The organism is Pseudomonas sp. BT76 TE3572 (assembly GCF_050435365.1).
Classification (GTDB): Bacteria; Pseudomonadota; Gammaproteobacteria; order Pseudomonadales; family Pseudomonadaceae; genus Aquipseudomonas; species Aquipseudomonas fluorescens_W.
On record NZ_JBNDKE010000001.1, the window covers coordinates 115,214 to 226,345 of the forward strand.

The window sequence follows — 111,132 nt, forward strand, 5'->3', positions numbered from 1 at the left end:
GCTGTATTCGCTGTACCGCACGCAACCGGCGGATCTGCTGAGGATGTTTGCTCATGAAGATTAAGGTCGGCGTGTTGCTATTGGCGTTATTGAGCGGGTGCGATAACTCGGCGCCGGTTGAGAAAGGCTTCGCCGGGCTGGGTCATCAGGCCACCGCGTTCACGCCGGTGGTGCCCGGTCGAGTGTTCAGCTTTCCGGCGGATCACGCTCCTCATGACGGTTTTCGCATTGAATGGTGGTACGTCACCGCCAATCTCAAGGACGATCAGGGACGCGAGTTCGGCGCCCAATGGACATTGTTTCGCAGCGCCTTGAAAGCGACGCCCGAAGTGGCCGGCTGGGGTAATCAAATTATCTGGCTTGGCCACGCGGCCGTGACATCGGCGACCGTGCATCACGCCGCCGAGCGTTACGCCCGTGGTGGCGTTGGTCAGGCTGGCGTGAGTCTCGAACCGTTCAACGCGTGGATCGATGATTGGCGTTTCAGCAGTCAGGGCTCCGAGCCTATGGTGCAGCTTCAACTCAACGCCCGGGACAAGGATTTTGGCTATCAACTGCGGCTGACCTCCACACATCCTTTGGTGCTTCAGGGCGACAAAGGCTTCAGCCAGAAATCCGAACAGGGGCAGGCGTCGTACTACTACAGTCAGCCGTTTTTTCAGGCCAGCGGCACGCTGGAAATCGACGGCAAAACATATCAAGTCAGCGGCCCGGCCTGGCTCGACCGCGAGTGGAGCAGCCAACCCCTGACCGCCAACCAGACCGGCTGGGACTGGTTTTCCCTGCACCTGGACAGCGGCGAACAGGTGATGCTCTACCGCATGCGGCAAAAGGACGGCGCGCTTTACCTCACCGGCACCTGGATCGACGCTCAAGGCCAGACGCAGTTGCTGCACGCCGCCGACATCAGCCTCACACCGCAAGACACCGCCAAAGTCGCCGGACGTTTGATGCCGGTGCGCTGGTCGATCAAAATCCCCGACAAACACCTCGACATCACGATCAGCGCGCTCAACCCCAACGCGTGGATGGCTTTGCGCATTCCCTATTGGGAAGGGCCGGTGCAATTGAGCGGCAGCCATGGTGGGCAGGGTTATCTGGAAATGACCGGGTATTGAGTCGGAACTCTCGGCAGAGCGATGGCCTCCCAAGAGGTCGACGAAACTGAGGCTTGAGGAGCGCTCCAAGAAACCGCGAACACTCCCTGATCAGCGTCTATGCTCATTTGCGCAGAGGGCGCTGAACGGTGGTTCAGCGCTCGTTGCTGCCTCCAATTCACAGGGAATGTACCGCTTATGAAACTTCACACACTGACTAAAGCCATCACCCTCGCAACGCTGCTGTCTGCCGCCAGCCTTAGCGCTATGGCTGCGGACATCCCGCTGTCTGCCGTTGTGGAGGCGGATCAGGTCACCACCAAAGTGGTCTCGGTCGATGCTGCCAAACATCAGGTCGTCCTGGAGGGGCCGGAGGGGCGTCAGGTCCATGTGCAATTGACCGACAAGGCCAAAAACCTCGGCAACTTGAAAGTCGGCGACAAAGTCGATGTCAAGGTGACTAGCGCTGTCGCCGCCTACCTCGACACCGATATCGACAAAGGCCTGCCAGGCACCGTCGAACGTGCTGGCGAAGTCCGCGCAGCCCCCGGCAGCGACAACCCGGGCGGCGAAGCCTACCGTCAGGTGCAGGTCCAACTGAAAATCACCAAAATCGACCTGAAGAAAAACCAGGTAACCTTCGAAAACCCCGCCGGGCAGTCCAAGACCGTTGACGTCGTAAGACCCGAAGTTCAAGCGAAATTGAAAGACCTGAAAGTTGGACAGAGTGTCGTTGTGACCTATACCGACATATTGACAGTGACCAGCAAGCACTGAAGTTGAGTATTAGCTCTATATGTTGATTGTTCTTGTACAACTTTTCTGTATAAGAATAATCAGTTTTAATGGTCTAACTGGTGAGTTTGCGGGTTTGTAAAATAGTATTTGGGCCGACATTTAATCAAATGTTGTTTCGATAAATTTCATGTTCATATACGCGGACATATTCGAAGACTTCAATTAAAATACTTCCCGTTCGCCCAGTGTCAGGGCTCTTTACCGGTGCATGGATTGCCAGGCCATTACACTGGGCGAACACCTTCTCGGCGTGCGATACACACCTGCAGCAATACGATAAGATGCGCGGCATTTTGCAAATCAAGGAAGAAAACGGCAGCCGCCGTTCTGACACGGATGAAACCACTCTCCCTTTACCACCCGGCGCTCTACTGGCTCCGCGTGTGGCAAAAAAGACTGTTCCGGCACTTGGCGTGGCGCTTCTCCCGCAAGCAATACGCTGTTTCGCTGAACACCGTCTCCCGCTTGCCATATCGCTACCTCAAGCACACCTCCAAACTGATCCGCAAACTCGGCAACTCCGATCTTGCCCTGCAACACAACAAAGTCATCAACCTGAAACTGGCCGTCGCTTCGATCGACGGCGTCGTCATTGGCCCTGGCGAGTATTTTTCATTCTGCCGCCTCGTGGGTCGACCTACCCGCAAACGCGGTTACGTCGAAGGCATGGAGCTGTCATTTGGTGAAGCGCGCAGCGGCATCGGTGGCGGGATCTGCCAACTGAGCAACCTGATTCACTGGATGGCGATTCACTCGCCACTGGTCGTGGTTGAGCGGTCAAACCACAGCTTCGATCCCTTTCCTGATGAAGGGCGAGTCCTGCCATTCGGCTCCGGTGCAGCGATCTTTTACAACTACATTGACCTGGTATTGCATAACCCGACCGATCGCCATTTTCAGTTGAAGCTCAATGTCGCCGAGCAACAGTTGGAAGGGGAGTTGTTGTGCGATCAGGCGAGAGAGTTTCGATATCACGTTTATCAACTTGGGCATCGGTTTGTGCGAGACGGTGGGCGGGTTTTTCGCGAGAACGAGATATGGCGGGAGATCAGGAGCAAGGGGCAGGCGAGTCAGGTGTTGAAGAGTGAGCGGCTTTATAAGAATCGGGTGGTGGTTAAGTATGAGGTTGAGGAAGGGTTGCTGAGTTGAAGGGTTTAAAAACGGGTGATCGTTAGATCGCCCGTACCTGTAATCGTCGGTCGACTACGTATAACTGGTGTGAACCTTCGAGTTCACCGGCCTGGTCGGTGGTGAGCACGTATGATTTCGCGCCACCTCTGTGAGGTGGGGAGACCGGCCAGATGATTCCTAGATTTATTTTCAGCGGGATTTGCAGTCGAAAGAAGAGAGAATTATTTTCGAGTGTGCAGAAAAAATCTGTCCACTTTGTATAAAGTCTAAATTTAACCGAAATTCATGTGGCTTTCTGTGTCCAGAAAATAACCATGTCAATTTTTTTGTCAATTTTATAGGTCTATAAAACTGTCGCGCTCGTTATAATATTTTATGGTTTTTAGTATTTGCTCATTTGTAGCAGATATTTTTTGCTGTAGTGCGTTGGATGTAACATCTTCCAAAAGCTCATCGGTAATCCAAAAATCGAGACTGTTTTGAGTAATGCTCTCCGGAAAAATCTCTTCGTCGTCATCGCTGATCTCAGAGTACTCGCCAATCACACAGTCGGTTTCCAGAGTTACTTGGTCTGATGGTCCTTTGCCATAAACACAATAGGTAAGGGTTTTTTTCTGTGTTTTTAAAGCATCGATTAGGTCAGTAAGCTTGATGGTTTTATTGTATTTCATCGTTAATGCTCCCAACCAAAAGGGACACTCTTTTTTCTAATGCACTGCCCAAAACGACGGGTAAGAGCCATCACACAATCGACCGTTCTAGCTTGCATTCAATTTAATAAAGCTGTCATTCTCAAAGTAGAAAATAAAGGCTTTGTAAGCGTTATCCAAATCATACGAGGCGCTCTGTTCTTGTAGGTTTTTTATGATGGACAATAGGTCGTCGCAAAGTAACACATACCTGTAATTGATTTTCGACATGGCTACTGGATTGTCATCCATATCACAATCTTCGGAATTATCCGGGTTTTCGATAATCGCTTCGCAGTTCAGACCCCATTCTTCTTTATTTTTTGGTAAATAAAGTGCGTCTTCCCAGTCTAGGCTCGCAACATCAGAAAGAACATCAGCAATTTTTATCTTTTTCATTTGGTTCGTCATTTGTTTTCGGTCGCCTAGCCAAAGCTCCCTTTGTTTTCTGACTAGATGTTTTTTTCACTGACAGTCCTTACTTAATATCGATATACGCTGAGCGAACCAACTTTCGCGTTCAGCGTCAGGACAAATTCCTCTTCGGATGTGAACCGCGACGTTTCCAGAAAGTCCAGAAACCACTCCACGTCCAGCGCCGCGAATATCGCCAGCCACTCAGGTCTTTTCGCTTTGCAAGCCGGTATTGCTGTCCCAGCCAGTCCATGACCCTTGCCTTCAAAAAACAAGAAGTAAGCTTCGTCGTAGCAGTAGCCGATCAACTTGGGCCAATCAGAACTATGGGGCTGCTGCGGTACAAGATCCTTTTCCGCAATCACGTAGTAACTGCGGACTTTGTGGGGCTGTGGGGCAGGGCGGCTGTCAGAAAGCCAGATCAGGCATTGGGTTGCTTTGTCGGCGTCATCCATCCAGGCCGATTCTTTCTTGTCCAACTCAGTCATTGTCCCTGCCGCGTCTGCGCGATAAAACATCAGCCAACCGTCTCGACCTTCGTTGACGATCAAGTAGGTGTGCCCATGACCTTCGACGGTTAGCGACCAACAGCCGAAGTAGGCTCGTTGATCCGAATAATCAGTGATGGTGAACCCTGCACGTTGAACAGCGTTTTGCAGATCGGGGTAAGGCATGTGGTGGACTCCTGTCTGGGGTGAAAGCGCAGCTTGAAGGACCAACAGGTGGCGCGACTCATAAAAGGGGACGCCCATCAGCCGTTCCCTTTGATACCTCTCCTTGGTAGCGCTGCTAGACTGCTTTGGGAACGCGTCATGAAATTATGAGGAGGTTCAAGTGATTTGTCAGGATTTTTTAGAGGTGTGCTTTGATGAGTAAGGATACAAACGAATTAAGTAAATTTTTAAGCTATGTCTTGCGTCATGAGCCTGAGTGTATTGATCTTGAGTTAGATGAGGATGGTTGGGCTGTGATAGAAGATCTGATATATGGTGCAGCTGAAAAGGAGAGTTGCTTAACTTATTCAATGATTAGAGAAGTTGTTTTGAGTAGTGATAAAAAGCGTTTTGAGATATCAGATGATGGGACTCGAATTCGCGCAGTACAGGGGCATTCGACAAAATTGGTGAATCGAAAATATCTTGAATTTGAGCCTCCTGAAATTTTATATCATGGCACTGCGGTACGCTTTCTTGATACCATCAGGCAGCAAGGGTTAATTTCAGGAGCTAGGCATCATGTACATTTAACGCAAGATAAAATTGCAGCGTGTAAAGTAGGGCGGCGCTACGGAGTAGTGGTGCTCCTGCAGGTGGATAGTCGAAAAATGTTCGCTCAAGGCTTTAAGTTTTTTAAAGCTGAAAATGGTGTGTGGTTAACCGCCTGCGTACCAGCTGATTTTTTACATGAAATTGAGGTGCCGAATAAAACGTCTACTCTTCTTCCTCCCACTCCTGATGAGTTTTAATTGCTTTTGTCAGCCATTCGCTAAAGTTATTGTAGCTTCCGTGGTGCTCCCAACCTTCTGATGCGTAAGCGTGGATGATCAATACTTTGGGGTTTCCGGAGTTGTCATCGCCATCAAAGCATGCGATATCATCATTTGCATTAAATTTCGCAAATGGAATTAGCTCTCTTTTTGGATAGAGTTTTTTTAGTGTGTCGTACCAGCTATTAACATCACCCTCCTCAAAAACGATGAACCACCAAGGTTCAATGTCGATAGGGGGGGTGGTGCTTATTGTGTTTATAAACTCTTTTGGATATGTGAAATTCTGTCTGTTTTCGATTTTTATAAAAAAGTTCATTCTTTTCCACTCAGCTTTGGCGGTTCATGGGATCCGTACGGTGTTTCTTTTCCGAAACGTTTTGGGGATTGTTTTCCAACTCTCAGTTCGATGGCTTCCCCCCAGCTGTCTGGTTTTTTTCCCTTTACTGCAAATCGCTGTTGCTCTGAATCCGTTACTAGGTCGTTATAACCACGCTCCCTAGCCTCTACTTTGATCCCGGCTTCACGGGCTGCCCTTACACGAGTGTTGTCCATACTAGTTAACTGACCGTCAGGCATTCGAACAACATCAATGGGATCCCCTTGCCAGCCTTTTGCTCTCATGCTACTGACGAGGTCGTCATAGTTATAACTGTTTCCGTTGTTGTCTATCTTATTATATGAAACCGTCGTTTGAGAGAATCGTACTTCATTTGGATCAATCGATTTTACTTTAGGGCAATTTGCCAGTTTGCTGCTCAACCCCAACGGATCCACCCACCCCGTAGGGTTAGGCACGTACTGGTAGCTGTTCAACCCACCCGCAAGCTTAATCGGATCCGGCGTCAAAAACCGTCCAGTCCCCGGATTGTAGTAGCGATGCCGGTTGTAATGTAAGCCCGTTTCCGCATCGAAGTACTGACCCTGAAAGCGCAGTGGGTTGTCGATTTCTGCAACGTCGAGGGTGGCGAGGTTGCCGTAGGCGCGATATTTCGCTGACCACATGATCTCGCCGCTGTAATCGGTGAGTTCCTGTGGGGTGCCGAGGTGGTCGAGTTGGTAGTAGAACGGCGTGGCTTTCAGTGGGCCTTCGCCATCGAGCATGGCCAGCGGGCGGAAGCTGCCGGGTTCGTAGATGTAACTGCGATAGCGATTGTCGCCGCTTTCTGCGATGAGGCGTTCGCCTTGCCACAGAAATTCCGTGGTTTGACCATCAACGGTTTTGGCGATTCGGCGGCCGAAGGCGTCGTACTGGTAGCTTGCGATGCTGCCGCCGGGGAGGCTGACGCGGATCAGGCGATGCTGGCAGTCGTAGCGATACTCGGTAACGAGCTTCTGGCCGGCGCCGCGACGTTCGCGGATCAGGTTGCCGTGGGCGTCGTAATCATAGTGGCGGTCGCCTTGCATCAGCAGGCGGTTGCCTTTGACGTTGGCCAGGTTCGCGGTCGGCTGGTCGCCTTGGCCGAGGAGGTTGCCCGCCGGGTCGTGGGCGAAGCTTTCCGGGGTGGTGCCACGGACGTTGATCAGGCGGTCGAGCGGATCATAGTGATAACTGCGGTTGCCTTTGCGGCTGTCGTCGATGCCAGCGAGGTTGCCGTTGGCGTCGTAGGCGTAGCGGCGCTGGAACAGGTTGCGTTTCTGCTGGCTGACAGTGTGGGCTTGCAGTCGGCCTTGTTCGTCGTACTGGTATTGGCTGAGCAGCAGACCTTGTTGACGCTGCTGTTCGCGACCGCAGTTGAACTGGTGCGTGGTCAGGCGCGAGCCATTGAGGTCGATACTGCTCAGGCGTCCGCCGGGTTGGTGACGGTAGTCGAGTTTGCTGCCGTCGGGGAGGCGGCAGTGGCTCAGTTGGCCGAGGTTGTCATATTCGTAACGCAAGGTGCCCCAGCCTTGGTTTTCGGTGGTGAGGCGGTCTTGCAGATCGTATTCGTAAGCGAGGGGCCAATGGCCGTCGTCGACGTTCACGAGGCGACCGAGGGCGTCGTAGCTGTAGTGAATTTTCTCGCCATCGGCCAGGGTTTTCACCAGCAAGCGGCCAGCGGTGTCGCGCTGGTATTCGGTAACCAGTTCACTGCCGTCGTCGCCGAACTCGGTTTTCTTCAGCAATTGGCCGTTGAGGTCGTACTCGTATGCGGTACGGCGACCGTCGAAACCGGTTTCCTGCTGGATCAGGCCATTGGGGTAGTAATCGAGGTGGTAGTGCTCGCCACGTTCGTTTTCGATCTCACTGAGCAGCAGTCGCGAGTTGTCGTAGCGATAACGCAGTTGGCTGCCGTCAGGGTTGATGCGGCGGCTGACCAGGTGCAGGCCATCGGCGTATTCGTAGCGAGTGACGCGACCCAGCTCGTCGCGCTCTGCTGTGACGCGGCCATAGGGGTTGTAGGTGAACGCACGGGTTGCGCCACCGGGTAGGGTGATTTGCGCGAGGCGGTTGGCGGCGTCCCATTGGTAGTGGGTGATGGCGCCGGTTTCTTCCTGGCGGGTGATCTGCCGGCCCAAGGCGTCGTAACGGTACTTGCGCTGGCCGCCGTCGGGCAGGCGCTCTTCCAGCAGTTGGCCGAGGTTGTTCCAGCCCAGTTGATGGCGGCTGCCATCGGGATGGCGGATTTCCAGCAGACGGCCCTGGCGGTCGTAGTTGTAGAGGGTGGCATTACCATCCGGGTCAATCTGTTGGGTGATGTCGCCCTGATTGTTTCGTTGATACTTCCAGGTGGCTTTGCCGCGGTGCACGTCACTGACGAACCCATTGCTGTATTCGTACGAAACGGGTTCATCTTCCGGGGGAATGACGGCGGTCATCAAGCCGTCTTCGTCGTACCGATATTCGGTCACTGCGCCTAATGGATCTTTTTCTGCGATCAACTGACCTTTTTCGTCATAGGCCTTCAGGTGTTCAGCGCCATCTGGATCGATTTTGCTGATAAGCCGTGCTTTATCGTCGTGGGTGTAAATCTCTTCGCTGCCATCGGCGTTGGTAACGGTGACACTACCTTTATCGTCCCAGACGTAATGCGCTTCCATCTGCGAGAAACTCGCCCAGTGATGAATACAGCGCGACAATTTGCCTTCGTTTTCCCACTCCCAAAAAAAACTCGCGCCACCCGCTAGTTGCCGCTCAAGAATCACGTGCTGATCGTTGTAGCGATAGTGTTCGGCTTCACCGGCAGCGTTCTTCGCTTCAATCAGCCGATGCTGCGCGTCATAGCTGTACGTGACCAGTGTCTGGATGGAGGTCCAAGCGTCTTCCAGATTGTCTGCGGGAATAAATTGTTGATAGTCGACAGCGATGATGTGCTTGCGGTCGTATCGCAAGAGCAGGGCGCGACCGGCGCTATTGTCCAGGCGTTTGATCCTGCCGTGGATGTCACGGGTGATGTGCAGCCGGTTGCCATAGCTGTCGCTGATGGCGATCAGGGTTGCGCCTTTGCTGTTGTAACGGAAGTGGTAGAAGGACGGTCGGCTGCTAGCCTGGGCCAGGACTAGTTCCGACGGGTCGTCACCGATGAAAATCGCTGCCCGTGACAGGCTGTTGGTGATCGCCGGCCGTTGTTGGCTTGGAAGCGGAAATGGCGTCGCCCGGTTTTCGTGGTCGGTCCAGATGACTTCGTCGCCATTGATTTCGACTCGATGAGCCAGTGCATGGCTCCAGCCATAACCCAGACCGCAATCGATTTCCACTGCACTGCTTCGGTAAAGACGTGTCCACTCAAACGGCAGCAGGCCGTCGAGCTGGCCATCATTGAGCGTCAATAACTCTTCACCGGTAACCATCGATACAGGGCACTTGTCGGTGCAGGTTTTGGCGGCGGGCTCAGCGCTGTGGTCGGCAGGTGTCTTGGCTTGCCTGGACGCGTCGTCGCCGGTTTTTCCCTTGCCCAGTTTTGTATTTTTCTTCCCGTCAAAACGAACCTGCGCCACCCCTTTCTTCACCTGAGCGGTTACACCACGAGCGGCCACCGCGGTGTATTTCGCGACGTATTCCATGAAGCCTTTGATGATCTTGAACACCGACTCCACAAAACCGGTCACGGCCTTGATGATGATTTCGCCGTAATTTTTCAACCGCGCGGCAAGGTAGATAACCCCGGTACCCTCTGCAGCAATGGTCAGCACGATCGAAATCACGATATCGATCGCGATGCCGACGACCGCCGCAGTGGTCATTTTTGCGACATCACCGGCCATCTTCATCGGTGGCAAGCCGGCCAGCCAGATCACGGCACTGCGTACCATCAGGAACAGGGCGGCCTCGTCGCTGGCCAGCAGCATGGCCTTTTTCATGATGTCTGGCGTTTCTTTTGCCAGCGCTACCAGTTTTTGGGTGCCGGCACCGAGGTCTTTCGCAAACTTGCTCGGGTCTTGCAGGATGTCGAGCACCAGGCTGATGCCATCCCAGACGCCTTTGATCGCTGCCCAACCGCCTTCAAGGATACCGTTGCCAATTGCCATGGCGGTCCCCGAAGCGGACAGGTTCGACCATTGTGGCTTGAAGCCGGCCCATTCCTTACGCAGGAAACCTTCCAGTTGACCCGTCAGGCCGTCATAGGACTTGAACAGAGTGTCGATCTGAGCTGGAGTCACTTCGTTGTGAACACGGATCTTGTAGAACTTGCCCGGAATACCGCCCGTCCAGCTTGCTTTACCCTGGGCGTCGAGTTTGACTTTGCTGACTGCGCCGCCTTCTACCGCAACGATTTCGACTTCGATGTCACCCAGAGGGATGTCATATACCGATTCGAATTTACTCTCGATCAGCAGTGGCCCCTTGAGAGGGCACTGGGCAACGTTCGAGGAGAAGTCGCCATCGGTCATGCTCACCGATTTGCTGGTGTTACCGATCTTTATGACCCGCTCCATGCCTAGCAGAGAGGGCAGGTCTGCGGCTCGACTGCCTTTGTCGGCGCCGCTCGCGTACCAGGTTTTGGTCTGTTCTTGATACAGCTTCAAGCTGTCCTTGAACGTGCTCAGTTGGTTGTCAACAAAGGCAACGCGATCCATCAGCCTTGCTCCAGAATCAGGTGGTTTAACAGTGCTTCATTAAGGTTTTTCGGAGCATCGGGTCGACGCACGAAACGTGCGATTTTCAGCTTCAGGTTGCTCTCTGGGTAAGCGGCGTAGATGTCTGGACGCTCCTCTTCCAGCCATTGCATCAGGTTGCCGATCAGGGTTGACGGGTTCTGCTGGGCGAGGCCATCCAACAACCCCTTCGGCACCTCCCACCACGGCCAATCCTTCGCCGGCGGCACTACCCTCGGCCCAACTTCCAGGCTTTGCCCATTAATCAAATACCGATCAAACACCGGCAGCACTTCGCCTGCCGCATCACCCAACCCCTCAAGAATCGGATAAATATGCCGCCCATCCCAAAACCGGAAGAACACCTCGGTCCCATCCGGCATCCGCACTTGAGTCAGGCTGCGCAGATGCTCAAACACCACATCCGGCGCACTGGTGGACACCGCCAACCATCCCCAGTCTTGTGCATCCGTTTCTGCGATCCACGGCAGGAAGTTTGAGTTGGGTTTTATCTCGGTGAGGTAGGGCATCACCGGTTGCCAGGCTGCATAGGGTGTACCGCCCCAAATAGGGGTGACTTGGGTGGTGGGCTCTACCTGATAAAGCGTCTTCAGCGCTTCGGCATCGCTCGACGCACTGACAATCAAATAGAGACGTTCATTAGCCTGCAACGGCCGTTCAGTCAGCCAATCCTGCGGGGTCAAAAGATCAGATCGCACAAGCACCTGCCTTGCATTTTTCGCACTCTTCACAGAACGGCGCGTTGCGTTTGAGGGTGTTGATCTGCGCCGGGGTCAGGACCGCGCCGGCCTTGTCGGCGTCGGCCTGTTTCAGCACGCCGGGCATCAGGGGTGCGGCGCCGGTGCCGTTGCCGGGGCTGCCACCCGAGTTCATGTTGATCACCGGCCCGCTCAGGGTCACGCCGCTGCCATCAATCTTGATGAAGCTGCCGCCGCCCTTGAGGGTCAGTTCACTGCCGGCTTCGAGCACGACTTTCATGCCGCTGCTCAGGTGGATTTCCTGGCCGGCTTCGATGAATTGGCCGGTGCCGACTTTGATGTGCTGGTTGACGCCCACGGTGAGGTGGTCGTTGGCGCGGGTTTCGACTTTGCGGTCGGCGTAGACGGTGTGGTGTTCTTCGGCCTTGAATTCGCTGTAGCTGTTTTGCTCGACGGTGTCGTGGCGTTCGTTGCCGACGCGAATCTTCTGGTCGTGTTCGACGTTTTCGTCCCAGTCGCGTTGGGCGTGCAGGAAGATTTGTTCCTGGCCCTTTTTGTCTTCGATGCGCAGTTCGTTGTAACCGCCGCCACCGGGGGAACTCAGGGTTTTGAAGGTGCTGCGGGTTTTGTTCGCCGGCAGGTCGTACGGGACGACGTTTTCCTTGTGGTACAGGCAGCCGCTGATCAGTGGTTGGTCGGGGTCGCCTTCGAGGAAGGTGACGAGCACTTCCATGCCGATGCGCGGGATGGCGATGCCGCCGTAGTGGGCGCCGGCCCAGGCGGAGGAGACGCGCAGCCAGCAACTGGTCTTGTCGTCGGCCTGGCCTTCGCGGTCCCAGTGGAATTGCACTTTGACGCGACCGTATTGGTCGCAGTGGATTTCTTCACCTTTTGGCCCAGTGACCACGGCGCTTTGGCTGCCGAGGATGCGCGGTTTCTTTTGAGTCAGAGGCGGGCGGTTCGGCACGTCCCACGGGGTGGCCTGGAAGCGGTTGCGGTAGCCCTGGTGGAAATCGCCTTTCAGGTTGGTGGTGTCGCTGGTGACCGACTCTTCCAGCACTTGCGGCTGTTTGCCTTCGTGGAGGATTTCGGTCAGCAGCCACAGGTCGTTCCATTTGGCTTTCGGGTGTTGGGTCAGGGCCAGGAAGTGGCCGCTGACCAGCAACGGCTGATCGCTTTTGCCTTCGGCGAGCTGGAAGTCGCTGCGGTGACGTTCGAGGGCGCGTTTGGCCAGGTGCTTGCCGCGTTCGCGGTCGATGAAGCGGCCGGGGTAGTCGTAGTCTTCGAGGTCGGGCAGGGCGTCGCCACGGTTTTCGCTTTCCAGGGTCAGGCGCGGTTTTTCGAAGTCGTAATCGCGGCGGGTGGTGCGGCTGGTGCGGGTTTCCAGGCGCAGGTCAAAGCGCTTGATCACCGGGTCGTTGGCGACCATGCCGGAGTCTTGCTGGTAGGCCACGGGCGCGAGTTTCGGGAACACCGTCTGGTCATCGCCGAACACCAGCTTGTGGGCCGTGGCGCTGTGCTGGAAGTGGTAGTGGATACCTTCCTCCTCGCACAGGCGCTGGATGAATTGCAGGTCCGATTCATCGTACTGAACGCAGTAAATGCGCTCGGGATAAATCGCCCCGACTTTGAATTCGTAGGCATTGCTTTGGATGCCGTGCTCTTCGAGGACGCTGCCAATGATTTTCGGCACGGTGAGGTTCTGGAAGATGCGTTGGTTGATGCGATGCGCGAGGTAAGACAGTTGCGGGCGCAGGGTCACCGCGTAGCGGGTCAGGCGTTTGCCGGAATCACCCTGGGCGGCGCGGTAGATCTGGCCATGAATGCCGCTGCCGTCAGGCGAGAGCTGCAAAAAGGCCGGTTTGTGCAGCAGGGTCTCGAGGTCCAGGGACGGCTGTTCACTGACCAGCTCCACCTCAAACACAAAAGGCTGGCTGATGGCTTCCCGACCTTGCAGGGAGAAAACCTGGAAGTCGCTGGAAAGACCTTCGATGGTCAGGGCAAAGTGAGTTTGATTGGCCGGCGCGAACATCCCTTGTTCCTCGTGCAGTGCAGCGGCGCTCGCCGGCACCCGTGCAGGGAGCTTGCGGACGCGAAAATTCTGGAAGGGCGAAAACAACATCGACCAGCAGAGCTGGCCGATGCTTGAGACGGTCGGCCTGAGTTAGGCGACCGGCAGACGCCAGTCATCGGAACCCGAAGTACCGGATACTTCGTGGGTCCAGGTGATTTTGCGGTAGGTGAACTGCACTTCTTCCAGGTGAGTGAAGTGCGAGTTCGACGGGTCCTGGCAGTTGTGCATTTTGTTGTTGATGGCGACGATGATCGCGTCTTCCAGTTTGGTGGTGTAGTAGTGCTCTTGGGTACCTTGAGCCGAGGTGCGGTACCACTGGATAACGATTTCGCTCATGCGCTCGCCGGAGGTCAGAGCCGCCTGCAGCAGTGGCGAAGCCTTGTCGTACACCTTGGTGATCACGACTGGCTTGTGGACGCGCTGACCGGTCGGTTGGCCGGACTGCGGGTCACGCGGGATGATCACGTCGTGGCTGAAAGCCTGAACCATGACCTGGTCTTCGTGACCTTCCTGGTAGGTGTTGCCAACCGAGTCGGCGGTGAATGCGCCGGCAGTGATCAGACCTTGTTTTTCGCCAGTGACGGACATGTACGCTGGTGTAGCCATGGATGTGCTCCTTGCTAAAAGTTAGGGTGCCCGGGAGGCGGTATCGCCCGGTGGGTGCCTGACTGTTATCAAGGTCCGTGCCAGAAACGGTTAAGGCTATATAAATCAGGTAGTTGAGAGAATTTCAGGAGCTCGCGGAGGATGTTCGGCAGCGATCGCTGGTGAATGTGCGCAAGAAGTTGCGCAGTACTGCGCAACTTCTTGCGCACTTGGCTGGGGCGCCTGACAGGCTGGGCGATCAGCGACCGGGGAAGGGCGTTTGCAGCGCTGAGTGCGCAACTTCTTGCGCATCAAGGCGCTTAGCCATCATTCGGTGACCAATCGTCTCATTCGCCGAAAAGTGGCAGCAGAAGCGCTAGGGTGACAGGTGCAACGAATGCTGCAGCCTGGAGGTCAAACTCAGCGCCGAGATGAATGAACATCTGCGAACTCAAGGAGAACGACATGAAAATCCTGATGGTTCTAACGTCACACGATCAATTGGGTAACACGGGTAGGAAAACCGGCTTCTGGCTGGAAGAATTCGCCGCACCTTACTTTGCCTTCAAAGACGCCGGCGCTCAGTTGACCCTGGCCTCGCCCAAGGGTGGTCAACCACCGCTGGACCCAAAAAGCGACGAGCCGGACGCGCAAACTGCGGCCACCGAGCGCTTTCGCAAAGATTCCGCTGCCCAGTCCGCATTGGCCTCTACTGCTCTGCTGAGCAGTGCGAGAGCTGAAGATTACGACGCGGTTTTTTATCCGGGCGGCCATGGCCCGCTGTGGGATTTGGCCGAAGACAACATTTCGATTGCTCTGATCGAGGCGTTTTACAAGGCAGGCAAACCGGTCGCGACCGTCTGCCACGCACCGGGTGTGTTGCGTCACGTCAAGGGCGCGGACGGCCAGCCGCTGGTCAAAGGCAAGCGCGTGACGGGCTTCACCAATTCCGAGGAAGAGGCTGTGCAACTGACGAAGGTTGTGCCGTTTTTGGTGGAGGACATGCTTAAGGAGAAGGGGGGTGTCTATTCCAAAGGTGCTGACTGGGCGAGTTATGTGCTCACTGATGGTTTACTGATTACCGGTCAGAATCCGGCATCGTCCGAGGCTGCGGCACAAGAACTGCTGGCGAAGCTCCGCTAAATCTAACGTGTAGCAGCCTGTGTCCGGCTGCGCAGCAGTCGTAAAACCGGCAAACACGGTTTGTCTGAAGACCGCGGCGGCTGAAACAACGACTGCTTCGCAGCCGGACGCAGGCTGCGCCAGCTGCTATGTATGGACTCGCCCCCACTGTCTACCCGCTTCTGAAAAACCGTCGCCCCGTTGCATCTATGTATCAGGCCTATTCGTGGAAGCCGTCTTCGGCCTCTGGCCAAAATTGGAAAAGCTCGTGGTATGCCGATTACAGTCAGGCCTCGAAGGCCAGTAGCAGCTTAGGCATCAATCCACGCCGGTCTTACCTGGGGTCAATTTTTTTTCAGCAAAGGGTCGGACAGTTAGTACCTCGGTGGCAGAACTCTGTCGCTCAGTGGCTCATCGTCGCTTGCTGGCCATCACCCGCGTGGCGACGATAAGTCTGGTCATTCTGTAAAAGCACCCAGACGATTCGCAGGTTGCGGTTGGCTAGCCTGATCGCCGCCTCCTTACGGCCCAGCCGGCTCATCCAGCGCAACAAGCGACGGTCATCGGGTTGCTGGGAATCAGGTCGTAGTTGTTGCAGCACCGCATGGGCTCCCTGGATCATCAGGCTGCGTAAATAAACATCACCTCGCTTGGTCATGTCCCCCAGCCGGACCGTGTTCCCGCTGCTGTGCTGGTCAGGCACCATGCCAAAGTACGCGGCAAACTTGCGGGCATTGGGAAATCGTTCAGGCTTGGTTTCCTTGGCCACCAGTGCAGTGGCAGTGACTGGGCCGATGCCGCGCACCGTCATCAGTCGCTTCGCCGTCATGTCGGCGTTGGCGGCCACTTCCAGGCGTCCCGTCAGCACGCTGATGCGCTCGCCCAAATGGCGCCACTCGGCCAACAGTTCGTCGATCAGTTCACGCAGCAGCCCCGGCACCGGCTGGGTAGCATCTTCCAGTACCCGCGGAATTTTCTGGCTGATTGCAACATCGCCCTGCGCCAGGGCCACGCCGTGTTCGAGCAGCAGGCCGCGCATCTGATTACTGACTGCCGTGCGTCGACGCACATAGCCCTGACGGGTGCGATGCAACGCCTGCATTGCCAGCGCTGCAACGCTTTTGACCGGTACTGCGCAGATTTTTTCATCGCGATCAGCCCGCAGAATCGCCAGCGCATCGTTACGATCATTTTTAGGTCCGCTGCGATGTGTAGCCACCAAACCGGCTGGAAGAATCCGCACCGGATTGCCTTGGTCTTGCAGCTGCCGGGCCCAGGCTTGAGCACCCGGACCGGTCTCCATCAAAACCACGACATGAGGTGGCAACTGTTGGAGAAACTCATAAAACGCCTCACGCGACTTGATCCGCTGCTCGTAGCGCACTTGGCCGAGGACATCTTCACCGGCGACCTGAAAGACCTGCTTGGCCAGATCGACCGCCAAGGTTGTGCAGACCGACAAATCGGAAGAAGACAGGGATTGATCAATCGAACTATGATTTTTCATGGACTCGCCCTCGCTGTCGTTGGCTGCTTAGACTGCCACCGTGGCGCATTGACGCCTCGGCTTGGGCGAGTCCATCCAATTACACGTTCGTGCCACGCCTCAGATCGCGAGGCTCGACGCAGCGAAACATTCCTCGATCGAGCGCCGCTGCGTCTCGGCATACAACGCCAACTCATCAATCGTCGATCGCCCCAGCGCCTTCTCGAACACCTGCCGGTTTGACTGCACGCCATAGTGGGTTTGCGCCGCATCCCCCAGGTTCGACTGAAAAATCCCCGCAGCGCTCACGGGCAGGAAATCTTCGTACACCAACGGTTCGACCCGCAAATACCCGCCGCTGAGCAGATCCTCCAGCGACCACGATTTCAGCTCATCGGCCCCCAAACCTTTTTCCGTGACGAAGTAGCGAAAGTACGCCAGTTCCTGTTGGCGCATGCCCTCAACGGTGTCAGGGAATTCTGCAAAGTGCTGCGCCATCAGCGCGTTGTAACGTGCGGCATTGGCCTCATTGGGGAAGTCTTTCAATTCATCCCGGGCAGCGTTGAGCAAACGGTCGTAAAGCGCCCGGCCTTTGGGGGTGAGCGCCGCGCCGCGTTGTTCGATTTCGCCGAAACGGGCGCTGTGGCTGCCACGATTCTCGGCTTGATCGGTGAAGGCGACAGGCTCGTCCAGGGCTTTGAAACTGGTCTGGCGCAACAGGATCGGGCACTGACGGCGGGGCGGGCCTTCGATCACCGCTTTGGGGGTGATGCCGTGGGCAGGCATTTGCGCCTGGACGATGTCGATGTCCAGGGTGCGCGGCGTCAGGTGGTTGATATGCGGGCCAGTGAACGCCACCACGTCGGCGATCAGGCGATGCTGGGCGCTGAGTTTGCGGTACTGCTCGGCGGTCACGGTGGCGGTGTGATGCCAGCGGAACGTTTCCAGTGCCTGCTCGACGAAGTCCTGGGCCTCCTGTTCGGTGAGACCGCCCTGTGTTTCGGCGCGCTCGATGAGCATCAGCGCAGTGGGCGTGAAGATCGAACGCTTATCCAGCACCGATTGGGCGAATGCTCGCAGTTCCAGGTCTTCGATCAGTTCCAGGCGCAGCAGGGAAGTGAATACCCGGAACGGGCTGACCTGCAGCGCCGCTTCATGCACCGCGCGAAAGGCCGTGGAGTGCACCGGCACACCGGCCGGGGTCAGGTCGTAATAACCCACCGGCTGCATGCCCATCACCGCAAACAGCCGGGCGAGGGTGGCCAGTTCATCGGCGGTGCCGACACGGATCGCGCCATGCCGCTCCAGGTCCAGGCGCTGGATTTCACCGGTGCTGCTCAACTGTCGGGCGATCTGTGGATCGTTGTCCAGCACGTGGCGGTTGGTCTGTTCCACCAGTTCCATCAGCGCGCCGTACAGCGGCACTTCTTCGCGGTACATGTCGGACATCGCTTTGGAAAAGCGTTGGCGGATCAGGTCAGGGCTGATGAAGTTCGGGTGGCTCATGAAAACAATTCCTGGTGCGGAGACGTAAAGGATGCGGGAAAAGATCGCAGCCTTGCGCGGCGCCGACAAACGAAGAATCTTACGAACTTCATTCTTCAAAGGACTGCTGTGTAGCAGCTGTCGAGCCCCAGCGAGGCTGCGTTCGGCTGCGAAGCAGTCGTGAAATCAGCCACTGCGGTGTGTCAGAAGGAACGTGCATACAGGGTTTGCGACTGCTTCGCAGCCGAACGCAGCCTCGCTGGGGCTCGACAGCTGCTACAGGGATTCGGTGTTTGGCTGCTGCTACACCGGAAGTTCAGAACGCAGCGATGCCAAAAATTCCCGATACAGTCGCGCCGCAATCGTCGGATGTTCCACCATCGGCATATGGCCGGTGTGGTCCCAGACTTCCACTCGCAGATCAGCGATGCCTTTGCTCCAGATCGCCACGCTGCTGACATCGATCAAGCGGTCCTTGCGCCCCCACAGCAACAGCGCCTGGCACTTGATGTCGGGCAGTTTCGGCTCCATCGGCGGGCTGGCGCGAAAGTCCCTGAAGATTTCTTCCAGCTCCTCGCATTGCTGTTCATAGCGTTGCGCGATGGCGTCCAGCACCACTTTGGGTACCCATGGCGGTTCGGCCATGGTCATGGCGTAGAAACGCTGGAATTCTTCCCGTGAATGAATCAGGAACGGGTTGTGGCCCTTGGCCAAATGCCGCTCCAGGTCGCTGGCTTCGGGGGCGGTGACACCCGCCGGGTCGATCAGGGCCACCGAAACAATGCGGTCCGGGTACGTGGCCGCGAGCCAGGCAGCCATGTAGCCGCCCATCGAGTTGCCGATCACGTGGACTTTCTCGACGCCGCAGACATCGAGCAACTGGATCATCCGCTTGGCCTGCAACGGAATGTCATAGCCGCCGCCCGCCTTGAAGCCGGTTTCGCCATGGCCGGCGATGTCGGGGATGATCACCCGATAGTTGCCGACAAAGTGCCGGGCAAAGCGCAGCCAGATATTTTTGTCGGCGCTGTAGCCGTGGAGCATCAGCACGCTGCTGGACGCTTCGTACGGCCCGCCTTGCCAGGTCGAGACGGTCATTTCGGCGATCGGCACGACAATTTTGTGCAGTCCATACAGCTTGGCCTCTATCGACATGTTCAAGTCATAGAGCCAATGACCGATGGCCGGGTAACTCAACCAGCTCCAGGCCACGAAAACTGCGAATGCGACAACCAACAAAAGCATCAGGCATCTTCCTTTTACGTGATCAGGACAGAATGTGATCGGCGGGTTTCAGCGCCCTGGTCAACCGGTGATAGCTGAAACTGAACCCCGGAAACATCGCAATCACATGACCGCTCTTGCTTTGATACCAACTGTGGCAGCCCCCGGACTTCCAGACGGTGCGTTCCATCTCCCGGTGGATCATTTCAGTGTAGGTACGTTCTGCTTCGGGGCGTACTTCGATACTGCGCAAACCGTGTTCTTTTAACGTGCGAATACAATCGAGAATGTAGTTCATCTGAGACTCGATGATGAACAGCGCCGAGGTATGGCCGATGCCCGTGTTGGGGCCGGTGACGATAAACAGGTTGGGGAAGTCTGGCAGGCTGGTGCCGAGGTAGGCCCGCGGATACTGGGCCCAGAAATCTTTGAGTTGTGTGCCGTTTTTGCCGGTGACCGGGTAGGAAATCACCCCGTCGGTGGCGTCGTAACCGGTTGACCAGACGATCAGGTCCAGGTCGATGTGTTGGCCGTCCTGGGTGACGATGCCGGTTTCATCGATGGCGGCGATGCCTTGCTCGCGGCTGTGCAGGCTCACGTTACTGCGACCCAGCGCCGGGTACAGGGTGCTGGAGATGATCACCCGTTTGCAGCCGATGACGTAGTCGGGTGTCAGTTTCTGCCGCAATTGGGGGTCGGGCACTTGCCGTTTGAGGAACCGCAGGGCGTGTTGCTGGACCAGGCGGATCGCTGGTTTCGAATACTTGAAGGCAATCACCCGGGTTTCGAACAGCCAGTAGATCATCCAGCGCAACAGTTTGTAGGCCGGTTTGAGCCCCAGTAACCAACGCTGGAATGGCCCAAAGGCGCGGTCGGCCCGAGGCAATACCCAGTGAGGCGTGCGCTGGAACACATGCAGATGCTCGACGTCCGGGGCAATCGTCGGAATCACCTGGGCCGCGCTGGCGCCGCTGCCAACGATGGCCACGCGTTTTTGCCGGTAATCGTAGGTGTGATCCCAGTTGTTGGTGTGAAAAGTCTTGCCCTGAAACCGCTCTTGGCCCTCGAAGTGTGGAATCACGGGTTGGCTCAGCGGCCCGGTGGCGTTGATCAGGAACTGCGCATGGAACGTGCCTTTGCTGGCGGTGTGCACCGCCCAGCATTTGCTATCGTCGTCCCATTCGATGCGCTCGACATTGGCCTGCAGTTCCACCTTGTCTCGTAGGCCGAAGTGCTCCACCAAGTACTGGGTGTAATGATGCAGTTCGGCCTGCCCGGCGAACATTTGCGTCCAGCGGTAGGGCGCGAAGGACAGCGAATAGAGCGGCGAGGGCACGTCGACCGCGGCACCGGGGTAGGTGTTTTGGCACCAGGTGCCGCCGAAAAAGTCCCGTCGTTCCAGCAAGCGAAAATCGCTGATGCCTGCCTTGAGCAAATTGATCGCCGCGCACTGACCGCCAAAACCGCTGCCGATGATCAACACTTGAAAGGTTTGCATGGGCCTCCTTTTTTATCGTTATTGATCGAACCCTCCTTTCATGTATAGCCAAACATTGGGCACTCGCCTCATGGCGATGCCTTGGTATTCAGACCGCCAGCCGGTGATGGCTATTTGCCGTTGCCCTGATAGACTCTCACCACACTTGAAACCCTAGTGTTTTCAGGTTCCGTTCAGTGGCGCAGAGGCCTCTATGGAAAAAACGGGAGGAAAAGGACTTTCACTGGCCAGGAGGCTCTATACATCGCGAACCCTGGGTCTGGCTTTGGGGCTGTTGCTCGTGAGCGCGGCGATGTATCCACTCAACCCTGCACCGTGGGTCTGGGTGGCGATGCTGCTCAACGCCGTACTCTGGCCGCACCTGGCTTATCAATGGGCGCGCCGCGCGCAAGTGCCTTATCACGCCGAACACCGCAACCTGCTGGTGGACGCCTTTCTCGGCGGCTTTTGGGTCGCCGCCATGCACTTCAATCCGCTGCCCGGCGCGACGACCCTGGCCATGATGGCGATGAACAATGTGGCCATTGGCGGTTTACGTTTCCTGTTGGCGGGCACCGTGGCACAGATTCTCGGGATGGGCGTCGGACTGCTGATTTTCTCCCCCGCCTTCGTCCCGCAAACCAGCCAACTGCAGATGTATGCCTGTTTGCCCTTGATGTGTTTGTATCCGCTGGCACTGGGCTGGATCTGCTTCCGCCAGGCCCACACCCTCGGCCGGCAAAAGCGTGAATTGCTGGCCCTGAGCCGCACCGACAGCCTCACCGGCCTGCTGAATCACGGCGCCTGGAAGGATCAACTGGAAGTCGAATTCCAGCGTTGCAAACGTCAGCAGCGGGGCGGGGCGATCGCGCTGATCGACATCGACCATTTCAAATCCATCAACGACACCTACGGCCACGTTGCCGGGGACGTCGTGCTGCGCCAGTTGAGCAAAATGCTCAAGCAGAACCTGCGTGCGGCGGATGTTGCCGGGCGTTACGGTGGCGACGAGTTTTGCGTGATCCTTCCGGACCTTCCGCTCACGAGCGCTGCGGTCGCCATGGATGCCTTGCGTGATCGTTTCGCTACCTTGGGCTACGAGCAGAACCCGGCACTGACAGTCAGCCTGAGCATCGGACTGGCCGCCTTCAACCCGGCACACACCGACGCAACCCGGTGGCTCAACGACGCCGATCAGGCGCTCTACGAAGCCAAAGCCACCGGTCGCAACCGCGTCATCTGTTGCGGCGATGGCGAACCGTATTACGAATTACTCGATTCGGTGTGAAACGTGATCGTTCCCACGCTCGCATTCGGTCTAGAGCCTTGCGTCGTAGTCAGGTAGGGTGTTTTTCACCCCCGACACGAAACAAGGATCGATTCATGACGTTCAAACTCCCTCGCTCCCTGCTGGCCACCAGCCTTGGCCTGACCCTCGCCCTCGGCGCTTTCGCTCCCGCAGTTTCCGCCGAACCGCACAAACAAGTCCTCGCCGATTCCGAACAGTACAAGGGTGAGGCCCTGAAGTTACTGGAACGTTTGGTGAACATTGACTCCGGTTCCGGCTATGAACCGGGCCTGACGAAAGTCAGCGACATCGCCATCGACGAACTGAAAAAACTCGGCGCGACCATCGAGCTTGTGCCCAATACCCCGGACAAAAGCAGCCACGTGATCGCGACCCTGAAAGGCACCGGCAAGGCAAAAATCCTGCTGATGGCGCACATGGATACCGTCTTCAAGGAGGGTTCAGCCGCCGAGCGTCCGTTCCACATCAAGGACGGTCGCGCCTACGGGCCGGGCGTGATGGACGACAAGGGCGGCATCGTTGCCGGGATCTACGCGCTGAAAGTCCTGAAAAACCTCGACTTCAAGGACTACGCGCAAATCACCTTCCTGCTCGACGCCAGCGAAGAAACCGGCTCGGACATCGCCACCGACCTGATCAAGAAAACCGCCAAGGCCCACGACGTCACCCTCAACCTCGAACCCGGTCGCCCGGCGGATGGCCTGGTGGTGTGGCGCAAAGGCAGTGCCACCGCCGTGGTCGAGGTCAAGGGCAAGGCGGCTCATGCCGGTGTCGCCCCGGAACTGGGACGTAACGCCGCCATGGAAGCGGCGCACCAGATTTTGCAGCTCGGCAAACTGGGTGACACAGAGAAGAAAACCACCATCAACTTCACCGTGCTCAAGGCCGGCGATCGCACCAACGTGATTCCGGATCAAGCCACCGCCAAGGCAGACGTACGGGTGGCGGTGCCGGAAGAGTTTGACCGGATTGAGAAGGACCTGGCGCGGGTTTCGAAAGACAAGCTGATTGCTGACACCGACGTCACCACCACACTGCAGCGCGGATTGCCGCCGATGCCGCAAACACCGGAATCGGATCGGTTGATGGCCATGGCTCAGGGGATTTATGGCGAGATTGGCCGCAAGTTGACGGAAGAGGGAAGTGGTGGGGCGGCGGATGCCAGCCTGTCAGCGGGTGTGGGTACGCCGACGCTGGATGGGTTCGGGATTGTGGGCGGCAATATTCATACGCCTGAGGAATACGCGGAGGTTGAAAGCGTGGCGCCGCGGATTTATTTGTTGTCGCGGATGATTATGGAGTTGGCTAAGGCTCACTGAATTGCGTGCGGTTTTGAGGGGGGGTGGTCTGTTCGATCGCCCCCTCACCCTAACCCTCTCCCCAAAGGGGCGAGGGGACTGACCGTGGGTTTCTTGAGGAATCCGGCGACGTGAACGACCGAGTTGAATGCGATTTTTGCTTTGCTGTTGGCCGAATCCAAGTTCGACTCAACCTCTCAGGTCGCAGCAAATAGCCAAAACAACTCGGTCAGTCCCCTCTACCCTCTGGGGCGGTCCGACGTTTCGGGAGGGTTAGGGTGAGGGGTGTTTCTCAAGCCAGACACAGCCGTCAAAACCGCCCCACAACTTTCCAAGACGTTTCCTACGACGTGCCCTGTTGCCGCGTTTCGGCATCGACCCCTATAGTTGCGTCTCGCGGCAACCCTCCGCGACGATCTCCGTCGCCACCGGTAAACACTCTCGCTGTAGTTACTCCTTGACGCTCATAAACTCTTCCGCCCAACGGATGTATTCCTCAGGCTGCGTATAGGTATGAGTCAGCTCGGTAGCGCTCAAGTCCGAAGCCTGGGTAAAGATCTGCCGTTGTTCCCGCAGGCTGTCGTAAGTCGCCTTGATCGCCGCGAAATAGGCGCCATGACCATCGATGGTGACCCGCACACCCAGCTCGGCCAGGCGTTTGTCGTCGCGCAGCAACGGGTTGCCGTAGGTGACCAGCATCAACGGCACGCTCAGGTGCTCGGCGATTTGTTCGAGGTGGTCGAAGTCCCGCACGCCCACCATGCAAATCCCGTCCGCACCGGCCTGCTGGTAATGACAGGTACGGCTGATGACTTCCTGCACTGGCAGAATCCCTGCGTTGGTGCGGGCGATGATCGCCATCTCCGAGTCGACCCGGGCTTCCAGTGCTGCACGAATCTTGCCGACACCTTCGGCGACGCCGATCAGGTCGGTGGACTTGCGGCCGAACTGGGCGGGCAGCAGCGTATCTTCGATGGTCAGGGCGGCCACACCGGCCCGTTCGAGTTCGACGATGGTGCGCATGACGTTGAGCGCGTTGCCGTAGCCGTGGTCTGCGTCGGCGATGACCGGCAGTTGGGCAACACGGCCAATACGAGTGGCCTGCTCGGCAAACTCGCTGAGGGTGATCAGGGCGAAGTCAGGCGCACCCAGTACCTGCAACGATGCGACCGAACCGCCCAGGATCCCCACTTCAAAGCCCAGGTCAGCGGCAATACGGGCCGACATCGGGTCGAAGACCGACGCCGTGTGATAGCAGGTGTTGGAGGCGAACAGCTCGCGAAAGTTACGGCGTAAATCTTGATGAGAGAGCCTGGACATATGAGTTCCACCACTGCAATGGGAATGGAAGGGCTTGAGCAAAAGTGTCAACGCCGAAGGAACAAAAGGCTATCACGCGAGCGGGGGAAGGATGATGACGAATTTGCAGAGGCGGACGGACCACCGTCGGTTACGCCGCCACCAACTGCTGTTGTTGATTGAGCAGCGGCACGGCGCGTACCGAGTTGCCGGGCTGCAGTTGCAGGCGTTTGGCGGTGAGGCGGTCGACGATCAGGCTGTTGCCCACTTGCCTGGCCTGGGCGGCGGTGATGCGGCAGTTTTCCAGGCGACGGTTGTGGATCAGCCACACCGGGGCCTGCTCGTCGGGCGTGCCGATGGCCAGCAGCAGCGGTTGGCTGTCGCGCACCGCGCGGATATTCGAGACAGGGGCTTCGATCACCGGGCCGGCGTCGAAGATGTCGATGTAACCCTTATGGGCAAAGCCTTCGGCGGTGAGGATTTTCAACGCCGGTTCCGTGTTCGGGTGCGCCTTGCCGATCACGGCCTGGGCCTGTTCGGTGAGCAGGCAGGTGTAGAGCGGTTGGCGTGGCATCAGTTCAGCGATGAACGACTTGCTGCCCAGCCCCGACAAGTGATCGGCGTGGCTGAAATCCATCTTGAAGAAGTGCCGGCCCAGGCTGTCCCAGAACGGTGAACAGCCATGTTCGTCGGCACTGCCACGCAGTTCGGCGATAAGTTTGTCGCCGAACAGGTGCGGAAACTCGGCCACAAACAACAACCGCCCCAACGACAGCAATCGACCGTTACTGCCGTGGCGTTGATCGGGTCGCAGAAACAGCGAGCAAATCTCCGATTGGCCGGTCATTTCATTGTTCAGGAACAACGTCGGAATCTGTCGCCGGATACCCAGGTCCGGTGACGAACTGACCGTGAGCCCGACCCGGTAGTTGTACCAGGGCTCGCGCAGGCCCACGGCGCCCACCAGGGCACTGACGCCCACCAGTTGCTGATCGTCGTCTTCGAGCACGAAGAGGTAATCGGCATCGGCGCGTTCGACCTGTTCGGCGAAGGTTCGTTGGGCCCAGCGCACCCGGTGGGTCAGGCGTTCCTCGTTGGCCGGCAGGGTGGTGAAGCCGGGGCCGGCCTGGCGCACCAGGTTCAGCAGGGCGGGCAGGTCGGTGACCTGAACCGGGCGGACAATCATGATGCAACTCCTTCTGCACGCCCGCTCGGGCGCTGTCGTTGGGCGCGGGGCGGGGTAATGCTCACAGTGCGATCAGCCGGATCGGGCTGCCTTCGGTCACGTTCAGGGCGGCGCACATCTCGGCGCTCAACCCCACAGGTTGCCCGGTCTGGTAATCCAGATCGGCGACGATGGCGCGATAGTCCTTCAGCGAATCGTTGCTCACCAGATAGCTGCCACGGGCGTCGATCGGCGAGCCCGGTTTCGCCGTGCCGGTCTGGCTCTGGGCTATGGAGCGGATGCCGGGAGTGCGCGCATACAACGTCGGACCGCCGTCGAACAGGTCGATGTAGCTGTTGGTCTCGAAACCTTCGCGCTCGAGGATATCGAAGGCCTCCTGGCCATCGGGGTGGATGCGGCCGATGCAGTCTTGCGCCTCCTTGGGCAGCATCGGCACGTAGATCGGGTATTGCGGCATCAGTTCGGCGAGGAAGGTTCGGCTTTCCAGGCCGCAAAGTCGCTCGGCCTCGACGTAGGGCAGGTCAAAGAAATGCTTGCCCACCGCATCCCAGAACGGCGAGTGCCCTTCATCGCTGCTGAAGCCGACGATCTCGGTGATGACGGCTTCGGAAAAGCGCTGCGAGTGGGCGGCGATGAACAATAGCCGCGCCCGGGACAACAGTTCAGAGAACCGTGTTCGCACCAGCGCCGCGTCAATATGAAAACCCCGCAGCAAGGTATGGCCGCTGAGGTCGTGGCACAACGACAGCGCGGGCACGCCGTGCTCGATGTTCAGCTCCCGCGAGGCGCTGGTGAAATGCCGGTTGCGCAGGCTGTAGAACGGCTCGCTGAAACCAGCGGTGGCAAGGATCTCCGAGCAGCCCACCAAACGCTCTCGGGTCAGATCTTCCAGCACGAAGAAGTAGTTCTCCGGGCCATGACCCTCAACGTTTTTTTCAAATGAGGCGCAGGAGTCGAGAATCTTTTCGCGCAGGCATTCGGTGTCGTCCGGCAAAGACGTGACGCCTACCAGACTGTCGCGCGCCAGTTGCTGCAACTGGGGCAGGTCGGTTAACTCGACTGGGCGTAAGACCAGCATGGATGCACTCCTGTATCAAAGGGTTCGGCGGTTGGTACCGAACCTGACTATCACTGTCGGTTTCCACGCATTACATCGGCGGTCGCCCGAATGGTTGTCAGACGCCGCTCTTTTCTTGTCAGCCGTTGCTTGGGTCGGGCAATACCGCACGGGTGCCCAGTTTGTTGAGTACAAACAGGTAGACCAGGCCCAGGGCAATCCAGATCAGGCCGAGTTTCTGTGCATCGACGCCCATGTTGTACATGATGGCCGCGACGATGATGAAGCCGATCACCGGGCAGATCAGGTGGCGGATTACCTGGCCGGATTTCTGCCGACGCCAGTAGTAGTTGATGACCGTCAGGTGCAGCAACATGAAGCCGCTCAGTGCGCCGAAGTTCACCAGTGAGGTGAGGGTGTCCACCGAGTTGATGAACAGGTAGCAGATCACCAGCGACAGCACGGCCACCAGGTAGATGCTCACGTACGGCGTGTTGTGTTTGGGATGAACCTTGGCCAGTACCTTTGGCAGCTTGCCGTCTCGGGCCATGCCGAACAGCAGACGAGACACCGCTGCTTGAGAGGTGATTGCCACCGCCACACCCCAGGCCAGCGCCGTCGCCACGGCGGTCAGGGTTGCGAGCCAGCTGCCGGCCGCGAGTTCAGCGATTTCATAAAAAGCCGTGTCAGCCGATTTGAAACCCATGCCGGCCGCCAGATCCGTCGCAATCCAGGTCTGCACGACGAAAATCACGCCCATGACCACCAGCGTGATCAACGCGGCCTTGCCGACGCTGCGGCCCGGGTCACCCTTGATCTCTTCGGCGAGGGTGGAAATCGCATCGAAACCGAGGAACGACAGCACCGCAATCGACACCGCTTGCATCAGCAGGGCGAAATTAAAGGTCTCGGGGTTATACAACGGCGCCAGGGTCAGCTGACCGTTACCGCCGCCACTGTGCAGCGCGTTCCAGGCGTAAAACAGGAAGATCCCCAGCACCACCAGTTGCGCCAGCAGAAAGACGATGTTCATTCGCGCGGTGAAGGTGATGCCGCGCAAGTTGACGAAGGTCGCGCTGACCAGGAACGCCAGGATGAAGCCGACCTTCGGAATGTCCGGGTACAAATGATTCAGGGCCATGGCCGCGTACACATACAGCAGCGGCGGAATCAGCAGGTAATCGAGGAGCATCAGCCAACCGGCGATAAACCCTACGTGCTGGTTCAGGCCGCGTTGGGCGTAGGAATAAACCGAGCCGGCAATCGGAAAGGCCCGAGCCATGCTGCCGTAACTCAGGGCTGTGAAGAGCATCGCCACCATGCCGATGATGTAGGCCAGTGGTACCAGCCCTGGGGCCTCGGCGTTGACGTAGCCATACACACCAAACGGTGCGATGGGGATCATGAAGATCATCCCGTACACCACCAGGTCGGTCAGCGACAGGCTGCGTTTCAACTCTTGCTTGTAGCCGAGTTCTTCTATTTCCATGAAGCCTTTCTCCTTGGGATGACAGCAGCTGCAAGCCGCGAGTTTGAAGCGATTCCTTTACAACAGCGGCGCCAGGTATTTGGTAAAGCGATTGACGTCTTCAGGCGTACGCAGCAGGTCGTTGCGCACCTCGATCAACACCGATTCCAGGCCGCGAGCATCGCCGTGGACCGGCACGGTCATGTCGCCCAGCGGGTTGATTTTGTACGGCTCATTACCGGCAACCTTCAATGGGTGCTGACTCAAGCCATCGATCAAGCGCTGGGCATACTCCCTGGCCTCGCCAAACAACACGCCGACTTCCAGCGTGCGTGGCTGGCCGTGATAGACCGGCGTGAAGCTGTGAATCCCCACCACCCGCACCGGGCGCCCTTGGGCGACGCGTTCGTCGATCAAGTCTTTCAGACGCGAGTGAAACGGCTCGAACAGGGATTTCCGACGGTACTCGCGGGTGGCTTCGTCCAGGTCCCGGTTGCCCGGCACCTGATAAATCTCGCTCTGCGCCGGAATGCTGTCCGGGGCTTGGCGCGGTCGGTTGAGGTCGACCAACAGTCGCGAATAATTGGCCGCCAACAGGGTGGCGCCCAATGCTCGGGACAAGCCCTCGGCCAGCGCCAGGGCGCCGATGTCCCAGGCGATGTGCTCGCGGGCCGCCGCGTGACTCAGGCCCAGGTCATTTAACCCGGCTGGAATAAAACGGCTGGCGTGCTCGCACACCAGAATCAACGGGTGGCCGGAGTCTTCCCGGCTCAGGGTGTACGCGGGTTCGGTATAAAGACCGAGCTCAGCCGATTCAGTACAGGCGCGCATAGTGCTCACAGCGTTCGGCGGACGACAGCTGTTCCGTCAGCGTCAGTTCCTCGGTTTTAAGGGCGAAGTAGGTGTCCAGCAACGCGCTCGGCAGGGCTTCGGTCAGTGCCTCGCTGTTGCGCAGGCAGTCCAGGGCCTGGGCAAGGGACGCGGGCAAGGCGACGATGCCGCGCGCCTGGCGTTGCTCTTCGTTCAGGGAGTCGGGGACTTCATCGGTGATTGCGTTCAAGGCCAGGCGTTGCTCGATGCCCAGCCGACCGGCAATCAGCAGCGCGGCCATGGCCAGGTGCGGTGAGGACGTGGCGTCCATGGCGCGAAATTCCAGGTTGTATTGCGATGCCACCGATTTGCCGCCCAGGCTTGTCGTCGGACAGATTCGCAGCGCCGCTTCGCGGTTGCGTTGCCCGAGGCACGCGTAGGACGCGCTCCAGTGATGGGGCTGCAAACGTTCGTAGGAAACCGGCGTCGGCGCGGTAAACGCACAGAGTGCGGGCAGGTGATGCAGGATGCCGGCGGCCCAGTGCTGACCGAGGGTCGACAAGCCATTGGTGGTGCCGGCGTCGTACATCACCGGTTGGCCAGCCAGGTCCAGCAGGCTGACGTGCAGGTGCACGCCGTTGCACACCGCATGCTCCGAGGTCTTGGGCGCGAAGCTCAACGCCAGGCCCATTTGCCGGGCGATCTCGCGGGTGATTTCACGCACGTTCACCGCGCGGTCGGCAGCGGCCACCCCCAAGGTCGGGCGACAGGTGATTTCGTATTGATGCTTGCCGTACTCGGGCAGGAACATTTCCGGCTCGACACCACCGGCACGCAGGGCGCTGAGCAGCCAACCGCCAAACTCGGCACCCTGACGCTGGGCTTGCAGCGAAAACGCCAGGTGTTCAACGTCGCCGGTGTTCAAGTTGAATTCATGCTCGAACGCCGCATTGACCTGCAAGCCCAACTCGGCGCGATAACGCTCTACCTCGTTGCGCAGCACCGTACGCGGGCAGGCTCCCCACGGGCGGCCATCGGTTTCGCGAATGTCACTGTGCATAAAATCCAGCGCCGGAGCGTTGGCATCCGGGCCGTTATTGACCGTCACTCGGCTGGCCGGATCGGGTATCAGCCGCAAATCGCCATAAGCACCCCACGGGTTGGCATAGGCAATGATGTCTTGCGGGGTCAGCGCGCTGTTGGCCGGCACCCAGCCACAACCCGTCCTTTGATAGTGCTCGAGTTCGTCCGTGGGAAAGGAGCGCCCGCGTGTCACGCCGATCAGGTCGGTGGTGACGAGGGTGGTCATGGGCAGTGGCAACAGGCGTTCGCTCATGGCTGCATCTCCTGCAACCGGCCGAGCACAGTCTGGGTATTGGTGATCCAGCAGTAACCCTTGATTGCATTCAGGCAGGCCTGATGCCGCGCGGGCGTGTAAGTCGCGCAGGCATCTTCCACCAGCGTCACCAGATAACCGCGGTCCGCGGCGTCACGCACGGCCATGTCCACGCACTGGTCAGTGACGATGCCGGCGATGATCAGGTGCCGCGTCCCGAGGTTGCGCAGCACGTAGTCGATATTGGTGGAGTTGAAGACGCCGGACGAGGTTTTGGGCAGTACTATTTCGTTTTCTGCCGGGGTCAGGTCGTCGATGATCCGCGCTTGCGGGCTGCCCTTGGGCAAGTGCATGTCCGAGAGTTTGTGGTCCAGCGAGCGGTCGCGGCCATCGGCGGTGAGGCTTTCGATGATCGTGTGCAGCACGTTTTGCCGGGCGCTGCGAAAGGCGCTGAGCAACCGGCGTTGATTGGGCACCACCTGCATGTGGGTGCGGGTCAGGAAGTACTCGGCGTCCGGTCCGTTGAGGTGCGGGTCGAACTGCGGTTCAAGCCAGGCGCGCTGCATGTCCACCAGCAACAGCGCGGTGTGGTCGGTGACGAATGGCAAATCCCGAGGCGAGTGGTGGGGGAGCGTGAACATCCTTATTTATCCTCCAGCAGGTGGGTATCGAAGTCGGTCCGCAGGGCGTCGATGCCTTCCAGTCGATCGGCCAGATCCGGACTGCGCAGGGACAGGCAGGCAATCAGCGCCTCGACCTGGGCCAGCGCCGGAACCAGGGAGTCGAAGGCCGACACCGAATCCACCGGCGCACTGATAATCAGGTCGGCCATTTCCCGCAACGGTGAAGCATAGATGTCGGTGAACAACACCACGCGTGCATATCGACTTTTCGCCGCATTGGCCACGCGCAGGGCCTGTGACTGGTAGCGGCGATAGTCGAACACCAGCACCACGTCCTGACGTTGCACGTCGAACAAACGGTCGGGCAGTTGCGCGTTGTCTTCCAGGGCTAAACAGCCTGGACGCAGCAGACGCAGGTGGTTGAGCAAATAACTGGCGAGGAAACTGCTGAAGCGCCCGCCGAAGCAATGCACCTGATGGCGGGTGTCGAGCAGCCATTCCACCAGAATCCGTACATCTTCGGGTTGGGTCAGCGCATGGGTGTCCACCAGCGCTCGATGGCTGTGCGCCAGATATTGGCTCCAGGCGTCGCCTTTCTGAAGATGAGCACGAGGTTGCAACAGGGCGCTGGGAGAACGGAGGCGGTGGTCCATGTCGCTGAGCAGGGCATCCTGGAAATCGGCATAACCGCTGAAACCCAGTTTTTTGACCAGTCGCACGATGGTGGGATCGCTGACACCGGCATGTTCGGCCAAACGTGACATCGGGCCCAGCCCGTTACGCGGGTACTGGTCCAGCAAGGCACGGATGACTTTGCGTTCCGACGGCGTAAGGTCCAGGCCGGGATCGGTGATCAGGTCTCTGAGAGAAGGCATCCGGGCTCCTGCTGGATGGATATGTCGGTTTCATTTCATAAATTGCTAAAACAGTATTTATGTAGCGGACTCAACATGTCTAGTGAATTTTTTCATGGTTTTTTAAAGCCCCAAAACAGGGCGAAAACCCCGTGGGCATTGGGCTACATGGAAGTCGACTGGGCTTGTAGTCCATTGCCCATAGTGGTGTCGGACATCGACGATTTTTTCAGGCGTATCAAGTTTTCGAACCTGAATGGCCGGATCAAACGAAACGCCCTGGATCGCGCTTCTTGCGGCACAATTGGGCCATTATTTTCGGCGTGACGCCGTTTCAATTTCCATCGACAGAGTGATCCTTCGTGCAGGCGACCCGTTTAACCTTGATGTGCCACGCTCGAACCGTCGCACAAAAATTGGCGTGTTTTCCTACGAATGAGCCCATAGAGATGGATTGGCAATCTGCAAGGGGATCGCGTCGTGCTCAGTTCAAAGGGACGCCACGACTGATGTGTGGACCTGAACTGCGAACCCGGCAAACCGCCGAACTGTTCGGCAGTGACGTGGAGATTGTCGAGGCATTGAGGGATTGCGATTTCGGGCACTGGAAAGGCGTACGGATCGACGATCTGCAAAAAACCGCAGCCGAAACGCTGCAGATCTGGCTCGATGACCCGAATTCGGCGCCCCACGGTGGCGAATCGGTGGTGCAACTCGGTGAGCGGGTGGCCGCTTGGCTGAAAACGCTGGAGGCCACACCGGGGCATATCGTTGCCATCACCCATCCGTTTGTCATTCGCGCCGCGCTGACGCAAGTGCTGCAAGGCGCAGCGTTCAACCTGATCGACGTTGAACCGCTGTCGGCCATCGAACTGCGGTTCAACGGCCGCTGGCGCTTACGCTTGCTGGGCACTGACCCTGAAGGAGCACATTGATGAAAAAACTTCTGGTCATCGGCATCGGCGCCGGCAACCCCGACTACATCACGATGCAAGCCGTGAAAGCACTGAACCTCGTCGATGTGTTTTTCCTCATGGACAAGGGCCAGAGCAAAGACAAACTGATCGACCTGCGCCGCGAGATCTGCGAACGCTACATCACCGATCGCGACTACCGCTTCGTCGAAGCCCACAGCCCGGAGCGCGAACGCGGTGATGTGGACTACAAGGCCAGCGTGGAAGACCTGAACCTGGCCAAGCAGCAGACTTTCGAACGGTTGATCAGCGAGGAAATGACGGATGACCAGTGCGCCGGTTTTCTGGTGTGGGGCGATCCGGCGTTGTACGACAGCACCATTCGGATCTTGCAGGCGATTCTGGCTTCGGGCCGGTGCGTCTTCGAATTTGAAGTGATCCCCGGCATCACCAGTGTCCAGGCGCTGGCGGCGCAGCATAAGGTGCCGCTGAATCGCATTGGCCGCTCGATTGAAATCACCACGGGTCGACGGCTGGCGGCGGGGCAGGTGAGCGATGCCGACAGCCTGGTGGTGATGCTCGATGCGGAAGATTCCTACCATCAGGTGGCGGATCAGGAGACAGATATTTACTGGGGGGCCTACCTGGGGACGCCGGATGAAATCCTGATCAGCGGCAAGCTCAAGGATGTGGCGGATGAGATCGAGCGAGTGCGCAAGGCTGCTCGATTGGAGAATGGGTGGATTATGGATACGTATCTGTTGCGTAAACCTTGAGATAAGCAGTGTCGAGGCTGACGCCTTCGCGGGCAAGCCTCGCTCCTACAGGGATGGCGGTGTACTTGTAGGAGCGAGGCTTGCCCGCGAAGGGGCCTTCAAATACACCTCAAGAAATTGCTTTAACCTCCCGCCCAAACCGCTCTCGATATACCGACGGCGGCACGCCGACCACGCTGCGAAACGCCACCCGAAAACTCTCCACCGAGCGATAACCGCAGTGTTGGGCAATCTGGTCGGTGTTTTGGCTCGTGCTCTCAAGCAGCTCGCGAGCCCGGCCCAGACGCTCATGCTGCAACCACGCCTTGGGCGGCATGCCGGTAGCTTCAGTGAAGCGGCGCAGGAAAGTCCGTTCACTCATCGCCGCCTCGCTCGCCAACTCGCGCACCTCCAGCGGTTCATGCAAACGCTCGCGTGCCCACTGCATGACGCGCGACAAATCGCTACGCGGCGTAGGACTGACCGGTGTCGGAATGAACTGCGCCTGACCGCCGGTGCGTTGCGGCGACATCACCAGCCGCCGCGCCACCGAGTTGGCCACTTGCGTGCCGAAGTCCCGCGCCACCAAGTGCAGGCAGGCATCGATGCCGGCAGCACTGCCGGCCGAGGTGATCAGCTGACCTGAATCGACATAGAGCACGTCCGGGTCCACCAGAATGTTCGGAAAACGCTCGGCCAACTCAGCGGTGTAACGCCAGTGCGTGGTGGCGCCGCGACCGTCGAGCAAACCGGTGGCCGCGAGTACGAACACGCCCGAGCAGATCGACAGCAGCCGCGCACCCCGCGCATGGGCCTGGCGCAGGGCCGCGATCAATGCCTCAGGCACCGGGGCGCTGCGATCACGCCAGCCGGGAATGATGATGGTGCGGGCGTCCTCAAGCAGCTCCATGCCGCCATCGGCCAGCACCTGAATGCCACCCATGGCGCGCATCGGGCCTTGATCCACGGCGGCGATCCGGTGCTCGTACCAAGGGAAGTCGAACTCCGGACGGGCCAGGCCGAAGATCTCCACGGCGATGCCGAACTCGAATGTACAGAGGCCGTCGTAGGCCAGAATCGCGACCAATCCAGGGGTGGGCTGCATTTGGCGGAAAGTTCCCGGTGAGTGTCTTGTGCGCCACTGTAGCCGCACGCGTCGGGCGGATAAAGTCTTCTCACACCCACCGAGACTTTGGAGTACAGCCCATGACCAGCCTGGTCCGCGAGATTCCCGCCGCCCCATCGGCCATCGCCCTGATGCATTTCAGCAACCGTCTGACCTTCGAAACCGACTGTTCCGACGTTCACGGCAGCCAACAGGCCGGCGAAGTGGATTTTGTCCTGGTGGACGTGCGCGGCCCGCTCGCGTTCGAGCGTGGCCATGTGCCGGGAGCGATCAATATTCCGGGGCGATTGCTGAGCGCTGAAGGTCTGGCGGCTTACCCGAAAACCAGCGTGTTCGTGGTGTATTGCGCCGGGCCCCACTGCAACGGCGCCAACAAGGCTGCCGTGAAACTGGCGACGCTGGGTTACCCGGTCAAGGAAATGATCGGCGGAGTGACCGGGTGGCTGGATGAAGGGTTTGAGTTGAGTGTTGCGGTGCAACGTCCCAACACCGCCGCCATTGGTTGCGAATGCTGATCTAGCCGAAAAGATCGCAGCCTCGTTTCACTCGACAGCTGCTACGGGGGGATTGCGTAGACCTGTAGCAGCTGTCGAGTGAAACGAGGCTGCGATCTGTTGATCTTGCTTCTAAGCGGAAGCCCACCACCCGTCCAGCGTCGCCTGCAACCACTCGAACACCGCTGCATAGGCGGCGCTGTCCTGTTGACCCCGGGGCAGCGGTGACTCGTCGGCAAAGTGTTCATTGAGCGTTGCCACCGATTCAGCCGTCCACTCTGGATGAAACTGCAAACCCACCCGTGTTGGCCCGACGCGGTACATCTGCTGCTCGCACTGATCACTGCTGGCCAGCAACTGCGCGTCTGGCGGCAGGTCGATGGCGTCTTCGTGCCATTCCAGCACCTTCAGTGGCTGACCATCGGCGAACGTCACGCGGGTCCAACCGGTTTCGGTTCGATCCATCCGCCGCACATTCCCGCCCAGACTCAGCGCCAGCAACTGCGCCCCCAGGCAAATCGCAAACACCGCCGCACCTTGATCCAGACTGCCCGCCAACCACTGGCGTTCGGCTTCCAGCCAGGCCGGCCCGCCGTTGGACTCATAAGGCCCGCCCAACAGGATCACGGGTACTGCACTCACTGGCGGCAACTGGCCGAGGTCGGCGCGAAACACGTTCAGAGTCAAACCTCGGGACGCCGCCCACGTGGCAATGGCACCGGGACCTTCGGCGGGGTGGTGCTGGATCAGGTTCAACGTGGGCATAAGAGCTCTCTTGTAGTTTTTGCTTGTAGGTTTTGTCTGAAAAAAGGGCTTGTCCTACAGTCTTTGCACTGGCTTGGCGCACGCTTCAAGGGACTTGAATCCGTCGGCCACTTTTCTATAAGTATTTGTCGCTTAAACACAATTTGCCCTCCTTGAGCCGCTCTAGACTGCCGGCCACTTCGGTCTTCACCTACCGAAAGCTGCCAATAAAAGCCTCCGCACACAGGAGTTATAAATGAAGAAGCTAGTGATGTTCGGTGCCCTGGCACTGTCGATGTTGTCCCTGACGGCTGTGGCCGAAGACGCCAAGCCGATCCGCCTCGGTATCGAAGCCGGTTACCCGCCATTCTCGATGAAAACCCCTGACGGCAAACTCACCGGCTTCGACGTGGACATCGGCGACGCGCTGTGCGAGCAGATGAAAGTGAAGTGCACTTGGGTCGAGCAAGAGTTCGACGGCCTGATCCCGGCGCTGAAGGTCAAGAAAATCGACGCGATCCTGTCGTCCATGACCATCACCGACGATCGCAAAAAGAACGTCGACTTCACCATCAAGTACTACCACACCCCGGCGCGCTTCGTGATGAAGGAAGGCACCGACATCAAAGACCCGCTGACCGAACTCAAAGGCAAGAAAGTCGGTGTGCTGCGCGCCAGTACCCACGACCGCTTCGCCACTGAAGTGCTGGTGCCGGCCGGTATCAATCTGGTTCGCTACGGCTCGCAGCAGGAAGCCAACCTGGACATGGTCGCCGGTCGTCTCGACGCGATGCTGGCCGACTCGGTCAACCTGGACGACGGTTTCCTGAAAACCGACGCCGGTAAAGGCTTCGCTTTCGTCGGCCCGACCTACGAAGACGCCAAGTACTTCGGCGGCGGCGCCGGTATTGCTGTGCGCAAGGGCGATACCGAGCTGGCAGAGAAATTCAACACCGCCATCACCGAAATCCGCGCCAATGGCAAGTACAAGCAAGTGCAAGACAAGTACTTCGACTTTGACGTTTACGGCCAGTAATCACGCCGTTTAAAAAAGTGGCAACCGTTGACGCGGTTGCCATTTTTTTTATGCGCACTTTGCTGAGACGGATACCCTGTGGGAGCGAGCTTGCTCGCGATGACGGACTGACATTCAACATTGATGTCGACTGACACGCCGCCATCGCGAGCAAGCTCGCTCCCACAGGGTGATCTCAGTGCCCCTTATATCGGAGTTCTCATGCAACGCATCGATCATTCACTGCCCTGGAGCCACCTGGGCACCGAGCGCACCCTCAGCGTGTTTCGTTTTGGCGCGGGCACTCGCAAGGTCTACATCCAGGCCAGCCTGCACGCTGATGAACTGCCGGGCATGCGCACGGCGTGGGAACTGAAAAAGCGTCTGGCCGAACTCGAAACCCAGGGTCAGTTGCAGGGCGTGATCGAACTGGTCCCGGTGGCCAATCCCATCGGCCTCGATCAACACCTGCAAGGCAGCCACATGGGCCGCTTCGAACTGGGCAGCGGCAAGAATTTCAACCGTTCCTTCGTCGAACTCAGCGCACCGGTGGCCGAGTTGATCGACGATCGGCTGGGCAGTGATGCGGCTGCCAACATTGCGCTGATTCGCCAGACCATGGGCCAGGTACTCGACGATTTGCCGGCACCGGCCTCGCAGCTTGAAGCCATGCACCGCTTGCTGCTGCGCCACGCCTGTGAGGCCGACATCACCCTCGATCTGCATTGTGATTTCGACGCGGCGATTCATCTGTATGCCTTGCCGCAACACTGGCCGCAGTGGCAATCCCTGGCGGCGCGTTTGAAGGCCGGGGTGGCGTTGCTCTGTGAAGATTCCGGCGGCAGCTCATTCGATGAGTCGTGTTCAACGCCGTGGTTGCGTCTGGCAAGGGCTTTCCCTGAGGCCGCGATCCCGCCGGCCAACCTGGCGACGACGCTGGAGCTGGGCAGCATGGGTGATACGCGAGTCGATCAGGCTCAAGCCAATTGCGAGGCGATTCTCGGGTTCCTCGCCGAGCAGGGTTTCATCACAGGTACTTGGCCTGCGGCCCCGAGCGAGTGCTGTGAAGGCATGCCGTTCGAAGGCACCCAATACCTGTTCGCGCCGCATCATGGGGTCGTCAGTTTCCTGCGCGATTCCGGTGAGTGGGTGGAGAAGGGCGATGCGCTGTTTGAAGTGGTCGACCCGCTGAATGATCGGGTCACGACTGTTTGCGCCGGGACCAGTGGGGTGTTGTTTGCGATTGATCGCGGGCGTTATACGCAGCCGGGTACCTGGCAGGCGAAGGTCGCGGGGCGTGAGCCGATTCGGGTCGGAAAACTCATTAACGATTAACCGCGCAATCTTCACCGCTTTTGAGGCCGCTATCGCGAGCAACACCCATAATCCCCCGGCAAGCTTCACAGTGTTAGGCTCTGCCCCGAATCCTGCGCTCTGTGAAGGAAGTTTTATGTTGAAGTTTCTCGCTCTGCTGACACTCCTGGCGTCCGCCGCCGTCCACGCTCAAACCCCGCTGCAAACCGATCTGCCGCTCAAGTACCTGGAGCAGGCCAACCCCGAATCGCGCAATCAGCCCCTGGTGATTTTCCTCCACGGTTTTGGCAGTAACGAGGAGGACCTGTTCGACATCAAGGATGAATTGCCCGCGTCATACAACTACCTGTCGGTACGCGCACCGATGGTGATGGAGGAGGACAGTTACAAGTGGTTTCGCGAGAAGGGCAACGCTGCCTACAACGGTGAGACCGATGATCTGAAGGCCAGCGGCCAGGTGCTGCAGGATTTCGTCGCACAAGCGGCGAAGAAATATCACACCGAACCGAACAAGGTGTTCCTGGTGGGTTTCAGCCAGGGCGCGATCATGTCCTACGAGGTGGCCCTGCGTCATCCCGAGGCGGTTGGCGGGATAGCGGCGTTGAGCGGACGGATTTTGCCGGTGCTACAGTCCGAACTGAAACCGGATGAAAAGCGCCAGAAACTGGCGATTTTCATCGGTCATGGCACTGCGGATAAACGCCTTCCGTACATTGACGGCACGGACGCTGACAGCCTGTTGCAAAGCCTGTCACTCAAGCCTGAATTTCATGCCTACCCTGGCGTCGGTCACAGCATCAGTGCTGTCGAATTACAGGACTTGAGCGCCTGGTTGCAGCGCCTCAATCCTTGATACTTACTTGCCGGTGACGATCTGCTTGACCAGCGTCTCGTGGCCAGCATTGTCACTGAGGCGGGAAATCACCTGAACGATCGCCATGCGCGTATTGGATGCAGCCATCAGCGTGGTGTCGAGGGTTTTGCCGCCGCCCTGGGTGGCGGTGCTGTCAATCTGCCGCAGCCCCAGGCCAGTGCCTTTCTGGGTCAGGCTTTTTTCACTGAGCTTGGTGAAATCCGGCAGCGCCGTGGCTTGTTCGGTGGCGAAGGCGGACGCCGTGGAGTCGAGGAACTGACCGTCGTTGTCTTTGACGTTGAGGCCACCGGGGATGGTGTTTTCAGCGGCGATCACAACGGTTTTAGTCGCCTGATTGGTGTACATGGTGCCCGTTGCCCCGGCGGTGCCGGTGGCCGCGTCGCCGGCAGGCAACGGGTTGGCGACGAAGCCTTTAGGCAGGGTGAACGTGAACTTGCCGCCGAGCATCGAGACTTTCTGTGCGGGCACGGCATCACTGGCAGTGGCCTTGGCGGCCTGCGCATTCAGCGCTCCCAGACTGGCAACCGCCGTCAACAACAGGACAACGGCTTTTTTACTCAACAATGACATTCAGAAACTCCAGGGGATGGTCGGTCTCGCGGTGGGGGGCGATCATCCCATGGAGGTTGCGGCGCATTCCAGCGCGGTCTAACGGACGGTCACGTTCCTTTGGTCAGCGCAATTACTTATGGCTACTTATGGACCAGCGCCAACCAACCACTGCTGGGTGTCATCGGCCTGGAACGACCACTCTCTGCACGCATCGACGACCAATCTGGCATCCGCCTACCAAAACCTCTTCAAAAACACTACATCGCCACGCGAGTCCGGCAGGATTTAAAGCGGCCAACGGGTAACGTCGCGCCCCTGGGAAAATGTCGGACGCTTCCTCGATTTTTGGAAAGCTTTCACGCGTTTAACGTACGCGTTTAAAGACACCCGCTGTTACGTCCTAACGGCTACAACACCTTGCGTCGTTACCTACGCGTACGCCAGAATCCGCCGGCTTGTGCGGCTGTGGGGCGGGCTATATCGTTTGCTGGTCACTGCAAAACAGTGATCGGGTTTGGTAGCCCGCTACGAAGTCGCATGGCAACACCTTATGCAGTCTCTTTTCGGGACTCTGCTTTTATGGTGGTCATGCGTGGGGCTCCATTGTGAGCGCCGGGTTTTCCCAACTTCGACCGGTCTACCAACCCACGTATGGCCGCCACCCTTCGTTTGGTAGCGAGGGTGATGGCTCCTCAATATTGCAAGTTGGAGCTTCATCTATGTTCAAAGTTACGCCCAACCCCCCAAATACCACTCCGTTACCCTACGACGCCTTTCTTGATCTTGACCCCAAGAAAATGAACGAGGCGGCCGACCGCGCACTCAGCTTTTACCTCAATCCCGGGGCGTCGAAAACGCAGATACCGCCCCGCAAGCCCAGCACCATTTTCACCATCGACGCAGCGGTGGATGACGAAACGTTGCTCGTCGAGGCCTGCGAATCGTTGGCAGCAGCCAGCGCCATAGTCAACGATCTCACCGACTTGACCGACGGCCCACGACGGCAAACGATGCTGGTGCTGCAACGGGTCATCATGTTGGGGGAGTTAGCGGTCAATCGGGTATTGGATAACCACAAGCCTGGGTAGTAGCCAGGCGGGTAGCGAGGGCGCTTGCGCCCTCGTTGTTTAGCAGCAGTCAAGGTTGATCACTCATTTCATCTCCTTCGAATGCTGTGAATGGGTTACTGCGCCTGGTTCTGCGGGAACAGGTTGCGACGGGTTTCTTCGTCGAATTCAGCCTTCAGCACCAGTTTCTCTTTAAGACCGTGGGCACGTTGGGCGGCCGGGCGGGCGCTGATTTCATCGAACAGGCGCTTGACGTTCGGGTACGCCGCCAGGCCGTTCTCGCCGAGGATGTACGGCGCGTAATTGGCCCAACCCCAGAGCGCCATGTCGGCGATGCTGTAGGTGTCGCCGGCCAGGTACTGATGGTCGGCCAGACGCTGATCGAGCACGCGGTAATGGCGTTCGACTTCCTTGAGGTAGCGGTTTTTCGCATACGCCAGGTCTTCCGGTGCGTGGTGCAGGAAATGCACCGCCTGGCCGGAAAATGGCGACAGGCCAGTGGCGATGAACATCAGCCACGACAGTAGCTCGGCCTGACCTGCGACGGAGGTTGGCAGGAAGCGCTGATGTTTTTGCGCCAGGTGCAGCAGGATCGCCTGGGAGTCGAAGACGGTCGCGTCGCCATCGACCAGGGCTGGCACCTTGGCGTTCGGGTTGATCGCCAAAAAGGCCGGCAGGTGTTGCTCGCCTTTGAAGGTGTCGACACCGATCAATTCGTAGGGCGTTTGCAGTTCTTCGAGCAGCAGCGCGACTTTCATCGGGTTGGGCGAAGGGTGGAAAAAGAACTTCATGGTGTAGGCCTCAGTCAGTGATTGGTTTTCAACTGAGGCTGATGTTGAAGTAAACCTGTTCGAATGACGTGCGAGCTTTTTGCTTTACTCGTTCGGAACTATCGAACGTGTTATCGGTAATTTGACGGTTGATCGCGACGTGGCGATGACTGCCCCGGTGATAATCAGCAACGCGGGGACGATCAGAATCGGGCTGGCATGGCTGCGCCCCACGGTGATCAGCAACAACGTGGACATCAGCGGCGCCAGGTAGGACAGCGCCCCCAGCGTCGCCAGACTGCCGTGTTTGGTGGCGTGGTCCCAGGCAAAAAACGCCAGGCCTACCGGTCCTAGCCCAAGGACGACAATCGCGGTCCATTGGCTGAAGTCGGGTTGTATCGTGATTTCGAACATAAGGTGACAAACCAGTCCGGCCACGGCGACCAGGCCACAGATGCCACCAATGATGCTGCTCGGTACTTCGCTGAACCGGCGGTTGATCACCGAGTAAACCGACCAGATCAGCGCACAACCGAACGCTGCGAGATAACCGGCGATGGGCATCGCGGCGCCAGCATTCGGGGCACGCTGCTGCATGATGAAGGCCGTGCCGGCCAGGCCCAGCAGTGCGCCGAGCAATTGCCGCTTGTGCAGCTTTTCTCCAGCCGAGAACGCCGACAGCAACACCAGCAACAGCGGCCAAAGGTAGTTGATCAGACTGGCTTCAGCCGCCGGGGCGGCTTTGAGTGCGAAAAAGTACAGCGCGTGATAAACGAAAATTCCGACGAATCCGGTCGCCCAAACGGTCCAGGGCTGGCGCCAACTGGTGAAGCCGGCGAGCCCGTGTCGGCCCAGAATCACCAGGCTCGCCGCGAACGCCGCGCCGAAACTCAGGGCCATCAGTTCAAACGGCGGAATGCCTTCGGTGAGGGTGGTCAGCAACGCCAGGGAGGACCAGAGCACAATCGCAATCACGCCGACGGCCGTCGCGCTGTGGCTGTTTCGAAGCGGGGTCATGTCTGTTCCTTCAGCGCGATGAGCGGGCGACCATCCTGGCCCGATGACATCAAGCAGCTTAGCGTTTGATCGCCGTACGTCCAGCGTCCGGTACCGGGCTCGCCGGCTTGGCCAACAAACGCTTGGTCACCCCGAGCATACCCACTGACACCGCGACGCCCAGAGCGAACGCGCTCAAACCCATGCCTGGCAAGGCCAGCGCCAACACCAGGCAAAACGCGGCGAACGAATACATCCCGGTAGCAGTGGCCCGCAGCAACGCGGCGGTAAACGCCGGGCCGCGGGTTTGCTGGGAGAACACCGCCATCACGCTGCCCAGCACCGGGAACACGGCGAGCAGGCCGCTCCAGCGTTCACCAACGGTGCTGGCCAACAACGTGACGGCGAGGGTGAGCAGGGCGCCGGCAATCATGCGCAACAGCAATTTGTCGGACTTCGGCGCCGGGCCCGACACGATCGGCTGTACCGAGGGAAACAGATACGGCGCCGCCAGCAGTGCGGTCGCGGCGGCGATTACCGAGAACACCAGGGACGGCGCAATCAACGACAGCACAACGGCCGCCGTCGCCCAGACCAACAGCGAAATCACTAGCGCCCACGGCCAATCCGCGCGTTGTGCAACCTGAGCGTAGGTCACGCAAAAGGCAATCATCGCGAACATCGCCGACAGCGCTGCCGTCGCCGATTGAGCGGCGAACACCTGGCCTTGTTCGATGGCGAGGAAGAACAGAATCGGCCCGACCACCACCGGCAACCCCGACAGCCAACCGGCGACACTCGGTCCCCAGCGTTTACCGGCCAGGGAAATCAGCAAGAGAAATCCTGGGATGACCAGCAGTTTGAGTAACAGCACGCACGTACCTCCGACCTGAGTGAGGCGGCAACGTTAGCATTGCGCGGGAGTGATTGCTCTATAGATGTCGTGATTTTGTATACAAAAATTAGGGTGTTGAACGCTTTGCGTGGAAACGATCAGTTGTGCTTAAACGCCTCGACCACAAAGTCGATGAACACCCGGGTCTTGGCCGGCATCAACGTGCGGCTCGGGTAGTACAGCGAAATCGGACCCGCGTCGGCGTGCCAGTCGGGCAGCAGGCGCACCAGTTCGCCACGCTGGATATTCGCCAGTACATCCGGCAACACCAGCAGTGTGACGCCCAGGCCGAGTATCGCCGCTTCGCGCATGGCGGCCGGGTCATTGAGCACAATGTTTTCATTCAGATTGGCCGGTGCTTCGTTGCCCGCGCCATCGTGCATCAGCCATTGGCGAATCTGCCCGGTGCGGGTGCCGCGCATCACAATGCCGGTGTGTCCGGACAGGTCTGCCGGACTGTCGGGCAGGCTGCGTCCTGCGAGGTAGGCGGGAGAGGCGACCGCCACCACATGCGCCGCCGCCAACGTCCGCGACACCACACCGGGCGTTAACTTGAAGCCGCCGCCAATGGCCGCGTCATACCCTTCGGCAATCAAATCCACGGGGCGGTTTTCGAAGTGCCATTCCGGGCGAATCAGCGGGTAGCGCGCCAGGAACGCCGGCAGCAGCGGCAAGACATGATCGATGCCAAATGTCGGCGCCAGGCTGACTTTGAGCACGCCCGTCGGCTCGCCTTGGTCACTGCTCACCGTGCTGATTGCTGTCTGTAGTGCTTGCAGATTACCGCCGATACTCGTCAGAAAGCGTTCCCCGGCTTCGGTCAGGGACAGCTTGCGGGTCGAACGCTGGAACAGCCGCACGCCGATGTTGCGTTCCAGCATCGCCACGTTGCGGCTGACAGCGGCCGGGGTCAGCGCGAGCACTCGTGCGGCGGCGGAGAAACTGCCGGTTTCGGCACTGCGAACGAAAGATTCGAGGTTGGCGAGGGTTTCCATGGCAGGCACCTGCTAGTCATGCTTGAAAATCATTCAAGGCATTACCCGCTAATCAATCGCTAATGGCAAGCGCAGTATTCACTCCAACGACAACCCACGGAGTGAACAACCATGAGCACCATCGGAATCATCGGCGCCGGCGCAATCGGCGCAGCCTTTGCCAGAGCACTGTCACGTCAAGGTATTGAAGTGGTTATCGCCAACAGCCGAGGGCCGCAAAGCCTGGCCTCGCTGGTGGAAGAACTCGGACCAACGGCGCGTGCCGGAACTCGCGAGGAAGCCGCCGCACAAGCCATCGTGTTGGTCGCGGTCAACTGGTCGAAGTTGCCGACCGCGCTTGCCGGCCTGCCGGATTTTGGCGGTCGGATTGTCATCGACGCCAACAACTCAATCGAGGCGCCATCGTTCAAGGCGGTGGATTTGCAGGGGCGGACGTCCAGCGAAGTGTTTGCCGAATGGGTACCCGGTGCGCGGGTGGTGAAGGCGTTCAATCACCTTCAGGCGCGTTTTCTGGAAAGCGATCCAGCGGCGGAGGGCGGGCGGCGGGTGCTGTTTCTCTCGGGTGATGATGCCGATGCAAAAGCTCAAGTGGCGGCGCTGATCGAACGGCTGGGTTTCTTCGGGATTGATCTGGGGGAATTGAGCGTCGGGGCGCGGCTGGTGCAGTTTCCAGGCGGTCCGCTGCCGGTGCTGAATCTGGTGAAATTTGCCTGACGGCCAGACAAAAAGAACCCGGTGCATTTGATTTCAATCAGCTCATGCAGACGCTGACTAACTGTGGCGAGGGAGCTTGCTCCCGCTCGAGTGCGAAGCGCTCGCAAAATCTTCGGGAATAGTCGAGATTTTGGGGCCGCTACGCAGCCCAGCGGGAGCAAGCTCCCTCGCCACAAAAGTCACTCTGAATCACTTCAGAGGCACCGGGGTGTTGCCAGACTGCGGCGGATCTTCGTGGGTCCCCGTGCAGTCTGTTGAGCTCTGTCGGCTTACGCCCGTTCGATCGCCAGTGCCACGCCCTGACCACCACCGATACACAGGGTAGCGAGGCCTTTCTTGGCGTCACGCTTGATCATTTCATGCAGCAAAGTCACCAGCACCCGGCAACCCGACGCACCGATCGGGTGGCCCAGGGCGATAGCGCCGCCGTTGACGTTGACCTTGTTCAGGTCCCATTCCAGGTCCTTGGCCACCGCCAGAGATTGCGCAGCGAAGGCTTCGTTGGCTTCGATCAGGTCCAGTTGGTCGATGGACCAGCCGGCCTTGTCCAGGCAACGACGAGTCGCACTGACCGGGCCGATGCCCATGATCGCCGGGTCGACGCCAGCATTGGCGTAAGCCGCGATTTTCGCCAGCACGGGCAGGCCGAGGGCCTTGGCTTTTTCCGCGCTCATCAGGATCACGGCGGCGGCACCGTCGTTCAGGGACGAGGCGTTACCGGCGGTCACCGAACCGTCCTTCTTAAAGGCCGGTTTCAGTTTGCCCAGGGAGTCGGCGGTGGTGCCGGCCCGTGGCTGTTCGTCTACCTGGAAGGCGACCGGATCGCCTTTGCGCTGAGGAATCAGGATCGGCGTGATCTCATCGGCAAAACGCCCGGCTTCGATGGCGGCCGTGGCTTTCTGCTGCGAGGCCGCGGCGAAGGCGTCTTGCTGTTCACGGGTCAGGTTGTACTTCTCAGCCAGGTTTTCGGCGGTGATGCCCATGTGGTAATCGTTGAACGCATCCCACAGGCCGTCGCTGATCATGGTGTCGACGATTTGCGCGTGACCCATGCGCAGACCGGTGCGAGCGCCCGGCATGACGTAATTGGACAGGCTCATGTTTTCCTGGCCGCCGGCAATGATCACGTCGGCATCGCCGCAGCGAATCGCCTGAGTGGCCAGATGCAGCGCTTTGAGGCCCGAGCCGCAGACCTTGTTCAGGGTCATCGCAGGTACGGTGAAGGGCAGGCCGGCCTTGATCGCGGACTGGCGCGCAGGGTTTTGCCCGGCGCCGGCGGTCAACACCTGGCCCATGATCACTTCATCGACTTCAGCAACGTCCAGGCCGGTTTGCGCCAGCAACTGGCGGATCACCGCAGCACCGAGGTCAACCGCGGACACGTTGGCCAGGGCACCCTGGAAACTGCCGATGGCGGTGCGGGTGGCGGCGACAATGACGACTTCTTGCATGGAATGATTCCTCACTGGGCAGCGAACTGCATTTCCGGAACGTGATCCGGCACGATCAGTTTACCGGCGGTCTTGGCGACAATCTCCTCGACGCTGACGCTCGGTGCACGTTCCTTGAGAATGAACGCGCCGTTTTCGATTTCCAGGTAAGCCAGGTCGGTCAGCACGCGCTTGATGCACCCGGCACCGGTCAGCGGCAGGCTGCATTTGGACAGGAGCTTGGACTCACCGTCCTTGGACGCGTGGGTCATGATGACGATGATGTTGTCTGCGCCGGCCACCAGGTCCATCGCGCCGCCCATGCCCTTGACCAGTTTGCCGGGAATCATCCACGAGGCAATGTTGCCTTGCACGTCTACTTCAAAGGCGCCCAGCACGGTCAGGTCGACATGACCACCGCGGATCATCGCAAAGGACTCGGCCGAGGAAAAGATCGACGCGCCGATACGCGCGGTCACGGTTTGTTTGCCGGCGTTGATCATGTCGGCATCGATGGTTTCTTCAGTCGGAAAGGGTCCCATGCCGAGCAGGCCGTTTTCCGACTGCAGCATGACTTCCATGCCTTCAGGAATGTAGTTGGCGACCAGGGTCGGAATGCCGATGCCCAGGTTCACGTAGAAGCCGTCCTGCATTTCGCGGGCGACGCGTTGAGCCATTTGTTCGCGGGAAAGTGCCATTGTTGTTATTCCTTCATTCGGTCCGGGGGCAGGGGATCACTTACGCACGGTGCGCTGTTCGATGCGCTTCTCGAACGTGCCGCAAATGACCCGGTCGACGTAGATGCCAGGGGTGTGGATCTGCGCCGGGTCCAGCTCGCCGGGTTCGACGATTTCTTCGACTTCGACCACGGTGATCTTGCCGGCAGTGGCGGCCAGCGGGTTGAAGTTCTGGGCGGTGTGGCGGTAGATGACGTTGCCGAAGTGGTCGGCTTTCCAGCCTTTGACGATGGCGAAGTCACCGGTGATGGATTCTTCCATCAGGTATTTGCGGCCATGGAATTCGCGCACTTCCTTGCCGTCGGCCACAGGGGTGCCGACGCCGGTGGCGGTGAAGAACGCAGGGATGCCGGCACCGCCTGCGCGCATTTTTTCGGCGAGGGTGCCTTGGGGAGTCAGGACCACTTCGATTTCGCCTTTGAGCAGTTGGTCTTCGAACAATTTGTTCTCGCCAACATAGGAGGCCACCACCTTGCGGATCTGCCGGTCTTCCAGCAGCACGCCGAGGCCGAAACCGTCGACGCCGCAGTTGTTGGAAACCACGGTGAGGTCGCGTGTGCCTTTGCGCTTGATCTCGGCGATGAGGTTTTCCGGGATCCCGCACAGGCCGAAGCCGCCGGCGATCACGGTCATGCCGTCTTCAAGACCTGCAAGGGCTTCCTCGTAGGAACTCACGCGCTTGTCGAAACCTGCCATATGCACCTCTTTTATTCTTTGTGGGCGGCTGGCTAGCCGTATGGGATAGGAGTGTCTCGCTGAAGAATTCATTTGTTAAGTTGATTTTTAAGGTTGATTGATAGATAAAACTCACCAATCAACCATCCGTACTACGTTGGAGCCAGTGGTCATGACAGTCAAGCAGATCAGGGCATTTTTGGCCGTGGCCCAGAGTTTGAGTTTTGCCGTGGCCTGCGAGCGGTTGCACCTGTCGCAATCGGCCTTGAGCCTGACCATCAAGGCGCTGGAGGAAGGGCTGGGCGGGCGCCTGTTCACCCGCAACACGCGCAATGTCGCGCTGACGGCGGAGGGAGAATCGCTGGTGCCTCTGGCACGTCGGCTGATAGCGGACTGGGACAATGCCGAGGATGAGCTGCGGCAACGCTTCACCCTCCAGCGCGGTCGCGTGACGTTGGCGGCGATGCCCTCATTTGCCGGCAACCTGCTGCCGCCGATCCTGAAAACCTTCCGCGCGCGCTATCCCAAGGTCAACGTCACGGTGAATGACGTGATCAACGAGCAGGTGCTGGAGATGGTGCGTGACCGGCAGGTTGAGCTGGGGGTGGCGTTTGAACCGAATCAGAGTTCGTCGCTGGCATTCACTCCGTTGTACATGGATCGTTTCGTTGCCGTGGTGCCGAAGGATTCTCCTTTTGCCGAACGGGAAGACATCGACTGGCAGACCTTGCTTAAGGAACCGTTCATCACCTTGCAGCGTCCGTCGACGGTTCGGGTGATGCTCGAAGAGCACTTGCAGGCGCGTGGGATGAAGTTGCCGGTAGAGTTTGAAAGTCATCAATTGGCGACCGTGGGAAGGATGGTTGCCAGTGGATTGGGGGTGAGCGCGGTGCCGGCGTTGTGTGTCGGGCAGATGCTGGAACTCGGGGCGCGGTGCATTACCTTGCGCGATCCGGTGGTGGAGCGGGCGATCGGGGTGTTGACCAAGCCTGGGGTTGAGTTGTCGGCGGCGGCGCAGGCTTTATTCGACATTCTGAGAGAACCACCCCTCACCCTAACCCTCTCCCCAGAGGGGCGAGGGGACTGACCGAGGTGTTCTCGGGAGTTACATCGACCTGAGATAACGAGTCGAACTCAGGACTTGAAAGCACTGGAGATCTGCCCCCTTTCCCCCTCTCCCCGCTGGGGAGAGGGCTGGGGTGAGGGGTGGATCTAAAGTCGAACCCCGAGCTCAAGACATCATCGATCCAGCCTTTGCACCAATTCCGGCAAAAGCCGCTCACAAGACCCCTCTATCTTCAAATTCAGCAAATCATCCGCCCGTGTCTTCCCCAGATTGATTGCAATCAACGGTTTCCCATGATCCGCCACGGCCCGACACAACCGAAACGCCGAATACGCCATCAACGAAGACCCGACCACCAACAACCCTGCAGCCTTTTCGACCGCCGTCATCGCTTTGGCCGCCGTCACCTGCGCCACATTCTCGCCAAAAAACACCACGTCCGGCTTCATCCGCTCACCCGCGCAGTGCGGGCAATGCGGCACCTGAAACCGCGCCTCAAACGCCGCATCCAGCAGCGTGTCGCCATCCGGGGCTTGCACCGCGTCCACCCCGGCCAGGTACGGATTCTGCGCTTCCATCAGTTGCTGGATCGAATCCCGTTCGCTGCGTTTTCCGCAGTCCAGGCACAACACCCGGTGCAGGCTGCCGTGAAGTTCGATGACGTCATGGCTGCCAGCCTGGTCGTGCAGGGTGTCGACGTTTTGAGTGATCAGCCCGCTGATCTGCTGCGAACTTTGCAAACGGGCCAAGGCCTCATGGGCCACGTTTGGCTGGGCCTGGCGTACTCGCGGCCAACCGAGCATCGCCCGCGCCCAATAGCGACGCCGGGATTCGGGGGCGGAGAGAAACTCCTGATACATCATCGGTTGCCGGCCACGCCGCACGCCCTGGTTGTCGCGGTAGTCCGGAATGCCCGACGGAGTGCTGATGCCGGCGCCGGTCAGGACCACAAACGGCTGGTCAGCCATTAACTGCTGAAGGTGGTCGAGTTGTTCGCGGATGAGGCTGTCGAGCATGTTCAACACTCCGGAGGGCCATGAGTGTTTGCAGGGTAGCATTTGCCGGTCACCCGGACAGGTTGCCCGTCCGGGTGATGATCCGGCACCTATTTACGCGCCTCCAGAATCAGGTTGAACGGCGTTTCCGTAGCCCGGCGGAACGTCTTGAACCCCGCCTCGGTGAAGACCTTGCGCAAACGCGCCTCGCCAGCCTGGGCGCCGAGCCCGAGGCCGACCTCCTGGGACAGCGAGTTCGGGGTGCAGATGAAGGTCGAGGCGGCGTAGAACAAGCGGCCAACCGGGTTGACGTTGTCGTCGAGCTTGTCGTTGGCGAACGGTTCCACCAGCAGCACCGTGCCATCCGGTTTCAGTGCGTCATACGCATGTTTCGCCGCGCCCACCGGGTCGCCCATGTCGTGCAGGCAGTCGAAATAGCACACCAGGTCATAGTCATCGCCGGGGAAGCTTTTTGCCGTGCCCTGGAAGAACCGCGCACGCCCGGCCACGCCACCTTCTTCGGCGCGCTGGGTGGCGACGGTGACGGAGGGCGCGTGGTAGTCGAAACCGACGAACCGCGAATCCGGAAACGACTGGGCCATGATCACGGTGGATGCGCCGTGGCCGCAGCCGATATCCGCCACCTTGGCGCCAGCCTCCAGTTTGGCGACCACGCCTTCGAGCGCCGGCAGCCATTCGGCGACCAAGTGCGCTTTATAACCTGGCCGGAAGAACCGCTCCGTGCCGCTGAACATGCACGGATGGTGATCGCCCCAGGCGAGGGCACCGTCGCCGCGCATGGCGCTGACCAGTTTGTCCTTGTCATGGAAAAACGATGCAACCACCCCGATACCACCCGCGATATAGACCGGTGAGTCTTCGATCGCCAACGCCAGGGCCTGCTCTTCAGGCAGCCGGAACTGGCCGTCGCGGTGTTCCATGTAACCGGAAGCGGCGTGGGCGCTGAGCCATTCGCGCAGCAAGCGGGTGTTGCAGCCGGTTTTGTCGGCGAGGGCTTCAGGGGTGATTGGCTGACTGTCGGCCATGGCCCGGTACAGTCCGAGCTCTTCGCCAAGGATGACGTTGGCGAGCATCGCCGCGCCGCCCATGTCGTTCACCAGTTTGCCCATGAAATCATTGAGTCTGGCCTCGTCCATCACGTGTGCTCCTTCAGCAGGATCAGGGTCCAGAGGCCTTGTTTTTCGAGGCGTTCACCTCTGGGCGGTGGTCGTGGGAATGAACAGGACGATAAGCACGCCCTGCGTGCAGTAAGTTTAGTCCGGGGTCTGTGTGGCGCAGCCTTGAGCGACGAAAGCCCCATTCCCCTGACCACCACAAATCCCCTGTAGGAGTGAGCCTGCTCGCGATAGCGGAGTGTCAGTTGGCATCAGTGTTATCTGACACACCGCTATCGCGAGCAGGCTCACTCCTACAAGGGGATTGGTGGTGTGTATCCCACTGTATCTAATCCGCCTCCCGATACAGTGCCCGCTAACTCAGGGGCACTGCCGAACACAGGCGAGATACAAACCTGCGATGAACTGCGTAGGCCATTTGGCACCCTATACACCGTGAAGGGGATAACAATGACCACGCTCCTGCCTGAAACCGACCTGAAATCCATACCCGTCAATCGCCTGCGCGTCGACCAATACACCAGCGGCATCATCGGCCCCAGCCAGCCGATGCTCGGACCACTGGCCGACGGCGGCACCCTGATCACCGGCACACCACCGGGCTGCTGGGGACCGATGATCACGCCGGCCTTCGAGGGTGGCCACGAAGTGACGCAACCGGTGGCCATCGCCGGTGCGGAAATCGGCGACGCGGTGGCGATCAAGATCAAAAGCATGCGCGTCACCTCACTCGCCACTTCGTCCGGGGTGATGAAATTCGTTGAAGGTCGCTACCACGGCGATCCGTTCGTTTCCAAATTCTGCGCCAAGTGCGGCACTGAACACCCGGCCAGCCATGTCGAAGGCATTGGCGAGGACGCGATTCGCTGCAACACCTGTGGCGCCGAGGTCAGCGCGTTTCGCTTCAGCCACGGCTACGTGATCGTGTTCGATGCGCAGAATCAGGTCAGCCTGACCGTCAATCAGGACATCGCCAATCAACTGGCCGGCAACGCATCCGAGATGTCAGCGTTGCCGGAATTCGCCGCGCAACATTCGATCCTGTCCCTGGCGCGCGCCGACATCCCCGGTGTGGCGGCGCACATGCGGCCATTCCTCGGCAACATCGGCACCACGCCGTCCCGTGATTTGCCCGACTCCCACAACTGCGCCGATTTCGGCCAATACCTGATCGGCGCACCGCACCGTTTCGGCATGACTCGCGAAGAACTGCACGCGGCCAAGACTGACGGTCACATGGACACCAACTCGATCCGCGAGGGCTGCGTGTTGATCTGCCCGGTCAAGGTGCCAGGCGCCGGCGTGTACATGGGCGACATGCACGCCCAGCAGGGCAACGGCGAGATCGCCGGGCATGCCACCGATTGCTCCGGGGAAACCGAGGTGGTGGTGGAAGTAGTGAAGAACCTGACGCTGGAAGGCCCGATCCTGCTGCAAAACCTCGACGACTTGCCGCCCATGGCCCGGCCGATGAACGCCGAGCAGCGACAGAAAGTCCGCGAACTGGGCGAGCGCTGGGGTCAGCACGACATTGAGCAGAGCGGGCCGATCACCTTTATCGGCAGCGGCGAGAACCTCAACGTCGCGGTAGAGAACGGCTTGAAACGCGCCGCCTCGGTCACCGGTCTGCCGTACGACGAAGTGCTCAACCGCGCGACCATCACCGGCTCGATCGACATCAGCCGCTTGCCGGGCACCGTCCGCGTGACGTTCCTGTGCCCGATGACCGTGCTGGATCGCATCGGCATTGGCCATCTGGTGCGTGAGAAGTACGACCTGGCGTAACGCGCAACGGCGGGTCTGTACCACAGTGTGTACGGACCCGCTGGCGATACAACCACTGCGATTTTCTGCCGGAGCGCAACACAGACCCGATACACCCTTTCGGTTAACTGTGATTCCGTTCTGACAATCATTGAGATCGACATCATGCAGACCCCCATCACATCAGCGAAGGCGACCGTCGGGCTCGGTTTGCGTCGCGGTTTAATGAAGGACCTTCAGGCAGCCCGTGTGGGCGATTTCGATTTTCTGGAAGTCGCGCCGGAGAACTGGATCGGTATCGGCGGCGCTCATGGTCACGCGTTACGCGCCCTGGCCGAGCGTTATCCGTTGTCCTGTCATGGCTTGTCCTTGTCACTGGGCGGCCCGGCGCCGCTGGATGTCGGGTTTCTGCAGGAAGTCCGGGTTTTCCTCGATCAATACAACGTGCCGCTGTACAGCGAACACTTGAGCTACTGCAGCGATGACGGCCACCTTTACGACCTGCTGCCGTTGCCCTTTACCGAAGAAGCGGTGCTCCACGTCGCCGCGCGAATTCGCCAGGCCCAGGACATTCTGGGGCGGCGCCTGGCGGTGGAAAACGTTTCCTACTACGCCGCGCCACAACAGGGTATGGACGAGGTGACCTTCACCAACGCGGTGCTGCGCGAAGCCGATTGCGACCTGCTGCTCGACGTCAACAACGTCTACGTCAACTCGATCAATCACGGTTTCGATCCGCAGGCCTTTTTGGCCGGCATCGATTCGGGCCGGGTGGTGGCCATGCACGTGGCCGGGCATTTCGATGAGTCCGATACTTTGAAAATCGACACCCATGGCGCTTCAGTAAAACCGGTGGTCTGGTCGTTGCTGGCAGAGGCTTACGCTCGATTCGGCGCGCAGCCGACGCTGCTGGAACGGGATTTCAACTTCCCGGCATTTTCCGAACTGCTGGCTGAATTGCAGACCATTCGCCGCCTGCAAACCGAAGGGGTGAACCGTGGATAAGCCGAGCCTGTTTCAGCAGCAAAACACCCTGGGCCTTTACCTGCGCGATCCCGATCATTGCGCGCCACCGGCCGGGATGGACGTGACACGGGCGCAGGTTTACCGCGACCTGATTTTCGCGAACCTGTCGTCGTTGCTCAGTGGGACTTTTCCGGTGCTGATCAAGATTCTCGGCGATGAAGACTGGCGTTCACTGGTACGGATTTTCCTGCGCGACTACCGCGCGCGCACGCCGAAATTCGGCGAGATCGCCCAGGAGTTTGTCGAGTTCCTGGCCTCGGAACCGCAAGCGTTGGCCGAAGGGGCGTGGCCGCCGTTCATGGTGGAGCTGGCGCATTACGAGTGGATCGAGATGGCGTTGCAGCAGTCCGAGGCCGAACCGTTGCTGCTGAGCGATGCCGGGTTGTCGCTGGATCAACCGTTGCAGGTTTCGCCGCTGGCCTGGCCGCTGGCTTATGCCTGGCCGGTGCAGTTGGTGGGGCCGGATTATCAACCGCAGACAACGCCGGATCAGCCGACCTTGTTGCTGGTACGTCGGGCTGAGGACTGGAGCGTGAAGTTTTCTGCACTGAGCCCGTTGGCCTGGAGGTTGTTGCAGCGGATTGAGGAATTTCCTCAACTGGACGGGCGTGAGCAGCTGGAAGGATTGGCGGTGGAGGCGGGGATGGCTGGGTCGCCGGAGTTTATGGAAAGTGGGGTGGTGTTGTTGCGGCAGATGCATGAAGAAGGAGTTTTGGGCTTGGCATGATCGTTCTTGCGTAGAGCGTGGGAACGATCAAGTGGGAGGAATCAAACTCTGCCGGCAGTCGAGCACCAACCGCGCACCGCCGAATTCACTAGTACCGACTTCAAGCGTAAACCCATGCAAGCTCACAATTGCCGCTACGATCGACAGCCCCAGCCCGAACCCGCTTTTCTGGTTGCCGCCATCGGCACGATAAAAACGCTGGAACACTGCCTCCCGCTCTGCCTCCGGAATCCCGGGCCCCGAATCGAGCACTTCGATCCGCGTATGCCCCCCGTCATTGACCCCACGCAAAATCACCTCGCCACCCGGCGGCGTGAACTTGATCGAGTTGCTCAGCAAATTCGCCACCGCCTCAAACAGCAACGCTCGATCACCGTTCAGCGAAGGCAATGACCCCGGCAGTTGCAGCTTGAAAACCAGTTCGCCTTCTTCCGCCAACGGCAGATAAAAGTCGTGCAGCTCTTGCAACAACGGCACTGGATCCAGCTGCACAAAACCCGAGCGGCGCTGACGATCTTCCAGTTCTGAAATCCGCAACAACCCTCGAAAGCGCGCCATCAAGGTGTCCGCTTCACCGAGCACTGAGTCCAGCTGCACCGCCAGCGTCGAACCTTCATCAGCCTGTTGCTGAATCCGGTACAACTGCGCCCGCAGGCGCGTCAGCGGCGTGCGAAGGTCGTGGGCGATGTTGTCGCAGACGCCCTTGACCTCGTTCATCAAACGTTCGATACGTTCGAGCATGGCGTTGACGATGGCGGCGAGCATGTCCAGCTCATCGCGGCGATTGGACAGTGGCAGACGGCGGGTCAGGTCGCCGGCGACGATGGCCTCGGCGCTGGCCTGGATCGCACGAATCCGCCGCAACGGACGCCGCCGCAACAGGTGCCAACCCGCGATGCCGGGCAAGATGGTCAGCGTCACCCCCCAGAACAATGCGTGAAGAATGATCCGGGTCACGGCAAACAACGAACCGTTATCCCGCACCAGCACGAGCCAGCGACCGTCCTTCGTCTGGGTCGCTACCGCGTCGCAGCTGTCGGCGGGCAGGCTCGGGTCGTCAGAATCGGCGCAGTCGTCGAGCATGTGAATCTTGCCATCCAGCGGCAGGCCTTCGGGCATGTGGCGCAGCGCACCGCTGAGGTAGCGGTGCTGAGTATCGAACAGGCCATAAGCATCGATGCCGCGAATGTCGAAGGTCATGCTGACGGCGAGGGCGTCCGCCAATTGTTCGCCCTGAAAGTGCGAAAACAAATGCTGACGTTGCATCAGCGAGTGTTTGGCCAGGTTGTCCAGGTAAGCGGAAACCTCGTAGTACATGACCCCCATGAGAATCCCGCTCCAGAGCACGAACAGCGAACTGTAGAGCGCCAGCAAACGGCTGCTGGATGAACGCCAGCCGTTAGAGGGGTTCAGCAATGACATAACCCGAGCCTCGCACGGTCCGTATCAGTGGGACATTGCCTGGCGGGTCGATCTTCTTGCGCAGCCGGCCGATGTGCACGTCGATCAGGTTGGTGCCGGGGTCGAAGTGGTAACCCCAGACCTCTTCGAAAATCATCATCCGCGACAGAATCTGCCCGGTGTTGCGCATCAGGAATTCCAGCAACTTGTACTCGGTGGGCAACAGCGTCAGCAACTGACCGTCGCGGCTGGCTTCATGGCTGATCAGGTTCAACTCCAGATCCGCCACCCGCAACGTGGTGGCTTGGGCGGTCACGGTGTTCTGCCGGCGCAGCAGGACTTCGACCCGGGCGGCCATTTCATCGGTGGCAAACGGTTTGGTCAGGTAATCGTCACCGCCCGCGCGCAAGCCGCGCACACGCTCATCGACGTCGGAGAGGGCGCTGATCATCAGGATCGGCGTGGCCACGCCCATGGTCCGCAACGTGGTGACAATCGCCAGACCATCGAGCTCGGGCAGCATGCGGTCGAGGGTGATCAAGTCGTAATTGCCGCTGACTGCGCGCGCCAGACCTTCGCGGCCGTTATCGACCCAATCCACGTCGAGCCCGTGGCTGCTCAGTTCGGCGACGATTTCCCGGGCGGTCACGGCGTCGTCTTCGATGGTCAAGATGCGGGTCATAGGGCGGGCCTGATTAGGAGTACTCAACGTTGAGCGGCATTTTGCCAAGAAATGATGGCAGGCTTTCTAAATAAAACTTCATGCGATCTTTTGATTTTTCCATTAAAAACGCCGCTCCCGGCCAATGCATAAAACCCGCTGCTACTGACAGTTCCTTGCAAATTGCATGGACATTGGAAGTTCAAACTTTCTAAATAACTGAAATCCCGAGATTTATTTAAAGTTGGCGACTGGCACGGTGACTGCACTTCTTCCGTTGAAGAGTTGTAACACCATCTTTCCTGCCTGGAGCGATATAACAATGAATAGATCCTCTGATGGTTTCTATCCTGCCTTAGAAGAATCAAGCACGCTTTCGGGTGTGTCTTGGGGCGCGATCTTCGCCGGGGCCGCTGCGGCGGCGGCGTTGTCGTTGATTTTGGTGCTGCTCGGTTTCGGCTTGGGGTTTTCCGCGGTATCGCCGTGGGCCCATGAAGGTGTGAGTGCCAAGGGCCTGGGGATTTCAACAATTGTCTGGTTGGCCGTGACACAAATCGTGGCTTCCGGGCTCGGCGGTTACATCGCGGGTCGTCTGCGGGTGAAGTGGGCCAACATGCACGGGGATGAAGTGTATTTCCGTGATACCGCCCATGGCTTCCTGGCCTGGTGCGTGGCGACGCTGGTGACCGCGACATTGGTCGTCGGCTCGGTCAGCAGCATTGTCAGCGGTGGCGTGCAAGCCGGCGCGAGTGTGGTCGGTGGTGCCGCGAGTGCCGCGACTCAAGCTGCCGGCACGGCAGTTGGTAACACTGACAGCGGTCAGTACGGTTACTTCGTCGACAGCCTGTTCCGCGATGATCGTCCGGCGGCGATCAGTGATGACGCCGTTCATGGCACTGTGACGCGCATCTTTGTGCGCAGCCTGAGCAACGACGGTCAACTGGCTGCCGAAGACCGCACCTACCTGGCGCAACTGGTCGCCCAACGGACCAACCTCACTCAAGCGGACGCCGAACGTCGCGTTGATGAAGTGTATGCCCGCACGCAAAAAGCCGTGGCCGACGCCAAACTTGCCGCCCAACAAGCCGCCGATACCGCCGCCAAAGTCGCTGCCTGGACTTCGCTGTGGATGTTCATTGCGCTGCTGATCGGTGCGTTTTTCGCCAGCCTCGCTGCCACCTTTGGCGGCCGTCGTCGGGATGCCGTGGTGTATCTGGAATCCGACGCTTACGTCACCACCACTTCACTGCCTGTTCGCTAACCCAGGAGAACTACCATGCGCTCATTACTGCTGTTCTTTCTCGGCGTACCGATCCCGATCATCATCCTGATCGCGCTGTTCATGCACTGACTTACGCTGAGGCACATGCCTCTGCCGCTTCTACCTCAGGTAGAAGCGGCGTTTTGCGTTTTGGGGGACGAAGAAAAGTCAAAAGATCACTCAATCGGTGTACTGACAAACTCCTCAAGCCCCTCGGCATACGCCGTAAACGCACTGATCTGTGGAAACCGATTCACATCTACCTGATCCGGCACCACCAGATTGGTGAAACTCCACGCCACCGCCAGCGTAATCCCGTCTTGAGCAATCGTCCCGTCAGTGTTCAGCGGCTGCATTTCCAGCTCCCGCTCCAGCGCTGAATAGGCGGCCGCCAATTGCCCTTCGACCCGCTCCACCCAAGGTTCAAACTGAATGTTCGCTGGCCGCAGGTTGCGTTCGTAGTAGAGCTGCACGGACTTTTCGCACGCCGCCAGTGCCAGGCCGATCAGGCGCAATGAGCGCAGGCGTTGATCGAGATCGGCGGGCATCAGGCTGTTGCCAGGACCGGCCAAGGCCTCCAGATAATCGATGATCAGCGTCGAGTCGATCAACACCTCGCCGTCGTCGAGCACCAGGGTGGGCGCCTTGACCACCGGGTTGATCTGCTGGAATTGCTCGAAATGCCGAAACACCGAAACCGACTGGTGTTTCAGGGGGATGCCAAGGCGTTTGGCGGAGATGGCGACGCGCCGCACGTAAGGCGAATCCAGCATACCGATCAGCTTCATTGAACCGCTCCTTCAGATGTCCATTTCGGGATGGACAACCTTAGTTTAGCTTCAGCGAGCTGCAAACGGCGTGGGCGCTAATCCTCGAAGCCGACCTGTTCGTGAATCTCATCGACCTTCAATTCCAGCCGATACGCCACGGCGATAAACAGCGCCTGGCACAGGCACAGCGTCGCACTCAACGAACGAAACGCAAACGAACTGCCTTCGTTGACCAGCAGCACAGTGTTGGCGCGTTTTGCCAGGGGCGAGAGGTTGCTGTCGGTGATGATCAGGGTTTTGGCCTGATGGTGCTGGGCAATGCGCAGGCAGTGCTGGGTTTCCTTGCCGTACGGGGTGAAGCTGATGGCGATCACCAGGTCATTGGCGCGCACGCTGCGCATCTGCTCGCGGTAGCTGCCGCCGAGCCCCGAGACCAGATGGATGCGCTTGTTGGTGTGTTGCAGGTTGTAGACCAGGTAGTCGGCTACGGCGAACGAACGACGCACCCCGACCACGTAGATGTTGTCGGCATTCACCACCAGGTCGACGGCTTTGTCGAAGGCCTGGTCATCGAGTTCCAGCCCCAGCCGTTCGATACCGGAGAGGGTCGCATTGATGCACTCGCGCGCCAGGTCACCGCCGCTGGCCTTCTGCGACTTGTTGGCGATCATGCTGCGAATGCGCTGTTGGTAGTTCTGTACCGGCGTGGTCTTGTGGGTATAGGCCTCGCGGAACAGCGCCTGCATTTCGCTGAAGCCGCTGAAGCCGAAACGCTGGGAAAACCGCACGATCGCCGACGGGTGCACTTCGCACTCGCGGGCGATGTCGCTGATGCGGTCGACCATGATCCGGTCGCTCTGCTGGCTCATGTAACTGGCGATGCGCTTGAGCTGGCGCGGCAGGCTTTCGTATTCGTTGGTGATCAGCTGCAGCAGACGCTCGGCATTGATCGGGGGGCTGGCGAGATCGCTGTCGGGCGTGCTCTCGGTCGTCGCCGGCTGATCGGTGCGGGTCATAAGGAATCCTTCTGGCTTGTTCTTATAGGGAGGACAGAGAGGTCATCCCCTGACAATAGGTTGGCTGTGCGCAGTCTACAGGGTAGGCCGGAATAAAATCTTGAGCTTGCGGTCAGTACGAGGTGTGCTGAAACGATGCACTGCCTCTGAAACGCCTGTACCAAAGTTTATTGGAAAAAATATTCCACGTAAAAAATATTTGGAATAATTATTGATTGTTCGGTCCCGGACGTTTTAGTCTGCATCCACCAAGAGTGTTCGGCGCGGCCATCGCCCCGAACGCAGGCTGATAAAAATAACAGGAGCCAGCATGGGCCAGACTCGTTTTGCCAGTGGGCGTCAATTGGATCTGATTTGCCTGGGGCGCCTGGGCGTCGACCTCTATGCGCAGCAAGTCGGAGCGCGGTTGGAAGATGTTTCAAGCTTCGCCAAATACCTCGGTGGATCGTCCGCCAACATCGCTTTCGGCACGGCTCGGCTGGGCCTGAAATCGGCGATGCTGAGCCGGGTAGGGGACGACCACATGGGCCGCTTCCTTGTTGAATCCCTGGCCCGCGAAGGTTGCGATGTCAGCGGCATCAAGGTCGATCCGGAACGCCTGACCGCCATGGTCCTGCTGGGCCTCAAGGATCGCGAAACCTTTCCTTTGGTCTTCTACCGCGAAAACTGCGCCGACATGGCGCTGCGGGCCGAAGACATCAGCGAAGCCTTCATCGCTTCCAGCAAAGCCTTGCTGATCACCGGCACCCATTTCTCCACCGACGGCGTCTACAGGGCGAGCATCCAGGCGCTGGATTACGCCGAGAAGCACAACGTCAAACGGGTGCTGGACATCGACTATCGCCCGGTGCTCTGGGGCCTGGCCGGCAAGGCTGACGGCGAAACCCGTTTCGTCGCCGACCAGAACGTCAGCCAGCATGTGCAGAAAATCCTCCCGCGTTTCGACCTGATCGTCGGCACTGAAGAAGAGTTTTTGATTGCCGGCGGTTCCGAGGATTTGCTAACCGCGCTGCGTAATGTGCGGCTCGTGAGCGCGGCGACCCTGGTGGTCAAGCTCGGTCCGCAGGGCTGCACGGTGATTCACGGGATGATCCCGGCACGTCTCGAAGACGGCGCGATTTATCCCGGTGTTCGGGTGGAAGTGTTGAACGTGCTGGGCGCTGGCGATGCGTTCATGTCGGGCTTCCTCGCCGGTTGGCTGGAGGACGCGAGCGACGAGCGCTGCTGCCAGTTGGCCAATGCCTGTGGCGGTCTGGTGGTGTCGCGCCATGCCTGCGCGCCGGCCATGCCGACCCGCGCCGAACTCGACTATCTGTTCAACAGTCCGGTGCCGATTACCCGGCCGGATCAGGACGCGGTGTTGCAGCGTCTGCATCAGGTCAGCGTGCCGCGCAAACAGTGGAAGCAACTGTTCATTTTTGCCTTCGACCATCGCGGGCAACTGGTGGAGCTTGCGCACAAGGGCGGTCGCGACCTGAGCGCCATCGGCGAACTCAAGCAACTGTTTATCAAAGCCGTGGAGCGGGTCGAAGCCGATTTGCGCGAGCAGGGCATCGAGGCCGATGTCGGGCTGCTGGCCGATCAACGCTTCGGCCAGGACTCGCTGAACGCCGCCACCGGTCGCGGCTGGTGGGTGGCGCGTCCGGTGGAAGTGCAGGGTTCGCGGCCATTGGCTTTCGAGCATGGGCGCTCCATCGGCAGCAACCTGATCGCCTGGCCGCAGGAACAAATCATCAAGTGCCTGGTGCAATTTCACCCTGACGATGAGCCGATGCTGCGACTGGAACAGGAAGCGCAGATCAAGGGTTTGTACCAGGCCTCGCAGGTCAGTGGTCATGAACTGCTGCTGGAAATCATCCCGCCCAAGGATCATCCCTCGACCCATCCGGACGTGCTCTATCGCGCGCTGAAACGCCTCTACAACCTGGGCATTTACCCGGCGTGGTGGAAGATCGAAGCGCAGAGCGCCGAGGAGTGGAAACAACTCGACGAGCTGATTCAGGAGCGTGATCCGTACTGCCGTGGCGTGGTGTTGCTGGGGCTGAATGCACCGGCAGCGGCATTGGCCGAAGGGTTTCAACAGGCCAGCCAGAGCCAGACTTGCCGTGGTTTCGCCGTGGGCCGGACGATATTCCAGGAGCCGAGCCGCGCGTGGATGGCCGGTGAAATCGACGACGAGGCGCTGATCCGTCAGGTGCAGGGCACGTTCGTCGAACTGATCGATGCCTGGCGAACAGCCCGCGCATGACGCCACACCGCAAATCCCCTGTAGGAGCGAGCCTGCTCGCGAAAGCGGACTGACAGTCAACATTAATGTCGCTTGATACACCGCTATCGCGAGCAGGCTCACTCCTACAAGGGGTTCGCGTCGTATTCAATGGTTAGGTAAAACAATAAAAGGTGCAGCCATGCCCGCTATTCGAATTGGCATCAACCCGATCTCCTGGAGCAACGACGACTTGCCGTCCCTCGGTGGCGAGACGCCGCTTAGCACCGCCCTGAGCGAAGGCAAGGACATCGGCTACGAAGGTTTCGAGCTCAACGGCAAATTCCCCAAGGACGCCAAAGGCGTTGGTGACGTGCTACGTCCCTATGACCTGGCGCTGGTGTCCGGCTGGTATTCCAGCCGTCTGGCCCGCCGCTCGGTGGCCGAAGAAATCGACGCCATCGGCAGTCATGTCGAGCTGTTGGCGAAGAACGGCGCCAAAGTGTTGGTGTACGGTGAAGTCGCCGACTCCATTCAAGGCCAGCGCATTCCGCTGGTCGAGCGTCCACGTTTCCACACCGAACACGCCTGGCAAGCATACGCCGACAAGCTCACTGAGTTGGCGCGCTTCACCTTGTCCCAAGGCGTGCGCCTCGCGTATCACCACCACATGGGCGCCTACGTCGAATCCCCGGCAGACATCGACAAGTTGATGGCGTTGACCGGCAGTGAAGTCGGCCTGCTGTTCGATTCGGGCCATTGCTACATGGGCGGCGGCGAACCGTTGCAGGTGCTGCGCAAACACATCGAACGCATCTGTCACGTGCATTTCAAGGACGTGCGCAAACCGGTGGTGCAACTGGCACGCAACAATCTGTGGAGCTTCCCGGACTGCATCATCAACGGCACGTTCACCGTGCCCGGTGATGGCGACATCGATTTCGGCGCCTTGCTCGACGTGCTGCTGGCGGCCGATTACCACGGCTGGCTGGTGGTCGAAGCCGAGCAGGACCCCGCGGTGGCACCGAGCTACGTCTACGCCAAAAAAGGCTACGACACCTTGCGTGTGCTGCTCGATGAGAGGATTAAGCGATGAGCCTGCTGGTCAAAAGCAATGCCCGTGGCCGGACCATGGTCGAGCTGGGCAAAGGTGAGCTGGAATACGTCGGCTTCGCCGCTTACCGCTTGAGCCTGGGCGAAACGCTACCGGTGTCGGCCGGTGATAAAGAACTGTGCCTGGTGCTGCTCAGCGGTCGAGTCAGCATCAAGGGCGAAGCGCCGGGGCAGGGCGCGTTCGACTGGGACAACATCGGCGATCGCCAGTCGGTGTTCGAAGACAAATCCCCCTTCGCCGCGTACTTGCCACCCGGCAGTCAGGCGCAAGTGGTCGCGCTCAGCGATGTGCAGATTGCCGTGTGCGCCGCGCCCGGCTCAACGAGCAACGGCCTCGGCCCACGACTGATCAAACCCGACAGCATGAAGCGCAGTGTGCGCGGCAAAGGCGCCAACACGCGTTACGTCTGCGACATCCTGCCGGACACCGAGCCGGCCCATTCGCTGCTGGTGGTGGAAGTACGCACGCCGTCGGGTCACTCGTCGAGCTACCCGCCGCACAAGCACGACACCGACGATTTGCCGCACCAGAGCTTTCTCGAAGAAACCTATTACCACCAGATCAACCCGCCCCAGGGCTTCGTGTTCCAGCGGGTGTACACCGATGACCGCAGCATCGATCAGGCCATGGCCGTGGAAAACAGCGACCTCGTGGTTGTGCCCAAGGGCTATCACCCGGTCAGCGTGCCGTACGGCTACGAGTCCTACTACCTGAACGTGATGGCCGGCCCGAAACGTGTCTGGCAGTTCCATAACGATCCGCAGCACAGCTGGCTGCTCGATCTCTGAACTGAAAAGCCTGAATTTCAACCTCTGCATGGAGAACACGATCAATGAGCAGCGCCCCGATCATCGGCCATTACATCCACGGTCAAGTGCAAGACAGCAACAGCGAACGGTTCAGCAACGTCTTCAACCCGGCCACCGGCAGCGTCCAGGCGCGCGTCGGACTGGCCAGCCAGAAGACCGTCGACGAAGCTGTCGCCTCGGCCTTGAAAGCCTTTCCGGCCTGGTCCGAGCAATCGTCCCTGCGCCGTTCGCGGGTGATGTTCAAGTTCAAGGAATTGCTCGACCAGCATCACGATGAGCTGGCAGAAATCATCAGCCGCGAACACGGCAAGGTGTTTTCGGACGCCAAGGGCGAAGTCACCCGGGGCATCGAAATCGTCGAGTACGCCTGCGGTGCGCCGAACCTGCTGAAAACCGAGTTCAGCGACAACATCGGCGGCGGCATTGATAACTGGAACCTGCGCCAGCCGTTGGGCGTGTGTGCCGGCGTGACGCCGTTCAACTTCCCGGTGATGGTGCCGCTGTGGATGATCCCGCTGGCGCTGATCACCGGTAACTGCTTCATCCTCAAGCCGTCCGAGCGCGACCCGTCCGCCAGTTTGCTGATGGCCCGCCTGTTGAGCGAAGCCGGTTTGCCGGACGGTGTGTTCAACGTGGTTCAGGGCGACAAGACCGCGGTCGACGCGTTGCTGCAACACCCGGACATCGAGGCGATTTCCTTTGTCGGCTCGACGCCGATTGCCGAGTACATCCACCAGCAAGCCACCTCCCGCGGCAAGCGTGTGCAGGCACTGGGCGGGGCGAAAAATCACATGATCGTCATGCCCGACGCGGATCTGGATCAAGCGGCGGATGCCTTGATCGGCGCGGCTTACGGCTCGGCCGGCGAGCGCTGCATGGCGATTTCGATTGCCGTGGCGGTGGGTGATGTCGGCGACCAACTGATTGCCAAACTGCTGCCGCGTATTGATCAACTGAAAGTCGGCAACGGCCTGAAGGGCGACAGCGACATGGGGCCGCTGGTGACAGCCGAGCACAAGGCCAAGGTCGAAGGTTTCATCGACGAAGGCGTGGCTCAGGGCGCGCAGCTGATCGTTGATGGCCGCCACTTCAAGGTGCCGGGTGCCGAGAACGGCTTCTTCGTCGGCGCGACGCTGTTCGACAACGTCACGACCGAGATGAGCATCTACCAACAGGAAATTTTCGGCCCGGTGCTGGGCATCGTGCGGGTACCGGATTTCGCCAGCGCCGTCGCGTTGATCAACGCCCACGAGTTCGGCAACGGCGTGTCCTGTTTCACTCGCGACGGCGGCATCGCCCGCGCCTTCGCCCGCACTATCAAAGTGGGCATGGTCGGCATCAACGTGCCGATTCCGGTGCCGATGGCCTGGCACTCTTTCGGCGGCTGGAAGCGCTCGCTGTTCGGCGATCACCACGCTTACGGCGAAGAAGGCATTCGCTTCTACAGCCGCTACAAAAGCGTGATGCAGCGCTGGCCCGACAGCATCGCCAAGGGCCCTGAATTCAGCATGCCGACGGCCAACTAATTCACCTGTGCGGAGAACAACAATAATGAGCAAGCCCCTGCGTTTCGCCTTGAACCGTATGGTCGCCCCACGTTTGTCCCTGCCCGCGTTCATCGAGCTGGCGGTGACCCTCAAGGCCGACGCCATCGAAATTCGCAACGACCTTAAAGGCGTCGAGATCGAAGACGGCACCGCACCCGAGCGCGTCCGTGAGTTGTGTGCCGCCCATGGCATTACCGTGCTGTCGATCAACGCGCTGTATCCGTTTGATGTGTGGAATGACGAGCGTCGTGCACAGGCCTTGAAGCTGGCCGCTTATGCCCGTGACTGCGGCGCTCAAGGGCTGGTCATGTGCCCGCTCAATGACCGTGCCGACCCGCGTACCGAGGCCGCACGTGCTTCAGGTCTGCGCACGGCGTTGACTGAACTGGCGCCGATCCTGCGCGATCACGGCATTCTCGGTTTCATCGAGCCGCTGGGTTTCGAAGAATGCTCGCTGCGCCGCAAGCGCACGGCGGTGGACGCGATCAAGGCCATCGGCGGGCTGGATGTGTTCCGGCTGGTTCACGACACCTTTCACCATCACCTGGCCAGCGAGCATGAGTTCTTCCCCGAGCTGACCGGGTTGGTGCACATCTCCGGTGTCGAGGACGCCGAGGCACCGTTGACGAGCATTCGCGACGGGCATCGGGTGCTGGTGGGCGAGGGCGACATCCTCGGCAACGCGGCGCAAATCGACACCTTGCTCAGCAGCGGATACAGCGGCTATCTGTCGTTCGAACCGTTTGCCGACAGCGTCCATGGCCTGGCGGATATCCAGCAGGCGATCGGCGCGAGCATGGATCACCTGAAGAACTCTTTGGCCTGAAAGGTGCGGTTATGACCACAACAAGACTGACCATGGCTCAGGCCCTGGTGAAATTCCTCGATAACCAGTACATCGAGGTCGATGGGGTTCAAAGCAAATTCGTCGCCGGGATCTTTACCATTTTCGGCCACGGCAATGTGCTGGGTCTTGGGCAAGCCCTGGAACAGGACAGCGGCGACCTGATCGTCCATCAGGGTCGCAACGAGCAAGGCATGGCGCACGCGGCCATCGGTTTCGCCAAGCAACACCTGCGGCGCAAGATCTACGCCTGCTCCTCATCGGTAGGCCCAGGCGCGGCGAACATGCTGACCGCCGCCGCGACGGCGACCGCCAACCGCATTCCCTTGCTGCTGTTGCCCGGCGATGTTTACGCCTGCCGCCAGCCGGACCCGGTGCTGCAACAGATCGAGCAGTTCCACGACCTGAGCATCAGCACCAACGACGCGTTCAAGGCCGTGAGCAAATACTGGGACCGCATCAACCGTCCCGAGCAACTCATGACGGCGGCGATCCACGCCATGCGCGTGCTCACTGACCCCGCCGAAACCGGCGCGGTAACCCTGGCCTTGCCGCAAGACGTGCAAGCCGAAGCCTACGACTACCCTGATTACTTCCTGCAAAAACGCGTGCACCGTATTGAGCGTCGTCCGGCGACTGAAGCGATGCTCGGTGATGCGCTGGCGCTGTTCAAAGGCAAGCGCAAGCCGCTGATCATTTGCGGTGGCGGGGTCAGATACTCCGGCGCCAATGCCGCATTGCAGGCGTTTGCCGAGCGCTTCGATATTCCTTTCACCGAAACCCAGGCCGGCAAGAGTGCGGTGGTGTCCAGTCACCGGCTGAACGTTGGCGGGATTGGCGAAACTGGCTGCCTGGCGGCGAATCTGTTGGCCAGGGATGCGGATCTGATCATCGGAGTCGGCACGCGCTACAGCGATTTCACCACTGCGTCGAAATCCCTGTTCCAGCATCCGGACGTGCAATTCCTCAACCTCAATATCAGCCCGTGCGATGCCCTGAAGCTCGACGGTGTGCAACTGTTGGCGGACGCCAAAGTCGGGCTGCAAGCCTTGGCTGAAGCTTTGGGCGATTACCGTTCTGCGTGGGGTGATCAACCGCGTCAGGCCAAGGCGCAACTGGACGAGGAAGTCGACCGCATCTATCAGGTCGAATACCAGAGCAAAGATTTCATCCCGGAAATCAACGACCACATGGACCCGGCGGTGCTGCGCGAATTCATCGAGCTGACCGGTTCCTGCCTGACCCAGAGCCGCGTGCTCGGTGTGCTCAATGAAACCCTCGCCGATGACGCTGTGATCGTCGCCGCCGCCGGCAGTCTGCCCGGTGACTTGCAGCGCAGCTGGCGCAGCAAGGGGGTGAACACCTATCACGTCGAGTACGGCTATTCCTGCATGGGGTACGAGGTCAACGCCGCGTTGGGTGTGAAACTTGCCGAGCCGGATCGCGAGGTCTATGCGCTGGTCGGCGACGGCTCTTACATGATGCTGCACTCGGAACTGGCGACCTCGATTCAGGAGCGACGCAAGATCAACGTGGTGTTGCTCGACAACATGACCTTCGGTTGCATCAACAACCTGCAGATGGGCAACGGCATGGACAGCTTCGGCACCGAGTTCCGGTTCCGTAACCCGGAAACCGGCAAGCTCGACGGCGGGTTCGTGCCGGTGGATTTCGCCATGAGCGCGGCGGCTTATGGCTGCAAGACCTACAAGGTGAACACGGTCGAAGAACTCAAAGCGGCATTGGCCGATGCGCGCTTGCAGACGGTGTCGACGCTGATCGACATCAAGGTGCTGCCCAAAACCATGATTCACGGCTATCTGTCGTGGTGGCGGGTCGGCGTGGCGCAAGTCTCCACCAGCGCCCGCACCGATGCGGTGGCCAAGACCCTGAATGAACGACTGGCCAAGGCCCGTCAGTACTGATTGCCCTGAACGAACAACAACAAATCTAGGAGTCATTAAATGTCTTTGAAGCTTGGCGTCATCGGTACCGGGGCCATCGGCCAGGATCACATTCGTCGTTGCAGCCAGACCTTGCTTAACAGCCAGGTAGTCGCGGTCACCGATATCAATTTGCAACAAGCCGCGAACGTGGTTTCCGACCTGAAGCTGACCGCCGAGGTCTATCCCGACGGCCACGCGTTGATCAAGGCGCCGGAGGTCGAAGCGATCCTCGTCACCTCCTGGGGCCCGAGCCACGAAGAGTTCGTACTGGCCGCGATTGCCGCGGGTAAGCCGGTGTTCTGCGAGAAACCGCTGGCGGTCACCGCTGAAGGCTGCCGCAAAATCGTCGAGGCCGAAGTGGCCCACGGTAAACGCTTGGTTCAGGTCGGTTTCATGCGCCCGTATGACGAAGGTTATCGGGCACTGAAAGCCGTGATCGACAGCGGTCAGATTGGCGAGCCATTGATGTTGCACTGCGCGCACCGCAACCCGACCGTGGGTGAAAACTACAAGACCGACATGGCGATCACCGACACGCTGATCCATGAACTGGACGTGTTGCGCTGGTTGCTCGACGACGATTACGTATCGGTGCAAGTGGTGTTCCCACGCAAGAGCAGCAAGGCGCTCGCGCATTTGAAAGACCCGCAGATCGTGCTGCTGGAAACCGCCAAGGGCACGCGCATCGACGTGGAAGTGTTTGTTAACTGCCAATACGGCTACGACATCCAGTGCGAAGTGGTGGGGGAGACTGGCATCGCCAAACTGCCGGAGCCATCGCAGGTTCAGTTGCGCAGCGGCGCGAAGCTGTCCAACGCGATTCTGATGGATTGGAAGGATCGTTTCATCGCAGCGTACGACGTCGAGTTGCAGGCGTTTATTGATGGTGTGCGCGCTGGCCAGGTTGGCGGCCCATCGGCATGGGACGGTTTCGCCGCTGCCGTCGCAGCAGATGCCTGCATCGAAGCCCAAAACAGCGGCCAGATCGTAAAAGTAGCTCTCCCTGACCGCCCACACTTCTACGGCTAACCCGGATCCCCTGTAGGAGCGAGGCTTGCCCGCGAAGGCGCTGTGTCAGAGGACATCAATGTTGACTGTGCCGCCGCCTTCGCGGGCAAGCCTCGCTCCTACAGGGCTAAGCCCGCGGTTACATAACAATAAGAAGGAATGCACACATGCGTATCGGACTTGTCGGTTACGGCCATGGCGGCCGGTTTTTCCATGCTCCGCTGATCAGCAGTTTGCCGGCGGCGACGTTTGTGGGTGTGGTCACCCGTTCACCGGAACGCCGACAGTTACTGGCAGCCGAGCACCCAGGGGTGCCAGCGTTCGACAGCATCGGCCAACTGGTGGAGGCCGGGATCGATGTGCTGGTGGTGTCCACACCGCTCAAGGGCCGTCCGGCGCTGGTGCTCGATGGCATTGAACACGGGGTGGCGGTGGTCAGCGACAAACCGTTCGCCGCTGATGCGCAGCAAGCCCAAACCCTGATCACCATGGCCGAGCGCCAGGGCGTGCAGCTCAGCGTCTACCAGAACCGTCGCTGGGATTCGGACTTCCTGACCGTGCGCAAACTCATCGAGTCCGGTGCGCTGGGCAAGGTCACCCGTTTCGAATCGCGGATCGAGCGTTACTCGCCACAGGCGGTGAACAACGGCAGTGGCGGTGGTTTCCTGCGCGATCTCGGTAGCCATCTGGTGGATCAGGCGTTGCTGTTGTTCGGCCCGGTGACACGGGTCTACGCCGAGCTGGATTACCTGGAAAAAGGCCAGGTCTTCGATAACGGCTTCTTTATAGCCCTGACTCATGCCAGTGGCGTCACCTCCCACCTGGGTGGCAGTTGCCTGCAAAACACCCCCGGCCCGCGCTTTCGGGTGACCGGCACCCAAGGTTGTTACAGCGTCGATGGCCTCGACGGGCAAGAAGCATCGGCACTCGCCGGGCTCTCGCCGAAATCCGAAGGTGAGCGCTGGGGTGTTGAAGAGCATCGCCGCTGGGGCTGGTTCGAACAGGGTGAGGTGCGCGAGCGGGTTTCCTCCGAGCGCGGTTGCTGGAATCAGTTCTATTTACAGCTACAAGCCGCGTTACAGAGCGGTGGCCCACTGCCCGTGGATGCCCGTGATGCACTGGCGACCACCCGCGTGCTAGACGCTGCGCGACTGAGCGCCGAGCGGCATCAAGTGGTGGAATTGGGCCCGTTCAAGAGCCATGGAATAAATTTAGAATAAAATTCTAAAATGAGTTGATATGGAAATTAAATTCCAATAAAGTCATTTTCAGCGACCTGCCTCGCTACCTGTTTCAACCCTTTTCCCGCTTGCCTGCTTACTGAAATCGTCACGCCTCATCCATAAAACCAACAAGAATGTGGAGAAAGACTTTTCATGAAGACCAAGATCCGCTTCGCCTCACTTGCCTTGTCCCTGATGTTCGCCAGTGGCGCGGCGCTCGCCGATATGAAGATCGGCGTCAGCATGTCCCAATTCGATGACACCTGGCTCACCTACCTGCGCGAATCCATGGACAAGAAAGCCAAGTCCTACCCCGAGGGCGTGCAGCTGCAATTCGAAGACGCCCGCAGCGACGTGGTCAAACAGTTGAGCCAGGTAGAAAGCTTCATCAGCCAGAAGGTCGATGCCATCGTGGTCAACCCGGTGGATACCGCCGCCACCAAAAAAATCACTGAAGCCGCCGTCAAGGCCGGCATCCCGCTGGTCTACGTCAACCGCCGCCCCGATGACCTGAAGCTGCCCAAAGGCGTGGTGACTGTCGCCTCCAACGATCTGGAAGCCGGTGAAATGCAGATGCAGTACCTGGCCGACAAAATGGGCGGCAAGGGCGACATCGTGATTCTGCTGGGCGACCTCGCGAACAACTCCACCACCAACCGCACCAAGGGCGTCAAAGACGTTCTGGCCAAATACCCGAACATCAAGATCGAGCAAGAGCAGACCGGCATCTGGTCGCGGGACAAGGGCATGACCCTGGTCAACGACTGGCTGACCCAGGGCCGCAAGTTCGATGCAGTCGTGGCCAACAACGACGAAATGGCCATCGGTGCCGCCATGGCCCTGAGTCAGGCCGGTGTCGACAAAGGCAGCGTTTTGATCGCCGGTGTCGACGGTACGCCCGACGGGTTGAACGCGATCAAGAAAGGCAGCATGGCGGTCTCGGTATTTCAGGACGCCAAAGGTCAGGCAGACGGTTCGATCGACACCGCCGTGAAAATGGCCAGGAACGAGCCGGTTGAACAGGCCGTTTGGGTGCCATACCGCTTGATCACCCCGCAAAACGTCGACACGTTCAAATAGCCCGTCCGCTCAATAACAACAATAAACACGCAAGGTTGCGACCGCGACCTTGCTGATGGAGTACCTGATCATGTTCGCTTCAGCGACTGCTTCGAGCACCCCGTTGGTGGGTATCCAGCCAGCTGCAACACCTGTCGATGAGCCGTACCTGCTGGAGATCATCAACGTCAGCAAGGGATTTCCCGGTGTGGTGGCCTTGTCTGATGTGCAGCTTCGGGTACGCCCCGGTTCCGTGCTGGCCCTGATGGGCGAAAACGGCGCCGGCAAATCCACCCTGATGAAAATCATTGCCGGCATCTATCAGCCGGACGCCGGTGAACTTCGCCTGAAAGGCAAACCGGTGGTTTTCGAAACGCCCTTGGCTGCGCTCCAGGCCGGGATCGCGATGATTCACCAGGAACTCAACCTGATGCCGCACATGAGCATCGCCGAGAACATCTGGATCGGCCGTGAGCAGCTCAACGGTTTCCACATGATCGACCACCGCGAAATGCATCGCTGCACAGCGAAACTGCTGGAACGCCTGCGGATCAACCTCGATCCGGAAGAACAGGTCGGCAACCTGAGCATCGCCGAACGGCAGATGGTCGAGATCGCCAAGGCTGTGTCCTACGATTCTGACATCCTGATCATGGATGAACCGACCTCGGCCATCACCGACAAGGAAGTTGCGCACCTGTTCTCGATCATTGCCGACCTCAAGAGTCAGGGCAAAGGCATCATCTACATCACCCACAAAATGAACGAAGTGTTCAGCATCGCCGATGAAGTGGCGGTGTTCCGTGACGGCGCCTACATCGGCTTGCAGCGGGCTGACAGCATGGACGGCGACAGCCTGATTTCGATGATGGTCGGCCGCGAGCTGAGCCAGTTGTTCCCGGTGCGTGAAAAGCCGATCGGCGATCTGTTGCTGTCGGTGCGCGACCTGAAACTGGACGGCATTTTCAAGGATGTTTCCTTCGACCTGCACGCCGGTGAAATCCTCGGCATTGCCGGGTTGATGGGCTCGGGGCGGACCAACGTTGCCGAAGCGATTTTTGGCATCACCCCGAGCGACGGTGGCGAGATTCGTCTCGACGGCGAAGTGGTGCGCATCAGCGATCCGCACATGGCGATCGAGAAGGGCTTCGCGCTACTGACCGAGGATCGCAAGCTCAGCGGCCTGTTCCCGTGCCTGTCGGTGCTGGAGAACATGGAAATGGCAGTGCTGCCGCATTACGCCGGCCACGGTTTCATCCAGCAAAAAGCCCTGCGCGTCTTGTGCGAAGACATGTGCAAGAAGCTACGCGTGAAAACCCCGTCGCTGGAGCAGTGCATCGACACCTTGTCCGGCGGTAACCAGCAGAAGGCCTTGCTGGCTCGCTGGCTGATGACCAATCCACGGATCCTGATCCTCGACGAGCCGACCCGCGGTATCGACGTCGGCGCCAAGGCCGAGATCTACCGGCTCATTTCCTGCCTCGCCAGCGAAGGCATGGCGGTGATCATGATTTCCTCGGAGCTGCCGGAAGTGCTCGGCATGAGCGACCGGGTGATGGTCATGCACGAGGGCGACCTGATGGGCACCCTCGACCGCAGCGAGGCGACCCAGGAACGAGTGATGCAATTGGCCTCGGGTATGTCCCAGTGTCATTAATTCGAGTGTGAACACAGTCCTGTGGCGGGGGAGCTTGTTTGTGGCGAGGGAGCTTGCTCCCGCTGGGTCGCGAAGCGGCCCCAAAAGAATGGGACTGCTGCGCAGTCCAGCGGGAGCAAGCTCCCTCGCCACAGGCAATCACTGGCCACAGGGTATGTATTCGATGCCGGAATTCATTAGAAGGGTGAGTGTTTATGAACGCGATACTGGAAAACAAGCCAGCAACGGCACCGGTCAAGAGTCGCCGGCGCTTTCCGACCGAATTGAGTATTTTCCTGGTGCTGATTGGCATCGGCCTGGTCTTTGAAGTGTTTGGCTGGATCGTGCGTGACCAGAGCTTCCTGATGAACTCCCAACGTCTGGTGCTGATGATCCTGCAGGTGTCGATCATCGGTCTGCTGGCGATCGGCGTGACCCAGGTCATCATCACCACGGGTATCGACCTGTCCTCGGGCTCGGTGCTGGCGCTGTCGGCGATGATCGCTGCCAGCCTGGCGCAGACATCGGACTTCGCCCGGGCGGTGTTCCCGTCGCTGACTGACTTGCCGGTGTGGATTCCGGTGATTGCCGGGCTCGGGGTAGGGCTGCTGGCGGGTGCGATCAACGGCAGCATCATTGCCATCACTGGTATCCCGCCGTTCATTGCCACCCTCGGCATGATGGTCTCGGCCCGTGGCCTCGCGCGTTACTACACCGAAGGCCAGCCGGTGAGCATGCTCTCGGATTCCTACACGGCGATCGGACACGGCGCGATGCCGGTGATCATTTTCCTGGTGGTCGCGGTGATCTTTCACATCGCCCTGCGTTACACCAAGTACGGCAAGTACACCTACGCCATCGGCGGCAACATGCAGGCGGCGCGTACCTCGGGGATCAACGTCAAGCGGCATCTGGTGATCGTCTACAGCATCGCCGGGTTGCTGGCAGGCCTGGCGGGTGTGGTGGCGTCGGCACGGGCCGCGACCGGGCAGGCCGGGATGGGCATGTCTTACGAGCTGGACGCGATTGCCGCGGCCGTGATCGGCGGCACCAGCCTGGCCGGCGGAGTAGGGCGCATCACCGGCACGGTAATCGGCGCACTGATCCTCGGGGTCATGGCCAGCGGTTTCACCTTTGTCGGCGTCGATGCTTACATTCAGGACATCATCAAAGGCTTGATCATCGTGGTCGCAGTGGTCATCGATCAGTACCGCAACAAGCGCAAACTCAAGCGTTGAGCCTCGGATATAGCAGCCAATGCGCCACGCCTGACCCGCGTGGCGCAGCCGTTTGTCTTCTATATACAGCCGCTCGATTGAATTTCTTGCTATAAACGCACTCCGATAACCACCGCAAAGACTGCCATAGAGCACTTTCAGGGCTTTGTCGGACAAATTCGCTGTCTTTTCAGTTGCTGAGGCCTCAAGTCGGCCTTAGACTGCCGCCCCTCGTAAATTGAGTGCCGGGTGGCGCTTGGAATTACACGGCGCCGTTCCGATGGCCAGACCAGGTCCGCCGGAACGCTCCCTAATTCGCCTTAATGCACGTTTTTTTATAGAGATATCAATGACAAAGGACAAGTTGCTGGCCATGCCGGCGGATGACTACATGAATGCCGAGCAACATGCTTTTTTCTCTGAGCTGTTGCAGAACATGAAAGTCGAAACCCATGAGCGCATCGAACAGAACCGCATCGCCATCGAAAGCCTGGACACTCCGGCCGATCCGGCCGACGCTGCTTCTGTTGAAGAAGAGCGCACCTGGCTGGTGAACGCGATCGATCGCGACCAGCGCATGCTGCCTCAGTTGGAACAGGCTCTGGAACGCATCAAGGAAGACAGCTTTGGCTGGTGCGACGACAGCGGCGAGGCCATTGGCCTGAAGCGCTTGCTGATCAGCCCGACCACCAAGTACTGCATCGAAGCTCAAGAGCGTCACGAACAGATCGACAAGCACCAGCGTCAGGCCTGATTTCGTAACGCCCCGCATCGCGGGCAAACCTCACTCCTGTCAGGAGCAAGGCTTGCCCGCGATGCTTTTTTTCGTCTGCGAAAAACCCGCGCATTTCTATTGATCTGCTGCAAGGCCCACTACTAATGGACCATAGATAATGGCCTTGTAGTGGCGTTTAATGCCGATACAACAATTAGAATGACTCGGGGGATGACGAAGATGACGCGTGACGGATCTGTGGTGGCAGCAGTGTCTGCCCCCGTGCTTTTGCCGAAAAACCTTTGGCTGACGCCGACTCTGCAAAGCATCGCCCTGATGCTCTTGTTGTGCGGCATGGCGCTGGGCGGCTGGTCGCTTTACCTTGGCCTGCCATTGGCGGTGCTGGTGATCTGGCTACCTCGCTTGCGCTCGCGCGCTACCCCTGAAGCAACCCCCGTCGACAGCGCCAGCGCGATTGCCGAGTTGACTCGCGATCTTTCCTACACCACCAGTCATAACGCGTTGTCTGCCGCCGGTGTGGCCTTTTCCGTCAAGCAACTGGCCGACAAACTGCAATCGCAGCTCGGTGCCGCGGCGCAGATTGTCAGCAACGCCGAAGTGATGATCGCGACCGAACAAGCCACCTCGACACTCAGCCGGGAAGCCCTCAGTGCGGCCAGCGAGGCCCATCGGAGCAGCGCGGCAGGACGTACGGAGCTGATCGAGTCCATCGCCCGTATGCATCAACTCAGTCAGCGCGCCAGTAACAGCCGTGAACTGATCGAAGCCCTGAGCCTGCGCAGTGATGATATCCAGCGGGTCACCCTGGTGATTCAGTCCATCGCCAGCCAGACCAATCTGCTGGCATTGAACGCGGCTATCGAGGCGGCGCGGGCCGGGGAGCATGGTCGCGGATTTGCGGTGGTGGCCGATGAGGTTCGCGGTCTGGCCGCGCGTACTGCGACGGCCACTGGCGAAGTCGGGGAAATGGTCGCTGATATTCAGCAACGCACCTCGCAAGTGGTGGAGCAGATCCGCCAACTGTCCAGCGACCTCGACACCGGTGTCGAGCAGGTCGAGCACACCGGTCAGCATCTGGAGAACATTGCGCGTCTGGCTGCCGGCGTCGAAAGCCAGGTAGGGGAAATCGCCAGGGGTGCCGACACCAACCGCGAACAACTCGATAGCCTGTTTCACGCCATCGAACAGATGCGTAGCGACCTGGCGATCAGTGACCAACAGACCCAGCGCCTGGCCCAGGCCGCGGTGCAAATGGAAGGTCAGGCCGAAACCATCAGCGAACGCCTCGCCGAAGTCGGGCTGGATGACTATCACCAACGGATTTATGACTTGGCCCGCGAAGGGGCGAGTCAGATTGCGGCGCGCTTTGAAGCGGATATCGACGAGGGTCGCGTGAGCCTCGATGATCTGTTCGACCGCAATTACCAGACGATTCCCAACACCAGCCCGGCCAAGTACCAGACTCGCTTCGATCGCTACGCCGATCAGGTCTTGCCGGCGATCCAGGAACCCTTGTTGCCGCGCCATGAAGGCCTGGTGTTCGCCATCGCCTGTACGCAGCAGGGTTATGTGCCGACCCACAACAAGGTCTTCAGCCAACCACTGACCGGTGATGCGCAGGTCGATACCTTGCAGAACCGCACCAAACGCAAATTCGCCGACCGCACCGGGATCCGCTGTGGCAGTCACCAGCAGGCCGTATTGCTGCAAACCTACACCCGCGACACCGGTGAGCTGATGCACGACCTCTCGGTGCCGATCATGCTTAAGGGCCGGCATTGGGGTGGTTTGCGGTTGGGTTACAAGCCGGAAAGCCCTCGTTGAGTTGATTGGTGTTGTTGTTGTTGTTAACGGGGGTTGGGGTTGGGGCTGGATTGGGGGCATATCCGTTTCTGCGGTGATGGCTGATTACGGTTTCGCTTTTACAGCGAGTCACTTGGAAAAGCCCCAAGTAACCAAGGGCTCTTGCCCCGCCATTCGGTGCCTCGCCTAGGCTCGGCATGCCCTCACTCCGGCATTGCTCCGGGGGCCCGCCGCCATCGGCCATCCATGGCCGGGGGCGGCTACCGCGGCATCCTTGCCGCGGTGCCCCCTGCGCAACGCCTGCGTTCGGCCTCTGGAAAAGGGGCGGCAGATCTGAAGCCAAAGCAAAGCAACAGCAACGGCAAGATCAAAAGATCGCAGCCTCGTTTCACTCGACAGCTCCTACAGGGGGGGAGGCGGTGTACGCGCGCCCCTCACCACTCAACAGGCCGAGCGTTAGCTCGCCTGCAGCTTTTGATCTTGATGCACCGCCGCCTCGAGAGGCCGAGTGGAGGTTCTGCGCAGTGGGCAACCCGGCATGGATGCCGGGTTAGCCGCCCCCGGCCATGGATGGCCGATGGCGGCGGGCCCACGGAGCAGGACCGGAGCGAGGGCATGCCGAGCCTGGGCGAGGCACCGAACGACAGGGGCAAGAGCCCTTGGTTACTTGGGGCTTTTCCAAGTGACCCGCTGTAAGAGCGGAACCATAAGTCGCCGTGACCGCAGAAACGGATATGTACCCAGCCGTCACGGCATTGTTGCGATTCTGACAATTAATCTGTGCAGCGCCATTGCTGTTTCCTCGCCGATGAACTCATTACCATGCCTACATAGTTAGGTTGCTAATGAAACTCGAGAGGTCAACATGCAAAGCAAAGTCGATGTCGCAGTCATGATAGGCAGCGGTGTGCCTGCCAGTTTGCGTACGATGGGGAAGAGCGTGTGTTGGGTGGTGCTACTCAATGGCGAACGCCGCGGAACGGCGTTCTCAAGTCGCGAAGAGGCGCAGGAGTGCAGGGCTGCCTGGTTGGCGCAACTGAACGCCGAAACACCCGACAGCCTGCATGGAATCAGCGGCTAGTGAATCTGATGCATACGCAGGTTCAGGTCGTCGACCACCCGCGCCCAATCCGCGTCTTCACGCAATTGTTCTTTCAGGAAGCCGGCCTGCTGCGGGGTCCAGAACTCGGCATCGATGAGTTTCTTGTTGTCGGCCAGGGGTGAATGGCTGGCAATGAAATCGTCGATGGCCTTCTCGCTGGAGTCCAGACCGAGTTGGTCGAACAAACCTTTCAAGTCATGTGTCGGTGAATCCATGTTCATCTCCTTGCGGGTCGCGTCGAGTGCGAGATCTGAGGGGCGGCTTCAATACATCTGAGAGAGCCGCGCTTCAGGAGTTCGATGGCGATGTTCAAAAGCAGAAGAGAGCATAGACTGCAAACCGGCTATCAGGCTTTCAATGCGCCTTCATCGACGGCAAGTTTCAGCGCCTTGGCGGCTTCCTGGGCGGCAATGGCGGCGACGTCCGAGGTCTTGAACCAGCGATCTTTCTCGACCTGGTGATAGGTCACGGTGGTCAGCGGTGGTTTGGCGCGCATGATAATGACTGCCTGGAATTCGCCTTCAACTTCTCTGGCTTCGCCCCGGATAAAAAACTCACCGATATCAAATTCCGTCACGTAGCAGCCTTCCTTTGAAATATTCTGTTGTTTTGAACGCCGCCCACCCTGGGGACGGGTTTCATTGGTCGGGCAGTATGGCAGTAGTTGCATGCCGGCGGCTGAGTTAAGTCGCCGGCATGACGAAGCGTCTATGGAACTGAATGTGACGGGACCGTCAACCGCGTAACTCGAGCGAGCGGGCAAGGGCGCAGGCTTCGTTATGATTGCCGCGGAAACCTCTGACGCGGCCGGTGGAAATTTCCTTGATATGAAAAAAGGCATTGCCGGCCAGAATGACCTGAAAGCGTGGCGGGGCAAGCTCTTCAGGGTAGTATTCATACGATTGAAACATCCCTGGGGGCAGTGTTCTCGAACTGTTCGTGTTAGGCGCCTGGGGGGGAGCAAAATGTGTCAGCGTGCACATATGAAGTCCTTTTCGTTGTTTTACCGACGTGCGTACGTGGTTTTGGGTAGTCTCGATGAGCATCGCTGCTCTAGAATCACCGTCAGTGTTTGGCGATCGATGTTCATCTAAAGCAATTTTTTGCTGGCGATATGTCGGAAAAGTGCTTTTTTTAAAGAGTTTTTTCCCTAAAGTTGGTAGTCCCGTTTTTCTGGCCGTCGAAAGGGCTTTTTCCTTCAACCTCTGACGAACACCAGGCAAGACGACGTGAGTGTTGTTCCAGTAGTCTTCTAAAACCTCGCGATGAATGAGCGCTCCGCTCGTTTCAGGATGTCAACCCGGGTCATTTGGCTACACCTTCGGCATTGCCGCTTTTTTCTGCTGTGCGCTATTTTCCTGCGTGCAGCATCATTTTCAGATGTGGGGATGTTTCCTTGGCAGTAAGTAATCTCGATATGCATGCTTTGTTCGTGTTGGGTGATTTGCGCGCAAAGCTGGTTAAACAGTTCCAGTCACGTTTTGTTTACATCACCGAACAGAACGCTGAAGGCATTTATATTGCCGAGATCGACACCGAAGAGGCGCTGGTGGTTGATGACAAACCAGGGCTTAAACTCAAGGTCGGCGATCATTTCAGCGCCTCTGTATTGCCCAGTCGCGAAGGCGGCAAGCTGGACATCAAGTTCCGCGAAATCAAACTGACGGTGTACGGCCTGGGTGATTACGCTTTCGTCACCACCGCTGATGGCCACGGGATCGTGTTCAAGGAAGGGCATAGCGTGGTGATGGTGTTCGCCGCTCACCAACAGTTGCAGGAAGGCCTGACCAAAACCCTGAAAGCCGTGACCGGCAAGGCTGCCAAGTGGCGCAAGGGGGAACTGGTCACCTTCAAGGCCAGCGAATAATGACCCTGACCCGCGCCGACTTCCACGAACAGAACCAGGCCAACGCGCAAGCCGAAGCCCAGCGGCTGTTCGACCAGAAGGCTGTTTTGCAAGGTGCATGGCTGAGTTGGGTGGCGTCACAGATCTATGCGTTGCGTCCGGCGGAGTACGCCAGCATGGTACGAAGAGCGTTGGCGCGTTTGCAGGAACCTCCCGAAAACTGATTGACCTCCCTCGAAAGCAGGAACCTCTACTACAGTCAGTTGACTGAGTATTCAGAGGCTTCGCGGTCTTCTGCCAGGCCATCCTGCTATTGCTGTGAACAGCACGAGGTGCAAAAGCATGAACGGATTTCGACGGTTGCTGGCCGCTACCCTGGCCACTTTCGGATTGTTGGCTTCACCCGTTCCGGTGTTCGCTGCCCAGGCGCCGATCCACTTCGCCGATCTGAACTGGGAAAGCGGCAGCCTGATCACCGATATCCTGCGGATCATCGTCGAGAAGGGCTACGGGCTGCCGACCGATACCTTGCCGGGGACGACCATCACCCTGGAGACCGCACTGGCCAACAATGACATTCAGGTCATTGGCGAAGAATGGGCCGGTCGCAGTCCGGTCTGGGTCAAGGCTGAGGCCGAAGGCAAAGTCGCGAGTCTCGGCGATACGGTCAAGGGCGCCACCGAAGGCTGGTGGGTGCCCGAATACGTGATCAAAGGCGACCCGGCGAAAGGCATCAAGCCGCTGGCGCCGGGCCTGCGCAGTGTCAGCGACCTGCCGAAATACAAGGGCGTGTTCAGCGATCCGGAAACCCCGGGCAAGGGGCGCTTCCTCAACAGCCCGATCGGCTGGACGTCGGAAGTGGTCAACAAACAGAAACTCAAGGCGTATGGGCTTGACGACAGCTATGTGAATTTCCGCAGCGGCTCCGGTGCAGCGCTGGATGCGGAGATCAGTTCTTCGATTCGACGCGGCAAACCGGTGCTGTTCTATTACTGGTCACCCACTCCGTTGCTCGGCCGCTTCAAACTGATTCAGCTCGAAGAGCCGCCGTTCGACGCCGATGCCTGGAAAACCCTGACCGACGCCGACCACCCGAATCCGAAACCGACTCGCTCACTGCCCTCGAAGCTGTCCATTGGCGTGTCCACGCCATTCCAGAAACAGTATCCGCAGATTGCCGAGTTCTTCACCAAGGTCGATTTGCCAATCGATCCATTGAACAGGGCGCTGGCCGAGATGAGCGAAAAACACACTCCGCCACGGCAGGCGGCGCAGGCGTTCATGAAGGCGCACCCGGACGTTTGGCAGGCCTGGGTGCCCAAGGATGTGGCGGATAAAGTGTCTGCCGAGTTGAAATGATGTGGTGAGGCTGATAGCGCCTTTCGCGAGCAAGCCCGCTCCCACAGTTGATCGCGTCCCCCTGTAGGAGCGAGCCTGCTCGCGAAGCTCTTAGAATCGGGTCTGAACTCGGCATACACCTCATTGGTCAGGTTTCGCACCCGGCCGGTGACGGGCGATGACGAATACCCTTACAAAATCGTTCAAGGAAGTTCATTCTGCTGCGACATTTCACGCTGGAAGTCCGAATATGAGCCTATTGATCGCGCAATGGATGGCTGCCATCTTCCTGTTGATCAGCCTGATCCACCTGTACTGGGCGGCAGGTGGCAAGTTGGGGAGCGAGGCGGCGGTCCCGCGAATATCCACGAAGGACGGCGGGGAATCCAGGCCGGCCTTCAAGCCTTCAGGCTTTGCCACGTTGCTGGTGGCGGTCGGGTTGCTGCTGATTGCGATGCTGGTGTGCTTGCGAGTCGGCCTGTATCTGCCGACGGTGCATCACTGGTCGCTGCAATGGGTGATCAGCGCGATTGCGATGCTGATGTTCGCCCGGGCGATCGGCGATTCGCATCTGATGGGGTTCTTCAAACAGGTGAAGGATTCGAAATTTGCCCGGCTCGACACCTGGGCCTATTCGCCGTTGTGCGTGGTGTTGGGGGCGGGGTTGTTGGCCGTTGCCTGGATCTGAGTCGCGGCTGAAAAGCTTCGCGGGCAAGCCTCGCTCCTACAGGATTGTGTGAAATCACATAATTTGTGAGCGACACAAACCACGTAGGAGCGAGGCTTGCCCGCGAAGAGGCCCTGCCAATCAACACAAAACCTAACCTTAACGCCCGCTTTCCGTGCGCCGGCTACTCACCTCAGCCGGCACATCATCCCCCGCCATGCGCTTGCGAAACAGCGCCGCCCGCGCCAGCAACAGCGTGGTCACCGGCACCGTGATCGACAACAGAATCGGAATCAGCCAGGCATGCAACACCGGCCCGGACTTGAGTGCCGAAAAGTAAATGATCGAGGCCAGCGCCACACACCAGGCGCCCAATGTCGACGCCAGCGCCGGTGGGTGCATGCGCTGGAAGTAGTCCTTCATCCGCACCAGTCCAATCGCGCCGATCAGCGCAAACAGACTGCTGAGCACCAGCAGGATCGCCACCGGAATTTCAACCCACAGAGACAGTTCAGCGCTCATTCGATCACCTCGCCACGCAGCAGGAATTTCGCCAGGGCAAACGAGCCGACGAAACCGAACAGCGCAATCAGCAGCGCCGCCTCGAAGTAAGTGTCACTGGCATAACGAATGCCCAGCGCCAGCATCATCAGCATCGCGATGATGTACAGGTAATCCAGCGCCAGAACCCGGTCCTGGGCCGACGGCCCCTTGAACAGCCGGATCAGGGTCAGAATCATCGCCAGCGAAAAGATGAACAGGCTCAACAGGATCGCGTTCGACAGCAAGGCGCTCATTCGAAGATCTCCATCAAGGGGCGCTCGTAGGTCGCCTTGAAGTGCTGGATGAACAGCGCTTCGTCATCCAGATCAAAGACGTGCAGCAACAGAATGCTGCGGTCCAGCGCCAGTTCCGACCATACGGTGCCGGGAATCACCGTGCAGATCATCGACAACGCGGCCAGGCCATTGGCGTCACGCAAGTCCAGCGGCACTTTGATGAAGCGCGAACGCGGTGGACGGCGACCGGCGTTGAGCACGCCCCAGGCCACGGCGAGGTTGGACACCACCACGTCGCGACCGACAAGAAAGAACAAACGCACAATGACGCCCGGCCGACGAGTGCGGATCGGCAGCGGTCGCAGCTTGCGCATCATCAACGGCGCGCAGAACCCCAGCACCGCGCCCAGCAGCAGATTGCCGGGGCTCATCGACAGGTTCAGCACCAGCCACAGCAGCCACAGGGACAGCGACAACCAGGGAGCCGGAAACAGACGCTTCATGGTGTGACCTCCGCTACCGCGGCTTTGGCTGCCGGGCTTGGAATCGCACGGGTACCGAGCACCGCCATCACGTATTGCTGCGGGTTATTCAAGGCTTGGGCGGCCGCCTGGGTGTAACGCAGCAGCGGTTCAGCCTGGAAGGTCAGCGCAATGCTCAAACCCAGCAGCGCGATGATCGGCACGCATTCGAAACGTCGCAGCAACGGCGACGGCCGCTCCTCGGGCGTCCAGAACCGCTGGATGCCCAAGCGCGAGAACGCGATCAACGACGCCAGCCCGGAGAAGACCAGCAACGCCAGCAAGCCCCACGCGGCATTGGCAATCGGCTCATCGCTGCCATTGCCCAGGCCCAACGGATTGAGCAAGGCGCTGAGCAGGCCGAGTTTGCCAATGAACCCCGAGAGCGGCGGCATGCCGATGATCAGCAGCGAGCAGGCAATGAAGCTCAACCCGAGGAACGCCATGGTCCAGGGAATCACCTGGCCGACCACGGCTTTCTGCTCGTCATCGAGGTTGATGCCTTTGGGCGGCTGCAAGGATTCCAACGGGCGCGGCAGATCGCCGTCATCGAACAACGGCATTTCATTGGCCGAACGCGAGCGCTCGATCAACTCGGCCAACAGGAACAACGCGCTCAGCGCCAGGGTCGAGCTGACCAGATAGAACAGTGCCGCGCCGATCAGGTTGGGCTGGGCGAAACCGATGGCCGACAGCAAAATCCCGGCCGACACCAGAATGCTCAGGCTGGCCAGGCGCTCCAGTCGTTGTGCGGCGAGGATCGCCACGGCGGCGCAGACGATGGTCGCCATGCCGCCGTAGATCAGCCAGTCACCGCCAAAGTATGCCGAAGCGCCGGCCTGGCCAGAGAACAGCAGGGTCCACAAGCGCAGCAAGGTGTAGACGCCGACCTTGGTCATGATCGCGAACATCGCCGCCACCGGCGCGCTCGCCGCGGAATAGGCCGGCACCAGCCAGAAGTTCAGCGGCCACATCCCGGCCTTGGCCAGGAACGCCACGGCCAGAATCCCCGCGCCGGCATGCAGCAGGCCGCGATCGGCCTCTGGCACCAGCGGGATTTTCAGCGCCAGGTCGGCCATGTTCAGGGTGCCGGTGACGCCATAGATCAGCGCCGCGCCGATCAAAAACAGCGACGAGGCCAACAGGTTGATCGAGATGTAATGCAAACCCGACGACACCCGCGACCGGCCCGAACCGTGGAGCATCAGGCCGTAAGAGGCCGCCAGCAACACTTCAAAAAACACAAACAGGTTGAACAGGTCCGCCGTCAGGAACGCGCCATACAGGCCCATCATCTGAATCTGGAACAGCGCGTGGAAACTCGAACCGGCGCCGTCCCAACGGGCCATGGCGAACAGCAGGGCGCTGACACCGATAATCCCGGTCAGCACCAGCATCAGCGCCGACAGTCGATCGACCACCAGCACGATACCGAACGGCACCTGCCAGTTGCCCGGCAGGTACACGCCGATGGAGCCGGGGACGCCCGTTTCCTGAGTCCATTGCAGCAACAGCACGGCAATGCCCAACCCCACCAGGCTGGAAAGCAGGTTGATCTTGGCCTTCAGCGGACGGTGTTTCTCCCCCAGCATCAGCATCACGGCGGCGGTCAGCAGCGGCAGCAGAATCGGTACAGCGATCAGGTGCGGCATCAGATTCATTCTTTAGGCTCCCGGCCATCCACATGGTCGGTACCGGTCAGGCCCCGGGAAGCCAGCAGCACCACCAGAAACAACGCGGTCATGGCGAAGCTGATCACGATGGCGGTCAACACCAGCGCTTGCGGCAGCGGGTCGGTGTAGTGCAACAGGTCCTGCGGCACGCCGTCCTTGATGATTGGCTCCTTGCCGATAAACAGGCTGCCCATGCTGAAGATGAACAGGTTGACGCCGTAGGACAGCAAGCACAGGCCCATTACCACCTGAAACGTCCGTGGCCGCAGGATCAGCCAGACGCCGGACGCGGCCAGCACGCCGATGGCGATTGCGATGACTTCTTCCATCAGACGGTTCCTTGTGTGGCGACGGATCGAGGCAGGGCAGCGGTTTTGTGACCCCGTACCGATTGGTGGGCGAGGGCGGTGAGGATCAACAGGGTCGAACCGACCACCACGGCGTACACGCCAATGTCGAAGAACAGCGCACTGGCGATGTGAATGTCACCGAACACCGGCAGCTCGAAATGCCAGGTGTGGGTGGTCAGGAACGGATAACCGACGGCCATCGCCCCCAGCCCGGTAACGGTGGCAAACAGCAAGCCAGTGCCCATCCAGCGCAGCGGTCGCAGGCTCATTTGTGCCTCGACCCACTGCGTGCCGGCGACCATGTATTGCAGGATGAACGCTACGGACATCACCAGACCCGCGACAAACCCGCCGCCCGGTTGATTGTGGCCGCGCATGAACAGGTAGACCGACACGATAAAGGCGATCGGTAGCAGCAGACGCACCAGCACCGCCGGCACCATCATGAAGCCGAGCGCGGTGTCACTGGCGTGACGCGGGTTGACCAGATCGGTGACCACGTCCGGTGCCAGCAAACGTTGCTGGGCGGGCAATTGCAGGCTTTCTTTCGGAGGTCGGAAGCGTCGCAGCAGGGCGAATACGGTCAGGGCCACAGCCACCAGCACGGTGATTTCACCGAGGGTGTCGAAGCCGCGGAAGTCCACCAGCATCACGTTGACCACGTTGCTGCCGCCGCCTTCGGGCAGGGCGCGGCTGAGGTAGAACGAGGAAATGTCGTTCGGGGTCTGGCGCGTCAACATCGCGTAGGCCAGCAACGCCATGCCGCCACCGACCACGGTCGACAGCAGCAAGTCACGGATACGGCGGATGCGCGCCTTGCGCAGGGTGCTCGGCAGCGGCGACACCTCTTCGATCCGTCGAGGTAGCCAGCGCAGACCGAGGAGGATCAACACTGTCGTCACCACTTCCACGGCCAATTGCGTCAGCGCCAGGTCCGGTGCCGAGAACCAGACGAAGGTGATGCAGGTCATCAGGCCGCAGACGCTGACCATGGTCAGGGCCGCGAGCCGGTGATACTTGGCCTGCCATGCCGCGCCGAGGGCACAGGCAATCGCCAGCAGCCAGAGGGTCACGAACACAATCGAACCCGGAATCTTCGGTCGGTCGCCCCAGCTCAGGCTGCTGTGGAGCATCGGGATCAACCCGGCCAGCACGGCCGCGAGCACCACCAAGAACAATTGGGTTTGCAGGCGCTTGGTGCTGATCCGCCGCTCGAGACGACGGGCCAGGCGCATCATGATCACCAGGGCGCGTTCGAACAGGCGCTTGCCGTTGAACCGGCCAATGATCGGCGGGTACTTGAAACGCCCGTGTTTGAGCTGATTGCGCAACAGCAGATAAAGCACGATGCCGCAGGACATGGCGATCAGGCTCATGATCATCGGCGCGTTCCAGCCGTGCCAGATCGCCAGGCTGTATTCAGGCAAAGTGCCGCCCACCACCGGCAGGGCAGCCGCGGCCAGCAACGGGCCGACTACCTGCGCCGGGAAAATCCCCACGACCAGACAGGCGAATACCAACAACTCCACCGGCGCGCGCATCCAGCGGGGCGGCTCGTGCGGCGTGTGTGGCAGGTCGGTGGCGGTCGGGCCGAAGAACACGTCGACGGTAAAGCGCAGGGAGTAGGCGACGCTGAAGGTCCCGGCGATAGTCGCGACGATGGGCAGCGTCATCTCGATCCAGGCCGTGGCATTGATGAACACGGTTTCGGCGAAGAACATCTCTTTGGAGAGGAAGCCGTTGAGCAGCGGCACGCCGGCCATGGAGGCGCTGGCGACCATGGCCAGGGTGGCGGTGAACGGGATCAGCTTGATCAAACCGCTGAGCTTGCGAATGTCGCGGGTGCCGCTTTCGTGGTCGATGATCCCGGCGGCCATGAACAGCGAAGCCTTGAACGTGGCATGGTTGAGAATGTGGAACACCGCGGCCACGGCGGCCAGCGGACTGTTCAAACCCAGCAGCAGGGTGATCAGGCCGAGGTGGCTGATGGTCGAGTAGGCCAGCAATCCTTTGAGGTCATTCTGGAACATCGCGCAATACGCACCGAGCAACAGGGTGCAAGCACCGGCGCCGCTGACGATGTAGAACCATTCTTCACTGCCGGACAGCGACGGCCACAGTCGTGCGAGGAGAAACACCCCGGCCTTGACCATGGTCGCCGAGTGCAGATAGGCCGAAACCGGTGTCGGCGCCGCCATCGCGTGGGGCAGCCAGAAGTGGAAGGGGAATTGCGCGCTTTTGCTCAGGGCGCCGATCAGGATCAGGGGTAGCAGAATAGGGTAGAGGGCGTGTGCGCGAATCAGATCGCCGGCGGCCAGGACCTTGTCCAGGTCATAGCTGCCGACCACATGGCCGAGCAGCATGACCCCCGCCAGCAGACACAAACCGCCTGCGCCGGTGACCATCAGTGCCATATAAGCACCGCGTCGCGCATCGGCGCGGTGGTGCCAGTAGCCGATCAACAGGAACGAAAAGAGGCTGGTCAGCTCCCAGAAAAACACGATCTGGATCAGGTTGCCGGAGATCACCAGCCCGAGCATGGCGCCCATGAACGCCAGGAAAAACGCGAAGAACCGTGGCACCGGATCGTCCGGCGACATGTAGTAGCGGGCGTACAACGAAACCAGCGTGCCGATGCCCAGCACCAGCATCGAGAACAGCCAGGCGAAGCCGTCCATGCGCAGGACGAAGTTCAGGCCAAGGCTGGGTAACCAGAAAAATTCTTCGCGGATCACGCCGCCATCGGCGATTTGCGGGTACAAGAGGGCGACCTGAACGGTGCCTATCAAGGCAACCAGACCAGCCAACAAAGATTCGGTGTTACGTGCGTTGTGCGGCAGCAAGGCTGCCAGACAGCTGCCGATAAAAGGCAGAAGCAGTAGAACTATCAGGGACATAGGCTTCTAATCTGCGGAAGTTTGTGAAGCATCATACGTGCCAGCTCCCGGATAACCAAACGCCAAGCTGTCGCAGAATCCTACAAGGTAGACGGAAAAAACCTGATTCACATTGTTTCAGGAAGTGCGATTTCGCCTGTGCTGGCCCCATCGCGGGCAAGCCCGCTCCCACAGGAATTGTGGTTGTACACAAAACTCATGTACACCTTCAGACCCTGTGGGAGCGGGCTTGCCCGCGATGGCTTCCTATCAAACACCGCAGAATGGCGGCTTATCGCTGTGTTTCCCGCTCCAACTCTTCTTCAGCCGCAGCAGCCTTACCCTTGGTCTTCAACTCACTGACAATCACCGCCGCCACAATCAACCCCGCACCCACCAGCGCAATTGCCGGCAACCGCTCCCCGGCGATCCGCCCGACAATCCCGGCCCACACTGGCTCACCGGCATAAATCAAGGTCGCCCGGGTCGGCGAAACACTCTTCTGCGCCCAGTTCATCGCCACTTGAATCGCCGCACTGGCCGCGCCAAGGCCCAACGCGCTGCATAACAGCAGCCAGGAGAAGTCCGGAATCCTTTCCTGAGTCGGCACCACCATCAAAAACGCCAGCGCGGAGGTGACCGCCAATTGCACCACCGTCACCCGCCGCACATCGACCTGGCCGGCATAGGTGCTGATCAAAATAATTTCTGCCGCAATCGCCACGGCGCTGATCAACGTGGCGATTTCACCCGGGCTGAAATTGAACGAAGCACCGGCCGGTCCCGACAGCAGCATCAACCCGGTAAACGCCAGCATGATCCCGATGCTCGGCATCAACCCCGGACGCCGTCCCAGCACCAGCCATTGCAGCAAGGGCACGAAGGGCACGTACAACGCGGTAATAAACGCCGACTGACTGCTGGGAATGCTCTGCAATCCGACGGTCTGCAAACCATAACCGAGCATGATCGCCACGCCGATAAAGGCCCCGGCCTTGAGTTCGAACAGCGTCAGCTCCCGCAGGTGTCGCCAGGAAAACAGCGCAACAATGATCGCTGCGGCGGCAAAGCGCAGGCCGACGAAGAACATCGGTCCGCTGACCGTCATCGCGTGCTGCACCAGCAAGAAGGTGCCGCCCCAGACCATGGTGATCAGCACCAGCACGCACTCGGCCTTGCTGAACCGCGAGAAACGGGGGGAAGTGTGAGGGGTATTCACCGACGTCATGACCTTGCGCGCTACCTGAGGGGGACGCACAATGCGCCGAATGTTGCGCAGTATACTGCCCAACCCCATCAAGTGAGCAATATAGTGCACAAAGATTCTACCCAGCGGGCTTCGGTCCTCCAGCACGTCAGCCTAAACGTTCGACGCTTGCGCCACGCCGCCGACATGAGCCAGGCGACGCTGGCGGAAAAATCCGGGGTCAGCCGCCGGATGCTGGTGGCCATCGAGGCCGGCGAGAAGAACGTCAGCCTGATCACCCTCGACCGCGTGGCCGAAGCGTTGGACGTCGCGTTCAGCGACCTGATCCAGGCCCCGGATGCCCGCGACCCGAGTCGCATCAACGAAGTGGCCTGGGCCGGGACGATTCCTGGCAGCAAAGCCGTTTTACTGTCCAAAGCCACCGCCACCCGTGAGGTGGAACAGTGGGAATGGTGCCTGCAACCGGGGGAAATCTACCCGTCGCAACCGGATGCTGAAGGTTGGAGTGAACAGATCTATGTGTTCGAAGGCTGCCTGACGCTGATGCTGGGCGATACACCGCATGAGGTCGCTGCCGGCGAGTTCTACATGTTCGCCAGCAACCAGCCCCACGCCTATCGCAACGATGGGGCGGTGGCGGCGCGGTTTGTGCGAAATGTGGTGATCTAACTGTTTGCGGATCAACACTGGATAGACACTTTGCTGATTTAAAGCGGCGAGCCTTTCTCGGATAATTCTTTAACCTATTGAAAATAAAGTGATTTAGTTTCAGGCACGACTCCTGCAAAAGCTCTGGTGCATTCACCAGATCCCGGAGTCGGCCCATGACAGCCTCTGCCCAACCCCTTCGCACCGCCCATGTGATCCGCTCGGACGCCGAAGCCATCGCCGTCGCCCACAAGCTCGCCGCACGCTTCGCCATCGAGGCCAGCGTGCGGGATCGCGAGCGACGCTTGCCGGTCGCCGAGCTCGACGAGTTCTCCGCCAGCGGCCTCTGGGGCATCACCGTTCCCAAGGCATACGGTGGCGCCGGCGTTTCCTACGTGACCGTCGCTGAGGTGATCAAGATCATTTCCGCCGCCGATTCGTCCCTCGGCCAGATCCCGCAAAACCACCTCGGCGTGCTCGACATCCTGCTGCAAACCGCCACCGAAGAGCAGAAGCGTTACTACTTCGGCAAAGTCCTGCAGGGTTACCGTTTCGGCAACGCCTTCTCCGAATCCAAAAGCAAAAATGCCGGGGCCTTCGAAACCCGTATCCGCTTCGATAAAGACACCGCGCAGATTGATGGCGAAAAGTTCTACTGCACCGGCGCCTTGTTCGCGCACATCGTGCCAGCGGTGGCGGTCAATGAAGAGAACAAGGCTTTCATCGCCTTCATCGAGCGTGACACTCCCGGCTTGACCGTTATCGACAGCTGGGACGGTTTCGGCCAGCGCACCACGGCCAGCGGCGGTGTCACCCTGAACGCGGTGAAGGTTCCGCTCAGCGCTGTGATCCCGGCTCACAAGGCCTTTGACGAACCCACCGCCGACGGCCCGATTTCACAAATCATTCAGGCGGCCGTGGACACCGGCATTGCCGTCGGCGCCCTGGAAGAAACCAAACGCTACGCGCGCGAAGCCCGGCCCTGGATCGACAGCGGGCAGGATCACGGCTGGCAGGACCCGTTCAGCATCGCTGCGATCGGCGACCTCGAATGGCGGGTCCACGGCACCGAAGCGATCCTCAAAAAGTCCGGTCGCGCAATCGACCATGCCTTGCTCAACCCCAACGAAGACACAGTTGCCCGCGCCTCGGTGGTGGTTGCCCAGGCCAAAGTGCTGTCCGCCGAGATCGCCTTGCTTGCCAGCAGCAAACTCTTCGAACTGGCCGGTACTCGCTCGGTGCTCGGCAAATACAACCTCGACCGTCACTGGCGCAACGCCCGGACGCACACCCTGCACGATCCGGCACGCTGGAAATACCACCTGATCGGCAACTACCTGCTCAACGGCGTGAAGCCTGCGCGCCACGCCTGGAACTGAGGAGCCCACCATGAACGCTTTGACTCAACCGATTGTTGCCGGGCAGCCCCTGGCCAAAAGTCAGCATGATTTGCACAACGCTCGCAGCGTGCTTGATGCGACGTTGCGTTTCGTCCGGCAGCAGGCCCAAGCCACGGATGACCCTTACGTCATCAGCCGCTTCGGCGATTTGCACATCCGCATCGAAGTCGCCGCCGCGCTGCTCGAACGCGCCGAAGACTTTCTGAACCGCGTTGATGACGACACGGAAATCAGCGTCGCCATCGCCGAGTCGCACCTGGCCAGCGTCGACGCTTTAAATGCTGTCAGCAACGCCGAATTCGAACTCACCGGCCAACGCACTGTGTTGCCCGGATCGCTGCATGATCCGTTGCACCGCAAACTCCACCTCATCGGCAACTTCCGCCTCAACGGCATCCACCCCCCAAGCTTCAGGAGTGCTGTTTGATGGGCCGAGAAATTCGTCTCAACGCGTTTGACATGAACTGCGTCGGTCACCAGTCGCCGGGTTTATGGGCGCATCCACGAGATCGCTCCTGGCAGTACAAGGATCTGGAGTACTGGACCGATCTGGCGAAAATCCTCGAGCGCGGCAAGTTCGACGGTTTGTTCATTGCCGACGTGTTGGGCATCTACGACGTCTACAACGGCAATGGTGACGCGGCGATCCGTCAGGCGGCGCAGGTGCCGGTCAACGACCCACTGCAATTGATTCCGCCGATGGCGCTGGTCACCGAGCATCTGGGGTTCGGCCTGACCGCCTCGCTGTCGTTCGAACACCCGTATCCGTTCGCCCGACGCCTGTCGACGCTCGATCACCTGACCAAGGGCCGTGCCGGCTGGAACATCGTCACTTCTTACCTGGAAAGCGGTGCGAAGAACCTCGGCCAGAAAAACCAGACCGAACACGACGCCCGTTACGACTTCGCCGAAGAGTACCTGGAGGTTTGCTACAAACTGTGGGAAGGCAGTTGGGAAGAGGGCGCGATTCTGCGGGATCGCGAGCGGCGGATCTTCAGCGACCCAAGCAAAATCCACGAAATCCGGCACGTCGGTAAGCACTTCCAGGTACCGGGCATTCACCTCTGCGAACCTTCGCCACAACGCACACCGGTGCTCTATCAGGCTGGCGCATCGAGTCGCGGCAAGCAGTTTGCCGCCGAGCATGCCGAGTGTGTGTTCGTTGCTGCTCCGTCGAAAGTGCTGCTGAAGAAAACCGTTGCCGACATCCGTCGTCGTGCTGCCGAAGCCGGACGCGATCCGTCGAAAGTTCTGATCTTCAACCTGCAAACCGTGATCCTCGGCGAGACCGACGCCAAGGCCAAAGCCAAGTTCGAGGAATACAAAACCTGGGTCAGTTATGAGGGCGCGATGGCGTTGATCTCTGGCTGGACCGGGATCGATTTCAGCCAGTTCAAACCGGATGAACCGCTCAAGCATGTGCACACCAACGCCATTCAATCGGCGGTGGAAGCGTTCTCCACGGCGGACCCGAACAAGGTCTGGACCCCTAACGAACTGGCTGACTGGGTGGGCATCGGCGGTTTTGGCCCGTTGTTTGTCGGCAGCCCGGAGACCGTCGCCGACTTGCTGCAGGATTGGGTCGAGGAAACCGATGTGGATGGCTTTAACCTGGCCTATGCACTGACCCACGAAACCTTCATCGACGCCGTGGAGTTGCTGGTGCCGGAGTTGCAGAAACGTGGGGTCTACAAAACCGAATACGCGCGGGGGACCTTGCGCGAGAAGTTGTTCGGTGAAGGGCCGCGATTGCCGGGCATTCATCCGGGCGCGAGTTACCGAGACCTGGCGGCGTTGCGGCAGCAGGAGAAGAAAGTGGTCGCCTATTGATGATCGTTTCCACGTTCTGCGTGCGAACGAGCAGGATCAGAGGCAAGCGTTGCAAGTCAGCGGTATTGCTCTGTCCTACTTTGGTATTGCTTGATGAACCTTCATGGGTTTGGCGCCTATTATCGTCCAGGAGATTTTCGAGATGAAACATTGATCAGTGAGAACGCCATGACTGAAACCCAAAGCGGACAGGCCACCGACGCCATTCGCCACGCGGACATCCTGATCGTCGGCGGCGGCCTCAGCGGTGCAATGTTGGCGGCGCAGTTGCTGCGCCTGCCGGGCAAACGCCAAGTGCTGGTGATCGAACCCCGCGCCGAACTGGGACGGGGTGAGGCGTACAGCGCGGTCGAGTTGGGCCATACGCTCAACGGCAATGCGGCGCGGATGAGCGTCGACCCGGACAACGCCGACGACCTGACCCAATGGCTGACCGAGTACATCGCGGCCGGCGGTTGGCCGGAGTCTGATGAGCAACATGTGCCGGTGAGCGAATTGTTCCCGCCACGGGGGATTTTCGGTTTGTACGTGCAGCAGCGCCTGGCGGAAGCGCAAGCGGTGGGGGTGGTGAACGGGTCAACGGTCGAGCATGTGCGGGCCGAGGTGGTTGACCTGCAAACCCGGGACGATTCTGTGTTGCTGACGTTGAGCGACGGGCAACACTTGCAGGGCGCTTATGCAGTGTTGGCCACGGGGATGTTCCCCGCCGCGCGTACCCCACAGACCGAATCCAGCGGCTTGAACGCCGCCGCGCTTGACCCGTGGGACGTCGCGGCGATGCAGCAACTCGATCCGCAGTCGACCGTGCTGATCATCGGTTCGGGCCTGACCATGGTCGATGCCGTGGTGTCGCTGGAACAGGCCGGGCATCGCGGGCCGATCGAAGTGTTCTCCCGACATGGCTTGCTGCCTCATGTGCGTCGTCAGCCACCGGCCTGGGCAGATTTTCTCGCCGAGGATCAGAGCCTTCGCACACCGCGACAGCTGGTGCGCGAACTGCGTCGGCATTGCCGGGACGCGATCGCTCAAGGCATCGACTGGCAGGCGCCGCTCGACACCGTGCGGGCGCACATTGGCCGCTTGTGGAATCAGGCGACGGACGTGCAGCGTCGGCAGTTCGTGCGGCATGTGCGGCCGTGGTGGGAAAGTCATCACCACCGCTCGCCGCCGTTGAGTGCCGAACTGGTAGAGCGATTGCACAAGGAAGGGCGGTTGCGGATTCAGGCGGCGTCGTTCAAAGGGCTGGAGCCTTCAGCGGACGGCGCAGTGAGCATCCGCATCCGGCGTCGCGGTGAAGCAGAAACCACCGTTGTCAGCGGCGCGGCGTTGATCAATTCCAGCGGCATCGAATACGACTGGCGCCGGGTCGCCCGACCGCTGCCACAGCAACTGCTGGCACGCGGACTAGTCCGGCCGGGGCCGTTGGCGTTGGGGATTGCGGCAGCAGTCGATGGCGCGGTGTTGGGCGCCGATGAACACGTCGCCAGCCGTCTGTTCGCCATGGGCCCACCGTTGCGCGGCATGTGGTGGGAAAGCACGGCAGTGACTGACGTCGCGAGCCAGGCCAAGGCGCTTGCCGCTCGCCTGACAATAACGCCCCTGTAGCAACTGCCGAGCCTGCGAGGCTGCGTTCGATCGCGCAGCGGTCGTAAAACCTGAGTGCACGATCTGGCTGAAAAAACGTATCACCTGATTCTGCGACCGCTGCGCGCTCGAACGCAGCCTCGCAGGCTCGGCAGCTGCTACAGATATCTCGAGCCTGTATTTCAACATTAAAGACAAGAAACCCCGGGGAGATCGGATCTCCCCGGGGTTTCTTGTTTCAAGCAGAGCAAATCCGTTGATCAATAACGCTGATACTTCGAACCGAACTCAGGGCGGTTTTCAGCGACGTAGAGTTTGCTCGCCTGACTGTCTTTGTGATCAACGCCGACGGTGTTCACGTTCAGTGTGGCCGGTTGGCTGACTTTGGCCGTGGCAACGATCTGCGAGGTGGCGTGAGGGGCAGCGATGGCGGAGGTGGCGCCAAGAACCGAAAGGGCAAATCCAAGACCTATGATGCTTTTCATGAGGGTGCTCCAGAGCGTGGGGAGAAGATGTGGCCACTGTAGTGCTGGAGCATCGCGATGAAAAAACACCCTGACGCATAGTTGTAATCGAGAGCGTTGATCCATTGTCAGCGGGGTGTGTTGTCGCTGAGCCAGCGCTGCTTGAGTTGTTCCAGACGCCCATCGCGGTTCATCTCGTCCAGCACCTGTTGCCGGCGTGCGGGAAAATGCAGGGCTGATAACTTCGCTTGAACGGTGTACTTACCCATGAAACACCCCATCAGTTGTGTCCAACTTTTGGGTGCAGACCCGAGCGTGGGAACGATCAATCTCTGCCGCTGTGTAGATCTCTTTCAATACCGCTGATATTTCGAGCCGAACTCGGCGCGGTTTTCCGCCACGACCACACCGCCGCGTACCGCATTGCTCGGGCTGACCGATGCCACACGTTCGCGCAGTTCTTGCAGACGGTCGGCACCGCCTTCGGCCACGCGATTCTCGATCAGACGATCGGAGCCGCCTTCCACCAGCAGTTGTTGAACCTGGCCAGGGGACGCCGCATTGCCGGTGTGGGCCGACGCCAGGCTCGACAGGCCGAGACCACCAACCAGTGCCAGACCGAGTGCCAGGGACGAGACTTTCGAGAAGTTGAACATGGGTAATTCTCCGTGCGTTTAGTTTGAGTGGGTCGGTAGCTGCTGCTATCCGGTGATCACAGTTAAACGCTCGGGTGTATCGGTGATGTGTGCTCGAACAAGCCGAAGTCGGTGTCTGCGTATCTGTCGCCGGTTCTTATACAGACGGATACAAAGCCCTATGAAAAAGTCCCCTCAGGTTCGGCTGGGAGAGCGCTTCATGATTCTGCACCGAGCAATTCCACCGGGTAGGAGAACACATAGCCTTCGCTGCGTACGGTTTTGATGTAGGTCGAGTCCCGTGAGTCATCCATCAATCGCTGGCGCAGACGGCTTACCAGCAAATCAATCGAGCGGTCGAACAGGTCGGCGTCGCGACCCTGGGTCAGGTTGAGCAGCTGGTCACGGCTGAGCACCCGTTGCGGGTGATCGAGGAACACCCGCAACAGACGGTATTCGGCGCCACTGAGGGCTACCATCGTGCCGTCTTCGTCGAGCAAGTGCCGGGCGGTGGTGTCCAGGCGCCAGCGACCAAAACCCAGCAATCGGCCCGTTTCGGTGATCAGCAGGTTGGGCGGCAGCATCCGGGTGCGGCGCAACACGGCGTTGATCCGCGCCAGCAGTTCGCGGGCGGCGAAGGGTTTGGTCAGGTAGTCGTCGGCGCCCATTTCCAGGCCGAGGATGCGATCGGTTTCGTCGTTGCGTGCGGTGAGCATCAGGATCGGCGTGGCTTTGTGTTTGCCCGAGCGCAATTCGCGGCACAGCAGCAGGCCGTCATCGCCGGGCATCATGATGTCCAGCACGATCAGGTCCACCTGATTGGTTTCCAGAAAACTGCGCATCTGCCGGCCATCGGCAACCACCGTGGTGCGAAGGCCGTTTTTCTTCAGGTAATTGCCGACCAGTTCGCGAATCTCCCGGTCGTCGTCGACGATCAGGATGTGGTTCACATGTTCCATCGCTCAAGCCTCTTGTTATTCGCTTTGTATCGCACTGTATCTGGCGCCCTTTTGGACACCTTACGCCTTAATACGCCTGGTTTTACGACACATGGCAGATACCTCGGGCCGATTAAATGGGTTCCATCGAGACAAGACGACTTGCCTCGCAACCACCGCCCATTGCAACCCTGAGGAAATCACCATGAACTGGAACAAACTGATTGCCGCCAGCTTCTTCGCGGTCCTGAACGTTGCAGCGTTTTCGGCCCATGCCGATGTTCAAGCGCCGTCGCAGACAACTTCTCACGGCACCCACCTGGATATCAAGAAAGTGGTTTCCGTCGTCGACAACGGCAGCGGCAATTGCGGCATTGTCGATGCCCGCCTGACCTACCTCGATTCCAGCGGCACGCAGAAAGTCCTCGATTACAGCAAATTCGCAGAGTGCGGCAATCAGGGCGGCTGATCTTTCCACTACGCTTATCGTCCAGAACACCCGGTCAATGACTTCCAGGGAATCACCATGAAGATGAATGTGTTGAGCAAAAAAAATGACTCACGTCGTCGTTTCTTTGGCCCATCGGTCCTCGCTTTCGCGCTGATGCAGTTAGGTGCCCTTGGTGCAGCCAATGCGCAAGCCGCGACGCCAGAGCCCGTGGTGGCCAGCGCCGGCACCCTCAAGTCGGACTCGTTTGGTCCGCTGAAGCATGTCAACGCCGGGTTGCTGAGTGTGGCTTACGCCGAAGTCGGCCCCGCCGATGGTCCGGTGGTGATCCTTCTGCACGGCTGGCCCTACGACATTCACAGCTATAGCGAAGTGGCGCCCTTGTTGGCAGCCAAGGGTTACCGGGTGCTGATCCCGTATGCACGGGGCTACGGCGACACGCATTTCCTGTCAGACAAGACTGTTCGCAACGGCCAGCCCGCCGCGTTGGCCAGTGATGTCATCGACTTTATGGATGCGCTCAAGATCAAGAAGGCAGTGCTCGGTGGCTACGACTGGGGCGCGCGCTCGGCGGACATCGTCTCGGCGCTCTGGCCGGAGCGGGTGGAGGCGCTGGTTTCGGTGAGCGGCTACCTCATCGGCAATCAGGCCGCCGGCAAGAATCCGCTATCGCCCAAGGCAGAGTTGCAATGGTGGTACCAGTTCTACTTCGCTACCGAACGTGGCCAGGCCGGTTACGAAAAAAATCGCCATGACTTCGCCAAGTTGATCTGGGAGCTGGCATCGCCGAAATGGACTTTCGACGACGCGACTTTCGATCGCAGTGCCGCCGCCCTGGAAAACCCTGACCACGTCGCTATCACTATCTTCAACTATCGCTGGCGGTTGGGCATGATTCAGGGCGAACCTCAATATGAAGCGCTGGAGCAGCGGCTGGCCAAGGCTCCGGTCATTACGGTGCCGACCATCACCATGGAAGGGGATGCCAACGGGGCGCCGCATCCGGCTCCCGAGGATTATGCCAAGCGCTTCACCGGCAAATATGAGTTCCGACTCATCAACGGCGGCATCGGCCACAACTTGCCGCAGGAAGATCCGCAGGCCTTTGCCAAGGCAGTGATCGACGCGGATCACCTCTGAGCATGAGTACCGCGAGATCGTTCCCACGCGGGAGCGCGGGAATGATCTTTATTAGTTTTGTTACGCAACCACTTGATAACACGGCACATACGCCGCGCCGCCCGGCAGTTTCATCCGGTGCTGGGCGACGAAGGCTTTGAGCAGTTGATCCAACGGTTGCATCACCGCCGCATCGCCACGGATCTGGTATGGCCCGTGCTCTTCGATCAGGCGGATGCCCTTGTCCTTGACGTTGCCGGCGACGATGCCGGAGAACGCGCGGCGCAGGTTGGCGGCCAGTTCGTGGGCCGGCAGGTTGCGGCTCAGTTTCAGGTTGGCCATGTTTTCGTGGGTTGGATCGAACGGGCGCTGGAAGCCTTCGTCGATCTTCAGCAGCCAGTTGAAATGGAACGCGTCATTGCGCTCGCGGCGGAACTGTTTGACTGCCTTGAGACCTTGGGTCATATGACGCGCGACTTCAGCCGGGTCGTCGATGATGATCTCGTAGTGTTGTTTCGCAGCTTCACCCAAGGTGGCGCCGACAAACGCGTCCAGTTGCTCCAGATACGGCGCGGCGTGTTTCGGCCCGGTGAGGACTACGGGGAAGGGCAGGCCGGCGTTGTCCGGGTGCATCAGGATGCCGAGCAGGTACAGGAACTCTTCGGCCGTGCCGGCACCGCCCGGGAAAATGATGATGCCGTGGCCGACGCGGACGAAGGCTTCCAGACGTTTTTCGATGTCCGGCAGGATCACCAGTTCGTTGACGATCGGGTTCGGCGCTTCGGCGGCGATGATGCCCGGCTCAGTCAGGCCGAGGTAGCGGCCGCCGTGGATACGCTGTTTGGCGTGGGCGATGGTCGCGCCTTTCATCGGGCCTTTCATTACGCCAGGACCGCAACCGGTGCAGATGTCGAGGCTGCGCAGGCCCAGTTCGTGGCCGACTTTCTTGGTGTATTTGTATTCTTCGGTGTTGATCGAGTGGCCGCCCCAGCACACCACGATCTTCGGCTCGACGCCGGGGCGCAGGGTGCGGGCGTTGCGCAGCAGGTGGAACACGTAGTCGCTGATGCCCTGTGAGGTGCTCAGGTCGATGCGTTGGGCGTCGAGTTCGTTTTCGGTGTAGACGATGTCGCGCAGGGCGCTGAAGAGCATTTCGCGGGTGCTGGCGATCATTTCGCCATCAACGAAGGCATCGGCCGGGGCGTTCAGCAGTTCGAGGCGTACGCCGCGGTCCTGCTGGTGAATGCGGATTTCGAAGTCCTTGTAGGCTTCGAGGATGGTCTTTGCGTTATCGACATGGGCGCCGGTATTGAGGATGGCCAGGGCGCACTGGCGGAATAAGGTGTAGGTGCTGCCGGATCCGGCTTCGCTCAGTTGCTGTACTTCACGTTGAGAAAGGGTTTCCAGGCTGCCTTTTGGGCTGACCGAGGCGTTGATTACTTGTCGTTGGGTCATTCAATGATCCTTAAAACGATGCCACTCATACAGGCAAATGGCATCCGAATAGTATGTATCCATGAAAGAAGATGGCACGAACTGCGCTGTATCGCCATTTCCCCGTTTGACGATGAAAAGATGAAAAGGAGCCCCAGCATAGCTAAATCCCCTGCAGAGGCGATAATGCCCCGCAGCCTTTTTACCCATGCCCTCAAGGAACCCCGTCGCGATGTTCGAAATCCAGCCGCAGAACCCCGAACGCTATCGAAGCCAGACGCGACGCAGCACGATAATCATAGCCTTGATTTTCCTGGCCCTGGCGATGGTGTTGTCGACCACGGCGGTGGCGCTGTTCGGTGAACCCGGTGGCGACAATCTGCGATTCAACGTCGGCGGCGTGTTTGTGTCGGTGCTGCTGATGGTCGCGCTGATGCGCGGCACGTTCTGGACCCAGCCATGGATGGCCCCGGCGGTTTACGGCTGGCGGCTCAAGCGCAGCCTGATGAGCATCACCAACGTCATGCATCAGGTGACGGCGGCGGTGGAAAAGGGTGATCCGACGGCCATGAAGCTGCTGCGTTTCTACCATCTGGGGTTGAGCCAGATGCACGAACTGGACGGCAACTCCAGTGATCACAGCCAATTGACCCGCGAGATGGATCAGCACAAGGCTCGGATGGAAGCGCTGGGCATCGAGACGGATCAGACGCAATTGAATCCGGCCTGGATCGAGGCCGTGAAGCAGACGTCGAAGTAACACAATGGTGTGGGCGAAATCCGCAGCATTGGCTGTAGGGTTTCGGGGACGTGGCAATTAGGCTGAACCTTCATGTCCCGTACGGGAGCCTGACGCTGGCAAGGAAACGCTTATGTCCCTGAAACACACGCTTCACCCGATCCTGATCTTCGCCGCCATCCTCGGCGTGGCCATGGCCGCCAACGGCGTGTTCATGCTGATCAATCCCTCGCTGTGGTACACCGCGGTACCCGGCGTGGAACGCACTGGTCTGTTCAATCAGCATTTCATCCGGGATATCGGTTTGCTCTACGTGGCGATTGGCGCCGCGTTCATCGGCGGCAGCGTGAGCCCGATCTACCGGGTTCTGCTCTGGGCCTCGGCGACAACCTGGCTGACGGCACACGCGCTGTTTCACTTCTGGGAAGTGGCGGCCGGGATCTGCGGGCCCGAGGTCCTGTGGGTGGATTTTCCGGCGGTCACGCTGCCGTCGATTATCGGGATTGGCCTGACGTTTTGGGCGTGGAAGAGGGCGAGTAGCCCTTCTTAAACCCGTAGACGCAGGTTTTCTTGAACCACGTTAAGGTGGCCGACCTGTCTTTTTTTTTGTGTACATATCCGTTTCTGCGGTCACGGCGGCTGGCGGTTTCGCTTTTACAGCGAGTCACTTTGGAAAAGCCCCAAAGTAACCAAAGGGCTCCTGCCCCTTTCGATCGGTGCCTCGCTGTGGCTCGGCATGCCCTCGCTCCGGTCCTGCTCCGTGGGCCCGCCGCCATCGGCCATCCATGGCCGGGGGCGGCTAACCCGGCATCCTTGCCGGGTTGCCCACTGCGCAGAACCTCCACTCGGCCTCTCGAGGGGGCGGTGGATCAAGATCAAAAGCGGCAGGCGAGCTAACGCTCGGCCTGTTGAGTGGTGAGGGGCGCGCGTACACCGCCTTCCCCCCTGTAGGAGCTGTCGAGTGAAACGAGGCTGCGATCTTTTGATCTTGCTGTGGCTGTGGCTGTGGTTGTTGCCGCTGCTTTGGCTTCAGATCTGCCGCCCCTTTCCCAGAGGCCGAACGACAGGGGCAAGAACCCTTTGGTTACTTTGGGGCTTTTCCAAAGTGACCCGCCGTAAGGGCGGAACCAATAGCCGCCGTTACCGAAGAAACGGATATGCCCCCCAACCTTAAGTGAACAGCATTACGCCGTTTGTCGAGACAGCCGAGCGAATACTTCTCGCGTAGATCAACCTATCGGGTGTTTGATGAGGCATAGTCGCCTGGCACCAGGCGGCTCATACCCGTCAGGGGTCAGAAAAAGGGCGAACGGGAAGATTCGCCCTGTGATCAGGATTCAGGGAGCGTCATGGGTCATCCATCCGTTAACAATCGAATTGAACAATCCCGCCATGACGTGCCTTGGGTCGCCGAGGAGGGCGGGGCAGCGATCAAGGTTCGCTCTGTGGTGCTTCTGCTGGTCGCGGTGTGCCTGTCCATGACGGCTATCGTGATTTGGGAAGCCTGGAACTCGCGCCAGTACCATCTGCATGACAAGGAAGTGGCGATGTCCAACCTTGCGCAGACCTTGGCTTCGCAGGCGCAGGCTTCGATCAAACAGGCCGATACGCTGCTGTTTACGGTGGTGGATCGCCTCGAAAACGACGGTATGGACCAGGCCCGGCTGCCCGAACTGGAGCGATTGCTCAGGGTCCTGCGCAGTGAGTTGAGCCAACTCCATGGCTTGTTCGTGTATGACGAAAAAGGTCGGTGGATCGCCAATTCCAATGGCGCCGTCGTGCCCAATGCGAACAATGCCGACCGTAAATACTTCATCTTCCACCGTGATCATCCTGATCGTGGGCCTCACATTGGTCCGCCGATCAAGAGCCGTTCGAGTGGTGAATGGATCATAACGGTTTCCCGCCGTATCAATCATCCGGATGGCAGCTTTGCCGGCGTAGCGCTGGCAACCATCTATCTCAGCCATTTCCTTGCGCTCTACAACAGCATCGACATGGGGGGTAACGGCGTGATCAACCTGATTGCCGCTGACGCCACGATCGTCGTTCGCCGGCCGTTCAAAGAAGCTGAAATCGGCCTCAGCGTTGCCAAGGGACCGCTGTTTACGCAACTGTTGCCCAAGGGCAATTCGGGCACGGCAACGGTCCCCTCCTATGTGGATGGCGTCGAGCGGGTGGTCGGATTTCGCAGGGTCGACGGTTATCCGCTGATCATCTTCGCTGCGCTGAATAAAGATGAGGTCCTGGCCACCTGGCGTAAGGAGGTACTGCTGAGTGCCGGGATCTTCTCGTTATTCCTGGGGTTTCTGGGCGTACTCGGTTATCGCCTCATTCGCCTCATGACGCAGCAGAATCACGTGCAGAGCGTATTGCTGGATGCGCAGGAAAAACTGATCGAGGTCAATCACAGTCTAGAGTTGCTGGCGCTGGAGGATGCGCTGACCGGGCTGTCCAATCGGCGTCAGTTCGATCTGTTCATCCTTGCCGAAATGGGTCGCGCCAGGCGCAACCAGACCCACCTCGCGCTGCTGATGATCGATGTCGATCACTTCAAGAGCTTCAATGATCTTTACGGCCATGTGGCCGGCGATGAGTGTTTGCGCAACATCAGCACGATCATCAGGGACAACATCAAGCGCCCCGGCGACCTGGCTGCCCGCTATGGCGGCGAAGAGTTTGCGGTGGTCCTGCCCGGGACCGACTATGTGGGGGCGTTTCTGGTGGCGGAAAAAATGCGTCGCGCGGTTCAACAGGCCGGCATCGAGCACAGTGAAGGTGCTGAGGGCACGGTGACGGTCAGCCTGGGCGTCGCCGCTTATGATCCGGCGTCCCAGACTCAGCCCGATGACTTGGTGGGGGCGGCCGACAAGGCGCTGTACGTGGCCAAGGCCAGCGGTCGGAACATGAGCGTCATTGCCAACTGAATTCAAACAAACCGGTCACTGCCCTGAACCAGCTTGGTGGACAGGTACGATTGCTTGAGTTTTTCCAGCCACCAGCCCAGGGCGCGGCCGTCGTGATCGCCACGCCAGCCGGCATACAAAATGTTCGGCTCACGGGGATCGGCCATCTGTTTTTCAACCAGCGTGCCGTTTTTCAGTAGCGAGCCGACCCGATGTTTCGGTAACCAACCCACGCCCAACCCGTCACACTGGGCGAGAATCTTGGCGCGCATGGTCGGAACGGCAAGCACTGGTTGGCCGCCGGAGACACCGTAAGTGCTGCCCTCGGTCGCTCTGGATGAATCGGCCACGACAATCGCCCGATGCTGCGCAACCATGGCGCGTGAAATCGGCTCCTCGGCCTTGGCCAGCGGATGTTTGGGCGACACCGCGAACACCCATTCCATTTCCCCCAGTTGCATCCAGCGCAAGGAGGGGATGGCCGGTGGTTCGTTGGTGGCGCCGATGATCAAGTCCGCGCGGCCTTCACGCAGGGCTTCCCAAACACCTTTGAGGACTTCCTGAGTGATGCGCAACGGCACGCCGGATTCCAGCGCATCGAACTCGTGAATCACCGGGATCAACGCTTCGAATTCGAGCAACTCATCGGTGACGATCCATAGCCGGCTCTCCCAGCCATTGGCCACTTGCTGCACCCGCTGGGTCAGCCGCGAGACGTCCTGCAACAGTCGCGCCGCCTCGTTTACCAGCAACTCACCTGCCGGGGTCAGCTGCAAGCGGTAGCGACGACGGTCGAACAGCAAGGCATCAAAACGTTCCTCCAGTTGCCGCGCCGCGTAGGACACCGTCGAGGGCGCCTTGCCCAAGTGGGCCGCGGCCCGCGACAGGCTGCCGGTTTCGCGGATGGCTTCCAGCAAGGTCAGATCTTCAATCGATAACATGGGCGCAATCCTTAATCGGGTTCAAGTGGCCCGACGTAACTTCCACAGCCTGATCAACCGAAGGTAGACCAGTACGTTGATCGCCAGCACCACGCTGCCCAGTCCCAGTTGAATTGCCGGTGTCAGGCCCGCCGGGTAAATGACCGGCCACACGTAATGGTCGATGAAGCCGCCGCTATAACCGGTTTGCCCGGCCGCATCGCGCATGAGGTTTTCCCACTGCGTCAGCGGGCAGGTCAGGTGGAAGACTTCCACCGACACGCCCCATACAGCCGCAGGCAGGTGCCACCAGATCAGGGCGCGCCATTTGAGCACCAGCAGCCCGCCGAACAGCACGAACAGAATGAACAACAGGTGGAACAGGACCAGCCCGTCGGCGGCGATTCGGTAAAGCATGTCGACTCCCTGACGCGTTATGCGAATGGCTCCATGGTACTCGGGCTGGTTGCTGGCGCTCTATCGATTGTTGCTGTTCAACGCCGCCAGCACTTCCTTCAGACGCATCGCCATGGCTTCGCTGCTGCGTAGCATCGGCGCGCGCAGTTCGTCGTCGATCAAGCCTTCAAGGGCCAGGGCGGTTTTCACCGGGGCGGGATTGGGCTCGATGAACAGGCTGTGAATCAGCGGCAGCAGTTGGAAGAATGTCGCTCGACCCGCCGCTAACCGGTTGTCGCGGATCTGTTGATACAACGCCACGAACAGCTCCGGGTGAACATGCGCCGAAGCGGCAATCGCGCCTTTGGCACCCAGGCACAAGGCGCTGAAGATCTGGTTGTCTTCGCCGCACAGCACGTCGACCTTGCCACTGCCTAGCAGTGCCAGGGTGTTGGCCTGATTGCCGCCGCAATCCTTGATCGCGACGATTCGCTCATGGGCGACGATGTTGAGCAGGGTTGCCTGCTCGAACGCCACACCGGTGCGGTAAGGGATGTCGTAAAGAATCAGCGGAACGCTGGAGGCATCGGCAACGGTTTGGTAAAACGCTTCGAGGCCTGCCTGGGAAGGGCGGATGTAATACGGCGGCGGGACCAGTAAACCGGCCAGCGGACGTTTCAGGATCTCGCTCTGAAATTGCAGCAGCTCGGTCATATTGTTGCCGGCCAGGCCCATGACCACCCGTTCCGCCGGCACCTGCGCCAGCACCGCATCGAGCACCGCCAGTTGCTCGTGTTTGCTCAGTGCCGCCGCTTCCGCGGTGGTGCCGCAGACCACAACGCCATCGATGCCTTTTTCCAGCAGATGACTGACCAGCCGGTGCAAGCCGACGAAATCGATCGCACCGTTGCGAAACGGTGTAACGAGAGGGACCCAGATACCTTGAAACGATGACATGCACTTACTCCTGAAGGTTGACCGATTTCGTCACCGTCAGAAGCGTAGAAGGCAGAAAGCAAGGGAGGGTGTCCGTCGCGCTCAATGTCCTGTCAGCTCATCTGACGGGACAGCGCGCCCCGGTCACATGAGCGACTGTTTCTTCGATTTGAGGGCGTGCGCAACGCAACCTTGCGCCTTGGCATTCAAGCCAATGACGACAGTGTTGAGGTTGAAGATTGCGGACATACTTGCTTACACCCTGAATGAGGCGCTCAGTTTTAAAAGCCGACGCGATTTTTGTCAATCGCGAAAATCAGCGAACTCCGCACGCATCCTGCCGTTGTGCTTGGCCTTGTAGAGCAATTTGTCGACCTGTTCGACGAATTCCAGTGCGTTCGCGTGCAGCGTTGCAGTCGTGGTACCGACCCCCAGGCTCAAGCTCAGCAACTGAGAAACCGCGGAAAATGCGTGGGGGATTTGCTGTTGGCGAATCAGGTGCAGGCATTTGTTTGCCACCAGCCTTGCGGATTCGGCATCGGTTTCCGGCAGCAGCCAGACGAACTCTTCACCGCCGATCCGCGCGATGAAATCCCGTGGCCGGTTGGCGGCCAGGGACAAGGTCTGAGCGACGCGCCGCAAGCATTCGTCACCCTTGATGTGTCCGTAGTGGTCGTTGAATTGTTTGAAGTAGTCAATATCCAGGATCAGCAGCGACAGCGCCGATCCCGTGCGTTGAGCGCTGCTCCATTCCCGCTCCAGCACGGTGTCGAACATGCGTCGGTTGGCGATGCCGGTCAGCCCGTCCTGGAATGAATATTCTTCGAGTTGCTTTTGCAGGCGACTCAGGTGTTCCTCGGTTTTCTTGCGCTCGCTGATGTCGAACATGAAGCCCACCAGCGCTTCCACTTCACCGTCCTTGCGCACCACGTGCACCACATCGCGAATCCACACGTAGTCGCCGTTGTGGGTGAGTGCCCGATAGTCCGCCTCGTGATCCACGCCAGCCCGCGATTGCGACACGCAGAACTCCACCACGTAGTCGCGATCATCCGGGTGCATGCGCTCGACCCAGTCATTGACCCCCACCCAACTGTCCTGTTTCCAGCCCAGCAAACGCTCGATCTGTGGACCGATATAGCTGAAGGTCATGGTTTTCCAGTCGATCCGCCATGGGATTGCTTTGGTCGACTCGAGCAGGGTTTTGTAGACGTCGCTGTCGGTTTCGAGTGAACTCATGAAGGGCCAGGCCTCAAGGAAAAATGCAGCGCCATCATGTTGCTACTATTGTAGTGAATCAAGCGTGCAGCCGATGAGTGGAACAAGTTTCGCGGCACAAGTTCGCGGCACAAGTGCGCAAGATTGTTCAAGCCTTCGGCCATGACTGCTGGCACAGTCTGAGGTCTTTCCCTGGTTGTCGAGCGTTATGTCCAATTCACTCATGCCGCGCAGTGCCTTTCTTCGCGGTGCTGCGGCGATCATGCCGTTGTCCCTGGCCACCGCGCCCTGGGGGCTGCTGGCCGGCTCCATGGCCATCGAGGCCAATCTCACGCCCCTGCAAGGCCAGGGGTTGTCGAGCATCGTGTTTGCCGGGGCGGCGCAACTGGTGGCGATCGGCATGCTCAAGGGCGGTGCCGGGATTTTTTCGATTCTGCTGACGACGCTGCTGCTGACTTCCCAGCATTTGCTCTACGGCATGAGCATGCGTTCGGTGATTTCGCCGTTGCCGGGTCGCTGGCGTGTGGGGTTGGGCTTTTTACTCACCGATGAGCTGTTCGCCCTGACCAGTGCGCATGACAAACAACAGTTCAACCGCTGGTACGCGTTGGGTGTCGGCCTGACGTTTTACATCGCCTGGAACCTCTTCACCCTGGCCGGCATCGTGCTGGGCAGCAGCATTCCGGGGCTCGAACATCTGGGACTGGACTTCTCCATCGCGGCGACCTTTATTGCCCTGATCACCCCGGTGGTGCGGAACGTGCCGACCGTGGTGTGCGTGGCGGTGTCGCTGTTCTGCTCGGTGCTGTTCAGCTACTGGCAATGGGGCTCGGCGCTGGTGCTGTCGGGGTTGGCGGGCATGACCGCAGGCTTTATCTGCAACAAATTCTACGGTGGACGCACATGATGGTCTGGGCAGTTATTTTCGGCATGGGGCTATTGGTGTTCCTCAACCGCTATGTATTCCTTGAGCCGCGGCTGCCCGTGCGTTTGAGCAGCAATGCGCGGCAGTTCCTGGGTTTTGCGGTGCCGGGCATGCTGACGGCGATCTGTGGGCCAATCGTGTTCATGCCGGACAAACAGCTGAATCTGCAGTGGGACAACCCGTACCTGATCAGTTCGCTGGTGGCGGTGGGGCTGGTGCTTTACACCCGCAATACCTTGCTCAGTATGTTGTTGAGCATGGGGTTCTTCTTTTTGCTGCGTTGGTGGCTCTAAGTCGTTCCCGTCGAAACTGTTCTACGCTTAAAGGGGACCCCTACAGGAAGAGAGGTGAGCATGGCTAATGATCCAAAGCGTCCGGACCCGGATGAAGAGCTGGATGAACCCACGGAAGAGGAAATCGAGCGGCAGAGGCGTTCGACGCCGGACTGGAAGCACCCCGACGACGGTAAAGAGCTGTCAGATCGCGACCAGGAGCGTCCGCTGAAACCTTGACCGCACTGCCTATACAAAAAAGCCCCGCTATCAAAGCGGGGCTTTTCATTGGGCGAGTATTAAATCAGATCGCTTCATTCCATCGAATGTGCGTAATGCCTAATTGCTGCGCTTCGATGCGCGCGGTTTCGAGGTTGGCGTGTGCGGCGATTTGACGATCGGAGTCGGGATAAGCATGGGCGGAAGCCGAATGTATTGCCTCCACATCCGAGAACTGTTCAGCCAGTTTGAAAAAGTGCTGTCGAACGCCGTCGAACATATAGTGCACAGCATAGGGGACGAGTTTGCTCATAAATTCCTCCTTGGGCCGAGCCTCAGTTATTGAGAGTGATTGGATGTCGGGTTCGTTCAGTTCGTTGACTGAATGAACCCGGCCCATCAACTCAAACGTCTTCCAGCAGCAGAAAATCGGGGTGGGAGGCCCGATAACCCAAAGTCTTGTCGATCCAGGCGTTCAGCTCGTTGACCATGACCGGAGGTTTGCCTGGATAGCGTTCGAGGGTTGTACGCAGGAGGTTGCCGATAGTGGCAATTGAATGCAGGTTGCGGGTCGTTATGTATTGCCCGATAAAACAGTCGAGTGGGTAATGTTCTGTCTTCGAAAGATAAACACACGCCAGACTATCGACTTGATTAATTGTGAAATCGTCGCGCAATTTGATTCTCTGCAAGGCTTGTTGTTGTAAGGATTTCCTTGGTTTATTGACTCTTTGGTCAATTGCGGGGTGCCGAAGGGAACGCGGCGCGCATGCTATCCATAGTTATTCTGAATGTATCGAAGTGTCGGACCGGCGGTTGCTCGATTAAATCACAAATAAAAGCAACGTGTTTCCTGGGTGAAACAACCTGTGTAACGTTCAAGTGATCAATAGGTATATATAACTGCTGTTTATTATCTTTGTATTGATACGTTTATGGCATTTCATCAATCAGTGCAGCGCCTTGATTTCTTGAATTGCCCACTGCTTTGTCCACCTTGTACCACTCGAAAACCTCGCTGACTTCACCCTGCAACAGCGCCATCTGCTCAGCGCGTTCTCTGGGGGTGGCCGGGTCAAGCCATTCCCGCGCCAGCGGCGCAGACAACACCACGGGACGCCGGTCATGAATGTCGAGCATGCCGCCCGCACTGTCGGCGGTGATGATCACAAAACCGTCGTCGGCCCGCGGCTCACCACCCGGGCCGGGAAACTGTCCGATCGCCGCGCATAAAATCGGCGCCCGGTCCCGTCGGCGGATGAGCCACGGTTGCCTCGTCGAATCCCCGGCATCGACCCATTCGAACCAGTTGTCGATCGGCACGATCGCACGGTGCGGCCAGATCGCCCGGAAGAACGGGCCGTGGGCGACTTTTTCGACCCGTGCGTTGATCGGTGCCGCCCGATCCTTGGCCCAGTGCGGCCGCCATCCCCAGCGCTGAAAGTCGGCGTGCAGGCCGTTACTCTCCAGATGCAGGAGGGCGAGTTGCGTGGTGGGCGCCGCGTTGTAGCGGGCCAACGGTTCATCACCGACGTGGTTGATCAACGCGTCGGGGATGCTCAGCACCGCGACAAAGTCGTGAATGCCACGGTATTGCGACAGGCGTCCGCACATAGGCCGATTCTCTGATTGAAGAGCTCCGATTTAAGCGCTCCGATTGAAGAGCACTGGCTGGAGATTTCAGCTTAGTTGCTCAGATCACCTGGGCGCGCTGCAACTCGGTCAACGCTTTGGGCAGGGCTTGAGCAAAACCGCGGAGGCCGACTGCGTCGACACCGGAATCGGGGCAGGGAAATGTTCAGGGAAAAACAGTCTGTTTAGTCGCTGTTGCTGGGCAAACACTGTTCGCTGCGGGTCATGAGCTTATGCATAAATCGAATTTAAGAAGCTCGTTGTAAGAGCGTTATGGTCTATCCAATAACCCTCAAGGAGCTCCCGATGAACCTGTCTCGATTCGTGCGCAGTTTGCTGACCAGCGCACTGTTCGCCGCACCGCTGGCTTACGCCGCCGAGCCCGTCGTCCTGCACGTCGGTGATCAGAACTACTACAACGTTCGCGCTTCAGTGGAGGCGTCGGGCGTACTGAAAGACGCGCCGTATACCGTCGACTGGAAGCACTTCCAGGCCGCCGCCCCATTGGCCGAAGCGCTGAATACGGGTGCGCTGGATCTGGGTTTTCTCGGCGATTCGGGGTTTCTGTTCCTCGCCGCCAAGCAGGCGCCGGTGAAACTGATCGGCGTGTCGCGGCAGAACCCCGACACCATCGCCTTGCTGGTGCCCAAGGATTCGCCGGTTAAAACCATCGCCGACCTGAAGGGTAAGAAAGTCGCTTATTGGCCCGGTGCCTGGAGCCAGCAACTGACCCTGCGCGCCCTGGAAAAAGCCGATCTGCCGGAAGACTATGTCGACTTCATCAAACTGATGCCGATCGATGCCGCCGCCGCGTTGCCTCAGGGCAGCATCGACGCGTTCCCGGTCTGGGAACCCTACATCTCCCAGCAGATTCTGTTCTCCGGCGCCCGGCCGATCCTCACCGCCAAGAACCTGATGCCCGGCCTGAGCGCCATCGCCGCCTCGACACCGTCGATCGACAGTAAACGCGAAGCCATTGCCGACTTTCTGGTGCGCTTGAAAAAGGCCCGGGCCTGGGTCGACAACCAC

General features: G+C 59.4%; 111 protein-coding genes (2 of these 111 only partly in view). 53 read left to right on the forward strand and 58 right to left on the reverse strand.

Annotated elements, in window-relative coordinates:
- The 4 genes from ABH912_RS00515 to ABH912_RS00530 form a co-directional block, all read left to right on the forward strand.
- Positions 1-64: the final stretch of an FtsX-like permease family protein gene (locus ABH912_RS00515; RefSeq protein ID WP_429512980.1), read on the forward strand. 2,408 nt of this gene lie to the left of the window's left edge; 64 of the gene's 2,472 nt are visible here — the last part of the coding sequence; the start codon falls outside the window, past its left edge; the stop codon is at positions 62-64.
- On the forward strand, positions 54-1,118 hold the full coding sequence (locus ABH912_RS00520) for a lipocalin-like domain-containing protein (RefSeq protein WP_429509279.1): 1,065 nt from the start codon (positions 54-56) through the stop codon (positions 1,116-1,118). Before ABH912_RS00515 ends, ABH912_RS00520 begins: the two co-directional genes overlap by 11 nt.
- Before the next feature lie 177 nt (positions 1,119-1,295).
- Positions 1,296-1,874, forward strand: a complete 579-nt coding sequence (locus ABH912_RS00525; protein ID WP_033058804.1) for a hypothetical protein — start codon at positions 1,296-1,298, stop codon at positions 1,872-1,874.
- Positions 1,875-2,231: 357 nt separating this feature from the next.
- Positions 2,232-3,044, forward strand: coding sequence for a VanW family protein (locus ABH912_RS00530; protein WP_429509280.1), 813 nt, complete (start codon positions 2,232-2,234; stop codon positions 3,042-3,044).
- 317 nt (positions 3,045-3,361) lie between these two features.
- Here ABH912_RS00530 and ABH912_RS00535 read toward each other — a convergent pair whose 3' ends face one another.
- The 3 genes from ABH912_RS00535 to ABH912_RS00545 all read right to left on the reverse strand — a co-directional run bounded on the left by ABH912_RS00535 (position 3,362) and on the right by ABH912_RS00545 (position 4,803).
- Complete coding sequence (locus ABH912_RS00535) at positions 3,362-3,697, reverse strand: DUF7716 domain-containing protein (RefSeq protein WP_033058800.1); 336 nt, start codon at positions 3,695-3,697, stop codon at positions 3,362-3,364.
- A gap of 87 nt (positions 3,698-3,784) precedes the next feature.
- On the reverse strand, positions 3,785-4,114 hold the full coding sequence (locus ABH912_RS00540; protein WP_231670552.1) for a DUF7716 domain-containing protein: 330 nt from the start codon (positions 4,112-4,114) through the stop codon (positions 3,785-3,787).
- Between the two features lie 83 nt (positions 4,115-4,197).
- Positions 4,198-4,803 (reverse strand): hypothetical protein, encoded by a 606-nt coding sequence (locus ABH912_RS00545; protein ID WP_033058796.1) that lies wholly within the window; start codon positions 4,801-4,803, stop codon positions 4,198-4,200.
- A 194-nt stretch (positions 4,804-4,997) separates the two neighbouring features.
- On the opposite strand from ABH912_RS00545, the gene ABH912_RS00550 reads away from it, so the two are divergent.
- The gene (locus ABH912_RS00550; RefSeq protein WP_082459154.1) at positions 4,998-5,594 is read left to right on the forward strand and encodes an RNA 2'-phosphotransferase; all 597 of its coding nucleotides are present in this window, start codon (positions 4,998-5,000) and stop codon (positions 5,592-5,594) included.
- Here the strand turns inward: ABH912_RS00550 and ABH912_RS00555 are convergent.
- The 5 genes from ABH912_RS00555 to ABH912_RS00575 all read right to left on the reverse strand — a co-directional run bounded on the left by ABH912_RS00555 (position 5,560) and on the right by ABH912_RS00575 (position 14,030).
- The gene (locus ABH912_RS00555) at positions 5,560-5,934 is read right to left on the reverse strand and encodes an SMI1/KNR4 family protein (protein ID WP_033058795.1); all 375 of its coding nucleotides are present in this window, start codon (positions 5,932-5,934) and stop codon (positions 5,560-5,562) included. The two genes, ABH912_RS00550 and ABH912_RS00555, sit on opposite strands and share 35 nt — an antisense overlap.
- A complete protein-coding gene (locus tag ABH912_RS00560; RefSeq protein WP_429509281.1) occupies positions 5,931-10,613 on the reverse strand; it encodes an RHS repeat-associated core domain-containing protein in 4,683 nt (1,560 codons plus the stop codon). Before ABH912_RS00560 ends, ABH912_RS00555 begins: the two co-directional genes overlap by 4 nt.
- A complete protein-coding gene (locus tag ABH912_RS00565; protein WP_429509282.1) occupies positions 10,613-11,350 on the reverse strand; it encodes a DUF4123 domain-containing protein in 738 nt (245 codons plus the stop codon). The genes ABH912_RS00560 and ABH912_RS00565 overlap by 1 nt, the downstream gene beginning before the upstream one ends.
- Complete coding sequence (gene tssI / locus ABH912_RS00570; protein ID WP_429509283.1) at positions 11,340-13,382, reverse strand: type VI secretion system tip protein TssI/VgrG; 2,043 nt, start codon at positions 13,380-13,382, stop codon at positions 11,340-11,342. The genes ABH912_RS00565 and tssI overlap by 11 nt, the downstream gene beginning before the upstream one ends.
- 132 nt (positions 13,383-13,514) lie before the next feature.
- Positions 13,515-14,030, reverse strand: coding sequence for an Hcp family type VI secretion system effector (locus ABH912_RS00575; RefSeq protein WP_033058787.1), 516 nt, complete (start codon positions 14,028-14,030; stop codon positions 13,515-13,517).
- 444 nt (positions 14,031-14,474) lie between these two features.
- Here ABH912_RS00575 and ABH912_RS00580 point away from each other — a divergent pair, with 444 nt between their 5' ends.
- Positions 14,475-15,152, forward strand: a complete 678-nt coding sequence (locus tag ABH912_RS00580; protein ID WP_429509284.1) for a type 1 glutamine amidotransferase domain-containing protein — start codon at positions 14,475-14,477, stop codon at positions 15,150-15,152.
- A gap of 382 nt (positions 15,153-15,534) precedes the next feature.
- On the opposite strand, the gene ABH912_RS00585 is transcribed toward ABH912_RS00580, so the two are convergent.
- The 4 genes from ABH912_RS00585 to ABH912_RS00600 form a co-directional block, all read right to left on the reverse strand.
- Positions 15,535-16,593: an IS110 family transposase gene (locus tag ABH912_RS00585; RefSeq protein WP_080932109.1), complete on the reverse strand. Its 1,059-nt coding sequence runs from the start codon at positions 16,591-16,593 to the stop codon at positions 15,535-15,537.
- A gap of 144 nt (positions 16,594-16,737) precedes the next feature.
- Complete coding sequence (gene hglS / locus ABH912_RS00590; RefSeq protein ID WP_429509285.1) at positions 16,738-18,123, reverse strand: 2-oxoadipate dioxygenase/decarboxylase HglS; 1,386 nt, start codon at positions 18,121-18,123, stop codon at positions 16,738-16,740.
- A 282-nt stretch (positions 18,124-18,405) separates the two neighbouring features.
- Entirely contained in the window at positions 18,406-19,347 is a 942-nt protein-coding gene (locus tag ABH912_RS00595) for an alpha/beta fold hydrolase (protein ID WP_033053978.1), read from the reverse strand.
- A gap of 22 nt (positions 19,348-19,369) precedes the next feature.
- On the reverse strand, positions 19,370-20,824 hold the full coding sequence (locus ABH912_RS00600) for a flavin-containing monooxygenase (RefSeq protein WP_429509286.1): 1,455 nt from the start codon (positions 20,822-20,824) through the stop codon (positions 19,370-19,372).
- Positions 20,825-21,017: 193 nt separating this feature from the next.
- Between ABH912_RS00600 and ABH912_RS00605 the strand changes: the two genes are divergently transcribed.
- Together ABH912_RS00605 and ABH912_RS00610 are read left to right on the forward strand one after the other, a co-directional pair.
- A complete protein-coding gene (locus ABH912_RS00605; protein ID WP_429509287.1) occupies positions 21,018-22,091 on the forward strand; it encodes a diguanylate cyclase in 1,074 nt (357 codons plus the stop codon).
- A 95-nt stretch (positions 22,092-22,186) separates the two neighbouring features.
- Positions 22,187-23,431 carry a M20/M25/M40 family metallo-hydrolase gene (locus tag ABH912_RS00610; protein WP_429509288.1) on the forward strand — a complete coding sequence of 415 codons (1,245 nt, stop codon included), beginning with the start codon at positions 22,187-22,189 and terminating at the stop codon, positions 23,429-23,431.
- 429 nt (positions 23,432-23,860) lie between these two features.
- Here ABH912_RS00610 and ABH912_RS00615 read toward each other — a convergent pair whose 3' ends face one another.
- From ABH912_RS00615 to ABH912_RS00650, 8 genes are all read right to left on the reverse strand, one after another.
- A complete protein-coding gene (locus ABH912_RS00615; protein WP_033053984.1) occupies positions 23,861-24,730 on the reverse strand; it encodes an isocitrate lyase/PEP mutase family protein in 870 nt (289 codons plus the stop codon).
- A gap of 130 nt (positions 24,731-24,860) precedes the next feature.
- A complete protein-coding gene (gene astA, locus ABH912_RS00620; RefSeq protein WP_429509289.1) occupies positions 24,861-25,895 on the reverse strand; it encodes an arginine N-succinyltransferase in 1,035 nt (344 codons plus the stop codon).
- 61 nt (positions 25,896-25,956) lie between these two features.
- Entirely contained in the window at positions 25,957-26,973 is a 1,017-nt protein-coding gene (locus ABH912_RS00625; RefSeq protein ID WP_429509290.1) for an arginine N-succinyltransferase, read from the reverse strand.
- A gap of 118 nt (positions 26,974-27,091) precedes the next feature.
- Positions 27,092-28,441, reverse strand: coding sequence for an APC family permease (locus ABH912_RS00630; protein WP_429509291.1), 1,350 nt, complete (start codon positions 28,439-28,441; stop codon positions 27,092-27,094).
- A 57-nt stretch (positions 28,442-28,498) separates the two neighbouring features.
- Positions 28,499-29,251 carry an N-formylglutamate amidohydrolase gene (locus tag ABH912_RS00635; RefSeq protein WP_429509292.1) on the reverse strand — a complete coding sequence of 251 codons (753 nt, stop codon included), beginning with the start codon at positions 29,249-29,251 and terminating at the stop codon, positions 28,499-28,501.
- Positions 29,235-30,566 carry a glutamine synthetase family protein gene (locus ABH912_RS00640; RefSeq protein WP_429509293.1) on the reverse strand — a complete coding sequence of 444 codons (1,332 nt, stop codon included), beginning with the start codon at positions 30,564-30,566 and terminating at the stop codon, positions 29,235-29,237. Before ABH912_RS00640 ends, ABH912_RS00635 begins: the two co-directional genes overlap by 17 nt.
- Positions 30,563-31,207, reverse strand: coding sequence for an isochorismatase family cysteine hydrolase (locus ABH912_RS00645; protein WP_429509294.1), 645 nt, complete (start codon positions 31,205-31,207; stop codon positions 30,563-30,565). The genes ABH912_RS00640 and ABH912_RS00645 overlap by 4 nt, the downstream gene beginning before the upstream one ends.
- Positions 31,208-31,209: 2 nt before the next feature.
- Positions 31,210-32,064, reverse strand: coding sequence for a MurR/RpiR family transcriptional regulator (locus tag ABH912_RS00650; protein WP_033053992.1), 855 nt, complete (start codon positions 32,062-32,064; stop codon positions 31,210-31,212).
- A 341-nt stretch (positions 32,065-32,405) separates the two neighbouring features.
- Between ABH912_RS00650 and ABH912_RS00655 the strand changes: the two genes are divergently transcribed.
- Both ABH912_RS00655 and cobF read left to right on the forward strand, forming a co-directional pair.
- On the forward strand, positions 32,406-32,978 hold the full coding sequence (locus ABH912_RS00655; protein ID WP_429509295.1) for a histidine phosphatase family protein: 573 nt from the start codon (positions 32,406-32,408) through the stop codon (positions 32,976-32,978).
- Positions 32,978-33,733 carry a precorrin-6A synthase (deacetylating) gene (gene cobF, locus ABH912_RS00660; protein WP_429509296.1) on the forward strand — a complete coding sequence of 252 codons (756 nt, stop codon included), beginning with the start codon at positions 32,978-32,980 and terminating at the stop codon, positions 33,731-33,733. Before ABH912_RS00655 ends, cobF begins: the two co-directional genes overlap by 1 nt.
- A 109-nt stretch (positions 33,734-33,842) precedes the next feature.
- Here the strand turns inward: cobF and ftrA are convergent, their stop codons facing one another.
- Complete coding sequence (gene ftrA, locus ABH912_RS00665; RefSeq protein ID WP_429509297.1) at positions 33,843-34,817, reverse strand: transcriptional regulator FtrA; 975 nt, start codon at positions 34,815-34,817, stop codon at positions 33,843-33,845.
- Between the two features lie 101 nt (positions 34,818-34,918).
- Here ftrA and ABH912_RS00670 point away from each other — a divergent pair, with 101 nt between their 5' ends.
- Complete coding sequence (locus ABH912_RS00670; RefSeq protein WP_033054001.1) at positions 34,919-35,353, forward strand: rhodanese-like domain-containing protein; 435 nt, start codon at positions 34,919-34,921, stop codon at positions 35,351-35,353.
- 111 nt (positions 35,354-35,464) lie between these two features.
- On the opposite strand, the gene ABH912_RS00675 is transcribed toward ABH912_RS00670, so the two are convergent.
- Positions 35,465-36,097 carry a type 1 glutamine amidotransferase gene (locus tag ABH912_RS00675; protein WP_429509298.1) on the reverse strand — a complete coding sequence of 211 codons (633 nt, stop codon included), beginning with the start codon at positions 36,095-36,097 and terminating at the stop codon, positions 35,465-35,467.
- 235 nt (positions 36,098-36,332) lie between these two features.
- Here ABH912_RS00675 and ABH912_RS00680 point away from each other — a divergent pair, with 235 nt between their 5' ends.
- From ABH912_RS00680 to ABH912_RS00690, 3 genes are all read left to right on the forward strand, one after another.
- Positions 36,333-37,112: an ABC transporter substrate-binding protein gene (locus ABH912_RS00680; RefSeq protein ID WP_033054005.1), complete on the forward strand. Its 780-nt coding sequence runs from the start codon at positions 36,333-36,335 to the stop codon at positions 37,110-37,112.
- 201 nt (positions 37,113-37,313) lie between these two features.
- Entirely contained in the window at positions 37,314-38,426 is a 1,113-nt protein-coding gene (locus ABH912_RS00685) for a succinylglutamate desuccinylase/aspartoacylase family protein (RefSeq protein WP_429509299.1), read from the forward strand.
- A 115-nt stretch (positions 38,427-38,541) separates the two neighbouring features.
- A complete protein-coding gene (locus ABH912_RS00690) occupies positions 38,542-39,258 on the forward strand; it encodes an alpha/beta hydrolase (protein ID WP_429509300.1) in 717 nt (238 codons plus the stop codon).
- Between the two features lie 3 nt (positions 39,259-39,261).
- On the opposite strand, the gene ABH912_RS00695 is transcribed toward ABH912_RS00690, so the two are convergent.
- Positions 39,262-39,849: a hypothetical protein gene (locus ABH912_RS00695; RefSeq protein WP_429509301.1), complete on the reverse strand. Its 588-nt coding sequence runs from the start codon at positions 39,847-39,849 to the stop codon at positions 39,262-39,264.
- A gap of 701 nt (positions 39,850-40,550) precedes the next feature.
- Between ABH912_RS00695 and ABH912_RS00700 the strand changes: the two genes are divergently transcribed.
- Positions 40,551-40,919: a DUF6124 family protein gene (locus ABH912_RS00700; protein WP_429509302.1), complete on the forward strand. Its 369-nt coding sequence runs from the start codon at positions 40,551-40,553 to the stop codon at positions 40,917-40,919.
- Between the two features lie 95 nt (positions 40,920-41,014).
- On the opposite strand, the gene ABH912_RS00705 is transcribed toward ABH912_RS00700, so the two are convergent.
- The 4 genes from ABH912_RS00705 to ABH912_RS00720 form a co-directional block, all read right to left on the reverse strand.
- On the reverse strand, positions 41,015-41,689 hold the full coding sequence (locus tag ABH912_RS00705) for a glutathione S-transferase family protein (protein WP_046049595.1): 675 nt from the start codon (positions 41,687-41,689) through the stop codon (positions 41,015-41,017).
- Between the two features lie 84 nt (positions 41,690-41,773).
- Complete coding sequence (gene yddG, locus ABH912_RS00710) at positions 41,774-42,685, reverse strand: aromatic amino acid exporter YddG (protein ID WP_429509303.1); 912 nt, start codon at positions 42,683-42,685, stop codon at positions 41,774-41,776.
- Positions 42,686-42,743: 58 nt separating this feature from the next.
- Positions 42,744-43,538, reverse strand: coding sequence for a hypothetical protein (locus ABH912_RS00715; RefSeq protein WP_429509304.1), 795 nt, complete (start codon positions 43,536-43,538; stop codon positions 42,744-42,746).
- Between the two features lie 119 nt (positions 43,539-43,657).
- The gene (locus ABH912_RS00720) at positions 43,658-44,554 is read right to left on the reverse strand and encodes a LysR family transcriptional regulator (RefSeq protein WP_429509305.1); all 897 of its coding nucleotides are present in this window, start codon (positions 44,552-44,554) and stop codon (positions 43,658-43,660) included.
- 111 nt (positions 44,555-44,665) lie between these two features.
- Here ABH912_RS00720 and ABH912_RS00725 point away from each other — a divergent pair, with 111 nt between their 5' ends.
- Positions 44,666-45,268, forward strand: a complete 603-nt coding sequence (locus tag ABH912_RS00725; RefSeq protein ID WP_033054027.1) for an NADPH-dependent F420 reductase — start codon at positions 44,666-44,668, stop codon at positions 45,266-45,268.
- Positions 45,269-45,537: 269 nt separating this feature from the next.
- Here the strand turns inward: ABH912_RS00725 and ABH912_RS00730 are convergent, their stop codons facing one another.
- Genes ABH912_RS00730 through ABH912_RS00740 form a run of 3 tightly spaced genes read right to left on the reverse strand, consistent with a single transcriptional unit; the run spans position 45,538 to position 48,131 of the window.
- Positions 45,538-46,719 (reverse strand): acetyl-CoA C-acetyltransferase, encoded by a 1,182-nt coding sequence (locus ABH912_RS00730; protein WP_429509306.1) that lies wholly within the window; start codon positions 46,717-46,719, stop codon positions 45,538-45,540.
- An 11-nt stretch (positions 46,720-46,730) separates the two neighbouring features.
- Positions 46,731-47,396, reverse strand: coding sequence for a CoA transferase subunit B (locus ABH912_RS00735; protein ID WP_429509307.1), 666 nt, complete (start codon positions 47,394-47,396; stop codon positions 46,731-46,733).
- A 36-nt stretch (positions 47,397-47,432) separates the two neighbouring features.
- Positions 47,433-48,131, reverse strand: a complete 699-nt coding sequence (locus ABH912_RS00740) for a CoA transferase subunit A (protein WP_033058258.1) — start codon at positions 48,129-48,131, stop codon at positions 47,433-47,435.
- A 151-nt stretch (positions 48,132-48,282) separates the two neighbouring features.
- On the opposite strand from ABH912_RS00740, the gene ABH912_RS00745 reads away from it, so the two are divergent.
- Positions 48,283-49,197 carry a LysR family transcriptional regulator gene (locus tag ABH912_RS00745; protein ID WP_033058256.1) on the forward strand — a complete coding sequence of 305 codons (915 nt, stop codon included), beginning with the start codon at positions 48,283-48,285 and terminating at the stop codon, positions 49,195-49,197.
- Between the two features lie 152 nt (positions 49,198-49,349).
- Here ABH912_RS00745 and ABH912_RS00750 read toward each other — a convergent pair whose 3' ends face one another.
- On the reverse strand, positions 49,350-50,192 hold the full coding sequence (locus ABH912_RS00750; RefSeq protein WP_429509308.1) for an NAD-dependent protein deacetylase: 843 nt from the start codon (positions 50,190-50,192) through the stop codon (positions 49,350-49,352).
- 89 nt (positions 50,193-50,281) lie between these two features.
- Entirely contained in the window at positions 50,282-51,328 is a 1,047-nt protein-coding gene (locus ABH912_RS00755; RefSeq protein ID WP_033058254.1) for a class I SAM-dependent methyltransferase, read from the reverse strand.
- 429 nt (positions 51,329-51,757) lie between these two features.
- Between ABH912_RS00755 and ABH912_RS00760 the strand changes: the two genes are divergently transcribed.
- From ABH912_RS00760 to ABH912_RS00770, 3 genes are all read left to right on the forward strand, one after another.
- On the forward strand, positions 51,758-53,092 hold the full coding sequence (locus ABH912_RS00760) for an acetamidase/formamidase family protein (protein WP_429509309.1): 1,335 nt from the start codon (positions 51,758-51,760) through the stop codon (positions 53,090-53,092).
- 144 nt (positions 53,093-53,236) lie between these two features.
- A complete protein-coding gene (locus ABH912_RS00765) occupies positions 53,237-54,076 on the forward strand; it encodes an HvfB family MNIO-type RiPP peptide maturase (RefSeq protein ID WP_429509310.1) in 840 nt (279 codons plus the stop codon).
- Complete coding sequence (locus tag ABH912_RS00770; protein WP_429509311.1) at positions 54,069-54,824, forward strand: HvfC family RiPP maturation protein; 756 nt, start codon at positions 54,069-54,071, stop codon at positions 54,822-54,824. Before ABH912_RS00765 ends, ABH912_RS00770 begins: the two co-directional genes overlap by 8 nt.
- Before the next feature lie 27 nt (positions 54,825-54,851).
- On the opposite strand, the gene ABH912_RS00775 is transcribed toward ABH912_RS00770, so the two are convergent.
- Together ABH912_RS00775 and ABH912_RS00780 are read right to left on the reverse strand one after the other, a co-directional pair.
- The gene (locus ABH912_RS00775; protein WP_429509312.1) at positions 54,852-56,246 is read right to left on the reverse strand and encodes a sensor histidine kinase; all 1,395 of its coding nucleotides are present in this window, start codon (positions 56,244-56,246) and stop codon (positions 54,852-54,854) included.
- A complete protein-coding gene (locus tag ABH912_RS00780) occupies positions 56,224-56,907 on the reverse strand; it encodes a response regulator transcription factor (RefSeq protein ID WP_033058247.1) in 684 nt (227 codons plus the stop codon). The genes ABH912_RS00775 and ABH912_RS00780 overlap by 23 nt, the downstream gene beginning before the upstream one ends.
- Positions 56,908-57,208: 301 nt before the next feature.
- On the opposite strand from ABH912_RS00780, the gene ABH912_RS00785 reads away from it, so the two are divergent.
- Positions 57,209-58,147, forward strand: coding sequence for a hypothetical protein (locus ABH912_RS00785; RefSeq protein ID WP_429509313.1), 939 nt, complete (start codon positions 57,209-57,211; stop codon positions 58,145-58,147).
- 176 nt (positions 58,148-58,323) lie between these two features.
- On the opposite strand, the gene ABH912_RS00790 is transcribed toward ABH912_RS00785, so the two are convergent.
- Together ABH912_RS00790 and ABH912_RS00795 are read right to left on the reverse strand one after the other, a co-directional pair.
- Positions 58,324-58,935: a glutathione S-transferase gene (locus tag ABH912_RS00790; RefSeq protein ID WP_033057625.1), complete on the reverse strand. Its 612-nt coding sequence runs from the start codon at positions 58,933-58,935 to the stop codon at positions 58,324-58,326.
- A gap of 77 nt (positions 58,936-59,012) precedes the next feature.
- Positions 59,013-59,933: a MurR/RpiR family transcriptional regulator gene (locus tag ABH912_RS00795; protein ID WP_033057626.1), complete on the reverse strand. Its 921-nt coding sequence runs from the start codon at positions 59,931-59,933 to the stop codon at positions 59,013-59,015.
- Positions 59,934-60,243: 310 nt separating this feature from the next.
- On the opposite strand from ABH912_RS00795, the gene ABH912_RS00800 reads away from it, so the two are divergent.
- The 14 genes from ABH912_RS00800 (at position 60,244) to ABH912_RS00865 (ending at position 78,162) form a co-directional block, all read left to right on the forward strand.
- On the forward strand, positions 60,244-62,181 hold the full coding sequence (locus ABH912_RS00800; RefSeq protein ID WP_429509314.1) for a bifunctional 5-dehydro-2-deoxygluconokinase/5-dehydro-2-deoxyphosphogluconate aldolase: 1,938 nt from the start codon (positions 60,244-60,246) through the stop codon (positions 62,179-62,181).
- A gap of 160 nt (positions 62,182-62,341) precedes the next feature.
- Entirely contained in the window at positions 62,342-63,235 is an 894-nt protein-coding gene (iolE, locus tag ABH912_RS00805) for a myo-inosose-2 dehydratase (RefSeq protein WP_033057628.1), read from the forward strand.
- Positions 63,232-64,041: a 5-deoxy-glucuronate isomerase gene (iolB, locus tag ABH912_RS00810; protein ID WP_033057630.1), complete on the forward strand. Its 810-nt coding sequence runs from the start codon at positions 63,232-63,234 to the stop codon at positions 64,039-64,041. Before iolE ends, iolB begins: the two co-directional genes overlap by 4 nt.
- 44 nt (positions 64,042-64,085) lie before the next feature.
- On the forward strand, positions 64,086-65,588 hold the full coding sequence (locus tag ABH912_RS00815) for a CoA-acylating methylmalonate-semialdehyde dehydrogenase (RefSeq protein WP_429509315.1): 1,503 nt from the start codon (positions 64,086-64,088) through the stop codon (positions 65,586-65,588).
- A gap of 25 nt (positions 65,589-65,613) precedes the next feature.
- On the forward strand, positions 65,614-66,435 hold the full coding sequence (locus ABH912_RS00820; RefSeq protein WP_429509316.1) for a TIM barrel protein: 822 nt from the start codon (positions 65,614-65,616) through the stop codon (positions 66,433-66,435).
- 11 nt (positions 66,436-66,446) lie between these two features.
- Positions 66,447-68,378 carry a 3D-(3,5/4)-trihydroxycyclohexane-1,2-dione acylhydrolase (decyclizing) gene (gene iolD, locus ABH912_RS00825; RefSeq protein WP_429509317.1) on the forward strand — a complete coding sequence of 644 codons (1,932 nt, stop codon included), beginning with the start codon at positions 66,447-66,449 and terminating at the stop codon, positions 68,376-68,378.
- A 39-nt stretch (positions 68,379-68,417) separates the two neighbouring features.
- On the forward strand, positions 68,418-69,428 hold the full coding sequence (locus ABH912_RS00830) for a Gfo/Idh/MocA family protein (RefSeq protein ID WP_429509318.1): 1,011 nt from the start codon (positions 68,418-68,420) through the stop codon (positions 69,426-69,428).
- A 146-nt stretch (positions 69,429-69,574) separates the two neighbouring features.
- Positions 69,575-70,627: a Gfo/Idh/MocA family protein gene (locus ABH912_RS00835; RefSeq protein WP_429509319.1), complete on the forward strand. Its 1,053-nt coding sequence runs from the start codon at positions 69,575-69,577 to the stop codon at positions 70,625-70,627.
- 156 nt (positions 70,628-70,783) lie between these two features.
- Positions 70,784-71,710, forward strand: coding sequence for a sugar ABC transporter substrate-binding protein (locus ABH912_RS00840; protein ID WP_033057636.1), 927 nt, complete (start codon positions 70,784-70,786; stop codon positions 71,708-71,710).
- A gap of 70 nt (positions 71,711-71,780) precedes the next feature.
- Positions 71,781-73,346, forward strand: a complete 1,566-nt coding sequence (locus ABH912_RS00845; protein ID WP_429509320.1) for a sugar ABC transporter ATP-binding protein — start codon at positions 71,781-71,783, stop codon at positions 73,344-73,346.
- A gap of 194 nt (positions 73,347-73,540) precedes the next feature.
- Positions 73,541-74,563 (forward strand): ABC transporter permease, encoded by a 1,023-nt coding sequence (locus ABH912_RS00850; RefSeq protein ID WP_008153855.1) that lies wholly within the window; start codon positions 73,541-73,543, stop codon positions 74,561-74,563.
- 328 nt (positions 74,564-74,891) lie between these two features.
- Positions 74,892-75,296: a TraR/DksA family transcriptional regulator gene (locus ABH912_RS00855; RefSeq protein ID WP_007907888.1), complete on the forward strand. Its 405-nt coding sequence runs from the start codon at positions 74,892-74,894 to the stop codon at positions 75,294-75,296.
- Positions 75,297-75,878: 582 nt separating this feature from the next.
- Positions 75,879-77,102, forward strand: a complete 1,224-nt coding sequence (locus ABH912_RS00860; protein ID WP_419866192.1) for a methyl-accepting chemotaxis protein — start codon at positions 75,879-75,881, stop codon at positions 77,100-77,102.
- Between the two features lie 844 nt (positions 77,103-77,946).
- Positions 77,947-78,162, forward strand: coding sequence for a hypothetical protein (locus ABH912_RS00865; RefSeq protein ID WP_033057639.1), 216 nt, complete (start codon positions 77,947-77,949; stop codon positions 78,160-78,162).
- Here ABH912_RS00865 and ABH912_RS00870 read toward each other — a convergent pair.
- From ABH912_RS00870 to ABH912_RS00880, 3 genes are all read right to left on the reverse strand, one after another.
- A complete protein-coding gene (locus ABH912_RS00870) occupies positions 78,159-78,398 on the reverse strand; it encodes a DUF2789 domain-containing protein (RefSeq protein WP_008151672.1) in 240 nt (79 codons plus the stop codon). The two genes, ABH912_RS00865 and ABH912_RS00870, sit on opposite strands and share 4 nt — an antisense overlap.
- A 131-nt stretch (positions 78,399-78,529) precedes the next feature.
- Positions 78,530-78,760, reverse strand: coding sequence for a hypothetical protein (locus ABH912_RS00875; RefSeq protein WP_033057642.1), 231 nt, complete (start codon positions 78,758-78,760; stop codon positions 78,530-78,532).
- A 157-nt stretch (positions 78,761-78,917) separates the two neighbouring features.
- Positions 78,918-79,166 (reverse strand): hypothetical protein, encoded by a 249-nt coding sequence (locus ABH912_RS00880; protein WP_033057781.1) that lies wholly within the window; start codon positions 79,164-79,166, stop codon positions 78,918-78,920.
- A gap of 413 nt (positions 79,167-79,579) precedes the next feature.
- Between ABH912_RS00880 and ABH912_RS00885 the strand changes: the two genes are divergently transcribed.
- The 4 genes from ABH912_RS00885 (at position 79,580) to ABH912_RS00900 (ending at position 82,055) form a co-directional block, all read left to right on the forward strand.
- Complete coding sequence (locus ABH912_RS00885) at positions 79,580-80,050, forward strand: hypothetical protein (RefSeq protein ID WP_033057644.1); 471 nt, start codon at positions 79,580-79,582, stop codon at positions 80,048-80,050.
- On the forward strand, positions 80,050-80,253 hold the full coding sequence (locus ABH912_RS00890; protein WP_033057646.1) for a hypothetical protein: 204 nt from the start codon (positions 80,050-80,052) through the stop codon (positions 80,251-80,253). Before ABH912_RS00885 ends, ABH912_RS00890 begins: the two co-directional genes overlap by 1 nt.
- Positions 80,254-80,371: 118 nt before the next feature.
- Entirely contained in the window at positions 80,372-81,388 is a 1,017-nt protein-coding gene (locus ABH912_RS00895; RefSeq protein WP_046056513.1) for an ABC transporter substrate-binding protein, read from the forward strand.
- Positions 81,389-81,617: 229 nt separating this feature from the next.
- Positions 81,618-82,055 carry a DUF3995 domain-containing protein gene (locus tag ABH912_RS00900; protein WP_033057650.1) on the forward strand — a complete coding sequence of 146 codons (438 nt, stop codon included), beginning with the start codon at positions 81,618-81,620 and terminating at the stop codon, positions 82,053-82,055.
- A gap of 138 nt (positions 82,056-82,193) precedes the next feature.
- On the opposite strand, the gene ABH912_RS00905 is transcribed toward ABH912_RS00900, so the two are convergent.
- The 7 genes from ABH912_RS00905 to ABH912_RS00935 form a co-directional block, all read right to left on the reverse strand.
- Positions 82,194-82,556 carry a Na+/H+ antiporter subunit G gene (locus ABH912_RS00905; RefSeq protein WP_429509321.1) on the reverse strand — a complete coding sequence of 121 codons (363 nt, stop codon included), beginning with the start codon at positions 82,554-82,556 and terminating at the stop codon, positions 82,194-82,196.
- Positions 82,553-82,831 (reverse strand): K+/H+ antiporter subunit F, encoded by a 279-nt coding sequence (locus tag ABH912_RS00910; protein WP_008151692.1) that lies wholly within the window; start codon positions 82,829-82,831, stop codon positions 82,553-82,555. Before ABH912_RS00910 ends, ABH912_RS00905 begins: the two co-directional genes overlap by 4 nt.
- Positions 82,828-83,316, reverse strand: a complete 489-nt coding sequence (locus ABH912_RS00915; RefSeq protein ID WP_033057653.1) for a Na+/H+ antiporter subunit E — start codon at positions 83,314-83,316, stop codon at positions 82,828-82,830. Before ABH912_RS00915 ends, ABH912_RS00910 begins: the two co-directional genes overlap by 4 nt.
- The gene (locus ABH912_RS00920) at positions 83,313-84,995 is read right to left on the reverse strand and encodes a monovalent cation/H+ antiporter subunit D (RefSeq protein WP_429509322.1); all 1,683 of its coding nucleotides are present in this window, start codon (positions 84,993-84,995) and stop codon (positions 83,313-83,315) included. The genes ABH912_RS00915 and ABH912_RS00920 overlap by 4 nt, the downstream gene beginning before the upstream one ends.
- Positions 84,992-85,336, reverse strand: a complete 345-nt coding sequence (locus ABH912_RS00925; protein ID WP_007986256.1) for a Na+/H+ antiporter subunit C — start codon at positions 85,334-85,336, stop codon at positions 84,992-84,994. Before ABH912_RS00925 ends, ABH912_RS00920 begins: the two co-directional genes overlap by 4 nt.
- The gene (locus ABH912_RS00930) at positions 85,336-88,254 is read right to left on the reverse strand and encodes a monovalent cation/H+ antiporter subunit A (RefSeq protein WP_429509323.1); all 2,919 of its coding nucleotides are present in this window, start codon (positions 88,252-88,254) and stop codon (positions 85,336-85,338) included. The genes ABH912_RS00925 and ABH912_RS00930 overlap by 1 nt, the downstream gene beginning before the upstream one ends.
- A gap of 271 nt (positions 88,255-88,525) precedes the next feature.
- Complete coding sequence (locus ABH912_RS00935; protein ID WP_429512983.1) at positions 88,526-89,530, reverse strand: DMT family transporter; 1,005 nt, start codon at positions 89,528-89,530, stop codon at positions 88,526-88,528.
- A 15-nt stretch (positions 89,531-89,545) separates the two neighbouring features.
- On the opposite strand from ABH912_RS00935, the gene ABH912_RS00940 reads away from it, so the two are divergent.
- The 5 genes from ABH912_RS00940 to ABH912_RS00960 all read left to right on the forward strand — a co-directional run bounded on the left by ABH912_RS00940 (position 89,546) and on the right by ABH912_RS00960 (position 94,923).
- Entirely contained in the window at positions 89,546-90,109 is a 564-nt protein-coding gene (locus ABH912_RS00940) for a helix-turn-helix domain-containing protein (protein ID WP_429509324.1), read from the forward strand.
- 155 nt (positions 90,110-90,264) lie between these two features.
- Positions 90,265-91,467 (forward strand): SfnB family sulfur acquisition oxidoreductase, encoded by a 1,203-nt coding sequence (locus ABH912_RS00945; RefSeq protein ID WP_429509325.1) that lies wholly within the window; start codon positions 90,265-90,267, stop codon positions 91,465-91,467.
- Positions 91,468-91,477: 10 nt separating this feature from the next.
- The gene (locus ABH912_RS00950; protein ID WP_429509326.1) at positions 91,478-91,915 is read left to right on the forward strand and encodes an acyl-CoA dehydrogenase; all 438 of its coding nucleotides are present in this window, start codon (positions 91,478-91,480) and stop codon (positions 91,913-91,915) included.
- Positions 91,915-93,318, forward strand: coding sequence for an LLM class flavin-dependent oxidoreductase (locus ABH912_RS00955; RefSeq protein ID WP_429509327.1), 1,404 nt, complete (start codon positions 91,915-91,917; stop codon positions 93,316-93,318). Before ABH912_RS00950 ends, ABH912_RS00955 begins: the two co-directional genes overlap by 1 nt.
- A 168-nt stretch (positions 93,319-93,486) precedes the next feature.
- Positions 93,487-94,923 carry an FAD/NAD(P)-binding protein gene (locus ABH912_RS00960; RefSeq protein ID WP_429509328.1) on the forward strand — a complete coding sequence of 479 codons (1,437 nt, stop codon included), beginning with the start codon at positions 93,487-93,489 and terminating at the stop codon, positions 94,921-94,923.
- 239 nt (positions 94,924-95,162) lie between these two features.
- On the opposite strand, the gene ABH912_RS00965 is transcribed toward ABH912_RS00960, so the two are convergent.
- The 4 genes from ABH912_RS00965 to ABH912_RS00980 all read right to left on the reverse strand — a co-directional run bounded on the left by ABH912_RS00965 (position 95,163) and on the right by ABH912_RS00980 (position 96,960).
- A complete protein-coding gene (locus ABH912_RS00965) occupies positions 95,163-95,387 on the reverse strand; it encodes a hypothetical protein (protein ID WP_033057668.1) in 225 nt (74 codons plus the stop codon).
- A 107-nt stretch (positions 95,388-95,494) separates the two neighbouring features.
- Positions 95,495-95,635 carry a hypothetical protein gene (locus tag ABH912_RS00970; RefSeq protein ID WP_231670545.1) on the reverse strand — a complete coding sequence of 47 codons (141 nt, stop codon included), beginning with the start codon at positions 95,633-95,635 and terminating at the stop codon, positions 95,495-95,497.
- An 84-nt stretch (positions 95,636-95,719) separates the two neighbouring features.
- Complete coding sequence (locus ABH912_RS00975; protein ID WP_282478929.1) at positions 95,720-96,022, reverse strand: phage infection protein; 303 nt, start codon at positions 96,020-96,022, stop codon at positions 95,720-95,722.
- Between the two features lie 197 nt (positions 96,023-96,219).
- A complete protein-coding gene (locus ABH912_RS00980) occupies positions 96,220-96,960 on the reverse strand; it encodes a response regulator (protein ID WP_033057672.1) in 741 nt (246 codons plus the stop codon).
- Between the two features lie 184 nt (positions 96,961-97,144).
- On the opposite strand from ABH912_RS00980, the gene ABH912_RS00985 reads away from it, so the two are divergent.
- Together ABH912_RS00985 and ABH912_RS00990 are read left to right on the forward strand one after the other, a co-directional pair.
- Positions 97,145-97,408 (forward strand): DUF2790 domain-containing protein, encoded by a 264-nt coding sequence (locus tag ABH912_RS00985; RefSeq protein WP_429509329.1) that lies wholly within the window; start codon positions 97,145-97,147, stop codon positions 97,406-97,408.
- 57 nt (positions 97,409-97,465) lie between these two features.
- On the forward strand, positions 97,466-98,527 hold the full coding sequence (locus ABH912_RS00990; protein WP_429509330.1) for an alpha/beta fold hydrolase: 1,062 nt from the start codon (positions 97,466-97,468) through the stop codon (positions 98,525-98,527).
- A 60-nt stretch (positions 98,528-98,587) separates the two neighbouring features.
- Here the strand turns inward: ABH912_RS00990 and ppnN are convergent, their stop codons facing one another.
- Positions 98,588-99,961 carry a nucleotide 5'-monophosphate nucleosidase PpnN gene (gene ppnN / locus ABH912_RS00995; protein WP_033057677.1) on the reverse strand — a complete coding sequence of 458 codons (1,374 nt, stop codon included), beginning with the start codon at positions 99,959-99,961 and terminating at the stop codon, positions 98,588-98,590.
- A 211-nt stretch (positions 99,962-100,172) separates the two neighbouring features.
- Between ppnN and ABH912_RS01000 the strand changes: the two genes are divergently transcribed.
- From ABH912_RS01000 to ABH912_RS01010, 3 genes are all read left to right on the forward strand, one after another.
- Complete coding sequence (locus ABH912_RS01000; RefSeq protein WP_429509331.1) at positions 100,173-100,700, forward strand: DUF3087 domain-containing protein; 528 nt, start codon at positions 100,173-100,175, stop codon at positions 100,698-100,700.
- A 112-nt stretch (positions 100,701-100,812) separates the two neighbouring features.
- Complete coding sequence (locus tag ABH912_RS01005; protein WP_156363922.1) at positions 100,813-101,229, forward strand: hypothetical protein; 417 nt, start codon at positions 100,813-100,815, stop codon at positions 101,227-101,229.
- Positions 101,230-102,028: 799 nt separating this feature from the next.
- Entirely contained in the window at positions 102,029-103,606 is a 1,578-nt protein-coding gene (locus ABH912_RS01010; RefSeq protein ID WP_429509332.1) for a sensor domain-containing diguanylate cyclase, read from the forward strand.
- Between the two features lie 2 nt (positions 103,607-103,608).
- On the opposite strand, the gene ABH912_RS01015 is transcribed toward ABH912_RS01010, so the two are convergent.
- From ABH912_RS01015 to ABH912_RS01030, 4 genes are all read right to left on the reverse strand, one after another.
- Positions 103,609-104,526, reverse strand: a complete 918-nt coding sequence (locus ABH912_RS01015; RefSeq protein ID WP_429509333.1) for a LysR family transcriptional regulator — start codon at positions 104,524-104,526, stop codon at positions 103,609-103,611.
- Positions 104,527-104,547: 21 nt separating this feature from the next.
- Positions 104,548-104,922 (reverse strand): DUF2784 domain-containing protein, encoded by a 375-nt coding sequence (locus ABH912_RS01020; RefSeq protein ID WP_033057685.1) that lies wholly within the window; start codon positions 104,920-104,922, stop codon positions 104,548-104,550.
- Between the two features lie 60 nt (positions 104,923-104,982).
- The gene (gene dapA / locus ABH912_RS01025) at positions 104,983-105,858 is read right to left on the reverse strand and encodes a 4-hydroxy-tetrahydrodipicolinate synthase (RefSeq protein WP_429509334.1); all 876 of its coding nucleotides are present in this window, start codon (positions 105,856-105,858) and stop codon (positions 104,983-104,985) included.
- Positions 105,859-106,140: 282 nt separating this feature from the next.
- Positions 106,141-107,076, reverse strand: a complete 936-nt coding sequence (locus ABH912_RS01030) for a diguanylate cyclase domain-containing protein (RefSeq protein ID WP_429509335.1) — start codon at positions 107,074-107,076, stop codon at positions 106,141-106,143.
- 187 nt (positions 107,077-107,263) lie between these two features.
- On the opposite strand from ABH912_RS01030, the gene ABH912_RS01035 reads away from it, so the two are divergent.
- The 3 genes from ABH912_RS01035 to ABH912_RS01045 are packed head-to-tail and all read left to right on the forward strand — an operon-like array spanning position 107,264 to position 108,492.
- Positions 107,264-107,962 carry an AzlC family ABC transporter permease gene (locus tag ABH912_RS01035; protein ID WP_008157336.1) on the forward strand — a complete coding sequence of 233 codons (699 nt, stop codon included), beginning with the start codon at positions 107,264-107,266 and terminating at the stop codon, positions 107,960-107,962.
- Positions 107,962-108,273, forward strand: coding sequence for an AzlD domain-containing protein (locus tag ABH912_RS01040; RefSeq protein ID WP_165353329.1), 312 nt, complete (start codon positions 107,962-107,964; stop codon positions 108,271-108,273). The genes ABH912_RS01035 and ABH912_RS01040 overlap by 1 nt, the downstream gene beginning before the upstream one ends.
- Before the next feature lie 60 nt (positions 108,274-108,333).
- Entirely contained in the window at positions 108,334-108,492 is a 159-nt protein-coding gene (locus ABH912_RS01045; RefSeq protein ID WP_185753122.1) for a hypothetical protein, read from the forward strand.
- A gap of 64 nt (positions 108,493-108,556) precedes the next feature.
- Here ABH912_RS01045 and ABH912_RS01050 read toward each other — a convergent pair whose 3' ends face one another.
- The 3 genes from ABH912_RS01050 to ABH912_RS01060 form a co-directional block, all read right to left on the reverse strand.
- Positions 108,557-108,784 (reverse strand): DUF6555 family protein, encoded by a 228-nt coding sequence (locus ABH912_RS01050; protein WP_046053490.1) that lies wholly within the window; start codon positions 108,782-108,784, stop codon positions 108,557-108,559.
- A 91-nt stretch (positions 108,785-108,875) separates the two neighbouring features.
- Positions 108,876-109,148 (reverse strand): hypothetical protein, encoded by a 273-nt coding sequence (locus tag ABH912_RS01055; protein ID WP_429509336.1) that lies wholly within the window; start codon positions 109,146-109,148, stop codon positions 108,876-108,878.
- 256 nt (positions 109,149-109,404) lie between these two features.
- Positions 109,405-110,085 carry an SOS response-associated peptidase gene (locus tag ABH912_RS01060; RefSeq protein WP_033057694.1) on the reverse strand — a complete coding sequence of 227 codons (681 nt, stop codon included), beginning with the start codon at positions 110,083-110,085 and terminating at the stop codon, positions 109,405-109,407.
- A gap of 324 nt (positions 110,086-110,409) precedes the next feature.
- On the opposite strand from ABH912_RS01060, the gene ABH912_RS01065 reads away from it, so the two are divergent.
- Positions 110,410-111,132, forward strand: partial view of an ABC transporter substrate-binding protein gene (locus ABH912_RS01065; protein WP_008157325.1) — the 5' portion only. Its footprint extends 225 nt past the window's final position; only the first 723 of its 948 coding nucleotides appear in the window; it begins with the start codon at positions 110,410-110,412; its stop codon lies off the right edge, out of view.

Excerpts from the sequence above, each read along its gene's own strand:
- ABH912_RS00840 (WP_033057636.1), top strand. The coding sequence starts at position 70,784 with ATGAAGACCAAGATCCGCTTCGCCTCACTTGCCTTGTCCCTGATGTTC.
- ABH912_RS00525 (WP_033058804.1), top strand. The coding sequence starts at position 1,296 with ATGAAACTTCACACACTGACTAAAGCCATCACCCTCGCAACGCTGCTG.
- ABH912_RS00965 (WP_033057668.1), bottom strand. The coding sequence starts at position 95,387 with ATGAAAAGCATCATAGGTCTTGGATTTGCCCTTTCGGTTCTTGGCGCC.
- ABH912_RS01030 (WP_429509335.1), bottom strand. The coding sequence starts at position 107,076 with ATGAGTTCACTCGAAACCGACAGCGACGTCTACAAAACCCTGCTCGAG.
- ABH912_RS00930 (WP_429509323.1), bottom strand. The coding sequence starts at position 88,254 with ATGTCCCTGATAGTTCTACTGCTTCTGCCTTTTATCGGCAGCTGTCTG.
- ABH912_RS00725 (WP_033054027.1), top strand. The coding sequence starts at position 44,666 with ATGAGCACCATCGGAATCATCGGCGCCGGCGCAATCGGCGCAGCCTTT.
- ABH912_RS00925 (WP_007986256.1), bottom strand. The coding sequence starts at position 85,336 with ATGGAAGAAGTCATCGCAATCGCCATCGGCGTGCTGGCCGCGTCCGGC.
- ABH912_RS00920 (WP_429509322.1), bottom strand. The coding sequence starts at position 84,995 with ATGAATCTGATGCCGCACCTGATCGCTGTACCGATTCTGCTGCCGCTG.
- ABH912_RS01000 (WP_429509331.1), top strand. The coding sequence starts at position 100,173 with ATGTTCGAAATCCAGCCGCAGAACCCCGAACGCTATCGAAGCCAGACG.
- ABH912_RS00895 (WP_046056513.1), top strand. The coding sequence starts at position 80,372 with ATGAACGGATTTCGACGGTTGCTGGCCGCTACCCTGGCCACTTTCGGA.
- ABH912_RS00530 (WP_429509280.1), top strand. The coding sequence starts at position 2,232 with ATGAAACCACTCTCCCTTTACCACCCGGCGCTCTACTGGCTCCGCGTG.
- ABH912_RS00960 (WP_429509328.1), top strand. The coding sequence starts at position 93,487 with ATGACTGAAACCCAAAGCGGACAGGCCACCGACGCCATTCGCCACGCG.
- ABH912_RS00700 (WP_429509302.1), top strand. The coding sequence starts at position 40,551 with ATGTTCAAAGTTACGCCCAACCCCCCAAATACCACTCCGTTACCCTAC.
- ABH912_RS00615 (WP_033053984.1), bottom strand. The coding sequence starts at position 24,730 with ATGTCCAGGCTCTCTCATCAAGATTTACGCCGTAACTTTCGCGAGCTG.
- ABH912_RS00520 (WP_429509279.1), top strand. The coding sequence starts at position 54 with ATGAAGATTAAGGTCGGCGTGTTGCTATTGGCGTTATTGAGCGGGTGC.
- ABH912_RS00985 (WP_429509329.1), top strand. The coding sequence starts at position 97,145 with ATGAACTGGAACAAACTGATTGCCGCCAGCTTCTTCGCGGTCCTGAAC.
- ABH912_RS00705 (WP_046049595.1), bottom strand. The coding sequence starts at position 41,689 with ATGAAGTTCTTTTTCCACCCTTCGCCCAACCCGATGAAAGTCGCGCTG.
- ABH912_RS00750 (WP_429509308.1), bottom strand. The coding sequence starts at position 50,192 with ATGCTCGACAGCCTCATCCGCGAACAACTCGACCACCTTCAGCAGTTA.
- ABH912_RS00685 (WP_429509299.1), top strand. The coding sequence starts at position 37,314 with ATGCAACGCATCGATCATTCACTGCCCTGGAGCCACCTGGGCACCGAG.
- ABH912_RS00560 (WP_429509281.1), bottom strand. The coding sequence starts at position 10,613 with ATGGATCGCGTTGCCTTTGTTGACAACCAACTGAGCACGTTCAAGGAC.
- ABH912_RS00935 (WP_429512983.1), bottom strand. The coding sequence starts at position 89,530 with ATGGGGTTGGGCAGTATACTGCGCAACATTCGGCGCATTGTGCGTCCC.
- ABH912_RS01040 (WP_165353329.1), top strand. The coding sequence starts at position 107,962 with ATGGTCTGGGCAGTTATTTTCGGCATGGGGCTATTGGTGTTCCTCAAC.
- ABH912_RS00720 (WP_429509305.1), bottom strand. The coding sequence starts at position 44,554 with ATGGAAACCCTCGCCAACCTCGAATCTTTCGTTCGCAGTGCCGAAACC.
- ABH912_RS00945 (WP_429509325.1), top strand. The coding sequence starts at position 90,265 with ATGACAGCCTCTGCCCAACCCCTTCGCACCGCCCATGTGATCCGCTCG.
- ABH912_RS00595 (WP_033053978.1), bottom strand. The coding sequence starts at position 19,347 with ATGCTTTTGTTGGTTGTCGCATTCGCAGTTTTCGTGGCCTGGAGCTGG.
- ABH912_RS00765 (WP_429509310.1), top strand. The coding sequence starts at position 53,237 with ATGCAGACCCCCATCACATCAGCGAAGGCGACCGTCGGGCTCGGTTTG.
- ABH912_RS00540 (WP_231670552.1), bottom strand. The coding sequence starts at position 4,114 with ATGAAAAAGATAAAAATTGCTGATGTTCTTTCTGATGTTGCGAGCCTA.
- ABH912_RS00845 (WP_429509320.1), top strand. The coding sequence starts at position 71,781 with ATGTTCGCTTCAGCGACTGCTTCGAGCACCCCGTTGGTGGGTATCCAG.
- ABH912_RS01050 (WP_046053490.1), bottom strand. The coding sequence starts at position 108,784 with ATGAGCAAACTCGTCCCCTATGCTGTGCACTATATGTTCGACGGCGTT.
- ABH912_RS00635 (WP_429509292.1), bottom strand. The coding sequence starts at position 29,251 with ATGCGCGCCTGTACTGAATCGGCTGAGCTCGGTCTTTATACCGAACCC.
- hglS (WP_429509285.1), bottom strand. The coding sequence starts at position 18,123 with ATGAGCCACCCGAACTTCATCAGCCCTGACCTGATCCGCCAACGCTTT.
- ABH912_RS00990 (WP_429509330.1), top strand. The coding sequence starts at position 97,466 with ATGAAGATGAATGTGTTGAGCAAAAAAAATGACTCACGTCGTCGTTTC.
- ABH912_RS00780 (WP_033058247.1), bottom strand. The coding sequence starts at position 56,907 with ATGACCCGCATCTTGACCATCGAAGACGACGCCGTGACCGCCCGGGAA.
- tssI (WP_429509283.1), bottom strand. The coding sequence starts at position 13,382 with ATGTTCGCGCCGGCCAATCAAACTCACTTTGCCCTGACCATCGAAGGT.
- ABH912_RS00740 (WP_033058258.1), bottom strand. The coding sequence starts at position 48,131 with ATGGCAGGTTTCGACAAGCGCGTGAGTTCCTACGAGGAAGCCCTTGCA.
- ABH912_RS00550 (WP_082459154.1), top strand. The coding sequence starts at position 4,998 with ATGAGTAAGGATACAAACGAATTAAGTAAATTTTTAAGCTATGTCTTG.
- ABH912_RS00575 (WP_033058787.1), bottom strand. The coding sequence starts at position 14,030 with ATGGCTACACCAGCGTACATGTCCGTCACTGGCGAAAAACAAGGTCTG.
- ABH912_RS00730 (WP_429509306.1), bottom strand. The coding sequence starts at position 46,719 with ATGCAAGAAGTCGTCATTGTCGCCGCCACCCGCACCGCCATCGGCAGT.
- ABH912_RS01060 (WP_033057694.1), bottom strand. The coding sequence starts at position 110,085 with ATGTGCGGACGCCTGTCGCAATACCGTGGCATTCACGACTTTGTCGCG.
- iolB (WP_033057630.1), top strand. The coding sequence starts at position 63,232 with ATGAGCCTGCTGGTCAAAAGCAATGCCCGTGGCCGGACCATGGTCGAG.
- astA (WP_429509289.1), bottom strand. The coding sequence starts at position 25,895 with ATGATTGTCCGCCCGGTTCAGGTCACCGACCTGCCCGCCCTGCTGAAC.
- ABH912_RS00830 (WP_429509318.1), top strand. The coding sequence starts at position 68,418 with ATGTCTTTGAAGCTTGGCGTCATCGGTACCGGGGCCATCGGCCAGGAT.
- dapA (WP_429509334.1), bottom strand. The coding sequence starts at position 105,858 with ATGTCATCGTTTCAAGGTATCTGGGTCCCTCTCGTTACACCGTTTCGC.
- ABH912_RS00905 (WP_429509321.1), bottom strand. The coding sequence starts at position 82,556 with ATGAGCGCTGAACTGTCTCTGTGGGTTGAAATTCCGGTGGCGATCCTG.
- ABH912_RS00675 (WP_429509298.1), bottom strand. The coding sequence starts at position 36,097 with ATGCCCACGTTGAACCTGATCCAGCACCACCCCGCCGAAGGTCCCGGT.
- ABH912_RS00690 (WP_429509300.1), top strand. The coding sequence starts at position 38,542 with ATGTTGAAGTTTCTCGCTCTGCTGACACTCCTGGCGTCCGCCGCCGTC.
- ABH912_RS00820 (WP_429509316.1), top strand. The coding sequence starts at position 65,614 with ATGAGCAAGCCCCTGCGTTTCGCCTTGAACCGTATGGTCGCCCCACGT.
- ftrA (WP_429509297.1), bottom strand. The coding sequence starts at position 34,817 with ATGCAGCCCACCCCTGGATTGGTCGCGATTCTGGCCTACGACGGCCTC.
- ABH912_RS00745 (WP_033058256.1), top strand. The coding sequence starts at position 48,283 with ATGACAGTCAAGCAGATCAGGGCATTTTTGGCCGTGGCCCAGAGTTTG.
- ABH912_RS00980 (WP_033057672.1), bottom strand. The coding sequence starts at position 96,960 with ATGGAACATGTGAACCACATCCTGATCGTCGACGACGACCGGGAGATT.
- ABH912_RS00755 (WP_033058254.1), bottom strand. The coding sequence starts at position 51,328 with ATGGACGAGGCCAGACTCAATGATTTCATGGGCAAACTGGTGAACGAC.
- ABH912_RS00555 (WP_033058795.1), bottom strand. The coding sequence starts at position 5,934 with ATGAACTTTTTTATAAAAATCGAAAACAGACAGAATTTCACATATCCA.
- ABH912_RS00860 (WP_419866192.1), top strand. The coding sequence starts at position 75,879 with ATGATCGCGACCGAACAAGCCACCTCGACACTCAGCCGGGAAGCCCTC.
- ABH912_RS00900 (WP_033057650.1), top strand. The coding sequence starts at position 81,618 with ATGAGCCTATTGATCGCGCAATGGATGGCTGCCATCTTCCTGTTGATC.
- ABH912_RS00970 (WP_231670545.1), bottom strand. The coding sequence starts at position 95,635 with ATGGGTAAGTACACCGTTCAAGCGAAGTTATCAGCCCTGCATTTTCCC.
- ABH912_RS00955 (WP_429509327.1), top strand. The coding sequence starts at position 91,915 with ATGGGCCGAGAAATTCGTCTCAACGCGTTTGACATGAACTGCGTCGGT.
- ABH912_RS00870 (WP_008151672.1), bottom strand. The coding sequence starts at position 78,398 with ATGGATTCACCGACACATGACTTGAAAGGTTTGTTCGACCAACTCGGT.
- ABH912_RS00850 (WP_008153855.1), top strand. The coding sequence starts at position 73,541 with ATGAACGCGATACTGGAAAACAAGCCAGCAACGGCACCGGTCAAGAGT.
- ABH912_RS00625 (WP_429509290.1), bottom strand. The coding sequence starts at position 26,973 with ATGCTGGTCTTACGCCCAGTCGAGTTAACCGACCTGCCCCAGTTGCAG.
- ABH912_RS00610 (WP_429509288.1), top strand. The coding sequence starts at position 22,187 with ATGACGTTCAAACTCCCTCGCTCCCTGCTGGCCACCAGCCTTGGCCTG.
- iolD (WP_429509317.1), top strand. The coding sequence starts at position 66,447 with ATGACCACAACAAGACTGACCATGGCTCAGGCCCTGGTGAAATTCCTC.
- ABH912_RS00640 (WP_429509293.1), bottom strand. The coding sequence starts at position 30,566 with ATGAGCGAACGCCTGTTGCCACTGCCCATGACCACCCTCGTCACCACC.
- ABH912_RS01010 (WP_429509332.1), top strand. The coding sequence starts at position 102,029 with ATGGGTCATCCATCCGTTAACAATCGAATTGAACAATCCCGCCATGAC.
- ABH912_RS00815 (WP_429509315.1), top strand. The coding sequence starts at position 64,086 with ATGAGCAGCGCCCCGATCATCGGCCATTACATCCACGGTCAAGTGCAA.
- ABH912_RS00650 (WP_033053992.1), bottom strand. The coding sequence starts at position 32,064 with ATGCCTTCTCTCAGAGACCTGATCACCGATCCCGGCCTGGACCTTACG.
- ABH912_RS00915 (WP_033057653.1), bottom strand. The coding sequence starts at position 83,316 with ATGAAGCGTCTGTTTCCGGCTCCCTGGTTGTCGCTGTCCCTGTGGCTG.
- ABH912_RS00775 (WP_429509312.1), bottom strand. The coding sequence starts at position 56,246 with ATGTCATTGCTGAACCCCTCTAACGGCTGGCGTTCATCCAGCAGCCGT.
- ABH912_RS01015 (WP_429509333.1), bottom strand. The coding sequence starts at position 104,526 with ATGTTATCGATTGAAGATCTGACCTTGCTGGAAGCCATCCGCGAAACC.
- ABH912_RS00760 (WP_429509309.1), top strand. The coding sequence starts at position 51,758 with ATGACCACGCTCCTGCCTGAAACCGACCTGAAATCCATACCCGTCAAT.
- ABH912_RS00630 (WP_429509291.1), bottom strand. The coding sequence starts at position 28,441 with ATGGAAATAGAAGAACTCGGCTACAAGCAAGAGTTGAAACGCAGCCTG.
- ABH912_RS00975 (WP_282478929.1), bottom strand. The coding sequence starts at position 96,022 with ATGTTCAACTTCTCGAAAGTCTCGTCCCTGGCACTCGGTCTGGCACTG.
- ABH912_RS00695 (WP_429509301.1), bottom strand. The coding sequence starts at position 39,849 with ATGTCATTGTTGAGTAAAAAAGCCGTTGTCCTGTTGTTGACGGCGGTT.
- ABH912_RS00880 (WP_033057781.1), bottom strand. The coding sequence starts at position 79,166 with ATGTGCACGCTGACACATTTTGCTCCCCCCCAGGCGCCTAACACGAAC.
- ABH912_RS00735 (WP_429509307.1), bottom strand. The coding sequence starts at position 47,396 with ATGGCACTTTCCCGCGAACAAATGGCTCAACGCGTCGCCCGCGAAATG.
- ABH912_RS00580 (WP_429509284.1), top strand. The coding sequence starts at position 14,475 with ATGAAAATCCTGATGGTTCTAACGTCACACGATCAATTGGGTAACACG.
- ABH912_RS00600 (WP_429509286.1), bottom strand. The coding sequence starts at position 20,824 with ATGCAAACCTTTCAAGTGTTGATCATCGGCAGCGGTTTTGGCGGTCAG.
- ABH912_RS00680 (WP_033054005.1), top strand. The coding sequence starts at position 36,333 with ATGAAGAAGCTAGTGATGTTCGGTGCCCTGGCACTGTCGATGTTGTCC.
- ABH912_RS00855 (WP_007907888.1), top strand. The coding sequence starts at position 74,892 with ATGACAAAGGACAAGTTGCTGGCCATGCCGGCGGATGACTACATGAAT.
- ppnN (WP_033057677.1), bottom strand. The coding sequence starts at position 99,961 with ATGACCCAACGACAAGTAATCAACGCCTCGGTCAGCCCAAAAGGCAGC.
- ABH912_RS00605 (WP_429509287.1), top strand. The coding sequence starts at position 21,018 with ATGGAAAAAACGGGAGGAAAAGGACTTTCACTGGCCAGGAGGCTCTAT.
- ABH912_RS00950 (WP_429509326.1), top strand. The coding sequence starts at position 91,478 with ATGAACGCTTTGACTCAACCGATTGTTGCCGGGCAGCCCCTGGCCAAA.
- ABH912_RS00785 (WP_429509313.1), top strand. The coding sequence starts at position 57,209 with ATGAATAGATCCTCTGATGGTTTCTATCCTGCCTTAGAAGAATCAAGC.
- ABH912_RS01035 (WP_008157336.1), top strand. The coding sequence starts at position 107,264 with ATGTCCAATTCACTCATGCCGCGCAGTGCCTTTCTTCGCGGTGCTGCG.
- iolE (WP_033057628.1), top strand. The coding sequence starts at position 62,342 with ATGCCCGCTATTCGAATTGGCATCAACCCGATCTCCTGGAGCAACGAC.
- ABH912_RS01005 (WP_156363922.1), top strand. The coding sequence starts at position 100,813 with ATGTCCCTGAAACACACGCTTCACCCGATCCTGATCTTCGCCGCCATC.
- ABH912_RS00790 (WP_033057625.1), bottom strand. The coding sequence starts at position 58,935 with ATGAAGCTGATCGGTATGCTGGATTCGCCTTACGTGCGGCGCGTCGCC.
- ABH912_RS01045 (WP_185753122.1), top strand. The coding sequence starts at position 108,334 with ATGGCTAATGATCCAAAGCGTCCGGACCCGGATGAAGAGCTGGATGAA.
- ABH912_RS00535 (WP_033058800.1), bottom strand. The coding sequence starts at position 3,697 with ATGAAATACAATAAAACCATCAAGCTTACTGACCTAATCGATGCTTTA.
- ABH912_RS00545 (WP_033058796.1), bottom strand. The coding sequence starts at position 4,803 with ATGCCTTACCCCGATCTGCAAAACGCTGTTCAACGTGCAGGGTTCACC.
- ABH912_RS01020 (WP_033057685.1), bottom strand. The coding sequence starts at position 104,922 with ATGCTTTACCGAATCGCCGCCGACGGGCTGGTCCTGTTCCACCTGTTG.
- yddG (WP_429509303.1), bottom strand. The coding sequence starts at position 42,685 with ATGACCCCGCTTCGAAACAGCCACAGCGCGACGGCCGTCGGCGTGATT.
- ABH912_RS00670 (WP_033054001.1), top strand. The coding sequence starts at position 34,919 with ATGACCAGCCTGGTCCGCGAGATTCCCGCCGCCCCATCGGCCATCGCC.
- cobF (WP_429509296.1), top strand. The coding sequence starts at position 32,978 with ATGAAAAAACTTCTGGTCATCGGCATCGGCGCCGGCAACCCCGACTAC.
- ABH912_RS00795 (WP_033057626.1), bottom strand. The coding sequence starts at position 59,933 with ATGACCCGCACCGATCAGCCGGCGACGACCGAGAGCACGCCCGACAGC.
- ABH912_RS00835 (WP_429509319.1), top strand. The coding sequence starts at position 69,575 with ATGCGTATCGGACTTGTCGGTTACGGCCATGGCGGCCGGTTTTTCCAT.
- ABH912_RS00645 (WP_429509294.1), bottom strand. The coding sequence starts at position 31,207 with ATGTTCACGCTCCCCCACCACTCGCCTCGGGATTTGCCATTCGTCACC.
- ABH912_RS00800 (WP_429509314.1), top strand. The coding sequence starts at position 60,244 with ATGGGCCAGACTCGTTTTGCCAGTGGGCGTCAATTGGATCTGATTTGC.
- ABH912_RS00890 (WP_033057646.1), top strand. The coding sequence starts at position 80,050 with ATGACCCTGACCCGCGCCGACTTCCACGAACAGAACCAGGCCAACGCG.
- ABH912_RS00910 (WP_008151692.1), bottom strand. The coding sequence starts at position 82,831 with ATGAGCGCCTTGCTGTCGAACGCGATCCTGTTGAGCCTGTTCATCTTT.
- ABH912_RS00865 (WP_033057639.1), top strand. The coding sequence starts at position 77,947 with ATGCAAAGCAAAGTCGATGTCGCAGTCATGATAGGCAGCGGTGTGCCT.